This is a genomic window from Pseudoalteromonas sp. SG45-3, assembly GCF_014164075.1.
Classification (GTDB): Bacteria; Pseudomonadota; Gammaproteobacteria; order Enterobacterales; family Alteromonadaceae; genus Pseudoalteromonas; species Pseudoalteromonas distincta.
In genome coordinates this window covers 1-115,343 of the sequence record NZ_JACJEN010000010.1, presented here as the reverse complement: position 1 = coordinate 115,343, position 115,343 = coordinate 1, and the positions used below count along the sequence as shown (strand labels likewise).

At 40.0% G+C, this 115,343-nt stretch carries 95 protein-coding genes (1 of these 95 running past the window's edge); 42 read left to right on the top strand and 53 right to left on the bottom strand.

Annotated elements, in window-relative coordinates; all coding sequences use genetic code 11:
* The 4 genes from H5126_RS12960 to H5126_RS12945 all read right to left on the bottom strand — a co-directional run.
* A protein-coding gene (locus H5126_RS12960) for a YeiH family protein (RefSeq protein WP_182716672.1) crosses the window boundary here: on the bottom strand, positions 1-958 show its 5' portion. 47 nt of this gene lie to the left of the window's left edge; only the first 958 of its 1,005 coding nucleotides appear in the window; its start codon is at positions 956-958; its stop codon lies off the left edge, out of view.
* Positions 958-1,953: a TauD/TfdA family dioxygenase gene (locus H5126_RS12955; protein WP_024595867.1), complete on the bottom strand. Its 996-nt coding sequence runs from the start codon at positions 1,951-1,953 to the stop codon at positions 958-960. Before H5126_RS12955 ends, H5126_RS12960 begins: the two co-directional genes overlap by 1 nt.
* A gap of 9 nt (positions 1,954-1,962) precedes the next feature.
* Positions 1,963-2,925 (bottom strand): aldo/keto reductase, encoded by a 963-nt coding sequence (locus H5126_RS12950; protein ID WP_024595866.1) that lies wholly within the window; start codon positions 2,923-2,925, stop codon positions 1,963-1,965.
* 215 nt (positions 2,926-3,140) lie between these two features.
* Positions 3,141-3,890 (bottom strand): GntR family transcriptional regulator, encoded by a 750-nt coding sequence (locus tag H5126_RS12945; protein ID WP_076925525.1) that lies wholly within the window; start codon positions 3,888-3,890, stop codon positions 3,141-3,143.
* 180 nt (positions 3,891-4,070) lie between these two features.
* Between H5126_RS12945 and H5126_RS12940 the strand changes: the two genes are divergently transcribed.
* From H5126_RS12940 to H5126_RS12895, 10 genes are all read left to right on the top strand, one after another.
* Positions 4,071-4,838: a sulfite exporter TauE/SafE family protein gene (locus H5126_RS12940; protein WP_310736034.1), complete on the top strand. Its 768-nt coding sequence runs from the start codon at positions 4,071-4,073 to the stop codon at positions 4,836-4,838.
* Between the two features lie 107 nt (positions 4,839-4,945).
* Positions 4,946-7,006, top strand: a complete 2,061-nt coding sequence (locus tag H5126_RS12935; protein ID WP_182693981.1) for an alpha-xylosidase — start codon at positions 4,946-4,948, stop codon at positions 7,004-7,006.
* A 101-nt stretch (positions 7,007-7,107) separates the two neighbouring features.
* Entirely contained in the window at positions 7,108-8,847 is a 1,740-nt protein-coding gene (locus H5126_RS12930; RefSeq protein ID WP_182720413.1) for a solute:sodium symporter family transporter, read from the top strand.
* Between the two features lie 208 nt (positions 8,848-9,055).
* Complete coding sequence (locus tag H5126_RS12925) at positions 9,056-11,491, top strand: TonB-dependent receptor (RefSeq protein ID WP_182720414.1); 2,436 nt, start codon at positions 9,056-9,058, stop codon at positions 11,489-11,491.
* Positions 11,492-11,700: 209 nt separating this feature from the next.
* Entirely contained in the window at positions 11,701-13,290 is a 1,590-nt protein-coding gene (locus H5126_RS12920) for an alkaline phosphatase (protein WP_182720415.1), read from the top strand.
* 11 nt (positions 13,291-13,301) lie between these two features.
* The gene (locus H5126_RS12915; protein WP_182720416.1) at positions 13,302-15,092 is read left to right on the top strand and encodes an alkaline phosphatase; all 1,791 of its coding nucleotides are present in this window, start codon (positions 13,302-13,304) and stop codon (positions 15,090-15,092) included.
* 139 nt (positions 15,093-15,231) lie between these two features.
* Positions 15,232-15,945 carry a hypothetical protein gene (locus H5126_RS12910; RefSeq protein WP_024589603.1) on the top strand — a complete coding sequence of 238 codons (714 nt, stop codon included), beginning with the start codon at positions 15,232-15,234 and terminating at the stop codon, positions 15,943-15,945.
* Between the two features lie 291 nt (positions 15,946-16,236).
* Positions 16,237-16,671, top strand: coding sequence for a hypothetical protein (locus tag H5126_RS12905; protein ID WP_182696066.1), 435 nt, complete (start codon positions 16,237-16,239; stop codon positions 16,669-16,671).
* Positions 16,672-16,801: 130 nt separating this feature from the next.
* Positions 16,802-17,323, top strand: coding sequence for a YcxB family protein (locus H5126_RS12900; RefSeq protein WP_182696065.1), 522 nt, complete (start codon positions 16,802-16,804; stop codon positions 17,321-17,323).
* A gap of 2 nt (positions 17,324-17,325) precedes the next feature.
* Complete coding sequence (locus tag H5126_RS12895) at positions 17,326-17,709, top strand: hypothetical protein (RefSeq protein WP_002960201.1); 384 nt, start codon at positions 17,326-17,328, stop codon at positions 17,707-17,709.
* A 99-nt stretch (positions 17,710-17,808) separates the two neighbouring features.
* On the opposite strand, the gene H5126_RS12890 is transcribed toward H5126_RS12895, so the two are convergent.
* From H5126_RS12890 to H5126_RS12845, 10 genes are all read right to left on the bottom strand, one after another.
* Positions 17,809-19,698 carry a monovalent cation:proton antiporter-2 (CPA2) family protein gene (locus tag H5126_RS12890; protein WP_182696064.1) on the bottom strand — a complete coding sequence of 630 codons (1,890 nt, stop codon included), beginning with the start codon at positions 19,696-19,698 and terminating at the stop codon, positions 17,809-17,811.
* Positions 19,699-19,860: 162 nt separating this feature from the next.
* Positions 19,861-22,257 carry a PKD domain-containing protein gene (locus H5126_RS12885; protein ID WP_182720417.1) on the bottom strand — a complete coding sequence of 799 codons (2,397 nt, stop codon included), beginning with the start codon at positions 22,255-22,257 and terminating at the stop codon, positions 19,861-19,863.
* Between the two features lie 220 nt (positions 22,258-22,477).
* The gene (locus tag H5126_RS12880; protein WP_182720418.1) at positions 22,478-23,371 is read right to left on the bottom strand and encodes a hypothetical protein; all 894 of its coding nucleotides are present in this window, start codon (positions 23,369-23,371) and stop codon (positions 22,478-22,480) included.
* 203 nt (positions 23,372-23,574) lie between these two features.
* On the bottom strand, positions 23,575-26,103 hold the full coding sequence (locus H5126_RS12875) for a TonB-dependent receptor (RefSeq protein WP_220491463.1): 2,529 nt from the start codon (positions 26,101-26,103) through the stop codon (positions 23,575-23,577).
* A 280-nt stretch (positions 26,104-26,383) separates the two neighbouring features.
* On the bottom strand, positions 26,384-27,229 hold the full coding sequence (locus tag H5126_RS12870; protein ID WP_024596099.1) for a DUF4198 domain-containing protein: 846 nt from the start codon (positions 27,227-27,229) through the stop codon (positions 26,384-26,386).
* 34 nt (positions 27,230-27,263) lie between these two features.
* Positions 27,264-27,773, bottom strand: a complete 510-nt coding sequence (locus H5126_RS12865) for a DUF2271 domain-containing protein (protein ID WP_024596098.1) — start codon at positions 27,771-27,773, stop codon at positions 27,264-27,266.
* Positions 27,773-28,405, bottom strand: coding sequence for a PepSY-associated TM helix domain-containing protein (locus tag H5126_RS12860; protein ID WP_182692760.1), 633 nt, complete (start codon positions 28,403-28,405; stop codon positions 27,773-27,775). The genes H5126_RS12865 and H5126_RS12860 overlap by 1 nt, the downstream gene beginning before the upstream one ends.
* 124 nt (positions 28,406-28,529) lie before the next feature.
* Positions 28,530-28,925: a YbaN family protein gene (locus H5126_RS12855; protein WP_024596096.1), complete on the bottom strand. Its 396-nt coding sequence runs from the start codon at positions 28,923-28,925 to the stop codon at positions 28,530-28,532.
* A 129-nt stretch (positions 28,926-29,054) separates the two neighbouring features.
* Positions 29,055-30,374: a porin gene (locus tag H5126_RS12850; protein WP_182720419.1), complete on the bottom strand. Its 1,320-nt coding sequence runs from the start codon at positions 30,372-30,374 to the stop codon at positions 29,055-29,057.
* A gap of 100 nt (positions 30,375-30,474) precedes the next feature.
* Positions 30,475-30,957, bottom strand: coding sequence for a MarR family winged helix-turn-helix transcriptional regulator (locus tag H5126_RS12845; RefSeq protein ID WP_182692757.1), 483 nt, complete (start codon positions 30,955-30,957; stop codon positions 30,475-30,477).
* A 427-nt stretch (positions 30,958-31,384) separates the two neighbouring features.
* Here H5126_RS12845 and H5126_RS12840 point away from each other — a divergent pair, with 427 nt between their 5' ends.
* The 4 genes from H5126_RS12840 (at position 31,385) to H5126_RS12825 (ending at position 37,282) form a co-directional block, all read left to right on the top strand.
* Entirely contained in the window at positions 31,385-32,233 is an 849-nt protein-coding gene (locus tag H5126_RS12840) for a D-hexose-6-phosphate mutarotase (RefSeq protein ID WP_182712511.1), read from the top strand.
* A 36-nt stretch (positions 32,234-32,269) separates the two neighbouring features.
* Positions 32,270-32,803, top strand: coding sequence for a PH domain-containing protein (locus tag H5126_RS12835; RefSeq protein WP_182712512.1), 534 nt, complete (start codon positions 32,270-32,272; stop codon positions 32,801-32,803).
* A complete protein-coding gene (locus tag H5126_RS12830; RefSeq protein WP_182720420.1) occupies positions 32,796-34,343 on the top strand; it encodes a PH domain-containing protein in 1,548 nt (515 codons plus the stop codon). Before H5126_RS12835 ends, H5126_RS12830 begins: the two co-directional genes overlap by 8 nt.
* 122 nt (positions 34,344-34,465) lie before the next feature.
* Positions 34,466-37,282 (top strand): PD40 domain-containing protein, encoded by a 2,817-nt coding sequence (locus H5126_RS12825; protein ID WP_182720421.1) that lies wholly within the window; start codon positions 34,466-34,468, stop codon positions 37,280-37,282.
* A 16-nt stretch (positions 37,283-37,298) separates the two neighbouring features.
* Here H5126_RS12825 and H5126_RS12820 read toward each other — a convergent pair whose 3' ends face one another.
* On the bottom strand, positions 37,299-38,459 hold the full coding sequence (locus H5126_RS12820) for a lipopolysaccharide assembly protein LapB (protein ID WP_182720422.1): 1,161 nt from the start codon (positions 38,457-38,459) through the stop codon (positions 37,299-37,301).
* Between the two features lie 49 nt (positions 38,460-38,508).
* Positions 38,509-39,642: a PepSY domain-containing protein gene (locus H5126_RS12815; protein WP_024605420.1), complete on the bottom strand. Its 1,134-nt coding sequence runs from the start codon at positions 39,640-39,642 to the stop codon at positions 38,509-38,511.
* A gap of 290 nt (positions 39,643-39,932) precedes the next feature.
* On the opposite strand from H5126_RS12815, the gene H5126_RS12810 reads away from it, so the two are divergent.
* Positions 39,933-40,547 (top strand): PQ-loop repeat-containing protein, encoded by a 615-nt coding sequence (locus H5126_RS12810; protein ID WP_182720423.1) that lies wholly within the window; start codon positions 39,933-39,935, stop codon positions 40,545-40,547.
* Positions 40,548-40,619: 72 nt separating this feature from the next.
* A complete protein-coding gene (locus H5126_RS12805) occupies positions 40,620-41,408 on the top strand; it encodes a PhzF family phenazine biosynthesis protein (protein WP_182720424.1) in 789 nt (262 codons plus the stop codon).
* 71 nt (positions 41,409-41,479) lie between these two features.
* On the opposite strand, the gene H5126_RS12800 is transcribed toward H5126_RS12805, so the two are convergent.
* On the bottom strand, positions 41,480-43,987 hold the full coding sequence (locus H5126_RS12800; protein WP_182720425.1) for a zinc-dependent metalloprotease: 2,508 nt from the start codon (positions 43,985-43,987) through the stop codon (positions 41,480-41,482).
* Positions 43,988-44,275: 288 nt separating this feature from the next.
* On the opposite strand from H5126_RS12800, the gene H5126_RS12795 reads away from it, so the two are divergent.
* Complete coding sequence (locus H5126_RS12795) at positions 44,276-45,454, top strand: efflux RND transporter periplasmic adaptor subunit (RefSeq protein ID WP_182720426.1); 1,179 nt, start codon at positions 44,276-44,278, stop codon at positions 45,452-45,454.
* 14 nt (positions 45,455-45,468) lie between these two features.
* Positions 45,469-48,624, top strand: coding sequence for an efflux RND transporter permease subunit (locus tag H5126_RS12790; protein ID WP_182696054.1), 3,156 nt, complete (start codon positions 45,469-45,471; stop codon positions 48,622-48,624).
* Positions 48,625-48,737: 113 nt separating this feature from the next.
* On the opposite strand, the gene H5126_RS12785 is transcribed toward H5126_RS12790, so the two are convergent.
* Positions 48,738-49,190 carry a cytochrome c gene (locus H5126_RS12785; RefSeq protein WP_182720427.1) on the bottom strand — a complete coding sequence of 151 codons (453 nt, stop codon included), beginning with the start codon at positions 49,188-49,190 and terminating at the stop codon, positions 48,738-48,740.
* A 92-nt stretch (positions 49,191-49,282) separates the two neighbouring features.
* Positions 49,283-49,753, bottom strand: a complete 471-nt coding sequence (locus H5126_RS12780; protein ID WP_007377300.1) for a DUF2721 domain-containing protein — start codon at positions 49,751-49,753, stop codon at positions 49,283-49,285.
* 191 nt (positions 49,754-49,944) lie between these two features.
* On the opposite strand from H5126_RS12780, the gene H5126_RS12775 reads away from it, so the two are divergent.
* A complete protein-coding gene (locus H5126_RS12775; RefSeq protein WP_182720428.1) occupies positions 49,945-52,119 on the top strand; it encodes a S9 family peptidase in 2,175 nt (724 codons plus the stop codon).
* Positions 52,120-52,162: 43 nt separating this feature from the next.
* On the opposite strand, the gene H5126_RS12770 is transcribed toward H5126_RS12775, so the two are convergent.
* The 4 genes from H5126_RS12770 to H5126_RS12755 form a co-directional block, all read right to left on the bottom strand.
* Positions 52,163-53,650 carry a cell wall metabolism sensor histidine kinase WalK gene (locus H5126_RS12770; RefSeq protein WP_182720429.1) on the bottom strand — a complete coding sequence of 496 codons (1,488 nt, stop codon included), beginning with the start codon at positions 53,648-53,650 and terminating at the stop codon, positions 52,163-52,165.
* 10 nt (positions 53,651-53,660) lie between these two features.
* Positions 53,661-54,386, bottom strand: coding sequence for a response regulator transcription factor (locus tag H5126_RS12765; protein ID WP_182758539.1), 726 nt, complete (start codon positions 54,384-54,386; stop codon positions 53,661-53,663).
* Positions 54,387-54,448: 62 nt separating this feature from the next.
* A complete protein-coding gene (locus tag H5126_RS12760; protein WP_024607274.1) occupies positions 54,449-55,183 on the bottom strand; it encodes a spondin domain-containing protein in 735 nt (244 codons plus the stop codon).
* Between the two features lie 10 nt (positions 55,184-55,193).
* Complete coding sequence (locus H5126_RS12755) at positions 55,194-55,895, bottom strand: spondin domain-containing protein (RefSeq protein ID WP_182721016.1); 702 nt, start codon at positions 55,893-55,895, stop codon at positions 55,194-55,196.
* A gap of 184 nt (positions 55,896-56,079) precedes the next feature.
* Between H5126_RS12755 and H5126_RS12750 the strand changes: the two genes are divergently transcribed.
* Together H5126_RS12750 and H5126_RS12745 are read left to right on the top strand one after the other, a co-directional pair.
* Positions 56,080-56,445 carry a DUF4870 domain-containing protein gene (locus tag H5126_RS12750; protein ID WP_182696051.1) on the top strand — a complete coding sequence of 122 codons (366 nt, stop codon included), beginning with the start codon at positions 56,080-56,082 and terminating at the stop codon, positions 56,443-56,445.
* Positions 56,446-56,673: 228 nt separating this feature from the next.
* On the top strand, positions 56,674-57,108 hold the full coding sequence (locus H5126_RS12745) for a YqaA family protein (protein ID WP_182195417.1): 435 nt from the start codon (positions 56,674-56,676) through the stop codon (positions 57,106-57,108).
* Positions 57,109-57,124: 16 nt separating this feature from the next.
* Here H5126_RS12745 and folX read toward each other — a convergent pair whose 3' ends face one another.
* The 7 genes from folX to ycaO form a co-directional block, all read right to left on the bottom strand.
* Positions 57,125-57,481: a dihydroneopterin triphosphate 2'-epimerase gene (gene folX, locus H5126_RS12740; protein WP_002962340.1), complete on the bottom strand. Its 357-nt coding sequence runs from the start codon at positions 57,479-57,481 to the stop codon at positions 57,125-57,127.
* 4 nt (positions 57,482-57,485) lie between these two features.
* Complete coding sequence (gene folE, locus H5126_RS12735) at positions 57,486-58,040, bottom strand: GTP cyclohydrolase I FolE (RefSeq protein WP_002962341.1); 555 nt, start codon at positions 58,038-58,040, stop codon at positions 57,486-57,488.
* Between the two features lie 22 nt (positions 58,041-58,062).
* Positions 58,063-58,782, bottom strand: a complete 720-nt coding sequence (folM, locus tag H5126_RS12730; protein ID WP_182696184.1) for a dihydromonapterin reductase — start codon at positions 58,780-58,782, stop codon at positions 58,063-58,065.
* A 223-nt stretch (positions 58,783-59,005) separates the two neighbouring features.
* Entirely contained in the window at positions 59,006-59,836 is an 831-nt protein-coding gene (gene nadE / locus H5126_RS12725; protein WP_182721015.1) for an ammonia-dependent NAD(+) synthetase, read from the bottom strand.
* 68 nt (positions 59,837-59,904) lie between these two features.
* Positions 59,905-60,534 (bottom strand): YceH family protein, encoded by a 630-nt coding sequence (locus H5126_RS12720; RefSeq protein ID WP_182721014.1) that lies wholly within the window; start codon positions 60,532-60,534, stop codon positions 59,905-59,907.
* A gap of 43 nt (positions 60,535-60,577) precedes the next feature.
* Entirely contained in the window at positions 60,578-63,940 is a 3,363-nt protein-coding gene (locus H5126_RS12715) for an ATP-binding protein (RefSeq protein WP_182721013.1), read from the bottom strand.
* Between the two features lie 115 nt (positions 63,941-64,055).
* Entirely contained in the window at positions 64,056-65,816 is a 1,761-nt protein-coding gene (gene ycaO, locus H5126_RS12710) for a 30S ribosomal protein S12 methylthiotransferase accessory factor YcaO (RefSeq protein WP_024595461.1), read from the bottom strand.
* A 156-nt stretch (positions 65,817-65,972) separates the two neighbouring features.
* Between ycaO and H5126_RS12705 the strand changes: the two genes are divergently transcribed.
* The 4 genes from H5126_RS12705 (at position 65,973) to H5126_RS12690 (ending at position 71,103) form a co-directional block, all read left to right on the top strand.
* Positions 65,973-68,258 carry a penicillin acylase family protein gene (locus H5126_RS12705; protein ID WP_182721012.1) on the top strand — a complete coding sequence of 762 codons (2,286 nt, stop codon included), beginning with the start codon at positions 65,973-65,975 and terminating at the stop codon, positions 68,256-68,258.
* 58 nt (positions 68,259-68,316) lie between these two features.
* On the top strand, positions 68,317-69,165 hold the full coding sequence (locus tag H5126_RS12700) for an MBL fold metallo-hydrolase (RefSeq protein ID WP_182721011.1): 849 nt from the start codon (positions 68,317-68,319) through the stop codon (positions 69,163-69,165).
* 88 nt (positions 69,166-69,253) lie between these two features.
* Entirely contained in the window at positions 69,254-70,786 is a 1,533-nt protein-coding gene (locus H5126_RS12695; RefSeq protein ID WP_024595458.1) for a bifunctional GNAT family N-acetyltransferase/carbon-nitrogen hydrolase family protein, read from the top strand.
* Positions 70,786-71,103 carry a multidrug efflux SMR transporter gene (locus tag H5126_RS12690; protein WP_002962354.1) on the top strand — a complete coding sequence of 106 codons (318 nt, stop codon included), beginning with the start codon at positions 70,786-70,788 and terminating at the stop codon, positions 71,101-71,103. The genes H5126_RS12695 and H5126_RS12690 overlap by 1 nt, the downstream gene beginning before the upstream one ends.
* A gap of 66 nt (positions 71,104-71,169) precedes the next feature.
* On the opposite strand, the gene H5126_RS12685 is transcribed toward H5126_RS12690, so the two are convergent.
* Positions 71,170-72,048 (bottom strand): EamA family transporter, encoded by an 879-nt coding sequence (locus H5126_RS12685; RefSeq protein ID WP_404936432.1) that lies wholly within the window; start codon positions 72,046-72,048, stop codon positions 71,170-71,172.
* 239 nt (positions 72,049-72,287) lie between these two features.
* On the opposite strand from H5126_RS12685, the gene H5126_RS12680 reads away from it, so the two are divergent.
* Complete coding sequence (locus H5126_RS12680; protein ID WP_024605945.1) at positions 72,288-72,671, top strand: MAPEG family protein; 384 nt, start codon at positions 72,288-72,290, stop codon at positions 72,669-72,671.
* A gap of 73 nt (positions 72,672-72,744) precedes the next feature.
* Here the strand turns inward: H5126_RS12680 and H5126_RS12675 are convergent, their stop codons facing one another.
* From H5126_RS12675 to H5126_RS12665, 3 genes are all read right to left on the bottom strand, one after another.
* Positions 72,745-73,953 (bottom strand): TonB family protein, encoded by a 1,209-nt coding sequence (locus H5126_RS12675; RefSeq protein ID WP_182721010.1) that lies wholly within the window; start codon positions 73,951-73,953, stop codon positions 72,745-72,747.
* A gap of 9 nt (positions 73,954-73,962) precedes the next feature.
* A complete protein-coding gene (locus tag H5126_RS12670) occupies positions 73,963-74,337 on the bottom strand; it encodes a BlaI/MecI/CopY family transcriptional regulator (RefSeq protein ID WP_007377323.1) in 375 nt (124 codons plus the stop codon).
* 108 nt (positions 74,338-74,445) lie between these two features.
* Positions 74,446-75,144 carry a pseudouridine synthase gene (locus H5126_RS12665; protein ID WP_182721009.1) on the bottom strand — a complete coding sequence of 233 codons (699 nt, stop codon included), beginning with the start codon at positions 75,142-75,144 and terminating at the stop codon, positions 74,446-74,448.
* A gap of 90 nt (positions 75,145-75,234) precedes the next feature.
* Here H5126_RS12665 and H5126_RS12660 point away from each other — a divergent pair, with 90 nt between their 5' ends.
* Together H5126_RS12660 and H5126_RS12655 are read left to right on the top strand one after the other, a co-directional pair.
* The gene (locus H5126_RS12660) at positions 75,235-75,540 is read left to right on the top strand and encodes a DUF6482 family protein (RefSeq protein ID WP_182721008.1); all 306 of its coding nucleotides are present in this window, start codon (positions 75,235-75,237) and stop codon (positions 75,538-75,540) included.
* A gap of 41 nt (positions 75,541-75,581) precedes the next feature.
* Positions 75,582-75,989, top strand: coding sequence for a GNAT family N-acetyltransferase (locus tag H5126_RS12655; RefSeq protein ID WP_182721007.1), 408 nt, complete (start codon positions 75,582-75,584; stop codon positions 75,987-75,989).
* A gap of 9 nt (positions 75,990-75,998) precedes the next feature.
* Here the strand turns inward: H5126_RS12655 and H5126_RS12650 are convergent, their stop codons facing one another.
* The 8 genes from H5126_RS12650 to H5126_RS12615 form a co-directional block, all read right to left on the bottom strand.
* Complete coding sequence (locus tag H5126_RS12650; RefSeq protein ID WP_182721006.1) at positions 75,999-76,355, bottom strand: HopJ type III effector protein; 357 nt, start codon at positions 76,353-76,355, stop codon at positions 75,999-76,001.
* Positions 76,356-76,376: 21 nt separating this feature from the next.
* Positions 76,377-77,480: a retroviral-like aspartic protease family protein gene (locus H5126_RS12645; protein WP_182721005.1), complete on the bottom strand. Its 1,104-nt coding sequence runs from the start codon at positions 77,478-77,480 to the stop codon at positions 76,377-76,379.
* A gap of 28 nt (positions 77,481-77,508) precedes the next feature.
* The gene (locus H5126_RS12640; protein WP_182721004.1) at positions 77,509-78,216 is read right to left on the bottom strand and encodes an HAD-IA family hydrolase; all 708 of its coding nucleotides are present in this window, start codon (positions 78,214-78,216) and stop codon (positions 77,509-77,511) included.
* Between the two features lie 10 nt (positions 78,217-78,226).
* Positions 78,227-79,171: a tyrosine recombinase XerC gene (locus H5126_RS12635; RefSeq protein WP_182721003.1), complete on the bottom strand. Its 945-nt coding sequence runs from the start codon at positions 79,169-79,171 to the stop codon at positions 78,227-78,229.
* A complete protein-coding gene (locus H5126_RS12630; protein ID WP_182721002.1) occupies positions 79,168-79,779 on the bottom strand; it encodes a DUF484 family protein in 612 nt (203 codons plus the stop codon). Before H5126_RS12630 ends, H5126_RS12635 begins: the two co-directional genes overlap by 4 nt.
* On the bottom strand, positions 79,776-80,606 hold the full coding sequence (gene dapF, locus H5126_RS12625; protein ID WP_002960987.1) for a diaminopimelate epimerase: 831 nt from the start codon (positions 80,604-80,606) through the stop codon (positions 79,776-79,778). Before dapF ends, H5126_RS12630 begins: the two co-directional genes overlap by 4 nt.
* 64 nt (positions 80,607-80,670) lie before the next feature.
* A complete protein-coding gene (gene lysA / locus H5126_RS12620; protein ID WP_002960983.1) occupies positions 80,671-81,924 on the bottom strand; it encodes a diaminopimelate decarboxylase in 1,254 nt (417 codons plus the stop codon).
* Entirely contained in the window at positions 81,925-82,119 is a 195-nt protein-coding gene (locus tag H5126_RS12615; RefSeq protein ID WP_024605935.1) for an LPS translocon maturation chaperone LptM, read from the bottom strand. It lies immediately after the preceding gene.
* A 168-nt stretch (positions 82,120-82,287) separates the two neighbouring features.
* On the opposite strand from H5126_RS12615, the gene cyaY reads away from it, so the two are divergent.
* The 8 genes from cyaY to add all read left to right on the top strand — a co-directional run bounded on the left by cyaY (position 82,288) and on the right by add (position 92,054).
* A complete protein-coding gene (gene cyaY / locus H5126_RS12610; protein ID WP_002960979.1) occupies positions 82,288-82,611 on the top strand; it encodes an iron donor protein CyaY in 324 nt (107 codons plus the stop codon).
* Positions 82,608-83,264, top strand: coding sequence for an alpha/beta hydrolase (locus H5126_RS12605; protein ID WP_002960978.1), 657 nt, complete (start codon positions 82,608-82,610; stop codon positions 83,262-83,264). The genes cyaY and H5126_RS12605 overlap by 4 nt, the downstream gene beginning before the upstream one ends.
* A 22-nt stretch (positions 83,265-83,286) precedes the next feature.
* Complete coding sequence (locus tag H5126_RS12600) at positions 83,287-84,264, top strand: DUF2914 domain-containing protein (RefSeq protein ID WP_182696168.1); 978 nt, start codon at positions 83,287-83,289, stop codon at positions 84,262-84,264.
* Positions 84,265-84,299: 35 nt separating this feature from the next.
* Positions 84,300-85,238, top strand: a complete 939-nt coding sequence (hemC, locus tag H5126_RS12595) for a hydroxymethylbilane synthase (protein ID WP_182693357.1) — start codon at positions 84,300-84,302, stop codon at positions 85,236-85,238.
* A complete protein-coding gene (locus tag H5126_RS12590) occupies positions 85,239-87,080 on the top strand; it encodes a uroporphyrinogen-III synthase (protein WP_182721001.1) in 1,842 nt (613 codons plus the stop codon).
* On the top strand, positions 87,077-88,186 hold the full coding sequence (locus H5126_RS12585) for a heme biosynthesis HemY N-terminal domain-containing protein (protein ID WP_182721000.1): 1,110 nt from the start codon (positions 87,077-87,079) through the stop codon (positions 88,184-88,186). The genes H5126_RS12590 and H5126_RS12585 overlap by 4 nt, the downstream gene beginning before the upstream one ends.
* A 51-nt stretch (positions 88,187-88,237) precedes the next feature.
* The gene (locus tag H5126_RS12580; RefSeq protein ID WP_182720999.1) at positions 88,238-90,925 is read left to right on the top strand and encodes a CHASE domain-containing protein; all 2,688 of its coding nucleotides are present in this window, start codon (positions 88,238-88,240) and stop codon (positions 90,923-90,925) included.
* 127 nt (positions 90,926-91,052) lie between these two features.
* Complete coding sequence (gene add, locus H5126_RS12575) at positions 91,053-92,054, top strand: adenosine deaminase (protein ID WP_182720998.1); 1,002 nt, start codon at positions 91,053-91,055, stop codon at positions 92,052-92,054.
* Between the two features lie 54 nt (positions 92,055-92,108).
* On the opposite strand, the gene H5126_RS12570 is transcribed toward add, so the two are convergent.
* The 5 genes from H5126_RS12570 to H5126_RS12550 all read right to left on the bottom strand — a co-directional run bounded on the left by H5126_RS12570 (position 92,109) and on the right by H5126_RS12550 (position 97,426).
* Positions 92,109-92,519, bottom strand: coding sequence for a CBS domain-containing protein (locus H5126_RS12570; RefSeq protein WP_138489806.1), 411 nt, complete (start codon positions 92,517-92,519; stop codon positions 92,109-92,111).
* A 167-nt stretch (positions 92,520-92,686) separates the two neighbouring features.
* Positions 92,687-93,400, bottom strand: coding sequence for an NAD(P)H-flavin reductase (gene fre, locus H5126_RS12565; protein ID WP_002960960.1), 714 nt, complete (start codon positions 93,398-93,400; stop codon positions 92,687-92,689).
* 109 nt (positions 93,401-93,509) lie between these two features.
* Positions 93,510-94,976, bottom strand: coding sequence for a 4-hydroxy-3-polyprenylbenzoate decarboxylase (gene ubiD, locus H5126_RS12560; RefSeq protein WP_182721498.1), 1,467 nt, complete (start codon positions 94,974-94,976; stop codon positions 93,510-93,512).
* A 71-nt stretch (positions 94,977-95,047) separates the two neighbouring features.
* Complete coding sequence (locus tag H5126_RS12555; RefSeq protein WP_182721497.1) at positions 95,048-97,078, bottom strand: methyl-accepting chemotaxis protein; 2,031 nt, start codon at positions 97,076-97,078, stop codon at positions 95,048-95,050.
* Between the two features lie 66 nt (positions 97,079-97,144).
* Positions 97,145-97,426, bottom strand: a complete 282-nt coding sequence (locus tag H5126_RS12550) for an MliC family protein (RefSeq protein WP_024595167.1) — start codon at positions 97,424-97,426, stop codon at positions 97,145-97,147.
* Between the two features lie 145 nt (positions 97,427-97,571).
* Between H5126_RS12550 and H5126_RS12545 the strand changes: the two genes are divergently transcribed.
* Together H5126_RS12545 and H5126_RS12540 are read left to right on the top strand one after the other, a co-directional pair.
* Positions 97,572-98,477, top strand: coding sequence for a DUF808 domain-containing protein (locus H5126_RS12545; RefSeq protein ID WP_182721496.1), 906 nt, complete (start codon positions 97,572-97,574; stop codon positions 98,475-98,477).
* 83 nt (positions 98,478-98,560) lie between these two features.
* Entirely contained in the window at positions 98,561-100,522 is a 1,962-nt protein-coding gene (locus H5126_RS12540) for a S9 family peptidase (RefSeq protein ID WP_182724816.1), read from the top strand.
* 33 nt (positions 100,523-100,555) lie between these two features.
* Here the strand turns inward: H5126_RS12540 and H5126_RS12535 are convergent, their stop codons facing one another.
* The 3 genes from H5126_RS12535 to H5126_RS12525 form a co-directional block, all read right to left on the bottom strand.
* Positions 100,556-101,497 (bottom strand): tetratricopeptide repeat protein, encoded by a 942-nt coding sequence (locus tag H5126_RS12535; RefSeq protein ID WP_182721398.1) that lies wholly within the window; start codon positions 101,495-101,497, stop codon positions 100,556-100,558.
* An 86-nt stretch (positions 101,498-101,583) separates the two neighbouring features.
* Positions 101,584-102,984 (bottom strand): M20/M25/M40 family metallo-hydrolase, encoded by a 1,401-nt coding sequence (locus H5126_RS12530; RefSeq protein ID WP_182721397.1) that lies wholly within the window; start codon positions 102,982-102,984, stop codon positions 101,584-101,586.
* A gap of 180 nt (positions 102,985-103,164) precedes the next feature.
* Entirely contained in the window at positions 103,165-105,243 is a 2,079-nt protein-coding gene (locus H5126_RS12525; RefSeq protein ID WP_182721396.1) for a TonB-dependent siderophore receptor, read from the bottom strand.
* A 189-nt stretch (positions 105,244-105,432) separates the two neighbouring features.
* Here H5126_RS12525 and dbpA point away from each other — a divergent pair, with 189 nt between their 5' ends.
* Positions 105,433-106,821 carry an ATP-dependent RNA helicase DbpA gene (gene dbpA, locus H5126_RS12520; protein ID WP_002960948.1) on the top strand — a complete coding sequence of 463 codons (1,389 nt, stop codon included), beginning with the start codon at positions 105,433-105,435 and terminating at the stop codon, positions 106,819-106,821.
* 22 nt (positions 106,822-106,843) lie between these two features.
* Here the strand turns inward: dbpA and H5126_RS12515 are convergent, their stop codons facing one another.
* Positions 106,844-107,416, bottom strand: a complete 573-nt coding sequence (locus H5126_RS12515) for a DNA-J related domain-containing protein (RefSeq protein WP_182716693.1) — start codon at positions 107,414-107,416, stop codon at positions 106,844-106,846.
* A gap of 76 nt (positions 107,417-107,492) precedes the next feature.
* Here H5126_RS12515 and H5126_RS12510 point away from each other — a divergent pair, with 76 nt between their 5' ends.
* On the top strand, positions 107,493-110,312 hold the full coding sequence (locus H5126_RS12510) for an ATP-binding protein (RefSeq protein ID WP_002960946.1): 2,820 nt from the start codon (positions 107,493-107,495) through the stop codon (positions 110,310-110,312).
* Between the two features lie 63 nt (positions 110,313-110,375).
* Here H5126_RS12510 and rho read toward each other — a convergent pair whose 3' ends face one another.
* Positions 110,376-111,635, bottom strand: coding sequence for a transcription termination factor Rho (gene rho, locus H5126_RS12505; RefSeq protein WP_002960945.1), 1,260 nt, complete (start codon positions 111,633-111,635; stop codon positions 110,376-110,378).
* Between the two features lie 186 nt (positions 111,636-111,821).
* Entirely contained in the window at positions 111,822-112,148 is a 327-nt protein-coding gene (gene trxA / locus H5126_RS12500) for a thioredoxin TrxA (RefSeq protein WP_002960942.1), read from the bottom strand.
* A 91-nt stretch (positions 112,149-112,239) separates the two neighbouring features.
* Between trxA and rhlB the strand changes: the two genes are divergently transcribed.
* The gene (rhlB, locus tag H5126_RS12495; RefSeq protein WP_002960940.1) at positions 112,240-113,517 is read left to right on the top strand and encodes an ATP-dependent RNA helicase RhlB; all 1,278 of its coding nucleotides are present in this window, start codon (positions 112,240-112,242) and stop codon (positions 113,515-113,517) included.
* 43 nt (positions 113,518-113,560) lie between these two features.
* Positions 113,561-115,054, top strand: a complete 1,494-nt coding sequence (gene gppA, locus H5126_RS12490; protein WP_182721395.1) for a guanosine-5'-triphosphate,3'-diphosphate diphosphatase — start codon at positions 113,561-113,563, stop codon at positions 115,052-115,054.
* Positions 115,055-115,343: the final 289 nt, after the last annotated feature.

The window sequence follows — 115,343 nt, the reverse complement described above, 5'->3', positions numbered from 1 at the left end:
TTTCAGCCACAATTAAAATAATGGGTTTCATACCTACTTCGGTTAGTTTTCCTAAATTAGTTTTCATACCTATGGCTGAAATAGCAGCAATTAAAAAGAACTGCGAAAGTTCGTTAGCGGTTTCAAGTACTATTGTAGGAACTGAAAAGCAGCTATTTATTACCATAAGTATTACAAAGCCAATTAAAAACCCAGGTACTTTAGGTAACTCTCCGTGTTTTTCTTTATTTGAGTGATTAATAACAACCATCATAATAAGTACAACGGGTAGTAGCATTGCAACACGTACTAGCTTAGTTAGAGTTGCTATATCGCCTGTCTCGGGTGATACCGAATAACCTGCACCCACTACCTGGGCTACATCATGTATTGTGCCACCTAAAAATACGCCTGCATTATGGGCGTCAAACTCAAGATAATTAACCACGATAGGGTAGAGGATCATAGCGATAGTCGACATAGCTGTTACGCCAATAACGGTTAATAGGGTATCGCGTTCTTTATGCTCGCTGTTTGGCATAATAGACGAGATAGCCAGCGCAGCAGACGCTCCACAAATAGCAACCGAGCCACCTGTTAGTGCACCAAAGCGTTTTTGTAAGCCAAATACGCGCGCTAGCACTACACCTAAAATAATAGTGGTAAATATGGCGCCCGCTAACATAAGTGCTGTTTGCCAACCCAGTGTTACTAAATCTCCCAGCGCTATGCGTGTGCCTAGCAGTACTATACCTACACGCAAAACCGTGGTGCCGGTAAAATCGATACCTTTGGCGCAAGGGCTATCGCTTTGATACAAAAATGAGACTGCCATACCCAGTAACAAAGCAAACAACATGGCTGGCGCGCCGTAATGCTCACTCAAAAATAAAGCGGCAAGGCCAGTCATTGCAGCAATGCTGGCGCCTTGCCATAAAGGTGATATTTTACTGCTTAATTTACCACTTAAACGCTGCATTACGCTTTTGCTGCGGTAAGTGCTACTAACACTTGGCGTTTACGTTCACCTGTAAAAGGTCGACGACCATGCATAGCCATTTCGTTATCAACTAAAGCAACATCACCGTCTTGCCATGCAAGATCAAAGGTAAATACTTTAGAAAGCTCAACAATTTTATCAAGTCCTGCTTTGGGTATTGCACTACCATCGCCAAAAGTAATGGCGATTGATGGGTTTTCGCGTACACCTTTCCAGCCCATGTAAGCGGCAATCAGTTGGTTATAAAAAACCTGTACGTTATTTTCAAGAGTTACTACCGCAGGCAGTACCGGTGTAACGGCTTTTAGTGAGCCGTCTTCAAGCCATTCCCACTCGTAACCAAGTTCGGTTAATTTATTATGTGCTTCGTCTTTGGTTTCTACACTTAGCGTACTTTTCCAGCTTCGGCCTTGGCCTGATGTTGCGTCGTCAGCGGCTGGCATATAGGTGGTATATTTTAGGCCTTTGTGTTCAAAATCATGGGCAAGTTTACTGTCGTATTCTTTTAATGCGCTAAATAACTTATCTGATCGGCAAAGAGGTGTTGCACCACCTTCTTCTGCGGCCGATTTACAAAAGAAGAATAACTTACTTGGCGAAATAGGCGTTTGCGCCATTTCGTGATGTAAGTATATTTCTACATCTTTTGGCGCTTCGTTGGCTGTAAATACACGCTCGGTAAAATTAATACGTACCGCGTTAGACAGTGACTCTTTATAAGTAAAATTGTCGTAATCAAACCCTGCTGAAAAAGTATCAAAGGTTTCGGCGCTATTTACCGGGAAGCCACGAAACAGCACAGCACCTGAGCTGCGAAGCTTTGTAGCCAGTTCACTTTTATTCGCGCGAATGAAAGCTACCGCTTCTTCAACGGTGCTGGCGTTATTGTTATTAACCACAATGCACGGAAAAACCGAATCATCGAATGTTAATTGAGTTGGCACTGAGGCGTAGTTAATTTCGGTAGCTGACATTGTATGTTCCTAATCGTAAATTGGGTGAAAACGGTTAAAGGCAGCTTCACAAAAGTGCCCAGGGTCGTTAAATCGGCGATTACTGTTAAGCGCAGAAATTTGCGCCATTTCTTGCTCTGTTAATTCAAAATCAAACAGTGCGAGGTTTTCTTTCATGCGTGCAAGTTTTGAAGTTTTTGGAATAATGGCTGTGCCGCGTTGCACGCCCCAGCGAAGAACTACTTGTGCTGGCGTTTTGCCATGATTGTGTGCAGCCGCTTTAACAACGCTTTGCTCAAGAACTGATTCAGTTTTATCAGCCATTTCTAGCTCAAGGTATGAAAGCGCACCCAGTGGTGAAAACGCAGTAACCGGAATATCGTACTGCTTAGCTAATCTTACTAATCGCTCTTGCGTTAAATAAGGGTGCGACTCAATTTGCAACATAGCGGGTTTGATATTTGCGTAGGTCATTAAATCGTGAAGCAGCGCGCTTGAGTAATTACATACTCCAATGCGTTTAGCTTTGTTGTTATGTACTTGCTCTTCCATTGCTTGCCACGTTAAATATAGCGGCACTTTTGCCAGCTCCATTTGTGGATTTTGCGCGTCTGGGTCAACAAACCACTCTGGTGGATAGCGGGTTTCTATTGGCACAAATGTTTGCGCAATCGGAAAATGAATTAGGTATAAGTCTAGGTAATCTAGCTTTAAATCACTCAGTGTTTTATCAATCGCGAGGCCAACATGCTCTGGTGCATGAAAGGTATTCCACAGTTTTGATGTTACCCATAATTCTTCGCGAGTACATAAACCATCGTTTATTGCTTGGGCTATGCCATCGCCTACTTGTTCTTCGTTACCGTAGTCTGATGCGCAATCAAGATGGCGGTAACCTGCCTTAATGGCTTGGTATACCGTTTGCGCACAATCTTCTTGTGCTACTTTCCATAAACCGAACCCTACTGGAGGGATATTATTTAATGAACTCATTGGGAATTCCTGTTAAAAATGCATAATGACTTGGGTCTTGTATAAGACATAAGTTATTATACGAATCAAACAGTGTCAATACTGTGTTAACAGCAAAGTAGTAAATGGGTGGGTTAAAAAACCTACAGGCAGCAAAAAGGCAGCGTTTGCTGCCTTTAAAAAATATTTAATTATTATGCGCTAAAGTGAGTTTTTAGCACTAAACACGCTTTTAATTAATCAAGTTCAATTTGATAGTGGTAATGATCGCTACGGCATTTGCTTTGGCGGTATTCAATTAGCTTACCTTCGATTGATTCGGTAATTCGTGATACCAACAGCAGTGGGTCGCCAGCTTTAATAGCAAGCATTTTGGCATCATCAGCTGTAGCAAGTACAGCTTTAATACTGTCTTGGGTTTTGTGTACAGTTTGGTTAAATTTGGTTTGATAGTAATGGTACAATGTATGCGGAATATCACTACTTTGATGTATATCAGGAAAGTAGCTTTGCGGTAGGTATATAGTTTCGCTCATGCAAAATTCGTTATCAAGAATACGTCTACGAACAAGCTTGGTAACTTTGTCTTTTTTATTGAGTTGTAACGCTTCTATTACTTCAATTGGCGCTGCACAAAGCTCAACCGATAGCAGTTCAGCCTTTGGCAAATCAGCGCCTTTACCGTCGGCTTGTAACGGAAAAAACCTAAATAAGGCATCTTGCGCAGTATGCTCTGATACAAACGTACCAACGCCTTGGCGACGAGTCACTATTTTATTGTCGGTTAATAAATTAAGTGCTTTACGAACCGTACCTTGGCTTACGTTAAATTCTTCAGCAAGGCGAAATTCGCTTGGTAGTGCTTCGCCAGGTACCCAGCGTCTTTCAACAATGAGCTGTTTAATATAATCAGCCACTTGTAAGTAAAGCGGTTGAAAAGCCAAGCTTGGGCCACTTAATTTGTGATCAAACATAGAGTTACTCATTATTATTTACCATTAAATTTAATCCACCTGTAGTTATATCATAGGTGAAACCTTTTACGCATATTTGCGCTAGCTCAATTAAACGTGAACTACTGCTGTAATGTTTTATAGGCGCAAAATATACATTATGCCTAAAAACAAATCGTTACACTACAATAGCTCACCCTTAGGAAATTAAAAGTGCTCAGTATTTCTTTTGAACTCATTTTGCTTATGGCGTTGTGCCTAAGTCTTGCCACTGTAATGCAAACTCTTAGCGGGTTTGGCTTTGGGTTGCTGGTGGTTGCAAGCTTTACGTTGCTTGATGTATTGCCACTTACGGCAACTACATTTTTAGTGAGTTTGCTAGGGTTAGTTAATTCAACAACCGTGGTCGTTAAAAACCGCAGTTCGGTAAAAGTACCCGAGCTAAAACTTATGTTGTATACCGGTATACCGTTAATGCTGATAGGTTTTGTGCTGCTTGAGTTTATGTCGTCGCATTTAACGCACTATTTAAACTTTATTTTAGGTGTAAGTATTCTGCTGTGCTGCGCTTTAATGCTGATTGGCCGCGATCGTGCTAATAAACAAAGCCTCCCTCGTTCGTTTTTAATAGCTGGAGGGGTGAGTGGATTACTTGGTGGGTTGTTTTCAACCTCAGGGCCGCCGCTTGTGTTTCAGTGTTATAAGCAAAGTTGGTCTATTGAAGCTATTCGCAGTACGTTATTAGCGGTATTTACTATTGGTGGACTAGTACGTGTAGGTATCGCTTTATTCGGTACTTTGCCTGGGCTCGACATTATGTTTTTAATTGCAGCGGCTATTCCCTTAGTGTTGTTAGTTACGCATTTTGCTCGTAAATTAACGCCTTACGTTGACGCTAAATGGATACGCATTATAGCTATTACGTTACTAGGACTGAGCGGCGTATCGCTGGTGGCTACATCGGCACCTGGCATTTTTTAAAAATTGCGATGTAAATAATTCATCTTGAGTTTATTTACGTTGACATGGGGATTACAATTATTTAACTTGTGTCTTATACAAGACTAATAATTGGTTAAGGAACTCCCATGAATGCATTTGAATTACGTGAGCCAGACTGGAACGCAATAGAGCCAGCATGCTTAACCGCACAGCCAAAGTTACAAGGCAATGTGCTGGTTTTGCCCACTCAGTTTGGTGATATTAGCGTAACGATAAGCCAGTTTGGTTTACGTTTAAATGCAGGCACCACGCATGACGAGCAGTTTAAAATATTAACCACAACCCCATCAGAATACCCCCTCACACTTAGCAAAAACAATAATGATTACAGTGTAAGTGGTGGCGAATACCGGCTAGAGTTTTACTGCGACCCTTTTCATTTCAAACTTTATAAAAACGATGAGCTAGTGCAGCAATCAGCAACCGATGGCCACTTTGTACGCCAGCATCGTTTACCGCCACTGGCTAAAACTGATAACGGCTGGATATTAAGCTTAGAGCTTAACTACGATGAGGCCGTGTATGGTCTTGGCGAAAAATGGGGAAAGCTTGATAAACGCGGCCAACTTATTCGTTCATACAACCACGATGCGCTAGGCGTTAACGCCGAAAAGTCTTATAAAAACACACCGTATGCATGGAGCCCAGAAGGCTGGAACTTATTTGTACATACACCTGCACCGGTAACTCATGGCGTAGGTTACGCACTGTGGTCGCAACGCGCATATGTATGTTTAGTTGAAGATGAGGCGCTAGATGTATTTTTATATCAAGAACAAACACCTGCTCAAAGCATTAACCGTTACTGTGAGCTAACAGGTTTTGCACCGGTGCCACCGCAGTGGAGCTTTGGTGTTATTTTATCAAAAGCGTATTACAAAGATGCTGACGAATTACTGAGTGTTGCCCGCGAAGTGCGTGCTAAAAGTATGCCGTGCGACGTAATTACTCTTGATGGCCGCGCATGGCAAGACACCGACACCCGCTTTGCATTTGAATGGGATCCAACACGCTACGCCGACCCAAAACCAGTGCTTGATGAACTAAAAGCCATGGATTTTAAAATTTGCGTATGGGAATACCCGATGATCTCGGTAAATAACCCATTATTTGCTAAAGCGGCCGAAAATGGCTGGCTTATAAAAGATAAACGCACCGGTAAAGCGTATCAATACGAGTGGGATTTAAGCCCATTTGGCGAAGTACTTACACCATTACCAGAGTCGGGTATTTTAGATTTTACTCACCCCGACGCTTACGAATACTGGCTCGAATCGCACAAGCCATTGTTTGAGCTGGGCGTAGATATGATAAAAGCAGACTTTGGCGAACAGCTAGAAGACGAAAACATGGTATCGCACAGTGGCGATAGCGGCATTAGACTGCATAATGTTTATAGCATGCTGTACAACCGCTGCGTTTATGAAGCTGCAGAAAAGTACTGTAAAACAGGGCCATTTTTGTTTAGCCGCTCAGCGTGGACTGGCAGCCAACGTTTCCCTGCACAATGGGGCGGCGACCCACAGGCCGATTGGCAGGGTTTAGCGGCAAGCATTCGTGGCAGTTTAGCGTGGGGTATGTCGGGTGGGCCATTTTTTGCAACCGACATTGGTGGTTTTTACAAAGACACCCGCGACGCAGAACTTTACGTGCGCTGGGCACAAGCGTCGGTATTTAGCGCACATATGCGCTTACACGGTATTGGTCCTCGCGAACCTTGGTCTTACACAGAGCAAGCAAGTGATGCGGTATTTGCAGCGCTTAAATTGCGCTACCAACTTATTCCTTATTTAGAGCAAAGTGCCATACAAGCACAGCAAACTGGCTTGCCAATTCAGCGTGCAATGGTTTTAGCATTTCCTGATGATGTGCTAGCGCATAGTTTTGATCAGCAATTTATGTGCGGTGAAAAATTGTTAGTAGTGCCGTGTGTCGTACCAAACGGTAAAGTGAAGTTTTATTTACCACAAGGCAACTGGATTCGCTTTCCTGATAAACAATCTTACGAAGGTGGTAAGTACTACGAGCACACACTCGCACTTGAAGAAATGGCAGTATTTGTACGCGAAGGCGACAGCCTAATGCTTGGCCCAGAGGTTCAACACACAGAACAAGACATGAGCCAATTAACAGCATGGCCTAAATAAATCTCGGCTTAATAAAAACACACACTACACACATACAACACACAATAATAAAGATATTAGCTTACTTTTTACCGAGTAAAGTAAGCTAAAAGGGGCGCAAGATGGAAGGTATGAACATTACCATGACACTGCTATCGTGCTTGGCGTTTATGGCGCTGGTGGGATATATCTCGTACCAAAAAACCAAAGGAGAAGTTAACACCCAAGATGGCTACTTTTTAGCGGGCCGTGGTTTAACAGGTACGTTTATAGCTGGGTCGATGATCCTCACAAATTTATCAGCAGAGCAACTAATTGGCCTCAATGGATCAGCCTATGGTTACAACCTAAGCTCAATGGCTTGGGAAGTAACCGCAGGAGTATCAACCATCATTATGGCGTTGATCTTTTTGCCTCGTTATTTAGCGGGTGCGTTTTCTACCTTGCCTGAATTTTTACGAGATCGTTTTGATGATACCGTACGCCGCATGACGGTGATCTTATTTATGGTAGGGTATTGTTTTATAACGATCCCTTCGGTTTTGTACTCAGGATCAATAGCCGTACTTAGGCTGTTTGATGTTCCTACCTTATTAAATATGAGTTACGAAGCAAGCCTGATTGTGACCATTATTACAGTGGGCTCAGTTGGCGCTATATACGCTGTTTTTGGCGGTTTAAAGGCGGTTGCGGTATCAGATACCATTAACGGTGTTGGGTTATTAATTATTGGTATTCTAGTGCCCACACTGGGTTTGATAGCACTAGGCGAAGGTAGTTTTTCAGAAGGGTTAAGCACCCTTGTAAACACCGATACAGAAAAACTCAACGCTATTGGTAGCGAGGATGATCCCGTGCCATTTGGCACTATTTTTACAGGTATGATCCTCGCTAATTTGTTTTATTGGGGTACTAATCAGTACGTGATCCAGCGTACGCTGGGCGCTAAAAACTTAGTAGAAGGGCAAAAAGGCGTGTTGTTTTCAGGGTACTTTAAAGTGTTAGTACCGTTTATGATGATGATCCCAGGCGTTATTGCTTACCATCTTTATAAACACGAAAGCCTACCCACTATCGATTTAGCTTACCCACATTTAGTGAAAGAAGTGCTTCCACAGTATTTATCTGGGTTCTTTTTGGCCGTATTACTAGGTGCTGTATTTAGCTCGTTTAATTCACTGCTCAATAGCGCGGCAACCTTATTTTGCTTAGACGTTTATAAGCCAATGAAAAAAAATAAGGTAACAGACAGCCAACTTATAAAAGTAGCCAAAATTACTAGTATTGTTATTGCCATATTGTCGTTTATAACTGCGCCATTATTGATGTTCGCACCTGAAGGTTTATGGCACATAATTCGTGTGTTTACAGGCTTTTACAACATTCCAGTCATCACAATTGTATTGGTAGGTTTGTTTACTCGAAAAGTGCCTGCACTAGGCGCTAAAGTCGCGATTATATTCCATATTATTGCCTACACCTTGCTTAAATTTGTGTGGGATGTAGACATTAACTTTATTCATATTTACGCCATTTTGTTCTTAATTGAATTGGCGATAATGCTGGGTATTGGTTACTACAAACCACTTAAAACACCATGGCAATTTACTCGTAAAGCTGAGGTAGACCTTAATCCTTGGAAATACGCATTACCTTGCGCAATTGTATTAGTAAGCTTGATTGTTAGCTTATATATATTATTTTCGCCACTCGGATTGGTTGGTGGAACCAGTGTGTACTTTGTACCAAGTTTAGCTGCTGTATGGTCTACAGCCTTAGTGCTTAGCTGGTGGAGTGTACGTCGTTGGCAGGTTAGTTACGAAAATAGCTTAGCGCGTATTGGTGCTAAAAACGCCGCATAACCTGCGGCTATATTCTGTATTCCAAACTTAAATCACATTTAATTCACATAATGTTTGCATTAGCAAGATAGTTTGTTTAAATTTAAAGCTCTTATATAAGATATAAGAGCTTTAAGGAAAGTACCACACACTGACACCGCTTTATTAGCAACACACACAATTGCTAGCGCGGTACCACACAGCACACACGCACAATATGGAGAATGACATGAGAGCTAAAAAGTCCGTCTTAAGCTTGGCAGTCACGTTAGCAATGACAACCGGTTTAGCGCTTAGCGCGCAGGTACATGCGCAGCAAGAGCAAACCGAACAAGAACAACAAAAAACAGATACAGCTAAAAACGATACGTTTGAAAAAATAGTCGTTACTTCACAAAAAAGAACGCAAAGTTTAAACGAAGTACCTGTTGCGGTATCGGTACTTAATAGCGATCAAATTAATTCAGCTTTTGCTAATAACATGGAAGGCTTACAGTCACTTGTCCCTTCAGTTAGCTTTAGAAAAGGCACCACAACCCGTAACTCAGCGCTAACAGTGCGCGGTATTGGTACTATTTCATTTAGTATTGCTGCCGAGCCAAGTGTAGCAACTGTTGTTGATGGCGTGGTGCTTGGCCGCTCGGGTCAAGCATTTGCCGATTTATACGACGTAGACCGCATTGAAGTATTACGCGGGCCACAAGGTACATTGTTTGGTAAAAACGCCTCAGCAGGTGTGGTAAACATAACAACAAAAGATCCCTCGTACGACACAACAGGCAGCGTAGAAACCTCGTTTTATCAAGATAACGAATACCGTTTTAAAGGCGTTATAAGCGGCGGTTTAACCGACGACCTAGCGGCAAGCCTAACGGTATTTAAAGGTAAATTTGACGGTTACATTGATAACGTTTACAACAACGAAAAAGTAAACGGTTACGACCGTGAAGGTGCACGTGCTGTATTTAAATACGAGCCAGAGGATGACTTAAGCGTAAAATTTATTGCTGAATTTTATAACGCTGACGATGATTGTTGTGCCGACTTAGAAGCACTACCAAGTGGCCGTAATCCAGATTCAAAATCAGTACCAAATAGTAACGGTATTGTTGATGGCGTAGCCGATATTGATTTAGACCAACGCAGCGTTGATCACGATTACGAGTCGCGCACAATTGATGAACATAGCGCGTTTTCAGTACAAGTTGATAAAACAATTGGCGACTATACATATACTTCAATTACAGCGCAGCGTTCGTGGGATAACACAGAGTACCGTGAAGGCGACTTTACCTCTATTGCTGGCGACAGCAGCGAGCCGGTATTTGACGCGCCGTTTCAATTACACGATTTAGGTGCACAGCAATGGGATCAGTTTTCGCAAGAATTTAGAGTTACATCAAACCTAGCTGGGCCATTTAACTATGTTGCTGGCTTATTTTATTGGAACATGAATTCACAACGTAACTTTACTCGCGATGCTAGTTGTCAAAATAATGGTGGCCAGCTTGATAGCGCAATGGCTTTTTACGCGCAAAATAACTTATCGGGCGCTGAACTTGATGCAGCACTTAACGACCTAGATGGTTACACACAAGGTCTAGGTGTTAGCTGTAACGCAAACGATATTGTATCGGCCACTGCTTTTATGAGCACAGAATTTAACAACTGGGCCGCTTTTGCCGACGGTACTTACGATTTATCTGAAGATTTACGCGTATTATTTGGTATTCGTTACACCGACGATGAAGTGTCGTACACGCATCGCCGTGTAAGTAATGATGTGTATGGCCGCACCGGTGTAGGTGTGCGCCCAGCAACACTTAATACAGATGATGAAGGCAAAGCCGAAGAAACCAACGTATCGGGTCGTTTAGGTATGCAATACGATTTAGGCGATGGTCAAATGGTATACGGTACTTACTCGCAAGGTTACAAAGGCCCTGGTTTTAATATTTATTATAACTTTAACCCAGACACCGATAGTCGCGAAATAGCACCTGAAGAGTCTGACGCTTATGAAATAGGCTACAAATACGCAAGCCGCGAATTTGTATTTAACATGGCGCTTTTCAGAACCGAAATTGAAGGCTTTCAAGCTAACAACTTTGACTGTTCAGACGGCACTTGTATTACGCGCTTAACCAATGCGGGTGATGTAAGTACGCAAGGTGTTGAAGTTGACTTTATGTGGGCTGCAACAGAGTCGCTAACCCTTACTGGTGGTGTTGCTTACATTAAAGCTGAAATTGACGAGTTTAATTGTCCGGCAGAGGTAGCCGCTGGTTCGTGTACTGACCGCTCAGGTTTAGATGTACCATTTTCGCCAGATTTAAAATACTCACTAACGGCTGACTACTTTATTGAAACCGACCATGGCTTTAACGTACATATTAACGGCTCTTACATTTACACCGACGAGCAATACTCAGACCTACCAGACAACGTAGGCGAATTTAATCCAGCTGCTTTATTACCAGATTACGGTATTTTAAACGCAAGTGTGGGTTTATCGTTTAAAGATGACGCGTTTAGAGTATCACTTATTGCTAAAAACTTAACCGACGAAAGTTACGCAACAACCTACAGTGGCGATAACTTCCGTTATCAAATACCGCGCGATGCAGAGCGCTACTTTGGGGTATCGTTTAAAGCACGTTTTTAATATTTAAATAACTCCCTCAATAATTTCCCTTAAAAGCGCAACGTTTAACACGTTGCGCTTTTTTTGTGACTTATTGTTGTAATAGTTTGGTCATTTTACTTTCATCAAAATTACCTTTATCAGTCACATCTGTTTTCTATAGTGCAGCGGTTGATCTTTTTTGTGTTTACACATTTCAAAAAATAACCACTAAACAATGGGAATTACGGATGAAAATTAAAAAAGTCGCTGCGGCAATCGCGCTAACATTTGCGTTTAGCGCAGTTAGCCATGCTGATGTACTACCGCAAAGCCAAAAAGACAGCAGCTGGTATAGCGCTGCGCAAACTAAACTAACAACAAAAACAGCACAAGCGCAGGCTACACAAGCCACTAAAGCTAAAAACGTTATTTTATTTGTGGGCGATGGCATGGGTATTTCTACACTTACCGCCGCGCGCATTTTACAAGGGCAGCGTAATAACCAATCTGGCGAAGAAGGTTATTTAAGCTTTGAAGAGTTCCCATACTCTGCACAAGTTAAAACGTATAACGTAGATGCTCAAACTCCTGATTCAGCAGGCACGATGACGGCTATTATTTCGGGTGTAAAAACCGATGTGGGCGTTATTGGTGTAGATGAAGATATTGAACGCGGCGTGTGTTCAACAGTGGCAGGTAACGAGCTAATTACCGCAACTGAATTGGCTGAAATTAAAGGGCTATCTACCGGTATTATTTCTACAGCACGTATTACTCATGCAACGCCTGCTGCCACATATGCTAAATCGGCTGACCGTAACTGGGAAGATGTATCAGATATGCCAGAAGATGCCGTAACGGGTGGCTGTGAAGACATTGCATCGCAACTTGTTAACTTTGAAAAAAACCTAGAAGCACGATTTGTAGGGACCGACGTAGACGGTCTTGATTTTGTAATGGGTGGCGGACGTCGTCACTTTTTACCAAAAGACGAAACAGCTAACTCAACAGATGCAGTAAGTGCTATAGAAGGCGACCGTACTGACGAGCGCAACCTAGTGACTGAGTGGCAAACACAATACCCAGATGCTACGTACGTAATGGATCAAACAGGCTTTGATGCAATAGCAGACGATGCCACTAAAGTATTTGGTTTATTTAACGAATCCCACATGCAATACGAAGCTGACCGCGCAAACGATGTAGCGGGCGAGCCTTCACTTACCGATATGACCACTAAAGCAATTGAAGTGCTTGGTAAAAACGATAACGGATTTTTCTTAACGGTTGAGTCGGGAAGAATTGACCACGCGCACCACGCGGGTAATGCTTACAACGCGCTTAACGACACCATTGAGTTTGCTAAAGCCGTGCAAGCAGCGGTAGATAACACCAATCCAGAAGAAACCCTTATTTTAGTAACCGCTGATCACAGCCATGTATTTACTATTGCCGGCTACCCTAAGCGTGGTAATCCAATTTTAGGTCAAGTAGTTGCAGTAGGCGAAACAACACCAAGCTTAGCCGCCGACGATATGCCGTACACCACAGTAGGTTACGCAAATGGTTTAGGTTTTAGAAACTTGGGCAGTGAGACTGATGCGGATGCAAGTTACACAAGTGCTGCTGTTGCAGGGCGTGTTGAGCTAAATGGCGTTGATACAACGACCCCAGGTTTTCACCAAGAAGCAACTGTACCAATGGGCTCAGAAACACACGCGGGTGAAGATATTTCACTGCATGCAAAAGGTCCAGGTGCTCAGCTAGCACAAGGCGTAATTGAACAAAACGTAGTGTTTCATCTAATTAATCAAGCTCTTGAACTAACTCAGCAATAATGGCGGCTAACATGAACAAATTAACAGTACTTTCTTTAGCAGTAATGGTCGCGCTAGCAGGTTGCTCGAGTGACGATAACAAAAATGAAAATAATATTATTGCAGTAGATAACGCTATTGCAGTGGGCTCTGATCAGTGCATTAATGGCGGTGTAGAGACTCAAGTAGGCGCAGATACCAATAATAACGACGTGCTAGACAGCGACGAAGTTAACTCAACTAATTTAGTGTGTAATGCACCTGCAACGTCGCTCACAAACGAGCAATTAGCTTCGCTTACTAGTAATGCATGGTTTAGTGAAGCACAAACAAAATTAGGTGCTGCACAAACAGCCAGTAGCAACATTGTTACTGAATCAGGCAAAGCTAAAAACGTTATTTTATTTGTGGGCGATGGTATGGGTATTTCTACCATAACCGCAGCACGTATTTTAGCGGGTCAGTTAGAGGGCGAAATGGGTGAAGAGCACCAGTTAAGCTTTGAAACTATGCCTTTTTCGGGCTTTGTAAAAACATACAACGTAGATGCGCAAACGCCAGATTCGGCAGGCACTATGACCGCAATGGCATCGGGTGTTAAAACCGACGCGGGCGTTTTAGGTATAGATGAAGCGGTTGAACGTGGTAATTGTGCATCAGGCAAAGGGCACGAACTAGTTACCTCATTAGAGCTTGCTGAAATTGCAGGTAAAGCAACAGGGATTATTTCTACAGCGCGTATTACTCACGCAACCCCAGCTGCAACGTATGCTAAATCGGCAGAGCGTAACTGGGAAGATATCTCCGATATGCCAGAAAGTGCCGCAACGTGTGAAGATATTGCATCGCAACTAGTTAACTTTGAAGCCAACCTAGAAGCACGCTTTAGTGGTGTTGATGTAGACGGTATTGACGTAGTAATGGGCGGCGGTCGTCGTCACTTTTTACCAAAAGATGCCGCGTTTAATTCAGCCGATGCAGTAAGTGCTGTTGAAGGGGATCGTACAGATAACCGCGACTTAACCGCAGAGTGGAAAACGCAATATCCAAATGGCACGTACGTAATGGATCAAACCGGTTTTGATGCAATAAGTGACGACGCCACTAAAGTATTTGGTTTATTTAACGAGTCCCACATGCAATACGAAGCTGACCGTGCAAACGATGTTGCAGGCGAACCTTCGCTTTCACAAATGACCGAAAAAGCAATAAACGTGCTTGATAACAACGAGCAAGGTTTTTTCTTAACGGTTGAGTCGGGTCGAATTGACCACGCGCATCATGCGGGTAACGCTTATAACGCGTTAAACGACACTATTGAGCTTGCTAAAGCCGTTAAAGTGGCGATGGAAAACACCAACCCAGAAGAAACATTAATAGTTGTAACAGCCGATCACAGCCATGTATTTACCATTGCCGGTTACCCTAAACGCGGTAACCCAATTTTAGGTAAAGTGGTTGCCGTGGGCGAAACTGAGCCAAGCCTCGCCGCCGATGATATGCCTTATACAACTGTTGGCTACACTAATGGTTTAGGTTACAGAGATTTAGGCGATGAAACCAATGCCGATGCATCTTACTTAGCCGCACCGGTAACAGGGCGTGTTGACTTAAGCGATGTTGATACAACAACACCGGGTTTTCACCAAGAGTCGTTAGTACCACTTGGCTCAGAAACACATGCCGGTGAAGATGTTGGCGTTTATGCAATGGGCCCAGGTGCACACTTGGTAACAGGCACAAACGAGCAAAGCTTTTTATTCCATGTAATGGACTTTGCCGCTGACTTTGTAAAAGCAGCAGACGAAAAACTAGCGCAATAAATACCGCCTAGTTATAAATTTAGTTAAATATATCTAAATAAAAAACCCCGCATACTTTGCGGGGTTTTTGTCATTAAACTGACATTTATAATCGTTATGTTATTGCCATAAACTTGAAATATAAATAAGAGATAGCTAAATGAAAAAAGCGTTATTAATAATTGCCACGCTTGTAAGTACAAGTAGCTTTGCCTCGCAATGTGATATTGATGCCAAGCAATTAAAAGCGGATTATAAAATTACCAACAGCCATAAAGCGCAGCAAAGTAGCGAGTCACTTACCCTTTGGCGAAACAATCAGCAAGTAGCGCATCAAAGTGAAGTAATAACCGAGCTTTGGCAGCACTTAGCCAATAATCAAATACGACCAATACGTTATTTTAATGCCCAGCAACGCGGTATTGAATATCAACCATCTGAGGTACGCGGCGTACAAAACTGGAGTGCTAAAAGTCAGCTGGTGGATAACCACTTAATCGAAAAAATGACCTTAGTAAGCACACAAGGCAAAGGCTGTGATGAAGTGAAAAACTATACACTGAGCGAAAATGGCAACGACTTTAACCTTGCCTTTATTACGCATTCAAAATTAGTTAAAACATTTAGTATTAGTAATAAAAAAAGCCAAACAAGTACATTACTAAGCCTTAATAATGTAAACACTAATGAGCCATTAATTAGTGCTCAATTTGCACAGTGGGATCGCTTTCAAACCACCGATTACGCCGACATTGGCGATAACGAAGGCGACCCATTTTTAGCTAAAATGATAAACCTTGGTTTTATTGAGCACGGCGCAACTGGCTTTTATAACCAGCAGGGCGAGGCTATTCAAGGCGGGCATCACCACTAGGTTTTAGTTGAGTTTTAATGTGGCGTAGGACGAGCTTGCTGTGTTGGGGGTAAATTTATACTAGTCAGCAAGCTGTGGTGAGCTATCAACCGGCCTCTAAAATAAAGTGAATTTAAAATACTTCCGCCTAAATAATACTTCGAATAATCGCCTCATCTTATAAATAAGCACCGCCTGCTGCTAATTATTTATAGTTCGCAATAACTTACGCTATTTGATACTAATAGAAGTCCACGCAATAGGGACGCTTGAAAAAGTACTTATTAGCAAAGCTGTTATATTGGAACTTAAATGCGAGTACTTTTAGTTATATGTTTTTTATGGACTAGCTTATTATTTGCCTGCGGCAATGATGAACTAGGCCAATCAGCCTCTTTTGCAAAAATAAATGAAGACTATAGCGTAGGTAACTTTGTTGGCTATGATGTCTACGTACCTGAGATATTTAAAGACTATTATTTAACGTCATTTACAGTAGTGATAAAAGATACTTTATTAGCAGACTTGGATTTTACTGAAGCTAATAGTTATGAAGGTTATTACAAGGTATTTTTTCAAGTTAATCCTGAGAGATTAGATTCATTAAATATAGTACTTGGTTATTCAACAACAAAAGACAAAAAAGGAATTGTAATGTGTGGTGAAAGAATACAGTTAAATTTAAAAGAGTTACTCAGAGCAAATCAACCAGAAATGATCATCGCGCCCCCACCACCACTAAAATAGATCGAATTATTAAATTATTTTTAAACGTCGATCAAAGCGCCTGAAATAGTTTGTTCGGGTTTTGTTTGGTCTTATATTTATATAGCTTAAGTAGTTCGCTATGTTTAAACAAAGTTAGGATTCATTTTTTATGATCAAATCTATCACTGTTACTAAAAAGAATTATACCGACTATGCTGATTTTGCAATAAAAAGGTTGTGTACGCCTCAAGGTAAAAAAGACTCAGGAGTTATAAAAAATGTGATTGTTTGGTTTGTAATAACTGTTGTTTTTATGACTATCTTTCAGGTCGAGTCTATTCGCCTTTCTGACTTTCATTGGCCAAGTGGGTTAATTGTAGCAGTGCCATTTTTAATATTAATTATTGTATTTTTATACAATAATCATAAGTTAAAAGAGCAATCAATCCCCAATGAAAATGGCGTAATGATTGGCAATAAAACAATTGAATTTCAAGCTGATGGCATTCGCGAGACTAATCATCTTGGAAGTTACTTTTATAAATGGCAAGCCGTTGAAGCAATGGAAGAAAATAAAGGCGATTTATATATATTTGTAGACAAGTTATTGGCTTTAATAATCCCAGCTAGCACATTTACAAACGAAGCCGAAAAAGAAGAACTAAAAGCATTTATTAAAGCTCATATTTAGTCATGCGTCATTTTATAAATATTTACACCGTCTTAGTGTTTATTTTAATGCTTATACCTATTTCATCAATGGGAAGTGAAAAACCAGCTAACACTACCGATGAAAAATGGGGCAAGTATCTAGAGCATAGAGCTGCTTGGAATAAAATGCTTAAAGAGCGTTATGAAAATAAGTTAAAGCATACTCCGCCAAAACCGCCTTGGATTAAATTTCCAAATTATCATCCGAGCGATATATTTTGGAGAATGGGTGACGGCGAAAGCTACATAAGTGACTATTTCTCTATCTATTTTCAGTACGCTTCTAAGGCTGAAATAAATGCTTATAAGATTAAATATCCTGAACACTCAGATTGGCGTGGAACATATAAGCGCTTTGAACACTAACTAAAAAGTACAGCTATGCTTTCAGATAACTTATTTGATTGTGGCGCTTATTCACAGTGCTATTAACTCACGCTAATAGCACATATCAGTTTTTAGACGCTACTCAAGATGAGCATCATCAGGCTTTTTAGGTTTACTCGCTACTTCGGTTAAGCCGTCTTCGCAGTCGCCGCTGTCGCAGGTATTTAAATCGCTTTGTGCTTGTTTATCTTGTTGCAGTACTTGCTTTAAATCTTCCATGCGTTGGCGAACTGCTACGCCGTAGCTGGCGTCGTCGCCCCATAATGCAGCAAGTTGCAGTACTGCAGCGCGGTCGTGGTCTCTAAATAGCTTACCAGCACGCTCTGCATCTTGCTTAGTGTTACCTAGTAACTCGAGTGCTTCTACGGCAAGGTTAATAGCTGAGTCGACTGTTTCGCGGTTAAACGCATCTACTTTTAAATTAAGTAACTGATACGCATGGCGGCGGTCGATTGCGCGAGCAACAATTTTAAGTTGCGGGTAGTTTTTATGCGCGAGCTTAATTATCTCAATGGTTTTATCGGGGTTATCAATTGCAATTACTAGCATTTGCGCTGTGTGCGCGCCTGCGGCTTCAAGGAGTTCTTGGCGTGCGGCATCGCCATAAAATACGGTGTTACCAAAACGGCGTAGTAATTCTATTTGGCTAGGGCTGTGATCAAGTACGGTAATTTCGTAGCCTTGCGCGTGCAGTAAACGCCCCATAATTTGACCAAAACGTCCGTAGCCCGCAATAATTACGTGCTTAGCGGTGCTAATTTGCTCTGGCTTATCAAACTCAGGTAAAGCACTGCTGCTGCGTTTTTGTATTTGCTCATAAACCATAAGTAATAACGGCGCTATTAGCATTGATACCGCCACAACTAAGGTAACAAGGCTGGTTTGCTCGGGCGTTAAAATGCTGAGCGTAGTGGTTACGCTTAGCAGTACAAAGGCAAACTCACCCCCTTGGGCAAGGGCTAGGGCAAATAATAATTGCTGTTTGCTGTTAATTTTAAAGGTAACGGCAAGGGCAAATAAAATGCAGGCTTTAACTACAATAAGTAAAACCACTAAGGCAATAACGGTACTAAACTCGTTAAATAGCAGTTCAAAGTTAATTGATGCGCCAACAGTTATAAAAAACAACCCTAAAAGTAAGCCTTTAAAGGGTTCTATATCGGCTTCTAATTCGTGTCTAAATTCGCTCTCGGCAAGTACAACGCCTGCTAAAAAAGTTCCCAATGCAGGCGATAAACCAATACTTTGCATAACCAGTGCAATAGCGACCACTAAAAACAGTGCAAAAATAGTAAATATTTCACGCATGTGCGTTTGGGCAATGTATCTAAATAACGGGGCCGATACATATTTACCGCCGGCAATAATAGCGGCAATAACCGCAACCGATACACATACTTGTTGCCATACAGGCCAGCTTGCAATAATTGAATCGCTGATTTCTTTTGTGTTAGTTTGCGGGGCAAATGCAAGCAGTGGCAATAGGGCTAAAATAGGAATAATTGCGATGTCTTGAAACAGCAATACCGAAAAAGCGTTTTGTCCGGCTTCTTGCTTTAGCCAGCCTTTTTCTTCAAGGCTCTGCAGCACAATAGCAGTAGAGGAGAGCGCCAGCATTAAACCAATGGCGAGTGCGGTTTGCCAATGCATGGCAAAAAACCAATAACAAAATGCAAAAATTGCCGCTGCCGTTAACACAACTTGCAAGCCGCCAAGCCCTAAAATAGAGTGGCGTAATGTCCATAAACGCGAAGGTTGTAGCTCAAGGCCCACTAAAAACAGCATCATTACTACGCCAAATTCAGCGAAGTGCATTACATCGGTTTGATCGCCCACAACACCCAGCGCATAAGGGCCAATGAGTATTCCGGCAATTAAATAACCTAATACTGAGCCAAGTCCGACTCGTTTTGCAATAGGCACAGCTACAATGGCTGCTGCTAAGTAAATTAAAGCAATTTCTAACACGCGTTTATCCTAATAACATCAAGGCTTTTAGAATGGCTTAGCTGCTTATAAAATACAATGGATTATATGGCTCAAAGTTGCTTATTTATCAGTAGCTATAACACTAATGGTTATAACTACTGGGCTAAAAATAGCACTTTGTGTTGAAGGGCTTGTTGGGGACTAAATATTACAAATACTTATAATTGCTGAGCTTGGTTGGCCTGAATCAGAATGGTAAATAGTAATGTTTGAGCTGATTGTATTTTCAACGTTTGTTTCAATTGCTGTTACTTCAAATTCGGCAGATGCAGGTAGGTCGATGTCTAATTCGCTATCGAGGTAAGTACTTCCGCTTTTTTGCAAAGTAAGTGGTTTTGTTTGATCAAAGCTAAATTGAAAGCTATCTGACGCTAAAAGTGTATCTACCATGTTAAAGCGTAGGTTAACTGTGTCGGGGCCTGAAAACTCAGCACACACAAATACCGAAACCTCAACAGCTTGTAAAACGGGCATGCTATTTTGGCCTATATCCACAGTAAAGTTGCTTTGCGTAATTGCTACAGAGTTGTATTCCCCAGTTGCTAGCCTTTGATCTGCTGTTTTTATCGTTATTTTTTCACCTTGCGCTAAATTAACCTCTTCATCAAAAAAGCCATTTGTATTGGTGCTGTACTGCTGTCCATTAATTGTTAGCTGTGCATTGCTTATAGCCGCTTTTTGCACATTAGTGAGTTGTCCTTTAATACGACCGGTAAGTAGGGCAGAGTTAGTTACTGTAATTGAGAATTGCACACTTTTTGAAAATCCATCAGCATCAGTTGCTACAACGGTTAGCGTGTAACTACCTGTCATATCGGCGATAAATTCGGTAATACTTTGGTTTGCATTGCTTAAGCTGGTGCTCGAGCCTGATGGGGCTGATAGTGTCCAAGAGTAATCGAGAGTGGTTCCTTCTGGGTCGTAACTTTGGCTTACATCAAATTTAACTGCATTGCCCACTACATCGTAGCGTGATTGCTCCCCCGTGAAGCTAATTACTGGCAATGCGTTTTGTATTACATCAATTGTTAGGGTTTTTGTGTCAGAGAACTGCACGCCATCGTTAGTGCGTAACGAAATAACAACTTGCCCCTCTACTGATGCGCTAAACGTTGGTTTTGATATTGTATTACTGCTAAGCGTTGCTTGGCCTTGCGACGAAATGATTTCCCATTGGTAGCTTAGTGGTTGGCCTTCTGGATCGTAACTAGTCGAGGCATCAAGTAAAACTTGTTCATCAACCGTTATAGAGGTTTCATAAGTTACCAAAGTGATAGGCTTTTTATTGCTACTGGCATGCAGTGCTGAGGTTGCTTGGTTTGAGCTTAATTGGCCATCAGACACTGTAAGTACTACAACGTAGTCGCCTTCTTTATCGGCAACAATAGAGGGTGTTGCTGATGTGCTGTTAGTCAGTTGTGATGCACTATTTACAGGCTTAGCTTGTAACTGCCAGTTATAGCTCAGTGTATCTCCGTCAGGGTCGCTACATTGTTGGCACTGCAAAGTGGTAGATTCGTTTAACGTAATATCACGTTCGGATTCAAGTGTTGCAACGGGGGCTTTATTACTTGTGGTAACAGTTAAAGTAACTGATGCGGTATCGCTTTTGTTTTGTTGGTCGGTAACAGTGAGTGAAAGCGCGTAATCTCCAGCTGTTGACGCTGAAAACCCAGCGGTATGATTTTGCATGTTTGAAAGAGCTGGTGTGCTGCCCTGGGGTTTTTCTGTTATTGCCCAGATATAACTAAGCGTATCGTTTTTATCGGGATCAGTACTTTGGTTACCATAAAGTGTAACAACTTCATTTGGGGCGATTGTTTTATTTTCTACGTTTATAACCGCTTGTGGCGATGAGTTAGAATTAAGCGATTCACTTTTTATGAGTACAACAGTGCTTGCCGTATCACCTTGTGAATTAGTAACGGTAAGCTCAACCTTAAACTCGCCTATTTCGTCGGCAACAAACTGGCTTTTTACTTGAGTCGCGTTTTCAAGCGTTGCATTACTTGCTACGGGCTTGGTAATAAATTGCCATTTGTATTGATTAATGGCGCCGCTGGTTGTGCTACTTTGCGCGCCATTTAAAAGCACAACATCACCTTGTTTAACGGTTTGTGTGCTACCTGCGTTAGCCGTTAGTTGGGTATTTGCAGTAACGGTGAATTGTTTTTGTGCAGGACTGCTTGAAAGCTTGCCGTCACTCACGGTTAATACTAATTGGTATTCTTGTGCTTCAGATACTGAAAACTCAACGGTACTTTCGTTATTAACCGTAATCGGTATTTCTACTTGTTCGTTTTTGCTGGTTAATTGCCATTGATAGGTGAGTGCATCGCCATCGGGGCCACTACTTTGTGCTGCGCTAAAAACGAGGGTGGTATTTACTTTAAACTCCGATTGCTCGGTGGTAATAACCGCAATAGGCTTTGTATTAGTGCTGAGCGGTTTAGTTACTGTTTTGGAGTCTGAACCTCCAGAGCCACAAGCTACGAGGGTGAATAAAGCAGTAATTAAAATTAATAACTTCCATTTCATAATATTAATATCCTTTTAATAAGTTGAATATTAATATGTACCTAAATTAGATATAAAGCAAAAAAATAAATCAAATAAATAAATTTTCATTATTTTAGGAAATAGTTAACGCGAAACAGTGCTGATTTTAAATAATTTATACTTTGAGGGGAGTGCTTTATGCCCAGATTGATAGGGCATAAAGCGTATTAAATGGCAGTTAAATAACGCTTAAATAAAGTTAGTCAGCTACTTTTACTGAACCGCTAATATTATCGATACTTACATCGCCCGAGCCCGACTCTGTAATAGTCAGCCCCTTTGCATGGTTAACGCGAATATCACCCGAACCGTCTTCAATTGTTACGCTTGAACCAATATGCTCAATGACCATGTCGCCAGAGTTATCATCAACATTAACAGCACCGCTTATATGGCTTATCACTAAATCACCCGATCCATCTTCAACGTTTAGCGAACCGGTTATGTTGCTCACGAGCATTTCGCCAGAACCATCGTCAATAGTTGCATTGCCGCTTACGTTGTTTATATGAATACTGCCAGAGCCGTCGGTTAATTCTAAATTACCTGCGATGTTTTCAAAGTTTACTTCACCTGATCCATCGTCAACAGTTAGGTTTTTAGCACCGCTTATCGTTAAATTCCCCGAGCCGTCTTTAACATCAATATTGCTTTGCATAGCATTTATAAAAATGTCGCCAGAGCCATCATCAATATCTAAATTTAGATTACTTGGCACAGTAACCACTAAATTAATACTTGGAGATTGACCACTGTAAAAGCTAATACCATTACGGCTTTTATTTTGGGCAACAAGCTTTGCCTGTTTACCGTCTTGCTCGAGCGTTAGCTCGTATTCGTCTTCAATGTCGGCTGTGTAAATAGTGGCATCAACACTAATGCTGGTGGCCGTTTTTGAGCCTTTTATTTCAAGGCTACCTGCACCGCTTAATACATTTAAATATTCAAGATTATTGCTTGGCAGTGATAGCTGTTGAGTCTGCTTTACTGAGGCAACGCTTGGCGATATATGAAATACACAGCCACTTAATAATAAAATGCCGCCAATAAGCGAAAGTGGTTTTGTAATATTAGATACAGTTGATGAGCTCATGTTTAGTCCTTTGGTATTTATTGTTTGTATTTGTATAAACAATATAGAGCAAAAATGAGACCAAGTATAAGCTATTGATTTTATTGATTTTGATGGGTGTGTTTAAAAGCAGGTTTACTAATAATTGGTTAAATATACTAATTTTTAATAAAAAAGGATGCACATGGCATCCTTTTTAAATATTCGCTTTAATTAGACGTTAATTAAAAGCTGTAAGTAATGTTACCGTATAAAAAGCGTCCGTCTAATCCGTAAGGTGCATACGGTGTGTACGGGAATATTTGGCCAAAGTCAGAGTAACCAATGTTATCCACGGTTGCTTGTGGGTACTGATCGAACAAGTTGTTTGCACCAACGGCAAATTTCCAATATTCGTCTGGACGGTATGCCACTTCTAGGTCGGTGATCCATTTAGGGTCTAAGTATTCATCGCGATCAGCTGTAGTTGATATGTCAGCGACTTCACCATAACGTGTGGCACGAAGCGTTGTTTGCCATTCGTTAAAGTTCCACACTGCTGATAGGTTCCATTTGCTATCTGGCGTGCCCTCTTCAAAGCGACCTACTTCACGACGCGCAAACACTACGTAGTCGTCACCTAGTGAGTTAAGTTCGCTTGGGTTGTCGTTTACGTGTGTTACTTCGGTGTCGTTAAAATTAGCTGCTACGTTTAGGCGTAAATCACCTAAGTTGTCTAAATCTAGGTTATAAGTGGCAACTATATCTACACCTTGCGTGCGTGAATCGATAGCGTTGGTAAAGTAACGTACGCTTTCGGTATTTAGCTCACCGGCATTTTGTAGTATTTCTACTACGGCATCGCCCTCTAAGTTTTCAGACAATACAATACGGTCATCAATATCAATACGGTACGCATCAACGGTTAAGCTAAAGCTGCCTTGCGTGTACATAAAGCCCGCAGTAACGTTTACTGACTCTTCAGCATCTAACGGCTGAGCACCGAGTGCTTGCGCTGCGGCTGAATCGGTTGGGAATAAACCAACTTCAAATGGTTGGTTGTTTTCAAGTACTGTTGATATTTGGCGGTACGAGCTTTGTGCTAAAGATGGCGCACGGAAACCGGTGCTAATTGCACCGCGCAGCGATAGGTTTTCAGTAATGCTGTAACGCGAGGCAAGTTTAGAGGTAAATGTGTCGCCAAAGTCGCTGTAATCTTCATAACGACCCGCTAAAACGACGTTCCATTTTTCTGTTAAGTAGGTATCAAACTCAACAAATAAAGCGATGTTATGACGGCTTTCGTCAGTCGCACTTTCTGGTCCAAAACCAGCAAGTACTTGCGCGCCACCGGCTGCAATTGGGTTACCGTCGCTATCAAGGGCTGTGATGTAAGACGCTTCTTCGCCTTCTTCAATTTTGTAGCTTTCGTGGCGGTATTCAGTACCTACGGTAAAAAATACGTCATCAGGTAAACCTAAATCAAGTGTGGTATTGGCCGTTGCGTTTACTAAAAACTGATCGTAAACCAGTGCACCGTTATCAAATTCAGTTGGGCTGTCGGCACCTAGTGATGTGTTTATACTATTTACAACACCGAAGCCAAAGTCGTTACGGCCGTAGTTGGTACTTACATCCCATGTCCAGTCGTTAGTTTCGCCTTGTAAGCCCAATGCAAATGAGTAGTCTTGTACGTCTGTTTCAATTTGCGGCAAAAAGCCATCTGGGTACACTTCTAAAACGTTACGGCTGTCTTTTGCTCGGCGGTAAAAACCACCTGAATTACCTTCACGCTTTGAGTAGCTACCAAATGAATAAAGGTTTAAGCCGTTATCTAAATCGTAACCCATGTTGTAAAACAACGCGTAATCTTCAAGGTCTGCTTTACCAAAACGGTGATTGTAACGATCGATAGTAAATTCGCGTGGGTCTAGGGTGCCATCATCAAGGCGGCTGTATTGTTCGCGTGGGTCAAAGCCTGAGCGCTGCGTTGAGTCGTTATCGCGGTATTCAATTGATACGTTTACAAAGCCGTTATCAGATAACGCAAAACCAGAGTTTGCACTAACTGTGCGTGTTGCACCGTCGTTTACTTCTCTGTCGCCACCGGTATTAAACGCTAAGTCGCCGTTAGCATCTGCATAGGTGCTTTCTAGCTGAGGTACGCCAGCCATTTGAGTATCGTATTTACCGTACGTTACGCTAACGCTGCCGCCTTCTGAGGCATCTTTAAGTACAATGTTAATTACCCCAGCAATTGCATCAGAACCGTACTGTGCGGCTGCGCCATCACGTAGTACTTCAACACGTTTAATTGCAGAGGTTGGGATCATGTTCAAATCAACAGCGGTAGAGCCTCGGCCAACAACACCTGCTAAGTTTAATAGCGCACCGGCATGGCGGCGCTTACCGTTTATAAGCACTAGTGTGTGATCGGGTGCTAATCCACGTAAAACAGCTGGTTTTGCATGGTCAGTACCATCACCCATAGTGGCACTTGGGTAGTTAAAGCTAGGTACTTGGTTTGCTAGTATTTGGCTTATTTCTAGCTGACCCGTACTTTGCATATCACCGCTGGTAATAATATCTACAGGTACTGAGCTTTCGGCAATACTGCGTAAGCTACGGCGAGTACCTGTTACTGAAATCACTTCAATGCTTTTTTCGGCTTGAACATCTTGTTCTGCAGCAAATACAGAAGAATAGGGTGCACTAAGTGCAGAAGAAACGGCCAGGCTAAGTGCTACTTTTTTGGCTGATAATGGCTTTAACATGATGTTGATTCCCTTGAGGGCTGCTGACTATTGATTTTAAAAAGGAGCGCATCATATAGAAGCGACTACCCTAGTGCAAAGATAAAAACTATCTAAGATATTCTAAGTTGTTAACAAGTAAGGTCACTGTCTACGCGTGATATAGGCGTTTGGATCGTTGTAGTTGCAATCTTGTGTCGAATGGTTGCGAATTCAAGGGGATTTTAGATAAAAGTTAGTAAGACGTAAAAAGGCCAAGCACATGCTTGGCCTTTCAATTTTTTAAATTTAGTAATTTAAATTATTCAGGGGCAACTTCAAGCGTTGTAAATAATGCATAACGTCCTGCATCTACGCCTTCTTCATTTACGGTAACCTTGTTAGAGGTTTCGATTAGGTATAGGCCTGGCTCTTTCCACGTAATTGTAAACATACCGTCTTTATCGGTCGTTACTTTTACTTCGCCACGCTCGTTACGGTAGCGTGTGTCGCCTTTTAAAATACTTACTTCAACGCCTTCACCAGCAGATTTACCATCTTGTAGTAACTGAAAACGTGCTTGTTCACCTACAAATAAATCGTTTGGATGCGTTGGACCGCTAAGCTCTAAGCCTAAACCTAGCTGTGCAGGTTTTGAGGTGCCATTTCGGCTTACAAATGTATCTACTGTTGAAACAACCTTCGTTGTCGTTACATCTTTTGCATTGCTAGGTAACTCGGCTTCTGTTTTTTTACCAAATACGCGCTTGCGCTTACCTTCTTCGTTTTTATAGAAGGTCATGTACATTGGCTTTTGGGTCATTGCAATGTGGTAAGTGCCTTGCTCTGTTAAGCTTACCGCAGCTGAGCTTTTACGCTTTAAGTAATAAGCACGAATGGTTTCAGATACTGGCTCACCATTAGGTGCAAGTGCCATTAATAATGTGTCGTCGTACTCGGCGCCTTTTTCTTTAGGTTTAAAGGCTTTGTCTGGTGCAAACATTTCGTTAGAGATACTAGCGTCAATCATTACGTAATGCGCTTTATCGCCTGATAAAGATGTATGCGAAGGTAGTAACCAACGTCCGTGTGCACTTGCTGAAGTTGACACTAAAGCAGATAAGCTCAATGCGCCGATTAATGCCGTTTTTAATAAATTAATTTTCATTGTATTTCCTTAAATTCAAATGATTAAGTAGCAGCTACTTAGTGCTTACAGTGACGAAGCTTTTAGAAAACTCGTTTTTACCATCAATTGTTAGTTTGCCTGATTTAGTTAAATCGAGCTCAACGCGGGTGTAGTCTCTGCCGCCTTCTTCGCGTACAACTTCAATATTTAGTAAGTATTTACCTGGTTTTACTGGGTTACCGTCTAAATCATTACCTTGCCAATTTATGGTGTAAGTACCTGCGCGTTTTGTTGCGCCGCTAATGCCGTCAAAGTTGGCATCGCTTTTACCGGCTTTACGCCACCATTGGCGTAAGTCTTTAAACCATTCTGCTTTTTGCACCCAAAGTGCAAGCGTTGTAACGTGTTTGCGCTCTGGTGTTTCAAGCCAAACTGCAACGTATGGGCGGTGATACGGTTGTACTTCTAAGTCAGGAAGTGTTAATTCAACCTCTAGCTGTGGTGTTTTTGCATGCGCCGTTGTTTGAAAAAACGCAGCTACGAGCAGTAATGCGGCGCTTATAAATAATTTAAATTTAACCATTAAGACACTCCTTTTATTTGTGGAACCCAACATAAATAAATAACCAGTGGAGTTACCACTCCGAGTACGGTTATCCATATTCCTGCTAAGCGTTTTTTTCTATTTTGAAACAAAATAATCATGCCGGTGATGGCAAATAAAATCATTAGTACGGCAGATATATCAATTACCCAACTCCATACTTCACCGCTGTGGCGGCCTTTATGTAAGTCGCCAATAAGGCTTAAAAAGCCACCTGTTTGGTAATCAAGATTTAGCTCGCCAGTTGTAAAATCAAGCTCTGCGTAGGCAAACCCAGCAGGCAGTGGGTAGTCGAGCATGACAAGCGCGTCTTCTTTTTCCCACTCAATGCTTTTTACTTTTGTAAGTGCATATTGCTCGGCTAGGTAAGCTTCTATTTCAGGGTAAAGCGTTGGCAGCGTATTCAGCTGCTCATTCGCTTTGGTAACTAGCTCTGCTGGAATTACCGCCGTTACTTGGCCATTATTTTTATCGTTTTTAAGCCAATCAATATGGTTGAGCACAATGCCGCTAACGCAAAATAAGATAAGCAAAAAAAACAAAGCTGTAGAAATATAAATATGTAGAGCACGGCTTGTGCTATACAAAGCCCGCTTGTTAATAAACGACATAAAAACAGTAAATAAATTAAATTTACAGCATGATAATGATTTGCATTAGCTATTACAAATTTACTTACTTATCTTTACATAAAAACTTTAAAACAAAGGCGGTAAGCAGGTAAAAAATGAATATTTAACGCTTAGGAGGGCTGGAAGGTCTTAAAATAAGGTAAATCATTACCAATACTTCTATTACTGCAACGAGATAAATAACCCAAATAGGGGCGGCTGAATACAGTAAAAATGTAAATCCAATTAACATGCCAATGGCGGCGTAGCATTTGGCTTTTACAGGCACTACTTTATGGGCTTGCCATTGCTGCAAAGTTACACCGTAACGAGGGTGGTTTAACAGCCATTGTTCAAGCGCGGGTGATGAGCGAGTAAAGCAGGTGAGCGCTAAAATAAAAAATATAGTGGTAGGCATGACCGGCAGCACAATGCCAATAATACCCAAGGCTACAAGTATTAAGCCAAGTGCTTTAAACCATAAGTTTTTATAACAAATAAACACTGCTTTTATATTCACTTAGGCTCTTTTTAGTAATGGCTGATACTTTCGATTGTAGGCCAAATAGTTATAAAATCGAAGTGTAAAAACATAAAAAAGGGCAAACTAAGTTTGCCCTTTTAAATTTATAAAATAGGTTTTACTTATCTAGAAGTAGTAACCTACGTTGATGTTAAAGCGACGCTCTGTATCGCCATCACCAATAATTGTTCCGCCAATAAATGGCTGGTTACGTGCTTGAATAAAGTCAAAGTACGTAAATAACGGGCCTGCTGATACGCTCATACCTGTTACGTTCATCCATGTATCTGCACTGTCGTCAGATTTGTCATAAATGATCCCGTAATCGTTGTAAAACTGTACGCCTGTTATAGGGCCTAAATCAACCGATAGGTCGTAAGCTACGTTAAAGTTAGTCATGGTAGCTTCGCTTGATACGGTGTCGTAGTAGTCAAACGCACCTACAACAAAGCGGTTGCTGTTGTCGTCTAGGTCGTAGTCGTACTCACCGTGCTGAAATTGAATATTCCAGTTATTTATTTGGCTGTTTACGTGGAACGCCCATGCGCCGTAGTTACCTGCACGGTCGTTACCATCATGTAAGCCACCGCTTAATAGTGATAAACCCACATCGGTTTTAGCGTTTTCGCCATGCTCAATTTGGTACACTGTACGAGCTGCAAATGTGTTGTATTCACCAAGGCGAGAGCCAGGTGCATCGTATGTGCCTTCGGTTGTTGCACGGCTACCAACTATATCAAAAGAGTAACGCTCGTTAACTTCAGAGCTGCCATCAACGCCGCCTACTTCATCATTTTTGAAAAAGCCTAGGTCTAGTTTCCAGTTATCTTTTAGTTTACGGTTTACTGTTACACCCAAGTCAAAGTCGTCTTCTAGGCCAACATAGTAGTTAGTGCTAAAAAAGTAGCTGTGTGAGTTGTATGGGCCATTACCAAAAGGGACAGGTGCAATACCAGCTTGTGCTTCCCAGCCATCAGTAAATTCGTAACCTAAGTATGCATACTTAACAATGGTCATGTAATCGTAAAAGCGAAAATCACCATTAACAGAAATATCGTTTATTTCGCCAGATAAGTTAATGCGAAATACTTCAAAGTCTAAGTCGCCGCTACGATCTTGAGTGTCTTCATCGTATGAATTAGTGCTGTAATTAAAACGCACTGCGCCACCAATTTTAACGCCTTCGTCTTTTTTCTCAGATTCGGCGGCAGCAACAACTTCTTTGTTATCAGCTTTTTTACTAATTTTTGCAACTTCTTGCTTGTGTAGCTCATTAATTTTTTGCTGTTTTGTTTTTTCATCAGCTAACTTATTTTCAAGCAGTTGCATTTGTTGCTTTAACTGCTTAAGTTGGCTTTGTAACGTGTCTAGATCATCAGACGCATAAGAAGTACTTGTAACACCACCTAGAACTAGTGCTAGTGTTAATTTTGAGAGTTTAGTCATAATTGCCGCTCAGATTTTGATTAAAAAATAAAAAATTCAAGACGTAAAAAAACGCCTTACGTTTAGGGTAAGTACAAAAACTATGTATTTTTTTTATTATTTATTCTTTAGGAGCTTGAGTAAGCGCACCAACTTCTAGAAGGGGCGATGCATCTAATTTATCTGCATCCATCATTGCGGCTACACGCTGCATTGATGAGAGTAAAAGGCTCTGTTCCCATTCAGCAAGTGCAGAAAACTTTTCAATAAAGTGTTCTTGCAATGGCTGAGGTGCTTTATCAAGTAACTCTTTTCCTTTATCGGTGAGGTATAAGCTCACTCTGCGTTTATCCATTTGACTGCGTACGCGTGTTACTAAGTTTCTGCTTTCTATTCTGTCGAGAATATTGGTGACCGTTGCTGGGCTTAAATTTACATTTTGAGCAATACGGCTCGCCGTTATTCCATCGGTTTTTTGCACTTCTTGCATTATAAGCAATTGTGGGCCAGTTAAACCCGAAGTTTTATTTAGCTGCTTAGAATGTAAGTCAATCGCGCGGATAACTTTACGTAAAGAAATCAATAACTCGTCATATTTTTGCATTTGCTTATCTCGTCGATGGGGCGGTAGTTTGCCGTAATCGCGAAATGTTACACATCAAATAAATTGAATTCAAATAATATATTGTACTTTAGCCCGCTTTTATTGGTTTTTAATAGTTAGAGCAGTAACTAATGTAAAATTATATTGTTTAAATATTGGTAAATTTTCTTAGCACCTTGTGTGCATTAAGTTGCGCACAGTACGTATGTTGTGAATAATTGGCAAGTCTTATTGTATAGACTTTAGTATTATTCATTTACAGCTGTTAGTACAAAGTAATTGTTTGTGAGTTTACTGTATATGTATTAATCGGCAATGAACAAATTCAGCAATCAATATTTAATATCAATAGCGTATACTTTAAGCATGCATTATTGTTTAGATGTAAACATTAAAAATCTTTAGTATCAGTATTATAGGGGAAGGTATGAAATTATCGCCATCAGTTAGCATTGAGCAAAGCGAATCCGGACTTGAGTTTATTAAAGTAGCTAGTGAAAAGTGCGACGCAAAAATATTTTTGCAAGGTGGGCAAATTACCGAGTTTATCCCTAAAAATAACAAGCCACTTATTTGGGTTTCACAAGAGGAAACCTATCAAGAAGGGGCGAGTATTCGAGGCGGTATTCCTATTTGTTGGCCGTGGTTTGGTACACACGCTAATGATGGGTGGCCTGCCCACGGTTTTGCGCGCACAAGCGTATGGCAAGCCGATGAAGTACACGAATCTGATGAGCAAATTACAGTTAGTTTAAAGCTCCCCATGAAACTTGTTAATACAACGTATTGGCCGCATCAGTGCGCATTAAAAGTTGAGTTTGTATTAAGTGATAAATTACAGGTTCGCTTAACGACCACTAACTTAGGTAGTGTGCCATTTAGCTTTACTCAAGCACTGCATACCTATTTTCCTACCTCAGATATTACAAACACCCATGTAGATGGTTTGCAAGGCGCGCAATATATTGAGTTTAGTGAAGGGCCATTTGTACAAAATGATGTTGTAAGCTTTAATCGCGAAACCGATATGGTTTATACACAAGCAAGTACAGTGCAAAGCATTAATACGCCAGAAGGTGTTATTAATGTGAGCCGCGAAAACTCAAGTTCGTGTGTGCTGTGGAATCCATGGATAGAAAAATCAAAACGCTTATCTAATTTTGCTGACGATGAGTATAAAACAATGCTGTGCCTAGAGGCCGCTAATGTACTGACAGATAAAGTAACGCTTGAGCCAAAACAAAGCCACACCTTAATAACTACCATTAGTTGGTAAGCTAGTCATAATTAAAAGCAGAAATAGGGACAAATAGTGTTTAACAATCAACAAATAATGGATTTACCAAAGCATAGTGATATTAGCTTTAAGCCATTGGCTGATAAAGCCTTATTACATACACAACTTAGCTCGCTTCTGTTTTATGTACCGCTAATTGGAGCGCTTATTGCTGTTTGTTATTTTAATGAAGCCTTTGCTAATAACGCACAAACGTATTTGCTAATTGGTATGCCAATTTTGGTGGCCGTATCTATGGCGTACAACATAATAAGTGTGAGGTTGCGAGGTTTTGCAGTGCGAGATCATGACATTGCTTTTAAAAAAGGCGTTATTTGGCAACAAGTGACGGTATTACCTTTAGCGCGTGTACAGCATATGGAAATACACCAAGGGCCAATAGAGCGAAAACTTAGCCTTGCGAGTATTAAATTATTTAGCGCTGGCGGTGTAAGTGCCGATTTACAAATTAGTGGGCTAACCCATGATGATTGTAAAAATATGCGCCAATTTGTACAAAACTACCGCCAAGACGACGCAACTACTCAGGCAGCTTTAGTCGATGAGTAATACAACTATCGAAGATAAAGCCAGCCCTATTTACTGGCAAAAAGTATCGCCCTGGGCACTTTTATATTTTGTTGTGCACTTTAGTGTGCGCTTTGTAAAAGATGGCCTTTTAAACTTACTGCCCATGCTAGTCGTGTTTGTTACTCAAGTAGAAAATAAATTGTTCTGGGCGCAGGTTGCAGGCGGTATTGCACTAATTTTGCTACTTGTTTACTCATTTTTATATTATTTAAATTTTAAGTTTAGTATTAGTAGCGACAACGAAATATTGCTTAACAAAGGTGTATTTAAAAAAGAGCGACTTACGCTTAAATTTGGCCGTGTGCAAAACGTTAATATTGCCGAGCCGTTTTATTTTACCCCCGTAAACTTAGTTAATTGTATTTTTGATGCCGCTGGCAGTGTGTCGCAAGAAGTTGTTTTACCTGGTGTTACTAAAGATTATGCACAGCAAATGCGTAAACAAATATTTGATTTTAAAGCGCAGCAACAGCAAGAAGCACCAAATACTGAACAAAGCGAAACAGACACTATCGAAAACAGCCTAAGCATTAGCAATAAAGAAATAGCCAAATTTGGTTTAATGTCGAATATGGCTATTTTAGCAATCGCTGCTTTTGCCCCTTTTATAAACCTAATTGTTGATTTTTTAGAGAAGCAAATTATTGCGAAAGTAGAAGGCTTTTATCAACAAGAGCTTGGTATGCTGGCCAGCGCAGCTACCTTTGCGATGATCACCTTAATTGGTTTGTTAGTTGTGGTGGCTGTAATGCTATCGGTGACTATGTCGCTTATTCGTTTTTATAATTTTGAGCTTTATTTTAAAGGTCAAAAGTTTAAACGCATTGCTGGCTTGTTAGAGCGCCATCAGCTTTCAATGAGCATGGACAAGGTGCAATCTATTGTTATTAAACAAAACCTAATGGGGCGATTACTAAAGCGATTTACCGTTGAGTGTTTACAAGCAAGTAGCGGCGGAATAGCAGCCGGTGTGGCGGCTAAAAAAAATAAACAAACGTTAGTACTACCTGTATTAAATAGCGAACAAGTTGATAGTGTATGCCAATGGATTTACCCGTGGTTTAATAGTAAAAAACTCGCTTTTAAGCGCGCAGAGCGAGCGCTTTTGTATAAAAATTTAGGCTTTTATTCACTGTTACCCAGTGTATTAGTGTTTGGCTTTTGTTTTATTGCTGATATTAATACTTTGATAAGCCTTGGTGTTTTAGTGGTGTTTTCTGGCTTGGTGACTTTGTCGTATCAGCGTTATGGTTATTACATGCATGAGGATAATGGTCGATTTTACATGGTTGTACGCAAAGGTATGATTGGCGTTCATTACCGTGTTTTTGAGCTTTATAAAGCGCAAAGTGCGCGCAGTATAAGTACGTACCTAATGAGAAAGTCAGGCTTAAAAAGCCTGTATATACAACTTGCTTCAGGCTTTGTATTTATGCCCTACATAAAGCAGCAAGATGCTGACTTTATTATTGATTTTACAATTAAGCAGATTGAGTCAGATACTCGCAGCTGGATGTAAAATACCCTAATAAAACATGTGTAAATACCCATTTTCACATGTTTTATTACATTTTCTTACTGCCCATGAAAGACATTTAATAATACCCTAGATGGTATTAAGGAATTATTTTAGGGACGCTCATGAAAAAAACACTTATCGCATCAGCTTTATTACTAGCAGCACCGATCTTTGCAGCCGATTGGCAAACTATTCATACCGAACATTTCAACATTCACTACAGTGTTGAGCATGCTGATTTTGCTAAATCAACTGCAGCAGAGCTTGAAATAGTACGCACCAAAGTGCTTGAGCAGCAAAACCGAACACTTGATAAAACAGTTGATGTAGTGGTGTTTGATCCCCTAAATGCGGCAAATGGCTTTGCGCTACCTACCTCAAATAATCCTGTAATGGCACTTTTTACAACCCCACCACAATCCGACACCGTTATATCAAACAGCGCTGGCTGGCAGCAGTTACTTGTACTGCATGAATATATTCACTTAGTGCATTTAGCACAGCCTACACGCAATCACTGGCAGCAAAAAGTACGTGGCATATGGGATTTATACGACTTAACTTACAGTGATACACCGCGCTGGGTAGCCGAAGGTTATGCCACATTGATTGAGTCTAAAATGACGGGCCGTGGGCGTTTATTTGATAACTACTCAGAGTCAATACTGCGAGAATTTGCTCAGCAAGGTGCTTTGCCAACCTATGGGCAATTAAATGGCGAGCAGGGCTTTATGGGCGGCTCAATGGCGTATTTAATGGGTAGTCGCTTTTTAAATTGGCTAGAGCAAAACTATTCAGAGCAAACACTCGATAGTGTTTGGACGCGAATGCAAGGCGTAAAAACGCGTGACTTTGATGAGGCATTTAGCGGTGTGTTTGGGCAAAGTGCAGCCAAGCTATATCGCCGATTTATAGCTGAATATACCTATAAAGCAATGCAAATAGAACAAGGAGAGCCGTTACTTAATAGTGAACTTTGGCTTGAACTTAACTTATATGCAAGTAACCCTGCACTTTCAAAAGATGGTAGTAAAATTGCAATTGTTGAGCGAGACAAAGAGAGCAATACCAAGCTTATAATTTATAGCACGGACGACAACATAAAGGCGCAAGAGGAGTTTACTAAAGCGCAAAAAGAGCTACTCAAAAACGATGCACAAGACATCCCCGATACAGCGCCAAGTGTGTTTAAGCGCGAACAAAAACAAGTGCTTAATCAAATTAATCGAGCCGGTATTGCAAACCCGCAATGGGTAAATAGCACAACGTTATATTTTAATGCGTACAGCAATGAAGAGTCGGGTATTTATAATAAAGTGTCAGACATATTTAGCTATAACACTGACACTGGAAATATTACACAGCTTACCAAGCTTGCTGGTATACGACGATTTAGCGTAACCAGTAACGGTGATACCTTGTATGGCGAGCAAATAAGAGGTGGCTACTCTGAATTAGTAAAGGTTGATCTCAATACGCAAACCACCACACCATTATTTACAAAAAGCCTTGAGACAACTTACGATTACCCAATACTCAGTCCTGATGAAACTAAATTAGCTTATTTATCAACGTCATTAAATGAAAACTGGCAATTGTATATACAAGATGTGGGTAGTAATAAGCAGCAATTAATACCTATGCCAAACGGGTATCAATATTTAAGTCAGCCTAGCTTTAGCCATAATGGTGAGTCACTTTACTTTGTTGCAGGCTTAAATAGCGCTACTGATATTTATAACTACAACATAGAGAGTAAAACACTCAGCAAGTTAACTCAGGGGCAGGAAGCCGTTGCTCACCCGATTGAAATGGCCGATGGCTCGTTACTCTATTTTTCGATAACCGCAGATGGGCCAAATGTAAAAACATTGCCAAAAGCTATAAACAGCACTGTAGTTACTGAATTTTCGGCTAATAAAAAAGCACCGCTGCTCATTGTAAACGAACATACGCTTCCAAAAGCTAAAATATATACGCATCAAACAACGCAGCAAACAAATTACAACGTGCTCGAGCAGCACGCTACTTTTGCACTAGGGACGCAGTATTATTCGGCTTCTACCAGTTTGTTAGATTTAAGCATTAAAAGTAGCGATTTATTAAAACAGCTCGACTTGCAAGCGGGATATAGCACTGATTTACACGATGGAGCACTGCACGGTGGTTATGTGCAGGCAAAATATAATGCGCTTGATGTAAAACTGAAACTTGCACTGTTTGACTATAATTTAAATACATCGCGCCAGTATCAACAAAGGCTAAATGCAGATATGGATGCCCGTGGTGGTTTTGCTGCAATAAGTTACCCTGTTAAATTTGGGCAGCTAAGTTTAACGCCGGAGCTTGCCTACAATTACACTGATTATAAACAACGCCATAAAAATTGGACGCGTTTAGGCGTTGCCCAAAGTTGGCAATATGATCGTCAAGACTTTGTGATAGGCCAAAGCCTTTATGCGAGTTGGTACGATGGCAGTAGTAAAAGTAATAGTTGGCAAGGTTACGATTTAGTCGCCAAAATTTTTGGTAAAGCGTTTGGTATTCCTCTTTATGCAAATTTTTCTCAAAAACAACGTGATGACAGCAGCCTTGCATTAGGTGGCTTTAGCTCAAATCTTATTAATCAGCAGCAAAATAGTGAATATGTACTTTCATCTGAGCTGCCTTTTTATAGCGCAGCTGCAAAGCGCTATCAAGGTTACGGTGGCGGCTTTAGCTTTAAAGAAGGCATGCCGTGGCTTTATTACAAGCAGCATCAACTCGACGGCACCGTATATGCACAAAGTTACGGGATAAAACACCAAGGTGATTTTAGTTTTGGAATGGGGCCTGCTGGTATAAATGACTTAATATTTAATATGGGACTGTCGCGAGTAGAAGGCGACAGTTTTGAGGATGAAATGCGAGCGTGGCTGAGCTTTTATTATTCGCTATAAATATTAATTGGCTAAGTTACTTATCCATCTGCAAGGATAGTAACTTAGCTTGATATACATCGATTTTTTGGTTATCACGTTCTAGTTCGATAGCTTTCTCAAGCAAGGTTTGTGTTTGTTTAATATTACCTTGTTGATAGCGAACTTTTGCGAGTTCCAAGTATAACTCAGCAATGTAAGGCGCTTTAGTAATAGCTTGCTCAAGGTGTGCTTTAGCCTGATGAGCATGGCCAGCTTGTAAGTTGTTTTTAGCGATTACTAGTAATTCATATGGGTCTTTTTCTTTATTAACTAATTGTGAAGTGAGCTCTTTGACAAGCTCTTTGTCGCCTAATTTTTTAGCTAAAAGCTGATAGTTGCTGATTAAATTAATACTTATTTCATTATTACTAAGTGCTGTTTGATAGATGTTTTTAGCGCTTTGTAAATCACCTGCCCGACGATGCAAAACGCCCGCTATATTAAATAATTCAGGATCATTGGGAGTGTATTTGTTTGCTTGTAGAATAAGTGAGTAAGCAATATCCAGCTGTTTGTCTGCTAGCGCTGTTGCAGCTAAATTACTGTAAAACTTAGAAACTAAATCGTTATAATCTGCACTGCTTGAATAAAAGCTGCGACGGGTAGGAAAGTAGTCGATTAAGGTGCCCGCTCTGAAAAATTCAACAATATTATAATCTTTTTTCTCTATTTTTGGGGCGTATACTCTTGTTCTAAAGTGGCTTGCTACATAAACAACATTATTTTCTTTTGCGTATACAGGCTGACTTGTTACTTCTTGAAAGCTCGTTTCTAATCCGAGAGCTTGTGCATAGCTTTGTGTTAAAACAGCTAAGCTAATGCAGTTGCCTTGCGAAAGTTTTAAGGCTTGGGCTGAAGTAAGTGTATCGCCGTGGTATTTAAAGTTAGCTAAGTTGCTTTCGAGGTAGTTGTAAATAATGCGGTCATGACGGATTTCAGACTGTTTTTGTTTTTCGGCATAGGCTAAAAATTTTTCTTTTTCAACATTTGGCAGCTCGAAAATACTGTACTCAGAAGGAGTGTCGAGTTTATTAAACAAAGAATGGTTTAATAGTTGTTCAAGCTCTATTTGTTGTTCTACTTGCTGAACCTTGGTTGTGTTACATCCAACTAAATATAAAAAAGTAATACAGACTGCTATTTTATAAAACATCATAAACCCACTCCATTGTTAAATTTTACATTACAATGTGGTGGGTTTTTAATCAAGCACTTGCTGTACTGCGTTTACTTGAGCGATTTTTTTGTGATTGTTTTTTACGTTTACGGCGGGTAAACCACAAGTAAAAACCAGTACCTGCTAGCCACACTGGGCTCAAACCAATTACGCACCACAGTATTTTACTTATTAGCCCTGCAAAGTAGCCAAAATGAAGTTTTCTAAAGCTATCAATTACTTGCCAGCCAACGCCTACTTCGCGAATATCCCAGTTAGTTAAATGTTCGCCTGTATGCTTATCGTAGCTAACCGTATTAGCGTATTCGCTCGCAAGCGGGTTATTTGTATCGACTTCGCCGAATAAGGTGATATTTTCGTCAGGCTCGAGCGGCATAACTAAAAACGTACCATTAAAAGTGGGTATTTGCTTTTTACTGTCATCGAGTATGTGTTGAAACGAAATATCGCTACTGTGCAAGTTTTTGGTTAGTACAAAGTGCTCTTCCTCAGCGTGTTCAATAACTTCGTGATACCACACCGCCCAGTTAAAGTAGCCACCTGTAATAGCTAAAATAATAATGATGGGCGACCCTATCACCCCAGTCATTTTATGAATGTCGCTAAGTACAATTTGCAGTGTTGCACGCCAGCGCACACTAAATAGGCGCTGCCAAAATTTACGATAAATAATAAGTCCTGTAATACCTAATACCAATAAAAACAGAGCAAAAAAGAAGCCTAGTACTGTGCCTGTTTGCCCTGGCAGGTTTTTAAAGTCGTTAAGTAAAAAGGTGTAATGCAGTTCTAAAAACCAATCAGTAAAATAATGGCTGGTACCAACAGGCTCTGACAAAATGTCACCCGTATACTGGTTTAAATGAAACTTATACCATTGCTCTGTCCCGCGTTTAACTAAGTAAACCCGATCAGCAGTATCATCGTTAAATATCTCCCAACTACCTACTACATACTCAGGGTAAGCAAGCTCTGTTTTTGCGATTAATTTGTCGATTGGCATGCGCTCTGGCAGTGCTTTTACAACATAGTGACTGCTTGGCATAAGTAAGCCATCTATTTCACTTTTAAAAACTAATACGCTCCCTGTAATACTAATAACAATCAAGGGAATGAGAGCTATAAGAGCGATCCAACTGTGAATTTTAAAAAGAGTTTTTCTCATAGATAGTTTTATATATTGCAGTTAATGACTTGCGCATGATAACAACTATCATTTTCATTTAATAGCTTGTGAGTAGGTTTTCTATTAAATAGGTAAACCGTGAACTTAATTCTACGGTTTTTGTATACCTAGCTTTCCAGTACCTAAAATAAGAATATCTTATTTAGTTGAGTTAAATTTACGCGGCTCTACAATGCCGCGCTCATAGTAAAAGCCTTTTAAAAACAGATGTTTATTAAATGTTTTTATTTCTGTTTTTAATTAACATTTATATAACGAGCGAGGTTGCTTTGGCGCATTATTTGCCTATATTGTCTTCTTTTATTTTGGTTTTTAGTTTTTTACCATTACTAAACAAAATTCGAAAAAATCGTAGTGTCTCTGGTTTGTCACTATTAATGATGACATTTGGATTAGCACAAAGCCTTTATTTTATAACCTACAATATTTTCTTTGAGCGCTATTATATTGCGTTACCATTTATTGTAACCGGTGCGTTAAGCGGGCTTATTTTATATTTTTTTGCACGTTTCAATGCAGCTAAACGAGAACGTGTACAGCTGGTTACTATGCTAGGTTTTTCGTTACTGCCTTTTTCACTGCTTTTAAATTCAAGCCTTGATACTGCAACGGTATTAAGCGCTTTAACGTATGTTGGTCTTGTGATGAGTTCGGTACGTGTTATGCCGCAAACTTATAAAACATTGCGTACGGGTAATGTGAGTAATTTAAGCGCGCGCTACTTTAGCTTGCAGTTTATTGCTGGTATTTGCGGCTTAGTTGTTGAGCTTACAACAGCGGCTCCAAGCACGGCGCACTTACTTATGTTTATTATGCTATTGCTTACCAATGCTGTGCAATTTGGTTGTATGCAATATTATAGAATGCGACCTGTAATGGCTTAAAGCAAAAATAAAAGTGCTAATTTAGTTTAGGTATGGCAGTTTTAAGCTATTAATCATTACAAAGTTTAAACAATGCAATTAACTATTCATCAAATTGATGCATTTACGAATGAGTTATTTAAAGGTAACTATGCGGCAGTGATCCCACTAGAATCGTGGTTAAGTGACGATTTAATGCTAAAGATTGGCGCTGAGAATAACGTATCTGAAACTGCTTTTACCTGCCTTCAAGACGATGGAAGTTTTGTTATTCGTTGGTTTTCACCTTTGATGGAAATCGACTTTTGTGGTCACGCCACACTTGCGGCTGCCTATGTTTTATGTGAAGAGCATAATATATCGAAAATTCGCTTTGTTGCTGATGCGGTGGGCGAGCTAATCGTTAATAAAAACGCTGATGGCAGCTTTGCAATGACCTTTCCTAAGCAAGCACCGATTGAGGTACAAAATGTACCGCAGCAATTGCTTGATGGCTTGTCTATACAACCGAGTAAAATGCTTAAAAATCGCCAAGCTTACTTTGCTATTTATGAAAATGCCGATCAAATACTTGAATTAAAAACTAACTCCGAGCTTTTAAAAACGCTTTATCCACTTGATGTAGTGGCCACTGCACCTAGTGATGATTACGATTTTATATCTCGTTATTTTTGGCCTGCAAGCGGTGGCGATGAAGATTATGTAACGGGCTCAATTCATACTGGCTTGGCACCTTACTGGGCGCAGCAATTGGATAAAACTACGTTAAGTGCTTATCAGGCTTCAAGCAGAGGCGGGCATTTAATTTGCAAAGTGGGTGATACAACCGTCACTTTGACCGGACATGCTGTAAGGTATTTAAAAGGCACTATTTATATTTAAACTGTGAATTAAGTTATAAAAAAGGCCACGTAAATCGTGCGTGGCCTTGGTTTACTCAATTAATAGAGGTTTTATGCTTCTAGCGCTTTTGCAATTAAGCGATCAATATATTTCTTATGCGCTTTAGTTGCTGTATCTGCACCCCAAGCAACACTGGTATCGGCTATTTGAGTTAGCTGATATAACGCTGCTGTTTTAGCCAAGTTATCGTATTTGCTTGCTTTGCCAAGACCAGCAATTGCAATTAACTGGTTAACATACTCAATTTGTAAGTTGTGACTAATAGAGTTTGCGTCTTTGCTTTTCACGAAAATGCTGGCGGTTAAATCTTCCATAAACTGAGTTAGGCTATATTCGTTACCGTACAGAGCTGTGTCAGAAATACGCAGTAATACCGCTGGGTGTAATAGCTGTGCAAGTACAGACTTTTGCATTCCTAAAATCATTTGGTGTGCTTTAGGGTCTTCATTTTTGCCGTAGTGATTAAAGCCACGACGTTGCAGCTGTAAGTAGCTATAAAGAGGTTGCATATTTTGTAGTACATCTGGCGCAAATACAAACTTGGCTAGTATATCCATTGCTTGTGTTTGACGCTCAAGCGATACCGGTGTAAATGGTTTATCTGCATTTGTATCACCCACTACAGCGCGCTCAACGTATACGCCACCAATCTGGCGAGAAACCACACCTGCTTGAGCTCGGTACTGACCAAATAAGCTATTAGCAGAGGTAACAAGCTGTTGGTAAGACTCACCTTTAACCGTTGCTTTATCTTTTAGCTCAGTAAATAGTTTATTAATTAGTGCCATACGATCTGCGCCATAGGCAGCAGGGTTTGACGACAAATCACCAATCATTACACGTGGATCGATATGGCGACCTGGTGCGCGCATATCGTCTGCATCGTTACCAAAGGCAAGGGCATGTTCACTTGAACGAGCAAGTATTTTTTCAAGTCGAGCTTGCTCAGCAGCTTCATCTGCAAGCGCTACGCTGTAGCCATAGTTAATTGCCCAATCATCGTAAGGACCAGGTTTTGTTTGAAAAATATCACCTTGCTGCATACCAATTGGGGCAATGTTAGCGGGTGCATAATCCATAACAGAACCGGTTACTATGCCTTGGGTTTTGTTTTTATCGTGTACTTCTTTTTCATCCCACAAAATTGATGATTTCATATTATGGTTAAGACCTAAAGTATGGCCAACTTCGTGAAGTACCAATTGCGTTAGACCTTGGCGAAGCATTTCTTTATCTTCAATTTTGTCGCCGCTAGCAAGGCCTTTGGCAAGCATTAGATTTTGTTGAATCTCATGCCCAAGAGAGCAATTTAGCTCGCCGGTATTTGTTGTTTCACCGTGGCTCATTGTTCCTTGTGTGAAAAGCGTGTCGTAAATCCAGCGGTTTTTCATAAATACAAACTCAAGCATAATGTCTGAGCCCAGTATTTCGCCTGTTAATGGGTTAGCAAGTGCTGGCCCGTATCCGCCAAATGGAGGCTTAGGTGACGAAGTCCAACGCAGTACGTTGTAATTGATATCGCCCGCATCCCAGTCTGCATCGTCTGGTTGTACTTTTACCTCTAAGGCATTTTTAAAGCCGGCTTTTTCAAAAGAGGTATTCCACGTTAAAACAGCGTCACGAATAGTATCGCGCCATTCAATGGGTGTGGTGTTTTCTATCCACCAAGTAATTGGTTTTACTGGCTCTGAAAGCGCTGCACTTGGGTCTTTCTTTTGTAAGTCCCAGCGTTTTATAACATCTTGATAAGGTGCCCAATCGGTAGATGTCATTTGATCAAATTGATTTGTAAAATAACCAATGCGCGCATCATCCATACGTGGTGCGTAGTTATTGCTAGGTAGAGCGACAAACGAGTGCTGAACTTTTACCGATACGCTACGCGGATCGCTTACTGCATTTGAGCCACGTACCGTTGGGCTTGGGTTAGTAAATACGTAATCAACAACTACGTCTAAGTTATTAGGATATGGACGCTGTTTAATAATGCGTGATTTTTTATCGTCTAGTTTACCTACTTTAAAGCGTTTTTTAGCGTTTTTATCTGCTGGATTTGGCGTAGGTGATACTTTGTGAAGTGCTTCGCTTAAAAATAACTTATTTACATTAAATGCTATTTTACCGTCTTCTTCTTTTTCTATTTTAATGCTCGCAAGTACCGCTTCACTAATATTGGCATCACTCGCTTTTGAAATTGCACTGCTTTCGTCAAATTTGTAGCGAGGTGTTTTGCTAATAATATCGATACGGTCAAAGTATTTTCTAAATTCAATTAATTTAGTTTCGCGGTAAGAACCACGATAATGGCCTGCATCTGTAACGCCATCGACAGTGTGCGCAAAATACACAAACGGCGTATTGAGTTGAGATTCGTTAATCACCATAAGGTGCTTACCGGTTTTTTCGTCTTGATAAAGGCTAAATATACCGGCAAATTCAGTTTGTCCTTTGATCATTTCGCTAAGTGTTTTTGACTCTTTTTCGTCTTTTTTATCGGCTGCAAATGCATGGCTGCCAAACGCTAAGCTAAGCGCAAGGGTGATGCTCGTTAATTTCATTTTGAGACTTTTAATATTTGTTAATTTAATTGGACTGTACGTAAATTAATTTAATTTCGCACATCTTCGCGATGAAATTTAAGTGTTTAACACTAATAAACTGATATTAATGAATAAAAGTTTGTAACAAAATATAACGAATGAGGTGAGCTGCATGTGAAGTTATATTCTATAGCCCTAAATAGCAGCGGTTTATATGTATTTGCAACAGTTGCTTACAAATGTCACCTTAATGTTTCATATGGCTCTGGTATTATGGCGTTAATAGAATTTTGGGGATAATAGGATATGCAAACAAATTCACTTAGATGGTTTTTTCCATTTGTGGCGCTCATTGTTGGTGTTGTTGGCTTTATGGGAATCAATGCCATTGCAAAAGATCCAGAAAAAAAAGAAGTAATTGATACTCGTCCAACAGTGCAAGTTGAGCCAGTGATTGCAAACGATCACCAAGTTATTATTAATAGCTACGGTGAAGTAAAGCCTCTTGAAAATACACTGCTCTCGGCGCAGGTGTCGGGCGAGGTGTTAAGTTGGCATCCTAATTTTGTAGCCGGTGGCATAGTTGCTCGCGGTGAAACCTTATTCACTATCGAAAAAGACAACTATGAAGCAGCAGTACTTGTTGCAGAGGCCGAGCTTGCTCGCGCACAAGCGGGTTTAATAGAGGAACAAGCTCAAGCTCAAGTAGCCGAAGACGAAGCCAAGCGCTTTCCGAGTAAAGCGCGCACAGATTTATTTTTACGTAAACCTCAAGTGCTCAGTGCACAAGCATCTGTTAAGTCGGCGCAAGCTGCATTAAAGCGCGCGCAACGTGATTTGGATAATTGTGATGTTACAGCCCCTTACGACGCATTGGTTATTAGTCGAAATATAGGTGTTGGACAATTTGTCACTATGGGTTCGCAAGTTGCTGAACTCAATAATATTGAGACCGCTGAAGTGATTATTCCTATAGCAGGGTTCGATAGCGTTTTTTTGCCAGAGCGTATTAAAGGTATTACCGCAACGATTATTCAAAAAGGCCTAAACAGCTTCACCCGTGAAGGTGTAATTGACCGCGACCTAGGGATTGTTGATAACGCTACGCGTATGAGCAGTTTAGTAGTGCGTATAGAAGACCCATACGGTCTTAAGAATATACAACCAGCCATTAAGTTTGGTAGCTACGTACAGGTAAATTTTGCAGGTGCAATGCTTAATAATATTTACCGCTTACCGCAAGAGTTAGTTAATAACAAAACCGTATGGATCGTTAATGAAGAGCAGCAACTTGAGCCGCGCAAAGTCACAGTTATTCGTGAAGAGGGTGAGTACTTTTACATCAGTGATGGTTTGAAAACAGATGATAAGTTGGTGATTACTTTGCCAGAATATCCGCAAAAAGGCATGGCTGTAAAAATTGCGGGCCTTCAAAATACTAAAAATACAGAGGCACTTGAAAATGCTTCCACTGAAAAATTATAAAGGTAGGCTGAGTTATGAGTAACACTGAACTACCAAATACAGCGCCTAACGCTGAAAAACAAACCGGTATTATTGCTTACTTCGCTAATAACTCCGTTGCTGCCAACCTAATGATGATTTTTATTGTGGTGATGGGAATTATTAGTTTTCTAAATATCCAACGCCAAATGTTTCCTAATGTAGAGATTAACTACATTAATATTGAGGCTAATTACCCCGGTGCCTCTCCTCAGGAAATAGAAGAAAGCATACTTATAAAAATTGAAGAGTCGCTAAAAGATGTGACCGAAATTAAAAAAGGTGTGTACAGGGCATTTAGAAATGGCGGTAGAGCAAGTCTTGAAATTAATACTGATGTAGAGCTGACCGATATACTCGATAAAGTTAAGTTACGGGTTGATGGTATAGCAACGTTTCCTGCCGGTATGGAACCGGTCACCATAAGTCAGGTTGAGTTTAGGCAAGATGTTATAGGTATGACGCTCGTTGCTGACTTGCCGCTTACTGAGCTTAAGCCTATAGCAAACCAAATAGAGGATGAGTTACTACAGCTATCTAACGTGTCGTTAGTGGTAAACGATGTTCCTCTTGATGAAATAGCAATTGAAATCGAACCCGATACGCTGCGTCAATATAACCTAACCCTTAGTGATGTAATGAATGCAGTGCGTCGTTACTCAGCTAACTTTTCGGCGGGGCAGCTAAAAACAGACGCAGGTGTTATTTCTGTTCGCGTCGAAAATCAGTTTTACTCTGGTGAAGAATTTAGGCAAATACCGGTAAAAATAGGGGCTAATGGCGCTAAAGTGTTACTGCAAGATATTGCCGTGATTAAAGATCAGTTCACTGAAGGTGAGCGTTACTTTAAATTCAATGGTGAAAATGCGGTTTATATATCGGTGAAAGCGACCGAAGAGCAAAGTATTATCCCAGTTGCTGATTCAGTAAAAGCATTTATAGAATTAAAAAATAAAGAGCTACCACTGGGGGTTCGCTTAGAGCCATTAATGGATATGACGTACTACTTAAATGCTCGCTTAGACATGATGGTTACAAACCTTATTCAGGGTGCTGTTTTGGTTGCAATTATGCTATCAATCTTTTTACGCTTTAAGTTGGCATTATGGGTAATGATTGGTTTACCAGTGTGCTTTTTGGGCGCAATGATGATGATGCCACTGTTTGGTGTAACCATTAATATTTTATCACTTTTTGCTTTTATTATGGTGCTAGGGATTGTGGTGGACGATGCCATTGTCATAGGCGAAAGTGCCTACACCGAAATAGAGAAAAAAGGCGGCGGTGTTGTTAATGTGGTTAATGGCGCAAAACGCGTAGCAACCCCTGCAACTTTTGGTGTACTAACTACCATTGCAGTATTTGCTCCATTTACGTTATCTACAGGCCCAGAAAGTGCCTTCTTTTATGGTATAGCTGTGGTGGTAATGCTGTGCTTGGTATTTAGTTTGATTGAATCAAAGTTGATATTGCCTGCCCATATTGCTCACACTCATTTTTCACCAATAAAAGAGGGGGGCTGGCGAGATCGGTTTAATACGCGATTTTTTGGTTTTGTAAATGGCCCATATAAACGCTTTGTTATACGTTGTGTTGAATGGCGTTGGTCAGTGCTATTTTCATTTATTGCTCTATTAATCGTAACCTTTGCTTTAATCTCATCAAATCAAGTTCGTACCGGGTTTATGCCAAAGATCCCGCATGACTACCCGCAAATAAATCTAGAAATGAATGACAATGTATCAGACATACAAACAATAAATGCTATTCGTGAAATAGAAGCGATGGTGATTGCGATTGATGAAGATACCGAACGCAAATATGGTCAAAAACTCATAAGAGATATTTTAGTATTTAACCAAGGGCGAACTGAAGCACAAGTGCTTGTTCCCCTTGTTGATGAAAGTATAAGGCCTTATAACGCGTTTGAATTATCACGACGTTGGCGCGAGGCGATGCCCGATATTGCCGGTGTTAAATCATTAACCATTTATGATGATGTAAATGGAGGGAGCAGTGACGGCGAATTTGGTTATTTATTATATGGCTCTGATATTGATACATTAAATAATGCAGGACGTCGTTTTATAGAGTTGCTGCAACAGCAAGAAGGTTTGTTTGATATTAGCTCAACAATAGATCCTGCAAGTAAAGAAGTGCAAATGAGCCTAAAACCGGTCGCTTACGATTTAGATTTAGACTTAGCTTCTATTGCAAATCAAGTTGGGGCAAGCTTTTACGGTGGTGAGGCTCAACGTGTTATTCGCCGAGGCGAGGAAGTACGTGTAATGGTGCGTTACCCTAAACTGACTCGAGAGGCATTTTCGTCACTTAAGCATGCGGTTGTTACTACCCCGCAGGGCCGTGAAGTACTGCTTGGTGATGTAGTTGAACTTACTGAAACACCAGGCATTAGTTATATCCGCCGGGAAGGGGGCTATCGTACTGTGTATGTTTATGGAAACATAGATGAAGAAGTGATTGAGCCAAACGAAGTTGTAGATCAAATTAAAGAAAAGCTACTACCACAACTTAAAGAAGAGTATCCAAGTGTTAAGTCAGAACTAGGTGGCGCCATTGAAGAGCAACAAGATCAGGCTAATCAGCAGAAGATGTTTTTCTTCGGCGGTATGATTTTGGTGTATATTTTATTAGCCGTACCCCTTAAGAGTTATGCGCAACCACTTATTGTTATGTCGGTGATTCCATTTAGCTTAACGGGAGCAATATGGGGGCATTACTGGTTTGGTTTGGATATAACTTTAATGTCTGGCTTTGGTATTATTGCAGCAGCAGGGGTGGTTATAAACGACTCACTCGTTATGACCGATTATGTGAATCAAGCCCGTAAAACAGGTGTTAGTATTAAAAATGCTGTAATAGATGCCGGTTGTGCTCGATTCAGACCTATATTACTTACTTCAATTACTACATTTGCAGGTGTATTGCCCATTATGTTTGAAACAAGCCTGCAGGCTAAGTTTGTAATACCTATGGCGGTAGCGCTTGGTTTTGCAGTGATGTTTGCAACATTAATAACACTTATATTAGTGCCATGCTTGTACATTATATTAAGTGATATTGGTAAGGTGTTTACACGCATTTTGGGTGGGATTAGGACTGTATTTAAACGTCGCCCGCAGAAGGTTTAGCTCAATAAATAACATACGGGCTTAAATGCCGGGTACAAAAAGCACTGAATGATTAACCATTCAGTGCTTTTTATCATTTGTTGTTACTACATTAAGTATTAAAACAACAATAATTAATCTTTAAATTGCTTATGGCAATCTTTACAGCCTTTAGCCCATGCACCAAAAGCTTTACCAATTACGGCCTTATCGCCTGATTGAGCCGCTGCTGCTAACTCATCTGCGTATTGTTGGAATGCAGTTGCTTTTTTCATAAAAGTATCGTTTTCAGACCAAACAGCAGCAAGTGCAGCTGTGTCGCCTTTATCTGTTCCTTCGTAAAACGCTTCCCATGGCATTTTTGAAAGTGCAGCTGCGTTGTTAGCACGCTTTTTAAATTGCTCTGCGTCAAAAGGTACTTTACCTTTTAGCATTGCGCCCATGTCACCAATTTGTACTGAGATCATTGAAAACGCTGCTTGGCGGTATTCAATCGCGTCACTTGGCTCTTTAAATGCAGAATTTGCCGATACGCTAAATGCACACGTTGCCAGCGCTATTGTTGCTAATACTTTTTTTAATTTCATGTTTGCCCCTGTTGAAAATTGTAATTCTTAATTCGGTATCTTGTATCTAACATCGTATTTATTCAAGTGAATACGATAGATTTAACTAAAACTTAATCGTTTATATCAATATCTGCAAATATCATCCCGCGACGCATGCTTCTAGTTGCTAAGAATACCTCACCAAGTAACGACATAAATGCACATATGAGTAATGCCATTGCTGCTACAAAACAACAAGCAATAGTCACGCCTAAGTTTATAGATTGAATGTGCGATAAAAATAACAACATAACCACAGCGCATACAAGCAATGCGCTTAATACACTTAAACTAAAAGCAATATGAATACATCGAGAACGCTTTAAAAGAGCGCGCAGCTCTGTAGCGAGTGATTTATTAAAGTCCTCGTCAGTACTTACTTTTAGTCTGCGTTCTAGCTGACGTGCCCTATCGGTAATTCGTGCCAAACGATTAGATAGAACCCCTAAAGTAGCTGCAATTCCGGTTATTAAAAATACAGGAGCTACAGCTGTTTGTATTACTTTAGCCATAGTTAAAATATTTATTACTTCGTTATTCATTCCTACCCTTAATCAGTTGAGCTTGAAAATGACTTATATATCTACAGAGTACCTGATGTAGGCTTATTAAGAAAAGAGGAATTACGTTGATTTACTTTACATAGCTTCACAAAGTAAATCACAACACAGGTTATTTTTAGGTATATTTAATTACTTAATAAAAAATAAAAAAACAACAAGGACTTTGACTGATGAAACGTACTCCATTCGCACTTGCTGCATTATCGCTAGCTATTTTAAGTGGCTGTAATCAAGCCCCTGAAGAAACCAAAAAAAATAATACACAAGTTAAAACGGTTCAAGTAGCCCAAGCTATTGCCCCTGTTGCAAAAAAAGTGCCTCATGAGATGACTATTCATGGTGACACACGTGTAGATAATTACTATTGGTTACGTGATGACGAACGTAAAGCGCCAGAGGTTATTAACTATTTAGAAGCTGAAAATACATACACAGATGCAATGCTTGCACATACTAAAACGCTGCAAAGTGAATTGTTTGAAGAGCTAAAAGGGCGTATTCAAAAAGACGATGATTCGGTCCCAGTTAAAAACGGTGATTATTTTTACTCAACGCAAACACGTGGCGATAACGAGTACACTACTTACTTACGCAGCAGCGATTTTGCAGGTACGGATCAGCAAGTTATTTTAGATGTAAATGAGCTTGCGAAAGGCCATGATTATTATGCAGTAAGTGGCTTAAATGTAAGTCCGAATGGCAATTTAATGGCTTATGGCGAAGATACTGTTAGCCGTCGTATTTATAGTATAAAAATAAAAGATTTAACAACCGGTAAATTACTCGAAGATACACTTGAGGGCACCAACGGCGGTATAGTTTGGGCAAACGATAATAAAACGGTTTACTACATTAAAAAAGATTTACAAACTCTATTAGGTTACCAAGTGTATCGTCATACATTAGGTACACCACAAGCTGATGATGAGCTAATTTACGAAGAAACTGATACCAGTTATTACATGGGTATCAGTAAAAGCAAAGACGAGTCAGAAATTTATATTTGGCACAGCAGCACAGCAGCATCAGGCGTATCTGTATTAAGTGCTGATGATACTAAGGCAATGCCTAAACGCTTAATTGAGCGCGAAGCAGGGCTTGAATATGAAATTTCGAAGCTAGGGAATACTTATTACATTGTCACTAATTTAAATGCTGTAAATTTTCAGCTGATGAAAGTGGATATTGATAAAGCTGGTGACAAAGCAAATTGGCAAAGTGTGATCCCAGCGCGCGATGATATTAAACTCGAAGGCATTGATTTATTTAATGACTACTTAGTTTACCAAGAGCGTGAAATGGGCCAATCAAAGTTGATTGCGCGTGATTTAAAAACAGGTAAAGAGTTACCACTGAGCTTTAACGATAGCGCTTATACAATTGGTACTTATGGTAATAACGATATAGATAGCAGCACGTTACGTGTTTATTACACAAGCATGACTACACCAAGCTCATCGTACGATGTAGATTTAGCGACTGGCGATAAAAAACTACTTAAACAGCAAGCTGTATTAGGTGATTTTGATGCTGATAATTACGCCTCAGAGCGTATTTTTGTAACAGCACGTGATGGCATAAAAGTACCGGTAAGCTTAGTTTACCGTAAAGACGCGTTTAAAAAAGATGGTACTAACCCGCTACTGCAATACGGTTACGGCTCTTATGGCGCAACCATGGATCCTACTTTTTCAAGCACGCGTTTGAGTTTACTTGACCGTGGCTTTGTATTTACAATTGCCCATGTACGTGGCTCGCAAATGCTAGGTCGTCCTTGGTACGAAGACGGCAAGCTACTCACTAAAAAGAATACGTTTAATGACTTTGTTGATGTAACTAAAGCATTGGTTTCTCAAAAGTATGGCGCAAAAGATGAAATATTTGCGTTAGGTGGCAGTGCTGGTGGCTTATTAATGGGCGCAGTAGCAAACCAAGCACCTGAGCTTTATAAAGGCATGGTTGCTGCGGTACCATTTGTTGACGTAGTAACCACTATGCTTGATGCGAGCATTCCGCTTACAACAAATGAATACGGTGAGTGGGGTAATCCGAACGAAAAAGCGTATTACGATTACATGCTATCTTACTCGCCATACGACCAAGTATCTAAGCAAGCATATCCTAATATGTTAGTAACGACTGGCTTGCACGATTCACAAGTTCAATACTTTGAGCCTGCAAAATGGGTTGCTAAGCTGCGTGACTATAAAACTGATGACAATAAGTTACTGTTTAAAATAGATATGGAAGCAGGGCACGGTGGTGCATCGGGTCGCTTTAAGCGCCTAGAAGATACCGCGCTAAACTATGCATTTATGCTTGATTTAGCGGGTATTAAAAAGTAGTTACTCTTTATATTTAAATAGATTTAACTCAATAAGGTGCTTTTTAAGAAAGCACCTTTTTTTGTGGTAAATTAAAGCTAAACATAGTGCCTTTACCAATTTCACTTTGTACGTAAATTTCACTATCCATTAGTTTTAATAACCCTCTGCAAATGGTCAATCCTAAACCACCTTGCTGGCGCCCTTCTTTATTAGAATTACTTGCTTGGTAGTGCGGGTCAAAAATAGCATTCAGCTCATCTTCTTTTATACCTACGCCTGTGTCTGATACATGCACAAATAGTTGATTATCGTCACTGCGCTTTACATGTACTGCAATGCTGCCACCGCGAGGGGTGTGCCTAATTGCATTGTCAATTAAGTTACTTAACACGCGCTCTAATTTAGCTATATCGGCAACCACAGGAAAGTCACAAATCGAAGGTTCTACCGACAAACTAATGCCTTTTTTATCAACGGCTAAACTAAATTTTGCCATGCAATCGTAAATGAGTTCACCTAAATTAAAGGTTTCTTTGTTTATACTTATTTCGCCATTTTCTAAGTGAGCAAGTTCAAATATTTGCTCTATGAGTAGCTTTAATTGCCCACAATTATTAAGCGATACCTGTAAGTATTCTTGTTGTTCTTTTTGACTTAATTGCTCACCTGACTGATTTAAAACTTCTAAAAACCCCTGCAGTGAAGCAAGTGGTGTACGTAGGTCGTGCGATAAGTGAGTCAGTAACTCTTTGCGTTGCTTATCGCCTTGCTCAAGTGCTTTAAACTGCTCGTTAATACGGGTAAGCATGGCTTGAATACTTCGCCCTAAACTATGCACTTCGTTACTTTTTTGCGTTGAATAGTTACTTAGCTTGGTGTCGGTAAGGCTGTAGTTGGCGGCTTCAATATTGCTAACATCACGTGCTAAGCGCTGAATTGGGTTGGTAAAAAAGCGTAGCAAAATTAGCATCGCAATAAATAAAAATGCGAGTGCAGAGCCAAGCCATAAAGCGGCTAGCCATAACTTATCATTATTTTTTACAGTACTTAGTGAGGTGTCGTAAGCCTCACCACCAATAATTACATATAAATAACCTTGTAACTTATCTTGATTAAATACTGGCGCGGCTGAAAATATTTTTTGTTGCTCTTTATTACGAGGATTATCACCATAAATAGGGGCAGCGCTTGGGTCGTTAATCAGCCTTTTTAAAGGCGTTAAACTAATATGCGTGCGTTTAACTTTCCCCGGCTTTGCTGAGTAAGTAAGAATTTTTCCGGTTTCGTCTACAAAATAAAATTCAAACGCAGGGCCTAATAACATCAAGGTATGAAAGAGGTTTTCAAGCGCTTTATAGTCGTAAACACCTTCTTTTATTAATGGGTTATCTTGTACTAAATGCTCGGCAAGCGCCAAATGTAAATTTTGCTCAGCATGATGTTTTGAGGTGAGTTCCAGTTGCTTGCTCCAGCCGTAAACTAGGGCGCAAATAAAACAAAAAATGACAACTAGCGATATAGCTAATTTTTGATACAAAGATAATTTCATAATAGGTGTCTTAATTGAGTTGGCTAGGGTTTAGTCTGTAACCAACCCCCCAAACTGTTTCGATGATAGGCGCTTGTTGGTGTTCTTCTAGCTTGGCACGTAAGCGGTTTATATGTGAATTAACCGTGTGCTCGTAACCACTGTGTTGGTAACCCCATACTTTATCGAGTAACTGCTGACGGCTAAAAACATGATTAGGATGGCGTGCAAAGTAAACGAGTAAATCAAATTCGGTGGCGGTAAGGTTAAGGGCTTGCTTGCCTAAATACACTTGGTGCGAACTAAATTCTATATTGAGTGAGCCTACATTTAGTGTTTGTTCGCTATCAACGGGGGAGTTGTCGTTGTTTTGGCCTGCGAGTAGTTGTGCTCTGTGGCGTAATTGGGTTTTGACTCTGGCTTGTAATTCGCGTGCAAAAAAGGGTTTACAAATATAATCATCGGCGCCCATTTCAAGGCCAATAACTCTGTCCATATCGCTACTCAGCGCGGTGAGTAAAATAACGGAGGTAGTAGGGTAATGCTCTTTTATTTTTCGGCATAAGCTCAAACCATCCATTTGGGGTAAGTTTATATCGAGTAAAATAAGTCCGTAGGGATGCTTAGCTATTTTTTTTAAGGCTAGTTCTGCGCTTACAACATGATCAACATGTAAGTTAAGCGACGTTAGCTGCGTGGTAATTAACTTACCTATTTCTCTGTCATCTTCTACTACTAATATTTTTTCGTGACGCATGTATAACCTCGTAAAAAGGGGGGCATCCGTGCTCCCTTACTTCCCCATTACAAGCTGGAACGTTACTGCGTGCGCGTAATTACTATTTTCGATACTGGGTTATCAAACTTATGTTCAACACCAAGTGCTGATGTAGATAATCCATCTTGATTTGAAACAATGCCTGGATGCATCGTTATTATATCGGCTGTATCGTCACGTATTTCGTTAAACCCTTCACCGCTAGCGGCAGGACCTGGCACAGTTTCAGCTGTTTCTGTATTTGCTTCCGTACCCGCATCATAAGCAGTCGTTGTGCGTGATAACGAACCGCCAACTTCTAATGTTGATACATCTAAAGAACTAAGACCGGTAAAAGCATCATTTGTATTCCCAAGCATGGCAGCAAATGACAAATTAAGCGTTTCTTGCTCTTCAACAGTAATGATTACTGTGGTGGTTTCACCAGGGCCAATAGCACCTTCAGCTGAAACTGCAGCAAGTGCACTTTCGTAGCTGAGGTATTCTTCATTTGCACCGCTTTCTGCAAGCATTTCTAAGCCAACAGAAGCTGTTGTACCGAAGGTCCAAGGTGCTTCATCTTCAAAAGCAATGACAGAGAGTGGTGACAAAGGCTGTCCTGCAGTTAAGTTACTAAAAGTAATAGTAAACTCACTGATCACAGGTTCTACAACAATTGGCTCAACAACGACCGGCTCTTCAACAACTGGGTCGTTATCATTATCGCTACACGCTGCAAGTGTGGTTGCAAGTGCAAGCACTAGTAGACTTTTTTTAAGGTTGTTAGCAGATGACATAATCATGCTCCTACTTAACTGTAACGGTTAATTGTGCTACTGGGTTTAACCATCTGTGTACTGTATTACTTAAATCGCTATTACCCGCTTCTAAATCGTCATCACCTAAGCTACCCGGGTGAATATGAATGTTAGTATTTGTATCACCACTTAATACACCTGTACCGCCAGTGCCAGCGTCGCCACCTGGAGCAGCAGGAATACCCGGAGTACCTGGTGCGCCAGAGCCTTCAACTACAAGCTCATTGTTTTGTTCTGTGCCTGCATCGTAAGCATTTAAATTAATAGTGTAAGTACCCGCTTCTGTTGGTATTTTCCAACTGTTTAAGCCTATAAAGCCATCATTAGTTGGTAGCATCATTGCAGTTAAAGATAGGTACTCATTACCGTCGGTCGTGCTCAGTGTTGCCGTTGTAGATGCGGCTGGTGCAAGTAAACCTTCAGCTGGGTTTGCAGCCATATCACTACCCGCAGCAGTTGCTTGTGCAACTAACTCTTCAATATTGCCGCCTTCAGCCATTGTTTGTAGTGCTGTAGATGCTTGCGTTGCTACTTCAAACAGTGTGTCTTCGCTGTTGTGTGCTGTAATTAACAGTGGAGTAAAGTGAATACCTTTGGTTAGGTTAGTTACTTTTAGGTCTAATTCTGCGGCCATAGTCGATTGGCTAGCTGCCGCTAAAAGAATTGCGATTGTTAATGTAGAAGTTTTCATTATTATTTCCTGTAAGTGATGATTCGAGTTGAGTATTGAATAATCGTCTCCAGAAACTCTCACAAACTTATCACTTTTTTATCACAAGATTTCACGCTGTGATTTTAAATACAAATACGTTGGTTGATTTGTAGACATTTGTTTAGTTAAGAGGCAACATACATAAAACAAAAAGGAGAGTGTTATGGAAGAAAATCAACAGGTTGAACCAGTTAATAAAGATGACCGTACGTGGGCTATGTTATGCCATTTAAGTGCGCTTGCTGGGTTTGTTGTGCCGTTTGGCTCAATAATTGGGCCATTAATTGTGTGGTTAATTAAAAGAGATGAAATGCCAATTGTTGACGTGCACGGTAAAAAGGCGCTTAACTTTCAAATAACGATGGCAATTGCATATGTAGTTTGTTTTGTACTGATGTTTGTAGCAATCGGCTTAATATTACTACCTATAGTGGCAATTTTTGGGTTTGTAATGGTTGTAATGGCAAGTATTAAAGCTAATGAAGGTAAAGAGTTTAATTACCCGTTTAGTTTAAATTTGATAAAATAAACACACAGTTTATTTTTATACCAATTGCATTAAATTAGTGACCTATTATAGCGATAAGAAAATAGCTCAATAACAAGGCTAAAATTATGATACATAGTTGTTCTATATAAATAATTTTTAACGTAGTTAGTGAGTTATTTAATACGCTAGAATGATCATGTTTTTCATAAAATTGGTATTATAAACCCAGCTATAGGCTGGGTTTTTACGTTTAGCCATAAGGGCATTATGCTTTATCTCACGTTATTTATTAGCGCATTTATATCTGCGACATTACTGCCTAGCTCTTCTGAGGTGATAATGGTGGGAATGATTACTCAAGATAAAGTTAATTTATGGCTTATGTGGTGCGTAGCAACACTTGGAAATGTGTTAGGGAGCTGTGTTAATTACTGGTTAGGCACGCAGGTACTGCGTTTTAAAGATAAAAAATGGTTTCCTGTATCGCAAAAAGGGCTTGATAGCGCACAAAAGCAATTTAACAAATATGGAGTGTATAGTTTGTTATTTGCTTGGTTGCCGGTTGTGGGGGACCCATTAACGGTGATTGGAGGCATATTTAAAGTACGATTTAGTACCTTTTTACTGTTAGTAACACTAGGCAAAGGCGCTCGCTATTTAGCGGTTATCGCCCTTGCCGTAGGATTCGAAAAGCTTTTTTAAATAAGTTTTTAAGTGCTTATTTAGCCCAATCAAGCGTTAACGACACTGAGTCGGCAAAACGCAGTGCATGTGGTTTATCAACACGTGCTTTAGCGTAATGAACGCTTGGGTGCGCGTGACAAACGGCAAGAATTTCAGCAACTAATTTTTCGAGCAGTAAAAAGTGCCCTTGCTCTACTAAGCTAATAACTTCTTTGGTGATCACTTTGTAATTAAGTGCTTGGTCAACTTCATCCGTTTTACACGCATCATCAGCAGGGTAGTGAATCTCTAGATTGATCACTACATCTTGCTTTTTTTCACGCTCATCGGGGTTAAAGCCAATAAATGTACGCAGGCGTAAATTAGTAACGTTAATAATTGCATTAGCCATAGGGTTAACCTTTTATAAGCTGCAAAAATTCGTTACGTGTTTTAGGATCGCTTCTAAAGTTACCTAACATTACTGATGTACGCATGCTTGAATTTTGCTTTTCTACACCACGCATCATCATACACATGTGTTTTGCCTCAACAATAACGCCAACGCCTTTAGCGCCAGTAACTTCTTCGACTGCTTTAGCGATTTGATGCGTTAACTGCTCTTGAATTTGAAAGCGACGTGAAAACATATCAACAATACGTGCAAATTTAGACAAGCCTAATACTTTACCGTTTGGAATATAAGCAATATGGCAACGACCGATAAAAGGCAGTAAATGATGTTCACACATAGAGTAAAGCTCTATGTCTTGCACTAAAACCATATCGTCAGCATCAGATGTAAATACTGCTTTATTGGTTATCTCATCAAGCGTTTGGCGATACCCTTGTGTTAAATATTCCATTGCTTTTGCGGCACGTTTTGGCGTATCAAGTAAACCTTCGCGGTTAGCATCTTCACCTACAGCGGTGATGATTTTTTCATAACTTTCTTTTAATTCATTGTGCATAAATATCTCAGTTTATTTATATTTACTTTAAATGACGACCGCCATCAATAGGCAAAGAGCGCCCTGTGATGTAGTGGCTTTGTAATAGTAAATCAATGCTATTGATAATTTCTTGGCATCCGGGTTCAATGCCCATTAATGATTTTTTAAGGGTCTTAGCTCGATATTGCTCATCGTCATGTTCATTAAAAATAATGAGCGATGGAGCAACCGAGTTCACTTTTATATTTGGCGCATATTTAGCGCTAAACGATTTGGTTAGGTTGTCGAGTGCTGCTTTACTTGCTGCATAAGCTAAGTGTTTAGGGCTGCCTGTTTCAACTACATAATCAGTAAGATGTATTATATCGGCAGGTACTTTTTCATTTTGCTGATAGTTTAAAAGCAGCTCTGCGCACATTAAATTAATTAAATACGGTGTTTTGGCATGTATACGCATCATATTATCAAACAGTGCTGCAAAGTCAGGATTGTTAGCTTCGCAGTCCCAGCTTGATGCATTGTGAACAACAGCGCGCAGCGATGTTGTATGCTCTTTAAGCGTATTTATAAATGCACTAATACCGTCATCGGTACTAAAATCGGCATAAATACATACAGCGCCTTGTTGCTCTAATTTATCAACAGCGGCGTGACGAGTACGATACGTGATAATAATACTCTGCCCTTGGGCTAAATAATGCTGAGCGAGTGCTAAACCAATACGTTGGCCTGCGCCGGTAATTAAAATGGGCGATGTCATATAAGGCAGTGTTCTCTTTGGCGGGTAGTTATACCAATATAATTAAAAATATTATCGTTCTATCGCTATTTCATAGGGCTATAACAGCTCACTAATTTAATGCAATTGGTATTATAAAATTCAAAGCGTTAATTTATAAAAATATACGCAGCTTCTTAATCTGTCGATCAAAAAAGCAATTAATCCTCAAAGGCATTAATTGCTTTATTTTAGCTACTAAACCTTAATCGTAAATTGTCGGAATTGGTTGACGTTTATGTTGTGTACGCGTGTAAATGCTTACAAGCTTTTGTTCAACATCATCAGACACTGGTTTACCTTCTAAAAAGTCATCAATTTGCTCATAGCTCAAACCAAGCGCTTCTTCGTCTGTTAAACCTGGGCGGTCACTTTCTAAATCAGCTGTAGGTGCTTTATCTACCAATAAAGCTGGCGCACCTAGTGCAGTAGCAAGTGCACGAACTTGGCGTTTTGATAAACCAAACAGAGGGGCTAAATCGCACGCGCCGTCACCAAATTTAGTATAAAAGCCAGTAATGTTTTCAGCACTATGATCGGTACCCACTACTAAGCCTTGGCAAAAACCTGCAATTTCGTACTGAGCAACCATACGTTGACGCGCTTTGACATTACCTTTAATAAAATCTATTTGAGCTTGCTCAGGCAGTGCTTCACCACAGCCAACTACGGCAGCTAGCGCTTGCTCATGCAATGTATCAGCCGCAGGTTGTACGTTTACGGTCATACGTTTACTTGGTTGAATAAAATCAACCGCCATTTGTGCTTCATCTTCGTCAGCTTGTACACCATAAGGTAGGCGCACTGCAATAAACTGATACTTGTTAGTATCGTGTTCTTTATTTAGCTCGTTTACAGCAAGTTGACATAAGCGGCCGCAGGTTGATGAGTCAACACCACCGCTAATACCCAGTACTAATGAGCGGGAGTGAGCTGCTACCAAACGTGTTTTAATAAAATTAACTCGGCGAGTTATCTCAGCATTTACATCAATCGTTGGCTGAACCTTCATTTCAGCCATAATTTCGGCGCGCATTGCCAGCTCCTTATAAAATTTAATATGTGATACGCAATAAACTTATTATGTGATTTAGTTTTAGTTAATTAAAGTTTTAAATGAGCTTTTATTTGGCGAAGCTCTGCTTTTAATTTTTCTACTTCTTCAAGTAAATCGCTTAATTCTTTGTCTTTAATTACTTCGCTTGGTAGCGCAACAAAGGCATCGGCGGGATTATTTTGTTGTTCGCCAAATAAATGAATATATCGGCTGTCACGTTTACCAGCTTCACGCTCTAGCTTCGTGACGTACTCGCTTTCAATCAGTTTATTGAGCGCTGCCTCTACTTCATTTGCGTTATTAAAATCAGCAAGCCTAGCACTGCGGGTTCTTAATTCACCAGGGGTTTGAGCACCACGCAAAAGTAATAAACAAACAATGGCACGCTGCTGAGCAGAAAATTGCAGATTACTAAATTCAGTGTTGCAAAAGCGGTGATCGTATTTATTTACACGACCCGAAAGACCTTCATCTATTGTGACCAAACGCATTTCTATTAGTTCATCAAGTGCGTTTTGCACGTCTTCATCTGTAAGACTTAACACAGGATCGCGATTAGACTTTTGGTTACATGCGTTCACGAGAGCGTTTAACGATAGCGGATAATGCTCTGGCGTCGTGCTTTGTTTTTCTAATAGGCAACCAAGAATACGTTGTTGATTTGTTGATAACTGCATAAATAATCTCAAATTAGTAAGCGTATTTTATTAGCTTACACCTTTATTGAATGCCAAGCCATTGTTGAAGCTTTGGTTGTAATGCAGCTAAATCGAGAGGCTTACTTAAATAGTCGTTCATGCCTGCAGCTAGGCATTTTTCTTTATCGCCCTGCATGGCATTGGCTGTTAGCGCAATAATAGTAATATTTTCATTATCTTTACCTGCATCACCTTCTCTAATGGCTTTAGTGGCTTGGTAGCCATCCATTTCGGGCATTTGGCAATCCATTAAAACTAGCTTATATGGTTTACCTTGTTTTGCATTGAGCTTTACAATTGCCTCAAGGCCATTTTCGGCAATATCAAAAGTAACACCCGCCTGCTTTAATAGCGCAGAGGCAACCACTTGGTTTATTTTATTGTCTTCAACAAGCAATAGTTGTGGTTCTGATGAATCCAGTACTGGCGCTTTAGTTAGCTTGTTTTGAAGCTGTGCTTGTTGCTGCTGTTGTTCAATGTATTTATCGTTTGTAAGTGAGTCAAACAAATCAGACGGTGTGAGAGGTTTGAAAATCATACAGTCGACTTCCATACCTACTTTAGACTCCTCAGACGAATAACTCATTGGCGCCATAATAACTAACTTGCAACTATGCATATTTATAAAGTTTTTGAGCGCGGTGATATGCGTTTGTGGGGCTTTTTCAAAAAAGTAGTAATCAACTAAAATAGCACCAGGGTGGGTGGTTACATTACTTAAGTAATCATCAACCTCAAGATAGTTATGTATACAATTAACTTTTGCACCCCAAACAGTGAGCTGCTTATTAGCGGTGTTAGCATTTAACGAGCACTCATCAATAATTAAAATATGTTTGTTTTTAATTAAATGACTCGGTAAATCTTGTTCTTTACTTAAGCGCGGTTGTATTTGTACTGTGAAAGAAAATGTACTTCCTTCACCTTGCATACTGTTTACACTCACTTCACCGTTCATCAGTTCGCACAATTGTTTTACTATGGCAAGGCCAAGCCCTGTGCCCCCAAATTGGCGTGTTGTTGAAGCATCGGCTTGTGTGAATGAGTCAAATAACGACGCTTGTTTTTTAGGGTCAATACCAATACCAGTATCAATAATCGAACATTGAAGGAACGAGCCATCCGTTGTTTCATCTATTCTGGCAGTAATGACTACTTCGCCATCAATAGTAAATTTAACCGCGTTGCCAATTAAGTTATTTAAAATTTGGCGCAAGCGGTTAGGGTCACTAATTATCTCGCTAACAGTTATTTGAGTAGCATCTAGAATAAGTTTTGTATTGTTTTGTTCTACCTTTAAAGCAAAGGATTCCACCACTTCGCCTAATAACCGAGGTAAATTAAATTGCACGTTTTCAATATCGAGCTTACCGGCTTCAATTTTAGAAAAGTCTAATATGTCATTAATTATATTAAGCAAAGATTGAGCTGATGATTGAGCAAGTTCTATATGATGTTTTTGCTGTAGGTCCAATTGAGTTTGCTTAATTATGTTAAGCATCCCTAAAACACCGTTCATTGGGGTGCGAATTTCGTGGCTCATACTCGCTAAAAATTCACTTTTAGCTTTAACAGCTTGTTCGGCGGTTTCTTTGGCAGAAACTAGTTTTTGTTCGGTTTCAATTCGCTGTTGGCTTGAGTGCAAGCTGCCTATTAACGCTGCAACGGCAATTAAAAAGCTTTCTTCGTTTTTAGACCAGTGGCGTTTTGATTGACATTGCTCTGCGCAGACGACTCCTATAGCGCCACTTCCAGCAGGAATTATTACGCACAGCATTGATTTAATCTCGAGAGTCATTAAATACTGTTCTTTAATTGGCTCGAGTATTGGGTGTTCTTGGGCGTCAGGCACATTAAATACAGGCTGGTGATCTATTGCATTAAAAAAGCCGGGAAGATTTTTTCTTAGCCAAATAGAGTCAATTTTATCACTAGACGAATGTTTACTATGTATGGCAAAAGGGCTTAGTTGGGATTTGTCTTCATTAAAAAACCAAATACTGGCACGTTTAATATCAAATGCTTGGCAGATTGCTTCAGTGATAATATCTTTCGATTGGCTCAGCTGCCCAGTTAATATTAATTTATTAACGGTAAGGGAAGCTAAAATTTCGTTGTGTAATGCTGTTTTATTATTTTCTAATTCAATCTTTTTACGGGTATCAATATTCTGTAATGAGCCAAAAATACGTGTGCATCGTCCATTTTTTCGTTCTGCTTCACCATGTACGAGTACCCAAACAGATTCACCTTCTTCATCCATTACTTCTAATTCAACTTCGTAGCTTTCACCATATTTTATGGCTCGTTCAATTAAAGGTTTAATTGTTTCTCTGCTAGTGCCTTGTTTAAAGTAATTTAAATCTTTAGGCCATTCTGGTTGGCTATTTAATGGGTATTTAAATAGTTTTTTGGTCATATCAGACCAATATACTTGTTTCGTTTCTAAGTTAAATGACCATGCGCCTATTTGGGCTAGATCACTCATTGCTTCAAGCATTTTTTCGTTTTGTTGCTGACGATTAAGCATTTTCAAAAAGAATAAAAAGGCCCAAATTAATAATCCGCAAATAATAATAATTGATAACCTAAGTGGCCACACAGCTGAATTTGGTGGGCTCCAACCTATTTTAGGTGCTACGTAAAGTTGCCAATTGCCACCTTGAAAGCTTAACGTAAACTCAAGGGGGTCTTGCTCTATTATGTTTTGATTACCGTAAAAAAACTCCCCTTTGCTGCCAAGTCCATGCCTGCCTTGTAAAGCGACGTTGTATTCTTTTTCTAGCTCATAAATACCTGAATTTTCATAGACTTTGTCAATGTTGAGAACAACTGAAAGTAATCCCCAAAAGCGATTTTCTGGCGGTATGTAAACAGGAACGCGGGCTATAAGTGCTATGTCACCTTGGATTAATTTTAATGGGCCAGCCATTACAATGGTATTTGTATCGCGAGCTCTAATAGCATCAGCGCGTTGGTTTTTTTCTTCTAAAAAGTTTAAACCGAGTGCTTTTTCATTACCTTTTAAGGGGTAAGTCATACGAATTACCATATCGGGAGCGCCACCAATATTGCGAAGCTCATTTGAGGTTTTAAATAGTGGTTGGGCAATTTGTTCAAACTGTGTTTGCTGTAAATCAGGCTGCGCTGCTACGGCAACACCTAAGCCTCGAACTAGTTGGATATTAGAAACTAAAATAGATTCTAATTGAGCTCGATATGTACTTACTTCAGAAAGAATTTGTAGGCGATGGGCATCTTTAACACGATTGTAGTTAATACGATCAAGTACGATACCAACTAGTACAGTTAGCGTAAGCGATAACCAAAAGGTCAACTTAAAGTTATGAACGTTCGTTTTTTTATTGTTAGTAGATGGTGGCATTTGCTACATCGTGGCGTTAATTTAGGCAAATTAACTATAGCTAATTTATTACACAAATGAAAACGGCGCATTAACAAATGCGCCGTTTATTTTTTATAATTAGTAGTTTAGCGAGTTACGAGTCGCTAACTTCACGCGCCCAGTGATTTTGCTTTGCTACATGTAGCTTGCGGTAACCATCAAGTAGCGCCGCATGCTTTTTAAAGCCTTCAAGCGATAAACCAGGGAAAGTTAAACCGTTAAACTGCTTTTTACCTTCGGCAATTTCTATAGCCAGCGCTACATTATTAGCACCAAACATTAAGCCTAGTGCATCTTGGTAATCTGCGTATTCGCGCTCGTCATCGTATTTAATTTCAAGAACTGCTTTTAAACAGCGGAAGTGGCGCATTGCCTCTTCGTTTACTTGGCCTGTATGAAGTATCCAGTCAACCCAATCAATGGCTTCTTCGCTGCCTGCAGCTAAACATAGGTGCGCTTTAAGCTCACCTATACGCAGAGTGTGCCATGGTGTGTCGGCATCGGTTGCAAGGCCAATAAATTCTGCGGCGCGGATAATATCGCTGTGGCCTGCTTCTTCAAGGCTGTCGTAAATTTCCATCCATTGCTCTGCATCGTACTGATCAAGCGATAGGAATGTTTCGCGAAATTTTGCGCCTTCGTTGTTGTTACGCCAAATAAGCTCATCAACAGGGTAAATGTCAGACATGCCTGGTACTAAAATACGACACGCGTATACGTTTAGGTGCGTGTAATCCATGATGTAGATATCATGATCCATGCTATGAATTAGGTCAGTACAGAAGTTATATTCTTCTTCAGTTGTTCCGCTAAAGTCCCAGTGTACAAATTCAAAATCAGGTTTTGCACGGAAAAAATCATGCGAAATCAAACCGCTTGAATCAATAAAGTGCAGTTCAATGTTCTCTGGTGTTGCTACTTCATCGTTATCAAATGTTGCAGGTTGGAATACATCTAGCTGATCAAGACGTCGACCTTGTAGTAACTCAGTCACGGTACGCTCAAGTGCAACTTCAAATGATGGGTGAGCACCAAAAGAAGCAAATACAGAGCCATCTGTTGGGTTAATAAGCGTTACGCTCATTACAGGGTATTTGCCCCCAAGTGATGCATCGGCAATACGTAAATGAAAGCCATGGCTGCGAAGTTCTTCACACGCTTCGTGAATTTTAGGGTATTGCTTAACAACATCTTCAGGCACGATTGGTAAACAAATACCTTCGGCGATGATGCGGTTTTTAATAGCACGTTCAAATACTTCTGATAAACCTTGTACACGAGCTTCAAACTTGGTGTTACCTGCGCTCATACCGTTAGATACAAAAATATTACCGATAACGTTTACCGGAATGTATACGTCTTGGTTATCGCGTTGGCGTGTGTATGGCAGGGTACAAATACCACGATCGATATTGCCTGAGTTAAAATCAAAAAGGTGTGATGCGTTTAGTTCGCGCTCTGGGTCAAAGTAATCCCATAAGCTTTCATCCATAATGCCCTCTGGCACTTCATCGCCTTCAACTTTAAACCATTTTTCGCTTGGGTAATGAGTAAACTCGCCATTAGCAAATTCTTCACCTAGATAAAAGTCTGCAAAAAAGTAGTTACAGCTTAAGCGTTCAAAGTATTCACCGAGTGCTGAAGCAATAGATGCTTTGTCGGTTGCGCCTTTACCATTGGTAAACATAACACCGCAGTCGCTGTCTTTTATATGAACCGAATAACAGTTAGCTACAGGGTTAAGCCAAAGCGCTTCTTCAACATTAATGTTTAGGGCTTTAAGCTTGTTTTGCATGGTAGAGATTGACGATTCTAGGTCGCGGTCTTTACCTTTGATAAATGTTTTTTCAGTCATATTGATCTCAACTAGTTCTGCACGATGTGTGGAGCTGACATTATCGTGGATTTTGATGTTTATTTCACCCTTTGCGAGCAAGAACATTATTATTTAATAAAACTGTGGTTATTATATGTGCTTAACGCTTGGTCAAAACGTGCAAAGGAAACGGTGATGTTTAAAGTAATCAAACGCTTGTTGTTATTAATTGTGATATTAGGGCTGGCAAGTACCGCTGTTGTTTATGGGGTACTTAGTTTAAGTTTACCCGCCCTTGATGGAAACGGACGCAGTAACGCGGTAGTAGAGCCTGTAAAAATTTCGCGCGATGCACTAGGGCAAGCAGTAATAAACGCCAATAGCCGAAACGACGCTGCCTATGGTTTAGGTTATGCGCATGGGCAAGACCGATTTTTTCAAATGGATTTACTAAGGCGTAATGCCGCAGGTGAGTTAAGTGAATTATTTGGCCAAGCAGCGTTGGGGCTCGATAAAAAAATGCGTTTTCATCAATTACGTAAACGTAGCCAAATTATTTTACAAACCCTGCCAGAGGCAGATAAGCAATTACTTAAAAGTTACGCTCAAGGTGTAAACGAAGGCTTAGCGCAAGTAGGGTATTCAAGCTTTGAATATTTACTAACCGGTGCAGCACAAAAGCCATGGCTAAGTGAAGACAGCCTACTTGTGATATTTAGCATGTACCTTGATTTACAAAGCGCCACATTTGAGCGCGACCAAGCACTTATTCAAATTGAGCAAGCGTACACAAAGCAAATGGTTGATTTTTTAACGCAACCGAGTAAGTACCAAGCGGCGCTTGATGGCAGCAAATTAGCGCCTTATAACGGCGGCATACCTACCTTTCCAACTCAAACAAAGCATATAGTTAAAAGTATTGAATCAAACCAAGAGCGCGGCAGTAATAACTGGGCTGTTACAGGAGCGCTTACTAAAACAGGGGCTGGAATGGTGTCGGATGATATGCATTTATCGATGGCAGTACCTGTAATTTGGTACAGGGCACAATTAAATTACATGCACAGTGGTGAGCAGACTCAGGTGACCGGTGTATCGCTGCCCGGCGCACCTGCCATTGTTGTTGGCACTAACAACAATGTTGCATGGGGATTTACTAACGGTTATTTAGATACAGCCGATTGGATTGCATTAAACGATGATAGTAAAACATGGCAAGTTGATGAACCTATTGCATTACCCGATGGGGAGGTTGAAAACTATTCATTAATACTCAGTGAATACGGACCTGTAAAATATATTAACGAAAAACCTTATGCGTTGAGCTGGGCTGCCCATCAGCCTTATGCCGTTAATATGCAGTTATTAAAATTAGAGCAAGCCAAAACAGTAGATGATGCACTTACTGTAGCAAGCGATGTGGGCATTCCGGTACAAAACCTTATGGTGGTAGACAGCCTTGGTAGCGCAGCGTGGAAAAACATGGGCGGTATACCTGCTCGTAAAACGCCAAGTGAGCTTGGCGTAAATGCCGATGACTACTCAGCGCTTTGGCAGCAAAATGAACTACAACGCCCTTTTATTAAAAACCCGCAAAGCGGTCGATTATGGACTGGTAATTCTCGCGTGGTATCGGCTGAGGATGACGCGCGTTTTGGTAATGGTGGTTATGCACTCGGCGCACGTTCGAGTCAAATTCGCGATAGATTATTTGAAAAACAAACATTTGCTGAGAGCGACTTTTACGCATTACAACTTGATAATCAAGCTCGCTTTTTAATGCCTTGGCATGCTCTGCTATTAAAGCAATTAAAAGCCGATCAAACTAAAAATCAGCAATATATAACAGCGCTTGAAAACTGGCAGCAATGTGCGTGTTCAACTTCCACAGGGTATACCTTAGTTAAGCGCTACCGCGATGAAGTGATTAATATTTTATTTAGCAATATGGAAGATGAATTAAATAAACAACAAGGCACACTTAAATACGTAAAACGAGATTTAGAGCCCGCTGTTTGGCAGCTTATAAACAACAAGCCCGACGCATGGATAAACCCACAATTTAAAAGCTGGGATGAGCAGCTACAAGGAGCATTTAGCCAGACTATTACTAAGCTTACAGAACAGTTTGGTAATAATGTACAAAACTGGCAGTGGGGCAAGGTAAATGAGTTAGTGATAGAGCATCCGTTTGCAAAGCAAATGCCGTTACTTGCTAAGTTATTAAATATGCCCACAGCAGCGGGTTTTGGAGATAGTTATATGCCCGCCGTACAAGGGCGTAGTTTTGGCGCATCGCAGCGTTTTATTGCTCAACCTGGGCATTTAGAGCATGCAATTTTAGCTATTCCTGGTGGGCAATCGGGGCACCCTCTTTCTGAATTTTACAGAGCGGGGTTTAGTGATTACGTTGAAGGTAAGCATACACCTTTATTGCCTCAAGAATTAATACATCAAATAGTAATAAAGCCGACACGATGAACTAAAGTATAGCTAAACACGTTCTATATAATTACCAATAAAACAACAGAGAACTAAAATGAAAAAAATACTACCCGCATTAATAACAGGTTTATTACTAAGCACTACAGCGCAAGCAGATGATGGCCCAGTAACAGCACAAAAGCTAAGTGAGCATGTATACGTACTATTTGGGCAAGGCGGTAATATTGCAGCAAGTATAGGTGATGATGGCATTTATATTATTGATGATCAGTTTGCCAAGCTCTCAGATGATATTAAAAAAACCATTAGCGATTTAAAACCAGGCAGTGCAGAGTTTGTCATTAATACTCACCATCATGGCGATCATACCGGTGGCAACGAGAACTTTGCTAAAGCGGGTGCGCATGTTATAGCGCACGACAATGTACACAAACGTTTAGAAGAGCAGCACGGGGAGGGGTCAGACTTTTTACCGCGCATTAGTTTTGGTCACGACTTAAAACTACATTTTAATAACGAACACGCCCATGTAGTGCATTACGAACATGCACACACCGATGGCGATTCGGTTATCTTTTTTAGTAACGACAACATAGTGCACATGGGCGACATTTACTTTAATTTTGGCAGCTTACCGTTTGTTGATGTAGATAGCGGCGGCAGCGTTGATGGTATTTTAGCGGCAGTAAACGATGTAGTTAATCAAATTGACGACAACACTAAAGTAATACCAGGACACGGCAAGGTAAGTGACCGTTCAGGACTGATAGCGTATGGTAAGCTAGTTCAAAACGCGAAAGACGTAATGCTAAAAGCAATGCAAAATAATGCAAGCTTAGAGCAAGTACTTAAAGCCGATCCATTGGCTGAGCTGAATCTTGAATACGCAGGCTGGTTACCAAAAGAGAAAGTAACCACACTTTTTTATCGTAGCTTAAAGTAGTACGCGTAACGTAAAAAACATGATACAAAGCTGAGTGTACTTTAACGTACATTCGGCTTTTATTTTCTTATGCCCAAAGGAGTTGTGTATGTCGGCAGAAAAAACCCATCTTGAAATTTGTAACTTAACCAGAGAGCAATATCCGCAAATTAAAACCTTGATGGATCAAGCGTATCCCGACTTAGGCGGTGCGTGGCCAAGTCATACCATTTTTAGATTAATAGACCAGTTTCCTGAAGGGCAAATAGGTATTGTGGATGACGGCGTGCTGGTGGGCTTAGCATTAAGCGTGCAGGTTGATTACACGCGTTTTTCAAACCCGCATACATACGAAGATATTGCAGACGGTCACGACCGTGTATTTAGCGATACCGACGGCGATGCGCTATACGGCTTAGATGTTGCTATTAGCGAAAGTCACAGAGGCATGCGTTTAGGTCGTCGCCTTTATGACGCCCGTAAAGAATTGTGCCGCCAATATAACTTACGCGCTATTTTAGCTGGTGGGCGTATTCCGCGTTATTACAATCACAGCAGTGAAATGACGCCAATGGAATACATTGCAAAAGTAGATCAAAAAGAATTATACGATCCTATTTTAAGTTTTCAGTTATCTAACGATTTTCAGGTAAAACGATTACTTAAAAAGTATTTACCGGAGGATCAAGAGTCTGTTGGTTACGCCACTCTACTTGAGTGGAATAACATTATGTATGAGCCAACCGACACGGTACTTGAGTCAACTAAATCAATCGTGCGAGTAGGTGCTGTGCAATGGCAAATGCGTTGTGTTGAATCGGTTGAAGAAATGCTAAAGCAGGTTGAATACTTTGTAGATACCGTATCTGACTACAAAAGTGACTTTATACTATTCCCTGAGTTTTTTAATGCGCCACTAATGGGGCTAGGAAATCAAAGTAATCAAACAGAAGCGATTCGCTATTTAGCGGAATACACCGAGACATTTAAAAACGCCATGTCGCGTATGGCAATAGAATACAACGCCAATATTATTACCGGCTCTATGCCACTTGCCGAAGATGATAAAATTTATAACGTAAGTTACCTGTGCCATCGTAGCGGTAAAATAGACGAGCAACGTAAAATACACATAACCCCGCATGAGCAAAACGATTGGGTTATTCAAGGCGGCGATAAAATTGCCGTGTTTGATACCGATGCCGGTCGTGTAGGTATTCAAATTTGTTACGATGTAGAGTTTCCAGAGCTTTCACGCATATTGGCCAAACAAGGGTTAGATATTCTGTTTGTGCCATTTTGGACTGATACTAAAAACAGTTATTTACGTGTGCGCCACTGTGCACAAGCGCGTGCAATAGAAAACGAATGTTATGTGGTAATTGCAGGTTCGGTGGGTAATTTACCAGAGGTAGAAAGTCTTGATGTGCAGTACTCACAATCGGCGGTATTAACGCCATCGGACTTTTCGTTCCCGCACGATGCAACACTTAACGAAGCCACACCAAACACCGAAATGCTGCTATTTAGTGACCTTGATATGGATAAACTTAAAATACTTCACAGCGAAGGCACTGTGCGTAATTTAAAAGATCGCCGCGAAGATTTATACGAAGTGATTGTTAAAAAGAGAGACGTTTAATGGCGTGGGTGTACTTAATTATTGCTGGGTTACTTGAAATTGGCTGGCCGATTGGCTTAAAAATTTCGCAAAACGCTGATACTCGCTGGCAAGGTATAGCAATAGCGGTGGTATTCTTAGTCGCTAGTGGTTTTATGTTGTGGCTTGCACAAAGGCAAATATCAATGGGTACCTCATACGCCGTATGGACAGGTATTGGCGCCGCCGGTACGTTTTTAGTGGGTATATTGTTTTATAACGATGCCGCTACATTTGGTCGTATTGCGGGAGTATTAATGATTATTAGTGGTGTGATAACACTAAAAATCAGCTCTTAGAACCAGTTCTTAAAGCTATAAAAATTATAACAGCGCAGGTATAAAAGCCTGCGCTTTTTTATGCCCTTAATTCGGCAACATAACCAAAACAGCGGCAATGGCTATGAGTATTAAGCCAGCAGTATCTTGTTTCTTAAGTGGCTGCTTTAACCAAAGAACGGCAATTAGCATGGTAAAAAACACTTCAACCTGTCCAAGTGTTTTAACGTAAGCAACGTGCTGTAAGCTCATTGCACTAAACCAGCCAATAGAACCGACACAACTAAAAACACTAATTGCGGCTGTAGTACCTTTGTATTGCCAAAGTTTACTAAGTGTTTGCGGCTCTTTTAATAATAAATAGCCCAGTAGTATTAGTGTTTGTAAGCTAATTACAAACAGCAAAACCCAAGCTGCTGAGTGAGGAAATAATAATCCTGAATTTAAGCTCGCTTCTCGTACCCACAGCGATGTAAGTGCAAAGCAAGTACCACAAGCCAGTCCTAGTAATGCTGTTTTAGCATTAAAGTGTTTAACGCTTGTTATGCCACTGAGTAGCAATACGGCAATAGCGCCAAAAAACACACCAAGCCAACCGGGCAAAGAAAGTGCCGAGCCAAAAAATAATACACCTAAAATGGCTGCTACTAACGCCTCGCTTTTGGCAAGACCAGCACCTACGGCGTAATTATTCATTTTAAATAACTTAACCATTAAACCAGTGGCAAGTATTTGCATCACACTTGCGCCTACAATAAATCCCCAAAAGGCATTATTAAACGTAGGCATGGCTGTATCTTGATATTGATACAAACCATATAAATACACGCCAGCAATAGGGCCTGCGATAATAAAGCGAGAGAGTGTTACGCCAGCCACACTCACATCGTTACTTAATTTGCTTTGCAGGGCATTACGCCATGCTTGCATGAAGGCGGCTAAAAAAGTGAAAAATATCCAGGTCATGGTCGTCATCGTTAAAATGTAAGGCAGTAAAGTTAACAAGCTTTGTGAAGTAAAGCGATGCATTAACTATGATGTTGAATATTCATCATCTGCGACATTATGTCGCATGGGTTTTAGGATAAATTTAGCTATAGTAGGTCTGATGTTATTGTTAGCCGCCAGAGTTTGTCATAAAACGTATCTGGCGGCTTTTTTATTATGCTTATGCTAAATTATCCGAAACATCAAAAGGATAAATTATGACAACATTAGTTGTATGTGCATTACTTGCGGTATTAATGCCTTACTTTGCAAAAGTGCCGGTTGCTATAGCAATGGCAAAATTAGGTCGATACGACAATAAACACCCAAGGGCGCAACAAACAAAATTAACCGGCTTTGGTGCACGGGCGCTCGCTGCTCATCAAAACTGTTTTGAATCGCTTGCTGTTTTTGCTGTCGCTATTGCAGTTGTACTGGGCACTAACTCTGTAGGTGCAGTGACCGAAACGCTAGCGGTTACGCATATTGTGTCGCGTATTTTGTATTGCGTATTTTACTATATGAACCTAGATATAATTCGCTCATTAGTGTGGTTTATTGGTTTGGGTACAGCCATTGCCATGATTGTGGTGAGTTTGTAGGTTTATATTTTAAAACCACAAAGCAAGCAGCCTAAAAGGGCGCTTGCTTTGTAGTCTTGAACAACTCGTGGCGTTAATGCGATACTTTAATTCGCTCAATTAAATCGGTAGGCGCCACTTCACTATTAATCGCAAAATCTAGTTGTACAAGTACATCTTCAAAACCTGAATCTGATGCTTTATATTTCCATTTTGCTAGCGCCTCTTTCGCTGATTTATCAAAAATATCTTTAGGTTTAGATTGAATAACACTAATGTTTTTTGTTTTACCGTTTGCTGCAATATCGTATTTTAATACAACAGAGCCGCTGATCCCTTGTTGAGCTGCTTGTATTGGGTAAGCAGGTTCAATACGTATTGTCGGTGAAATGTAATCCTCTTTAGTCATTGCTTCTGGTTGCTTTGCAATTGCTAAGCCGCTTAGCATGCTTGCGGCTACAAGTAATAAGCCACCTTTAGCAAACTTTGAACGCTCCCCGCTGTGTTTTATATTAATTAGTCGTTGTAACATGGTTTTTTTATCTCCGTAGTGTGAATAAGCCATAAGTCCTGTGGGCGCATTTGCCGCGCAGTTTATTAAGGCTTTGCTATATAAAATATGCTGTTGTGTGGTTTTATTGGCAAGTACCCGTTCATCACAAGTCAACTCTTGTAGTCGGCGCATGCTTGCGTAACAAAACCAAGCTAGTGGGTTAAACCAAAGTAAAATAGTAGGTAGTAATATAAGTGCGTTTGTTAGGTTGTCTTTGCGTTTTATGTGTACGTTTTCGTGCTCTAAAATAAGCGCTAATGTGGCTTTATCAAACTGGGTATTGTAGTTACTCGGTAACACCAGCTTGCTGTTTAAAATACCGACCACCATTGGCGTGGCTACATGTTGGCTGGTATAAGTTTTAACATCAGCGGTAAGAGTGCTTTCAAATTGGGTTAACTCAGTTAACTGCAGGCTTTTAACAAAGCGGGTATGCGTAATAAAGCTAGCTATTAATAACCCAGCGGTAATAAGTACATACATGAGCGCCCAGCTAATACCCATTTCGTGTGTAAAAGGCTGGTTAGGGGTGATTAAGTAATGGCTAATATTGCTATTTTGCAGTGGTTTAATCGCATTTGGTAAATTAGCAATCACCAATGCCGCAGGTAATAGCCATGCTAATTTATATACAAACTGCGAGCCAAGGGCTTTTAAAGCAAATCGCTCGAGTAAAATAAATCCACAAAACAAAATGCTTAATAGTAATTGCTGCTCAATCAACCAATTAAAACCAGTTTGAATAGCCATGTTAATCCCTTATTTTTGGTTTTTTTCCCAGTCATCTATAACTTTTTTAAGCTCGTTTATATCTTGCTGAGAAAGCTGCTCCGATTTAGCAAAGCCACTCACAAGTGGCGCAATACGTCCACTAAAAAATCGCTCAATAAAGTTTTGGCTTTCTTTTAGGGTGTAGTCGGCGCGCTCCATACAGGGAGTATAAATATATTGGCGACCTTCTTTTTCAAATGTAAGTGCGCCTTTTTTTACTAGTCGACCTAGTAGGGTTTTAATTGTTTTTTCGTGCCATTGCTTATCGTCGCTTAAGCGTTCAATTATTTGGCTCGCGGTGGCGGGGTAGTTAATCCAAAGTGCGTCGAGCACGTCAAATTCTGCTTTTGATAACTCAATCATGCTATTGCCTACAAGTGTAATCTTTAATTGAAGACTACACCTGTAATCTATAAATGCAAGTTTATTTTTTAACTTTTTAGCGTGTTATTTTACCTAATAGGCAGGAGGTTAGCTGTGGGCTTTTAAAATATCAGCTTTATTAATGCGGATATATTGCCCTTCAGGGAGGTTTAAACTTTCTAGTGCAAGGTCACTAAATTGCGCTCTATATAAATCAATAACTTTGTATCCGCAGTAATGTGCCATTTTACGTATTTGTCTGTTTAGCCCTTGTTTTAAAACAATACTAAACTGATTACTGGCTATTTTATTTACCTCACAAGGCAGGGTTATGTGTTTATCAACGGGTACGCCTGCAGCCATTTTTTTACAAAAAGCATCGTCTAAAGGCTTATTTACGGTGACTAAATAATGTTTAGGCTGATGGAAGTCAGGATGTATTAGTTGATTACAAAAATCCCCATCGTTGGTTAAAATAAGCAAACCACGAGAGTCTTTATCTAATCGACCAATAGGGTAAACACGGGTAAGTGTAGGCAAATGGTGAATAAGGCTGGCAGGGTCATCAATATTTAATTTGCAGTCAATACCTACTGGTTTGTGGTACGCAAAATAAACTAAATCGGCAGCACCTTTAATTTCTTTTTCGTTCACTATTACAATATCTTGCTCGTCAACGTGATCTATATGATTTGCTGGGCGATTATTTACAGTCACTACACCTTCATCAATTAAACGCGATGCCTGTTTACGAGAGCAAATACCTGCATGGGCAATATATTTAGCGAGTCGGATTTTTGTGATCATAACGTGTGACGCCAGCGGCTAATAAAAATTTGATCGCGATTATAGCAAAGCTGCGTATCGATACTGTTAAATTTAATTAAGGCAAAAATTATGGGTATTAAATTTTCACAGTTAAAGAAGCATGAGCCGCTACAAAAAGTCATTGTTCACTCGTTAGATATGGCGCTTTATCAAGTATCGGTAATGATTAATAACGTTGAATATTATGTAACAGAAGACAGCAGTGAGTTTTTAAGAGCGCTAAGCCCACTGCATGTTCAAAAGCGTTTTGACAAAATAGCATATGCACAGATGATATTAAGGCAAACTAGTGCTTATGACGAAATGTGCGGTCAGCCAGAAAAAACCGGCAGCAATATGCTTGAAGTACCTTTTGGTAAAAATAATCTGTATTGATGGTATGAGTTTGCTAACATTCGCTTTTTAAGAAGCGCAATATGTACCAATTACAAGCAGATCACTCCGACGTATTAAGCTCTATACTACGTGGTAAAATAGTTGAATTTAACGCCCAGCATTTTGATGCGCAAAGAGTGCCATTAGGCTATAAATTTACTGATGAGCAAGGTGAGCTTGTTGCCGGTATTAGTGGGTGTGTGTTTGGAAATTGGCTGATGGTTAGTTGGCTTTGGTGTAGCGATAGTGCGCAAGGTAAGGGGCTTGCAGGTAAGTTGCTAACGGCACTTGAGCAAGCTGCTATTGAATTAGGTGCAACAACTGCTCAGCTTGATACACTTGATTTTCAAGCAAAACCCTTTTATGAAAAGCGCGGTTATAGTGTTAAGTATCAACTTAATAATTACCCACGCTCAGGTACGCGTTACTTTATGGAAAAGCCACTTTAATTTTGCTGGCTATTTTTCTTTTAATGGCTCGCCTTCAAAGGTAACACCTAAAAAAGGTGTTGCCTCTGGTGCTAACATAAACGTGCGAATGTTCATGTGATCATCCCCTTTAGGGTTTTGCAGCACGTCTTCTCGGTAAAACTTACCAAAACAATCCAACGTATTTTGTTTACTTAAGTCGTTTAATTTAGCAAACGCAAAAATTTTACACGAGCCGTTGTTCTCACTCGCAGCGCTAAGTAATCCATGGTTATTAAAGCCACATGCAGTAAAGTCGTAATTTGCTTCAATCACCGCCATTGTATCGGTAAATTGAATGCTTTTTGGGTTTTCTGCAAGGGTTTTTAAATAGTCATTTAGTGTCATGTGTTACCTTTGGTTTTTTAATTATTTAGCGCTCAACTCTAGCTCATCTGTTTGCTGATTTATATTGAATTTAAATCGCGATAGAAAGTTCATTCCTAGCAAACCTTGCCCGCGGGTGTTTTCAATACTCAACACTTCAAAACCATAAATAATTTGCGAGCCCACTTTAAACGATTCAATTTGATAACGCTTTACAATAATTTGACCGTTAGCTGTATTTACCGTTACATCGCCTAAATATAAAGGTTGTGGCGAAATTTGCTCAATTATACTTGTAGGTAGCGAGGTCACGCTTGCGCCAGTATCAATCATTAGTTCGGTCGATAGATTATTATTTATTTCGGTGTTTATTAAGTAATGTGCGCCGTAAGGTGTTAAAGCAACGAAGTCGTCTTGCGATTGTGCTTTATTGATCATCGCTTGCAGTGTTTGTGCTTGGCTTTTTAGATTGTGCTGGTTTGGCATTCGATCAAGCGTTGCTTGTGCGCTAATTAAATCGCCTTGCTGATAGTAGGCGTACGCAAGCGGGTATAAAAACTGTGCGTTATCGCTTTTATAATCAAGCCAAATTTGTGTTTGCTCAATAATAGCTTGCCAATTTTGTTGCTCAGTTAATGTGTGTAATTCGTTTTGAGTGAGCGTATTTAAGCGGGTATTTGCATTGCTTTGCTGATCAGCAGATAGCAACGGAAACAACTCAAATAAAGCAATAATGGCGTTTTGTGTTTGCTCGCTACTTATTAAATACTCAACCTGAAAGTTAAGTAATTCTACGTTATAAGGACTGTTATTTAATAGCGCATTGAGAAATGACTCGCTGAGTAATAAATTGCTACTTAGCCATGTTTTAAGCTGTACTAGCCACGATGAATAAAGTTTTTTTGCACTTTCTGGATTGCTGTTTTTTAACTGTTGATAGCTATTAAGTGCGGCTTCAAATTGGTGTTGTTTAAATTGCTGCTTTGCTGTATTTAGTAACGTATTTTGTTGTTTAGGTAATACACTTTGCTGGGTACTTTGCGTTTTTTGTACTTTAGTTAACGCGGGCTGCGGCCATAATAAATAAGCGTTAAGGCTAAGTGAGCCAATTAATAGTAAGGTGATTAGCTTGGCATAGTGGCTCATTATTACCTCTTATTTAATGCAATTGGTATTATTTAATAAAGTGCGTTAATGCATGAATATTGGCTATTTCAATATCAGCCAGCCCTTTATAGCTATAATTAGCGTCTTGGTCGTTTAACCATACCGATTGGCAACCGGCATTATTTGCGCCTTGCACGTCGGTATCTAGGCTATCACCAATATGTAAAATATCGCTTTTAGCAACGTTTAAATGTGCGGCTGCTTTATCAAATAAAGTGGTGTGCGGTTTTGCTTTACCATGCATACCCGCTTGCAGTACTAGCTCAAATTTATTGTGTAAATTAAAGCGTTCAATTTCAACGTTACCGTTAGTAATTGCAACAAGCGTAAAGTGTTTGGCGAGGTTATCTAGTAAGTTAAGTACGTCATCGCTTACGACTATGTTGCTGCGCGCATCGGCAAAGGCGTTATAGGCGGCATTTGCATGAAGCTCTACATCATCGACGTTTAAATTTAACTTGGAAAGCGCTAAACGCAGTGTATGTTGGCGCCATTTAGTGACGTTATCGGCAAGTTCTGGTGATTGTAATACGGCTTCGTTACGGCATAGTTGCCAGTACTTTGGACCTTGCTCTTGATAGCCCGGTAGCGCGTTTAAATAATTTTGTTGGGCTTTAACGGCTGCTTTTATAATAGGATGATTGCTGTATAGCGTGTCGTCTAAATCAAAGCTCATGACAGAAAATGGCTTAATAGCACGATTAAATCGGATCATATTTATTTTCCTAATCAGTTCGTTTTTTTGCGCGAGGGTGAGTGTTGTCGTACACCTTGGCTAAATGTTGAAAATCTAAATGCGTATACACTTGTGTAGCCGACAAACTGCTATGCCCTAGTAATTCTTGCACGGCGCGTAAATCACCAGATGATTCTAAAATATGTGACGCAAACGAGTGGCGCAGCTTATGCGGGTGAACCTGCGAGCTAATGCCTTGTTTTATTCCCCACTCTTGCATGCGTAGGCGCACTTGGCGAATCGAAATACGATTTTTTTGGCTACTTAAAAATACTGCTATTTCATCGGGCTTTGCAAACTGAGGGCGTATTGAGAGCCATTTTTTTAGTGCGTCTAACGCTTTTTTACCCACCGGAATTAACCGCTCTTTATTGCCTTTACCACGCACTAAAATTTCGCCATTGGCAGCGCTAATATCTTGCATGTTAGCGCCAACTAACTCGCTTATACGCAGCCCTGATGAATACATCAACTCCATCATCGCTTTATCTCTAATTGCGAGAGGTTCGTCGTCGGGTATTTCGAGTAAGCGTGCCATTTGATCTACATCGAGATTTTTAGGTAGAGGCTTCGCAAACTTAGGGCCTTTTATACCTATTGCCGGATTATGGTAGTGCGATTGCTCGGCAATATTTTTTGCTTTTAAAAACTTATACAAGCTGCGAATACAACTGAGCTTTAAGCTAATTGTACGGCCACTTAATTGTTTTGAGCGCAGCGCCATGCTGTAGCGGCGAATATGCTCGCCTTGCACGCCAAACCAGTCGTCACACAATTTGCTAAAATAAAGGGCAGCAAAGCCAAGTTGGCTTACGTATTGGTTAACTGTGTGCGCTGAATATTGTTTTTCAAACTTTAAATAATCGCTAAATAGCGTTATGGGTGTGCGCCAGTTGTCGCTTAACTCAGTGGTATTAGGCGCATCGTCACTCATGCTAGTTTTTGCAACCGCAGATGTAATGCGTTTATAAAGTCGAGTACAAAAAGATTATCTTGAGCGGGCTCAAAATGGTTTACGTTACTGCTACCAAACGCCAAAATAGCGATAGGGTGCTTGGTGTCGCCAATTAAATAAATAGCGACGGATTGTGTATCTTCACTAAATAATTGTTCGCGCTCTTGTTTATTAATTCGCCCTAAATAATGCCCAGAATGGGTAAGGCGATGCGCAATAAGCTCGTCGTACTCGGGATTATATTTTACTAATTTGCAGTCGTTAACATCTTCACTTGAGCAGATTATATTGCGTAGATTATTTGCAAGAGTGTCAAAGTCGTCATGATTCCAAAGCTGGCGATGACATTGGCTAAACAAACGATATACGAGCTCGTTTTGCGTTGCATGCTTGCTCATAGCATCTATTTGGCTTTTTAAAAGCGTGTTGTGCTCGCGTAATTGACGTTGCTGAATATGTACTAGTGACGTTGCACCTTGAGCTTGCTGTTGCAGCTCAAGTTGTGCGAGTAGCTCGGGGTGATGAACTAAAAAGTCAGGATGTTGCTGTAAGTAATTAATAATCTGCTCTGTACTTAGCTCGCTCATAGTGCTACTTGTCCGTCGAAAACATGCTCTGCGGGACCAGTCATGCGTACCGGGTGACCTTCACCACTCCAGCGCACTTGCAAAGTACCGCCCGGCAAATCTACTTGAACGGTTGTTGATAGTTTATTTTGCATATGACCAATCACCATCGCTGCACATGCACCTGTGCCACAGGCTAGGGTTTCGTTAACGCCGCGCTCCCACACTCTTAATTTAATATGTTCTTGCGATACAACCTGCATAAAGCCAATGTTCGCTTTTTGTGGAAAACGTTCATGGTTTTCAAGTAATGGACCCAATATATCAACTTGCGCGGTGGTTACGTCGTCAACCTCTAGCACGCAATGCGGGTTACCCATAGATACCGCGCCACTAAATACAGTGTGTTCTTGCGTTCTAATAATATAAGTAAGCTCGCGTTTGCTGGCTTTTAACGGAATTTTACTTGGCTCAAAATTAGGATGGCCCATGTTAACAGTTACTTGACCGTCTTTTTCTATGTAGAGCGTTAAGTTGCCCGACTTAGTCGATACACTAATTTTGTGCTTGTTAGTAAGGCCTTTCATGCGTACAAAGCGGGCAAAACAGCGTGCGCCGTTACCGCATTGTTCTACTTCGGTACCATCGGCATTAAAAATTCGATAATGAAAGTCGAGATCAGGTGAATATGGTGCTTCAACCATCAGCAATTGGTCAAAGCCAATGCCAAAGTGGCGATCTGCCAGTTTTTTGATTTGGTCTCGCGACAAAAAAACATTTTGTGTAATGTTATCAATCACAACAAAGTCGTTACCTAAGCCGTGCATTTTGGAAAAATTAACTAACATAGCGCTCTAATTCGGTTTTGCTCTGTGCTAATCATGCCACAGAGCAGCTAGTAGACAAAAACGTTTATGGTAAAACTTTCTCACCTTGATAAAGGCTTTCAATAGTTTCGCGTTCACGAATAAGGTGATGCTGCTGACCATCTACCATAATTTCTGCAACACGCGGGCGCGAGTTGTAGTTTGAGCTCATTGTAAAGCCATATGCACCCGCACTTCGTTGTGCAAGTAAATCGCCTTGTTTGAGTGCAAGTTCGCGGTCTTTTCCTAAAAAGTCGCCGGTTTCGCACACCGGACCCACAATATCAAAGTTGTGAGTAGGTGTTTCGTCGTCGCGAACGGATACCGGAATAATTTTTTGCCACGCTTGATAAAGCGCAGGGCGAAGCATATCGTTCATACCAGCATCTACAATTGCAAAAAACTTGTCTTGGTTTTGTTTGATAAATTCAACTTGAGTGACCAAAATACCTGCGTTAGCTGCAATAGCGCGCCCTGGTTCAAAAATAAGTTCAAGATGTTTGTAGTTAGCTAAGCGTTCGGTAACTTGCGCTGCATATTCACTTGGGTGTGGTGGTTGCTCGTTGTCGTATGGCACACCTAAACCGCCGCCAATATCTAAATGAGTTAGCTCAATACCGTTAGTTTTTAGCTCATCAATAAGCGCCATTAATTTATCAAGGGCTTCTAAAAAAGGTCTAACTTGCGTTAATTGAGAGCCAATATGGCAATCGACACCAATTACTTTTAAACCAGGTAAAGCCGCTGCTTGTTGATAAACACTCACTGCTGTTTGAATATCAATACCAAATTTATTTTCTTTTAAACCGGTAGAAATATACGGATGTGTCTTTGCATCTATGTCTGGGTTTACGCGAATAGAAATAGGCGCTTCTAGGTTAAGCTCGCAAGCCACTTCAGAAATACGCTCAAGCTCAGACGCCGACTCTACATTAAAACATTTAATGCCCAGTTTTAATGCGTAAGCTATTTCGTCAGACGTTTTAGCCACGCCTGAAAAAACCACTTTAGAAGCATCGCCTCCCGCTTTAATTACACGCGCTAGTTCACCTTTAGATACAATATCGAAACCCGATCCTAAGCGCGCTAATATATTAAGTACGGCAATATTTGAGTTTGCTTTTACAGCGTAACATACCAAGCTTTTATGATTTTTAGTGGCGTTAGCAAATGCTAAGTAATGGCGCTCAAATGTAGCACGCGAGTATACATAACACGGCGTGCCGTATTGCTGCGCTATGCTTGCTACGCTGACGTCTTCGGCAAATAATTGGTTGTTTTTGTAGTTAAAATAATCCATTTATTGCTCCTGACTTTGCGATGTTTTAGCTTGCTCAGCGGTAGTGGCTGGTTTAGCTGTATTTTGAGGTTGGTTTTGCTCTGTTTTTTGCTCTGGTAAATATAACGGACCGCTTTGTCCGCAGCCAGCTAAGGCGCTTAACAGTACAGTGCTTATTAATAGTCTTTTTAATTGTAAGGTATGTGTCGCTTTCATTAGATTAATACGGTTGCTGGCTTTATAATCGCAGAGTAACAGAATATCTAAAAAATGCAGCTATTCGCGGATGATTTTATTCCTGTTACACTAGCTGCACATTTTTAAAGCTAATTTAAAGCTAAAACGTACCCAATATTAGGCGGCTCGCCTGCAAAGGAAATAACAATGACTGAACACGAATATCACCAATTAGCCGAAGCTCTTATGTTCACTATTGAAGAGCAGGTTGATGATTGCGAAGCTGATTTAGATTATGAATCGGCACAAGGTATTTTAGAAATTATTTTTCCTGATAAAAGTAAAATAGTGATCAATAAGCAAGCACCTCTTCACCAAGTATGGGTTGCGACTAAGTTTAACGGACATCATTTTGAAATGCGTGATGGGTTATGGATTGATAACCGCTCTGGCGCTGAATTTTGGGCGTTTATAAATGAAGCCTCAACTCGCCAAGCAGGCCAAGAAGTTAAGTGGCAATCATCACTATGAGTTTAGAATTTGTAGAATATGCAGCCCAAAGTGAACACAAAGCAACGGTTATTTGGTTACATGGTTTAGGTGACTCTGGGGATGGTTTTGCGCCAGTAGCCCCACAGCTAAATTTACCAAGCGAGCTTGGTATACGGTTTATTTTTCCGCATGCGCCAGTGCAACCGGTCACCATAAATGGTGGCATGGAAATGCGCTCTTGGTACGATATTAAGTCTATAGAATTAGATAAGCGTGCCGATGAACAAGGCGTAAGAGATTCTGCTGCAAAGGTAGAAGAGTTAATTAATAAAGAAATTGCTAATGGCATTCCTGCTAATAAAATAATTTTAGCTGGTTTTTCTCAAGGTGGTGTTGTGTCTTTGCATTTAGCGCCGCGCTTTGAGCAAAAGCTTGGGGGTGTTATGGCGCTTTCTACTTATATGTGTGTGCCACACAAATTTGCTGATGAAGCAAAACATACTGATTTAAACGTATTTATGGCTCATGGTAGCCAAGATAACGTTGTACCGCACAGTGCGGGTAGAAATGCGTTTGAAGTATTAACAGCACATAACATGGATGTAAGCTGGCAAGAATATCCAATGGCTCATCAAGTTTGCGCAGAAGAATTGCAAGCTATTCGCCAATGGTTAATTGCTCGTTTAAGCTAATTTTGGAACCGCTGAGGTCAATATGAGTCAAAAAATAGTTATAAAAGCAAATGTTAAACGCGAATTACAACAGAGCGTACCAACGGTAAGCTACGAGTGGAATTGGCGTCGTATTGTGAGTATTGCTATGTTGGTATTAATGACCTCTGCAGCAGTTGTTTATGGCTTAACCACCTCTGTTAATGCAGAGCAAGGTGAGCACCCAAATGAGCAGGAACAATTCTTAAATTTCAGCAGTAACGCTGAAAACCAAACAAGCGATGAGGTAATGGATGTTGAGCCTCAATCATCAGGAAACAATACCCCTGCTGAGTCTGTAGAGATAACTCAAGCGAGTATTGAACCTTTGTTAGCTGAGCAAAATGAGACTCAACTAAGCATTTCAAGTAATACACCTGCCGAAGTAGACCTTGTAAATAATCCCCCGGCTTTGTTGGCTAACAACGATATTGTTACTGATCAAAGCGAAAGTATTAATACAGAGTTAAACTCAAACCTTGATAATGATGTGCAAGAAGAAACCGCAGAAGCCCAAAACGTAACTGAGCCTGCAAGTCAAAGTGACTTACTTTTAGAGTTAGAAAGTGATGATGGCGCATTGAGTGGCACTGAAGGTTTTTCCTCTACAGCACATGTGGCAAGTGTGGCATTGGGGGCGCAAATAGACACGGGTAAAATTAGTCGCGCGGTACTTACTCGTAAAGTAAGTAAGCGTGAGCCTACTAATGTGTTTGCTGCTGATATTAGGTTAAGCCAGTTTGAGGAAGGGTTATCGTTTTTTAGCGAGATTAAAAACCTTCAAGGCCAGCAAGTTAAGCATGTTTGGTCGTTTGAAGGTGAAACGATGGCTGAAATTACACTTAATGTTACTTCGCCTCGTTACAGAACGTACTCAACAAAAAATATAATGAACACACAAACAGGTCATTGGCGTGTTGATGTAGTTGATGAGCAAGGTAATTTAATTGCCCAAAAAGAATTTAGAATTTTAGCTGACTAAAACTGGCTAAACGCAGTAATTAATTGGATACCCCTATGACAGAAAAAACAAAATTAGTACGCATCGCAACGCGCAAAAGCGCTCTAGCACTTTGGCAGGCCGAATTTGTAAAAGCAGAGCTTGAGCGTTTTCATGCAGATGTGCGCGTAGAATTAGTCCCAATGTCGACGCAAGGGGATATAATTTTAGATACGCCATTGGCCAAAATTGGTGGTAAAGGCTTATTTGTTAAAGAACTAGAGCAAGCCATGCTAGATGGCCGAGCTGACATTGCCGTACATTCTATGAAAGATGTGCCAGTAGAGTTTCCTCAAGGGCTAGCACTGCATACTATTTGTGAGCGTGAGGATCCACGCGATGCGTTTGTATCAAACAATTTTGCTAATTTAAGTGAGCTACCACAAGGCGCTATTGTTGGTACTTCGAGCCTACGCCGTCAGTGCCAAATTAAGGCACTTCGCCCTGATTTAGATATTCGTGATTTACGCGGCAATGTAAATACGCGTTTAGGTAAATTAGATGACGGCCAATATGATGCTATTATTTTAGCGGCTGCAGGGCTTATTCGTTTAGAAATGGAGTCGCGTATTGCTGACTACATTGAGCCAGAAGTGTCATTACCAGCAAATGGTCAAGGCGCTGTAGGTATTGAATGTCGTATTGATGATGAAGTAACCAAAGCATTACTTGCACCACTTGAGCATACACAAACACGTATTCGCGTAAACGCAGAGCGTTCGATGAATCGCTATTTAGAAGGTGGTTGCCAAGTTCCTATTGGTGCTTATGCATTGGTTGATGGCGAACAAGTGCATTTACGTGGTTTAGTTGGTGCTGTTGATGGCAGCGAAATTTTACGTGACGAAGTAACAGGCCATGTAAATGACGCAGAAAAACTAGGTATTGAGCTTGCTAAAAAATTACTAGCTCAAGGTGCAGACAAAATATTAGTTGAAGTTTATAGAGACGCATAAATGACACATATTCTGATAACTCGGCCCGAAGGAAAAGGCGCAGCCCTTGCACAGCAACTTGAGCAAGCGGGTTATCAGGCGTCTTTATTTCCGGTATTAAAAATAACGCATTTAACACCCTCCAGCACTGAGCTTAGTCCGCTATTAAATGCAGATAAAATAATATTTATATCGCAAGATGCAGTCAGTGCACTTTCGCAATTAAAACCAGATATAAATACCAAAGCGCAGTTTTATGCGGTTGGACAACAAACAGCCGATGTTATATATGAGCAATTTGGTGTGCGCGCAGCAGTACCAAAGCAGTATGATTCAGAAGGGTTACTTGCGCTTAAATCACTCGCCGAGGTGGATGGCTGTAATATAGTATTAGTTAAGGGCCAAAGTGGCCGCCCTGAGTTAGCTAAAACGCTCAAAGAGCGCGGTGCTTTTTTGAATAATTGTGTTGTGTACAAACGTGAACCGACAGAGAGTATCACCTCTAACTGGACAGACCACTGGAAAAGCCAGAATGTACACGGTATAGTCATAACAAGTAATGCAGCAGTTGATGCTATATTTAAAAGCCTTACTGCAGACCAACTACAATGGTTACAACAGTGCCGATTTTATGTTGCTAGCGAGCGTATAGCCGCTTATTTAAAGCTGCAACAGGTAAGTTCGGCTAATATACACATTGCAGCAGGGGCTAGCGATAATGCTATGTTTACCTGCATAAATCAGCAAGGTAGCAACATGAGCGAACAGTCAAAGCCAGTAACGGCAGAAAAAGCCACACCAACAATAGCTAACACGACCTCTGCTAAATCAACTAAGCAAGAGCCTACAGCTACAAAAAATACGGCAGACAAAAGTAAACAAAAAATAAGTAAGGTTGCAGTACTTGCGCTTCTTATTTCGTTAATTGTGGCCTCTGGTGTTGGATACGAGTTTTATCAAAAATTAAATGCTGGTAAGGCGCAAAACCTAGCCGTTAATGAGTTAAGCGAGCAAAATAAGTTACTCACCCAGGAGCTGCAAGCACTTAAATCGGCGCAATCTAATTTGCAACAAGCGCTGTTTAATAGTGAAGAAAAAGTTGCCGCAGCCCTAAATGAAAGTGCAGTTCAAAATCAGCAAGAACTAAAAGCGGCTTTGCAAAAGGCGCAGCAACAAGGCTCATCGTTAAACCCGCAAGAAGTAACCAGCTTACAGCGTATGGCTGAGTTTAAACTATGGGCTGAAAAAGACTACCAAGGCACTAGTGCTGTTTTAAAGCGCTTAGATGGATTACTTAGTGAGCATCCAGGAACAGTTGAAGTTCGCCAAGCGATTATGCAAGATATACAAACACTTGATAGCCTTAAACCTGTTGCAACAGAGGCTATTTATTTACAGCTAAACAGTGTACTAAGCAGTATTGACGACTTAGTTTTTAATGCAGTTAATTTACCAGAAGAAGCAGCTGCAATAGATGAAAATGCTTTAAGTGGTGATGTGAGTGATTGGCAGCAAAACTTGAGTAATAGCTGGAATAAAATTGTGGATAGCTTTATTACTATTCGTCAGCACGAGGGTGTTTCCATTGAGCCATTACTTACGGATCAAGAGCGCCATTTAATAAATCAACGAATCAAGCTTAATATAACTCAGGCACAAGATGCACTTATGAGTAAGCAGGCGAGTATTTTCTTTAGCGCCTTAAGTGAAGCAAAACGTTTAGTTGGTGAGTACTTTAAGCAAGACGATGATACAACTAAAACGGTACTTAAAGCGTTGTCTAAACTTGAAAAAGAGCAGCTTAACTTTAATCCAAAAGTAACCTTAAACAGTACACAAAAGGTTAAGGAGTGGGCGCAATGATAGGGCTAATTATTTTAATTGTAGCTATTGTTGTTGTACTAGCGGTTACTCCATTCGTTCTAGATGAAAAAGGTTATGTACTTATTTCATTTAACAATACGACGATAGAAGGCACGATAGTATCTTTTTGTATAATGGCAGTCATTACCTCTGTTGTTTTATATTTAACATATAAGTTAATTCGTTATTTATTATCGATTTATCATAATACTAAGCATGGCTTTTTTGCACGTAGCCAAGAGCGCAAACAAGCAGCTATTGAGCAGGCTCTTTGGAGTGCTATTAATGATGATTACGAGCACGTAGAACAGGCTTTATCGGGTAATAGCGTACCAGATAAGTTTGAAGATATTCGCTTAGCATTACTTGCAAAAGCAGCGCTTGCTAATAATCAAACAGATAAAGCACTTGAGCGTTTATTTGAAATAAGCCCAGAGCATCAATTAAAAGTAGCAAAGCTATGGTTGGCAAGTGGCGATAGTAGCGCGATTGAATCACAAATGCGTATTAGCGCAGAAGCTAAAAAAGCCACCGCACTTGAGTTAAAACTTTATGCAGAAGTATTAGTACAGCAACAACACTTTAGTGCGCTGGAAGACTTTTTGCCGCGTTTACTGCGCAAAAAAGCACTTACTGATGCACAGTGGACGCAGTTATTTAGTGCTTATTTTAGTGCGTTGGATGCAGACAAGCTGAGTGAAAAATATAAACAGCTGCCTAAAAAGCTGCAAGCTCATGCCCACACCGCATTTTTAATGCAAATGGCGCAAGCAGGTCAATTGGCTGTTATTGAAAGTGACTTAATTAAAATGGTTAAGCACAATGAGCAACACTTAGAGCTTGCCAATATATTAAGTAAAGCAACAGCAGCCGATGCAGCTAAGTTGCAAATAAGCATTCAAGAACGGCTTAAGAAGGATGATTCAAATAATTCACTATTACTTGCGCTAGCTTGCCTTGCTAATGCTAAGGGTGATTATGACTTAGCAGCTAGAATTTTTGATAAAGCACTGAATAGTGAAAATAAAAAACAGTTCTCTGAACAAGCTGTGTTGAGTTATAAAAATAGTGCACAGGCAGAAAAGGCGCTCGTTTTATATCAATAAATGACTACACTATAACTACTTAGCATTTTTTGTAGTTCAGGAGCACAAGCTTTGAGAAAGTTTTTAATATTAACCCTTAGCTTGGCTTGTGCTTACTTCTTTACAGGATACTTTAGCAACTCACTTCTTTCTGTAGATGGCTATGCGGTCGCCTCCTGGCCGCCCTCAGGAATTGCTTTAGCGAGCTTTTTAATTTGGGGACGTAAGTCATTTATTGGCCTTATTATTGGGGCTTTTTGTACTAACTTAATTCACCTTGAACGCACCGTAGATATTTTTCATTTTATTGTGCTTTTACAAGCTATAGGCATTACTTTAGCCTCTGTTTTACAGGCTTGGATTGGCCGACAAATTATAGTGAATGTTATAAAAGCGCCGTTGGATTTATCTTCTTTAAAACACAGTGTTCAAAGCTTAATAGTAGCGGGGCCAATATGTTGTGTTATTGCTGCAGGTGTAGGAACAAGTTTATTAGCATTGAATAATGTGATTCCGACCAATGCTATTTTTGATAACTTTATAGCATGGTGGATTGGCGACAGTATTGGCGTACTTATATTTACACCTTTAGTACTCGCCGCTTTTAATTACACACAAGTACGCCACCGTATGCTGGTAATTTTACCCTCGCTATTAATTTACATACTGATCAGCGTTAGTTTTTATGGCGCTGCTAGTGTTAAAAAAGAAAAAGATATTCAAAAGCAAGAAGCCAAAATACTTTCTGTGCAAAATGCTATAAGCCAAAAGCTCGATGGTATTACTGCTCATTTAGGCTTATTAGCTACATATTTTGCTAGTAGTAGTGACGTGGATTTTAAAGAGTTTAAACAATTTACTTCAAAGCAGTTGGGCTACAGCCAAGAAATTCTGGCTTTTGAATGGATACCTTATATACCAGCAAATAAACTCGCAGATTTTGAAACACATGAAAATCCAGCCACAGGCAAACCTCTATATATAAAAGAAAAGTCACTGGATGGAGCTTGGCAACCAGCAGGTACGCGTAGTAATTACTTTCCAGTAAAGTACGTATATCCCTTAAAAGGTAATGAAGATGTTTTAGGGTTTGATTTAGCTTCTAGTAAAGTAAGAGGTGCAGCGCTTAGCAAAGCGAAAGAGCTTAATGAACTTGCACTAAGTGAGCCAATTAACTTGGTCCAAAATACAGCCGAACACGGTGTGCTTTTTTTATATCCTGTTTTTAGAGAGTCCTCTACCGAAGATGATTTTCAAGGCTTTGTGGCAGCGATAGTCAGTCTGAAACGCTTATCGCAAACACTATTATTTGATCACAACAACTCAATTTCAGCTAGTTTTTTTGATACAACGGTATCAGGGAAAAAGCAGGCAATTTATATTGCAGATACCGCTAATTCGCAAGCGCTATTTAAAGAATATCAATTGTTGATTGGCAAACGCATGTGGCAGGTTGAGTTATATGAGCCAATAGTTAGAACGTCTTGGTTAGTATATTGGCTTGCACAAATAGTAGGTATGTTGTTTGTGTGGTTACTGATTACATTTTTGATTTCAGTTACTGGTACAAACATACAAATTCGCGAACAAGTGGCCAAGCAAACACATACACTACGCAAAGAAAAACAAAAAGCAGATGAAGCGAGTCATATAAAGGGGCAGTTTTTAGCAAACATGAGCCACGAAGTCCGCACCCCTATTAACGGTATAAAAGGGCTGCATTATTTAGCGCTTCAGCAAAACGATTGGCAACAAGCTAGAAGTTACATAGAGCAAGCAGATGGGGCACTGGGTGTTTTACTGAGGGTATTAAACGATGTGCTCGACTTTTCAAAAATGGAAGCAGGCAAGCTAGACTTAATGCAAGAGCCTATTAATGTAGCGAGTTTAGCTGATGAAATGCTTAATTTACTTCAATTTGAGGCTGATATTAAATCAATAAAGTTAAGTCTCGATTTTGATAAAACATCAAATTTGGTCATTAATACCGATCCAATCCGCTTAAAACAAGTGCTGCTGAACCTGCTCAATAATGCGGTTAAATTTACAGGGGAAGGTGAAATCACTCTGAAAATTTGGCAGTCGAAAAAAATGACTTATTTTAGTATTAACGATACGGGTATTGGTATTAGTAGCGAAGCACAGAAACAATTGTTTAAACCGTTTGCGCAAGCCGATAGCTCAACCTCTCGTCAATATGGTGGCACTGGCTTAGGATTAAGTATTTGTAGAAAATTGGTTGAACTAATGGGCGGTGCAATTGATTTAGTTAGTTATGAAGGAAAGGGCTCTACATTCACATTTAGTTTGCCGCTCATCTCGCCTTTACCAAAAGCAGAGCAAATACAGCAGCAATATAACGAAATAGATGTAAGTACTTTATCATTCACAAACTATAAATTACTTTTAGTCGAAGACAACCCGCTTAATCAGCATGTTGCCAATGCCATTTTAAAAACAAAAGGGTGTATTGCCGACATTGCTAACGATGGTTTTGAAGCCATAGAAAAGCTAGCCGAAAATAGCTACGACATTGTGCTTATGGATATTCAAATGCCAAAAATGGATGGACTCAAAGCAACAAAAGTAATTCGTCGTGATTTAGAGTTAATTGATTTACCCATAATAGGGCTATCGGCGAACGCCCATGACGATGACGTTAAAAAGGCATTAGCCTCGGGAATGAATGGCTATATTACCAAACCTATTGATGCAAATACGCTTTTTAAAACTCTTTGGCATCACTTATCAGGAAAATAAGCTATATCATTTTTTTGCACAAAAAGCAGACATATGACCGCTAAAACTTACCGCAAATCATATAGACTTGAAAAATAACTGTATCTGCGTATCATGCGCGCAAATTTAACTAAACTGGGTTGCTATTATGATCAATAGAAAATTACCTTTGCTAGATATTCACCGCCATTTAGACGGTAATGTACGTGCGCAAACCATATTAGAACTTGGTCGACAGTTTAATATAGAGCTACCTGCAGATAACGTTGAAGCATTAATCCCTCATGTTCAAGTTATTGATCCTGAACCAAACCTCATGGCTTTTTTACAAAAGTTAGATTGGGGAGTTACTGTGCTTGGCGACTACGATGCGTGTAGACGTATCGCAATTGAAAACATTGAAGATGCACAAGCACAAGGTCTTGATTATGTGGAGCTTCGATTTAGCCCTTACTACATGGCACAAAGCCAAGGTTTACACCCAGAAGGCGTTGTAGAGGCAGTTGTTGATGGTATTAAATCAGCAACAAAGGGCACAAATATAAAAGCTAACTTGATTGGTATTTTATCGCGTACTTATGGCGTAAAAACGTGTCAAAAAGAGCTTGATGCATTACTCGCATTTAAAAATGATTTAGTCGCTGTTGATTTAGCCGGTGACGAAATTGGCTTCCCGGGTGAGTTGTTTGTAGAGCACTTTAAACAAGTTCGAAATGCGTATTTAGCTTCGACTGTCCATGCTGGAGAAGCACTTGGCGCTCCAAGTATTTGGCAAGCAATTAATGAGTTGGGTGCGAGCAGAATAGGGCATGGCGTTAAAGCAATTGAAGATCCAAAACTAATGGATTATTTACGCGATAACCGTATTGGTATTGAGTCATGCTTAACAAGTAATATTCAAACCAGTACAGTAAACGATTTAACTAAGCACCCACTTAAACAGTTTTTAGATCATGGTATTTTAGCGTGTATTAATACTGATGATCCTGCGGTTGAAGGTATTGAAATTGAGTATGAATATACCGTTGCTGCACCTAAAGCAGGCTTATCTCAAGCTGATATGGAAAAAGCCCAAAAAAATGCGTTAGAAATAGCATTTTTAAGCGATGGCGATAAAAAAGAACTTTTATCACTCGTTAGCGCACGTTAATGTAAGAGCATTAAAAATGCCGCTTTATATAAGCGGCATTTTTGTATCTGCAATTTAGTGTGTTTGGCAGCTTATGTAATTATCGTAAAGTGCTTTAAGTACATCTGCTCGGCTGATCATACCGATTACTTTAATGCCCTCTACAACAGGGTAGTTTTTTGGTTTACCAGGCTGCATCTGTTGTGCAAGCTCAATAATGTTGGTATCGCCGCTGACGGTCACTACCTCTGTTTGCATAAGCTGCGATACTTTAACCATCCCATCACAAAAATAACTGCTTTGAGTAAGTGGTTGTAACAGCTCTTGCTCTGATATAAATCCAACTAAGCATTTATCTTTATCAAATACTGGTGCGCCAAGTAGTTTAAATTTTTGTAGTTCTGCTATGGCTGTCGTCATTTCTGTATCTGGTGTGATATTTGGCAACTTGCGTTGCATAAAATCTTTTACTTTTGTATTTAGCATTTGGGTCTCTCCCGCTGATGTTCTATACAAAGTATGGTTTATAGATAGGGATTTAGGAAATTGTTTATATTGATGGAGCTGATAGGTTTTAACTATTAAATATTTGTTGTTATAAAAATAAAGGCACCGATTAGGTGCCTTTATTTATAACTGAAAGTAAATTTCAATTATTTGATAAATGCGAATGCATCTGCGTACATGTTTTCACGAATTGCACCATGAGTAATAAAGTCATCACGGACAATACCTATCATGTCAAAACGACCTGCCATATAAATATCGTATGGTTCTAGTGACACAATATCTTGCATTACTGCTTTGTGTACGTAGCCAGTGTGTCCTTGCCAATTAGCAGATGGATTTTCTACTACAGGAATAAACTTAAAGTTCTCATGGCTATCTGCCCATGTTTGCATTTCTGTATGTGCATATAAAGCAGATTCTTCTTTTACGCCCCAGTAAAACAATACAGGACGGTCGCATTTTATTTCAGCTAAATGATCAGCCATTGATTTTGCGTATGAAAAACCAGTACCACCGGCGAGTAAAATAATAGGGCGCTCACATTGCAGGCGCAACTGTGAAATACCCAAGCCAGCTTCAATGTCTACTAACTGCCCTGTGGTATGGGCGTTTCGTAAATGCTCTAACGATTGCATTGCATACGAATCGGCACCTGAGGCGCCAATATGCAGTTCTATTGCATCGCACTGTGAAGGGCGACTAGCTATAGAAAAAGCACGTTTGTCTTTTTCGCCTAATACGAGTTGCATGTATTGGCCAGCTTCAAAGGTCACAGGTTGTTGTGGCTTTAAAATTACTTTATGAACAAATTCTGTAAGTGGGCTGATAGCTACAACTTCAGCTTTTAATGTTTGCATTTTTTACCTTTTAGCAGCGCTTGTAACAGCAGATACGCAATCGAATAGCTAGATTCTAGCATATCTGCAGGGTTATTTTATAGCCTGATATGTACTTACATATAAACACTTAAACAATATTAAGGCTTTCCCAAATATCATCTACGCGGTCTTTGGTGTCTTTATCCATAACAATAGGCTCGCCCCATTCGCGGGTGGTTTCGCCAGGCCATTTATTGGTAGCATCCATTCCCATTTTTGAACCAAGTCCTGAGACTGGCGATGCAAAATCGAGATAATCAATAGGTGTGTTCTCTATTAATGTTGTATCACGCGCTGGATCCATTCGGGTTGTTATAGCCCAAATAACATCTTCCCAATCGCGGGCGTTAACATCGTCATCGCAGACGATTACAAATTTGGTGTACATAAACTGACGTAAGAACGACCAAACTCCCATCATCACGCGCTTAGCATGGCCTGGATATTGTTTTTTCATTGTTACAATCGCCATACGATATGAGCACCCTTCAGGCGGAAGGTAAAAGTCGACAATTTCAGGGAATTGCTTTTGTAGTATCGGCACAAACACTTCATTAAGTGCCACACCTAAAATAGCAGGCTCATCAGGCGGACGGCCAGTAAATGTGCTGTGATAAATAGGATTTTTACGATGCGTTAAGTGAGTAACCGTCATTACTGGAAAGTCATCGACTTCATTATAGTAACCGGTATGGTCACCATAAGGGCCTTCTGGCGCCATTTCACCAGGCATTATGTAACCTTCAAGTACTATTTCTGCACTGGCAGGGACTTGTAGGTCATTTGAAATAGATTTTACAACTTCGGTTCTGCTGCCACGTAATAAGCCAGCGAATGCATATTCGCTTAGAGTGTCAGGTACAGGCGTTACGGCACCTAATATAGTGGCAGGATCGGCACCTAATGCTACCGATACAGGATAGGGTTGCCCTGGGTTTTCTTTACACCATTCTTGAAAATCAAGCGCGCCACCACGATGTGACAACCAGCGCATAATTATTTTATTTTTGCCTAATAATTGCTGGCGATAAATACCTAAATTTTGGCGCTTTTTATAAGGCCCTTTGGTAACTGTAAGGCCCCAAGTAATTAATGGTGCTGCATCACCTGGCCAGCAATGTTGAATAGGTAATTTAGTTAAATCTACATCATCACCTTCTAAAACTACTTGTTGGCAAGGCGCTTTTTTTACTTCTTTTGCAGGCATATTAAGCACTTGCTTAAAAATAGGTATAGCGCCTAGAGCTTCTTTAATACCCTTTGGTGGATCAGGTTCTTTTAAAAAAGCGAGTAGCTTACCCACTTCGCGAAGCTCGCTAACATCTGTTTGGCCCATGCCCATTGCTACGCGTTTTGGTGTACCAAATAAGTTGGTAAGTACCGGCATATCGTAGCCTTTTGGGTTTTCAAATAATAACGCAGGGCCTTTTGCACGCAATGTGCGATCAGATATTTCGGTCATTTCAAGATACGGGTCGATTTCTTGGGTGATACGTTTAAGTTCGCCTTTTTTTTCAAGCAAATCGATAAAATCACGTAGATCTTTATATTTCATTGTGGGCCGCTATTAAGCAAAAGAGTTAAAGTATTATACCCATTTCATGCAAGGCAAGTCATTACTTGCACTTAAAACTTAAAGCGCTCTACGGCACTCGTTAAAGAGTGTGCAAGTTGGTTTACGTCTTCACTTTCGCTTGCTAGGGTTGTCGCGTTTTGGGCATTCAAGGTTGCTTGCTCTGTCACCTTTGCCATTATTTGTTGAATGTCGCCACTGTTAGTCAATTGCTCATGTGATGCATGAGCAATTTGCTCACTCATCTGATTAACAGACAACAATGTGCTTTTAATACGCTCTACGGCTTTATTTAGTTCAGTGCTGTTTTTAACACATTGCTTGGCTTGGTGTTGGCCATCAGTAATGTGTTCTTGAGTTGTTTTAGTGTGTTGTTGCAATGTTTGGATCATGGTGTTTATTTCGCTAGTCGAGGTTTGTGTACGTGCAGCTAATGATCGAACCTCATCAGCAACTACAGCAAACCCGCGTCCGTTTTCACCCGCTCGCGCTGCTTCAATTGCAGCATTAAGTGCAAGTAAGTTAGTCTGCTCGGCAATGCTACTAATTGTTTCAACAATGGCTTCAATAAGCTGGGTGTACTGTGCGAGTTCTACTGTGCTGCCTACTGCTTTATCAAGGCGCTGCAATAAAGTTTCTATACTTAGACTATTTTGATTAGCAATCTCGTTTACATCATTTGCAAATTGCGATGCATTGGTTATTTCACTTGATGTTTTATCAGCTTGCTCATAAACCGCTTGTGAGTTGGTTAGCATATTTTGTGCAAGCGATGTTGCCTGCGCGCTTCGCTCTAACTGCTGTTGTGCAACAACCGTCATTTGCTGACCTTTTTCACTGGTTTTAATAGCGCTGCGGTCTAGTTCGTGGGCGTCGCTACTAATTGCACCAATTAGGTTAGTAAGGTCTTCACTGAGTTTATTTATGTTATTTAGCAAAGTACCAAATTCATCTTTACTACGTGGGTGGCTTCGCTTTGATAAATCACCTGAGGCGATTCGGGCTAAATCGCGGTTTACTTTTTTAAGCGGTTTTAGCATTGCGCGAGTTGTAAAAATAGAGATTGCGATAATCAATATAATTAAAACAATCGTAATAATTACTACAGAACTAATCCCTGTATTTATGGCGGCCTTTGCATTAGTTTGTAAGGCATTAAAGCGCTCATCAGCCAATTTATTAAGTTCAATAAGCTGACCTTCTGTTGTTATAAATTGCTGTTGAAAGTGTTCAAAATTTTGAGCCGCAGCAATAGCACTTTTGAGTACTTTATTTTGTTGGGCGTAAATTCCTGTATCGTTGTTAAGTAACTCTCTTAATTGATTAAACTTAGCCGTTAAATTTTTAGCATTAAACGCATTATCAAAAGGTAGCGCTTGTTGCTCTAAATAGGTGAAATTAGGTTGGATGTTATCTAGTAGAAATAGAGTATCTTGCTGATGACTATTTAAATCATTGATACTTGCAGTTTGAGTAATGCTTTTTATATTATTGCTTAAGTTAAACATTAAATCATCTATACGGGTCGCTGTTCCAAACATAGCATTAAGTAACGCCTGCTGTTTTACAGGCACTTCTAAAAGTTCTATATCAAGTAAGTTAGAACTTAAATTGTAAAGTTGCTCGTTAAACGTTGCTGATAATTCTATGGTGGAATTTTGCGCTACAAACTTACGCTCTTTAGCGCTAAACATTGCGACACTTACTTCAGTCAGTTGCTCGAAACCTACGTTGGTACTGGTGAGTAAATTTTGCATTGTTATTTGTTGATTTAGTTGAGTGCTTAACAAATTGAGCATATCGCTAAATTGTTGTTGCTCAACTTGCGCCTGTTTTTTATTTTGTTGAAGTAAATCAAGGTTTGCTTGGCTGTAAGCTAAGGCGTTAAATTTGGTAATAGACAGTAATGATAGCCTTAAATCTTTGCTGAACTGTTGTACCGGAACCGCTAATTTTTCGGTTCGGGTATTGTTAACGCTAATTTTGTTTAATGACCAATAAAAAAATACACTACTTGTTAGCACCAATATGCCAATGGCTGTAAAGGCTAAAATTATTTTATGTTTGATCGCAATTGAACGCATAACTTCATCACAATAATGGGTCTTTAATTATTGTAGCATTATTGTAATTTTTTGGTTGTTTTTATGTTAAACCTTGGTGCACTGTCTTTTTTTACCTGCAATGATTAACATGGCTTCATTACCCTTACCCCAAAACAGTACCTCTTCACTTATATATTTATTCCCGGATGCACTTTTTTCGTGATTAAGTACATGCACTTTATTGTTAAAGATAAGTTCGGCTTCAGAATTATTAATAATATTGAGTTTTACGCTCTCATCATCGCATTGGTAAGCAGTACTGGTTTTTAAATCACTACATGCGGTTAAGCTTAGTAAAATAGCGATTAATGCTAAATATACTTTCATTTTTCCTCCCATCTTCTTTAAACGTTAGTTAAAACACAGGGCAAAATTTTAATCTAATGTAAGAATAACAAAGCAAAATTAACCGTTGGTGAAAGTAGCGCTTTAAGTTATGTTTATAGCAATATTTTTTGAGCTCGGAAGCTTTATGGCAGGCACTAACCTTTTAACGTTATTAGATGATATAACCACTTTACTTGATGACATTGCGACAATGAGTAAGGTAGCAACAAAAAAAACAGCAGGTGTATTAGGCGATGACTTAGCGCTCAATGCACAGCAGGTTACAGGTGTAGCAGCAGAGCGTGAATTACCGGTTGTTTGGGCTGTGGCAAAGGGCTCATTTTTAAATAAAGCGATACTCGTACCCGCTGCTTTATTAATAAGCGTATGGCTGCCTTGGTTAATAACACCGCTTTTAATGATGGGTGGTTTGTTTTTATGTTTTGAGGGAGCTGAAAAAGTATTTGCTAAGTTTTTGCCTCATCACAATGAAGTGGTAGATGAAGATGAAAAATTAGATTTAGTTGAGTACGAAAAACAAAAAATAAAAGGGGCAATAAGAACCGACTTTATTCTTTCTGCCGAAATTATTGTTATTACTTTAGGCACTGTGGCAGGCGCTACATTACTTAACCAAGCTTTAGTGCTTTGTGTTATCGCAATTATAATGACGATTGGCGTTTATGGCTTAGTGGCCGGTATTGTAAAGCTGGATGATGCCGGGCTTTATTTACTCAACCAATCAAAGGTAACAGCTAATAAATTTAAAGAATTACTTGGGAAAGGCTTACTCGCAGCAGCGCCTAGGTTGATGCAATTTTTAGCTTTTGCAGGCACCATTGCAATGTTTTTAGTAGGCGGCGGGATTTTAGTACATGGCGTTGAGTTACTACATCATACTCAGTTGGATGTAACAAGCTATGCTCAGTCTGTTGCTGGCGGCACAGGAGAAGTATTAGCGCCTCTCTTGTTTGATGGTTTACTAGGCGTTATTGCTGGCTTAGTTGTTGTGCTTGTACATGTAAGTTATACAAAGTTATTTAAAAAATAATAGATACAAAAAAGCATCATTTTGGTTACATTCTATTTAACTTTATATATTATGGCTTCTTGTTGTTAATACAGGGAATTATGATGAATTTTTTTTTAAGATATAGCTTGTTGGTACCTCTGTTATTGGTAAGCTTCTTTAGCTTTTCAAAGCAGCCCCAAATCCCCGTGGAGCACTTTAGTAAAAATAAAGAGTTTAATCACGCTACTATTTCTCCTGGCGGCGAATATTTAGCCGTTATAAACAAAGTTGCTGGTAAAGATGCACTTGTTATTTTTGATACTAAAAACTTTAAAATGCTTCACGCAGTTGCCTTTGAAGGAAATGCCCAAGTTGGTGATTACCATTGGGTAAATAATGAGCGAGTTGTCGTTACTAAAGAGTACCTAAAAGGATGGCAAGACCACCCAGAATATCATGGTGAAATATTTGGCGTAAATGCTAACGGGGCTAGAGGTAAATATTTAATTGGTTACCATGGTGAAATGCAAACAGGTACACGCCTTAAAAGGCAGACCCCATTATACGGAACTTCATTTGTATTAGATCCCTTAGTTACTAACAAAAGAAAAATGTTAGTAGTTACCTACCCTTGGACCTCGAGTAATGAACCTCATACTATTGTATATGAAGTAGATGTATATACTGGCAAAAGAAAGCAAGTCACTTTGTCTCCATCACGTATGGCCGAATTTTTAACTGACCACGATGGTAATGTTCGTGTTTCAGTATCTACAGATAACTATATAGATGCAAAAATACATACTAAAGAAAAAGAAGGTGGTGACTGGAAGAAATTAAATTTAGGAGAAGTTAATTATGGCGATATTAGATTAAGAGCTTTTGATAAATCTGGTGACAGCATTTATATGACTGCTTCTGTTGGTGGCGAAGCTGAAGGGTTGTATAAACTAAATCTAAATACTAAGGAAATAGAATTAGTCCATCAAGAACAATATGTATCTCCAAAAAGAGTATGGGTTGATGAAGCTTCAAAAGAGTTATTTGCAATAGAAAGTGAGTTAGGTTACCCAAACTATGCTTTTATAGATAAAGACTCTCATAAGAGTGTTCGCTTAAAATCTTTGATAGAAGCATTGCAAGGCGACCAAGTGCAGTTAGTCAGTAGCACCTCTAATGGCGATATTAATGTTATTTACGCATCAAGTGATACCAATCCTGGTAAATATTACTTATACGATGGGGTGCAAAATAAGCTAAGAATATTATTTTCAGCGCGTGGTTGGCTGAACGAAAATGAGCTTTCAAAGACAAAACCTATTCAATATAAAACTCGGGATGGTTTAACTATTTATGGGTATTTAACTGTTCCTAATGGTCTTGAAGATAAAAACTTACCTCTAGTTGTAATGCCTCATGGCGGTCCACATGGCCCTCGTGATTATTGGGGTTATGATTCTGAGGTACAGTTATTAGCAAGTAGGGGAATGGCTGTACTAAGAGTTAATTTTAGAGGTTCAGGTGGGTTTGGTCGAAACTTCGAAGAAGCAGGTTACCAAAAGTGGGGTTCTGATATTCAGTTTGATATTATTGATGGTGTTAAGTTTTTAATTTCTAATGGAACGGTAAACAAAAACAACATTTGTATAATGGGATCAAGCTTTGGTGCTTATTCAGCTTTGCAGAGCGCCATTTTAGAGCCAGACATGTTTAAGTGTGCAATTGGAACAGTTGGTATTTATGACCTACCGCTAATGTTTGAAGAAGGTGATATTTCAGGGCGTAGTACAGGACAAAACTATCTTGAAAACGTTTTAGGCACTGATGAAACGCTTTTGAAGGCATTTTCACCTAGCTATAATATAGATAAGCTTAAAGCAGCTGTGTTCATAGTTCACGCAGGTGAAGATGCACGAGCCCCTATTGAACAAGCCGAATCATTAATTGCTGCATTGAAAAAAGCTAACCATCCTTATAAGTACGTGTTATTGGAGGATGAGGGCCATGGTTTTTACAAAGAAGAACACAGAACTGCTTACTACAAACAAGTAATTAATTTTTTAGATAAACATTTAGAGTTATAAAATATTAAAGCAGCAAGTAACATACTTGCTGCTTTATTCACAGCTAGCTATTTTACAAAGAGATTCCAATTCAAATTGTGCTTTAGTATTTTTTTGCTCAATAGCCTTTTTGTACCAATAAATAGCCTGCTGTTGATCCTGATCTATTCCCTGACCATCACGATACATTTGCGCTAAATTTAATTGCCCCCATTGAGAGCCCGCTTCAGCAGCTTGTTTAAAGCTATTAAATGCTTCAACAAACAAACCATCTTTAAAATAAATAATGCCTTGTTGATTGTTTTTATCGAGCTTTAAGCCTTTATATAGTGGCTTAGGTTGGGGAGGATGCATCACAAACCCACCATAAAGGATGTTGGCATAGGGGCGCAGCACGTCGTAAATAGCTTCGTCGTTGTAAAGGCGTGCTACTTCATCACGAGGGAGGCTGATTGTTTTAGTGGAAAAGTAATTGTCTTGAATTAGCTGGCTAGTACGCATTGCCAAAGTAATACTATTATTACGTTTATAGCTGTAGTTGCTTATCTGAAAGGTAATAAATTGTTCGTCAAAATTTAAAACTTGAGCAATTCTTAAATTGGTTAGGGTCCAGGGCTCGTGTGTAAATTTGTCGGCGTGTACTAAGTAGGTATCATATATTTTAGGCGCATTTAAATAGCCTTCCTTTCGAGTCTCGCTATTAAGGTGCTGTTGATAAAAAAATAAAACAATCCAAAGTAATAAAAATACACCAATAAAGTATTTAGGTAGGCTTAGTTTTTCTATTAACGGTAGTTGCGTTATTTTTACAGGTTCGCTTTTTCCGCATTGATAGCACTCGCGTTTATAACTTAATTTTAAGGCAAGCATAGGTAAAATGCTAAATCGTAAATAGCGGCTTTTATTTAGTAAATGGTAGGCGTCGCTTTGACAATGAGGGCAGCGTGTTGTTTGTGCAAAATGTGGAAATGATTCACTCGTGTTGAAAAGTAACATAAAGCACGCTCCTTGTTTAATTACCTAAAGGTAAAACAAGAAGCGTGTTAGTTAAAGCCACAAACTGTAAGTAAGTATGTATGTTATTACTTATTTTGAGCTTTAGGCTTAATTGTTGTTTTTGCATCAGCAGCCATTAGAGCAAATACAGCGTATGCAGCGGTATTTTGACGCAGCTTAGCAGGTGTTACTTTATCAAGCGTATCGTCAGCTGTATGGTGGTAATCAAAGTAATCTGTTCCATCTTGAGCAAGTTCAAAAATAGGTGCTGAGGTTGCTGCTTTAAGTGGAATTAGATCAGGGCCACCATTCGCTTGGTTTTTACCAATATGCTCAATATTTAACGGCGCAAGTTCTTTTGCAATAGCACGCACTACAGGAAGTGACTCTGCGCTTACGTTCGATTCAAAAGCATATACAACATCGGCGCCAAAATCAGACTCAGCAGCTGCAACAATATTGCTTAGCTCGTTTTTATGCTCTGCAAAATAAGCTTTTGCACCCCAAAGGCCTAGCTCTTCGGCTGCAAAAAGTACCACACGAATACTGCGCTTAGGACGCTTTACATCGCTAATATGTTTAGCGGCTGCCATTGTTAGCGCAACGCCTGCGCCGTCATCTAGTGCGCCAGTCCCTAAGTCCCAAGAATCTAAATGCCCGCCAATTAATACATATTGCTCAGGGTTTTCGGTACCATTAAATTGGCCAATAACGTTATAACCTGTGCCTTCACCAAGGCTTTCGGTTTGCACATTAATATTTACCGATACGTCTTTATCTAAAGCAATGAGTCGTGCTATTTGATCGGCATCTGGGTTAGCAATGGTTACATTAGGTATTTTTGTAACACCTTCTTTGTAGTAACTACCGCCAGTGTGTGCAAAACGATGATGACCAGTACTTACCGAGCGCATCATGTAGGCAACAGCGCCTTTTTTAGACGCTTCTATAGCGCCTGTGCCACGTGCTTTTACAGCAGGTCCGTAACCATTCCCATCTATATCGCGGTTCATGCGGTAATTAATATACGCAATTTTACCTTTTAGGCTATTTGCAGGTGCTGCAATTAACTCATCAAGTGTTTCGAATAAGACTACTGGCGCTGTGAACCCATCTTTAGGCGTGCTTATACTGTTACCTAATGCAGTTAAATGTAGAGGTTGCTCGCTTGGTGTTAGTATTTTTCCGCTTTCGCTATAACGGCGCCATTCAGGAAAAGTCGCTTCTTCAAGCCATACTTTATCAAAACCAAGCTCATTAAATTTAGCTTTAGCCCATGCCACTGCTTTTTTATCATTTTCAGTACCAGGTAAGCGAGGTCCTACTTCAGTTGTTAATGACTCTAGTAATTTATAGCTTAGATCACTATTTAGTGCTGAGGTGCGCACTTCATTGACTTGTTGTAATTGCTTTTGGGTAAATTCGGCGTTGTTAGCGTTTGCAGCCATACTGCTAGTAAGCAGCAGTGTGGTAATTAATTTTTTCATTTGGGTAAGCCTTTTTAATAATTAGCGCTATTAGAACATGTAACAAACATGATAAAAAATAGATGAGATGAATAGGCTTTGTAATAGGTTTAATGCTGTTAGGTATAAAAGTTTAGATATAAAAAAGCCCGCGTAAATGTACGCGGGCTATCTTTTAACACTGTTATTTAAGGCATTTATTTAAAAGCTAAATTGCGCTGCTAAACGAAGATTTGTGCCCTCGCCAACAGTTACATTACTCGTGCCGCCACCACCTAAATAGCTTTTATCAAATAAGTTTTCGATGTTAAGACGTAAATTAATATCGGTATTGCTTAAGTTAAACTTATAAGTGGCGCCAACATCAACACGTGTATATGCATCTTTAGTAATTGTATTATCGCTATCTGCAAAGCGCTCGCCTTCGTAAAAAGCGCCAGCGTTAATGGCAATGGCGTCGTTTAATTCATAACGAGTCCAAAGTGATGCCGACCACTTTGGTGCATCGGTAGGGCGTTTACCTTCCAATACTTCATCGCGTTCAAAGTTAGCATCTAGATACATAGTTGATGCCATAACAAATAAGCGGTCGGTAGCAGCACCTTGTGCGCTTACTTCAACACCTTTATGGCGTTGTTCACCCACTTGGTTTGTTTCACTTGTGAATGAGCCAATAGGCGTCTCAAGCTGTTCGCTAACAAGTGTGCCTTCTTTACTAATATCAAAAATTGCACCTGTAAGCAGTAAACGGTCATCAAATAATTGCCATTTAATACCAATCTCTCTTTGCTCTGAGGTAATGGCATCTAGCTTCATGCCATTATTTACATCGGTTTCATCAACCAGAGTTTCACTACCTTGAGGCTCAAAACCTTCTGAGTAACTTGCATATATAGTTGCCGAAGTATTTGGATGATAAAGCACACCTACCTTTGGTACAAATGACTCGTTATCTGCACCTTCTCGTGTTTGTTTGTCGTAACGGCCACCTAGCGATAATTGCCATTGTGGTGAGAACGAAATTAAGTCCTGAACGTAAATACCGTAATAGTCGTATTCAGTTTCGCTTACTGTATCATCTGTTTTATAACTTACAGATGGGCGTGATGGTTCTGCTTGTCCTGCAGAAAAATCAAAGTAGTCAGCAGAAGTACGGCGTTGCCCGTAGTAGTAATCTAGCGAGTTTGCGCCAATTAAAAACTGATGCTGTAAGCTACCTGTTTTAAATTCACCAATAAAATCAATAAATGCAGTTTTAAATTGCCAATCGTCAAAACGGTCGTAAGGACGAGATTCATAGCTGTCACCTTCAGTAAAGCCACTAGGCATGCGAGGTGCTGACTCAAAGCGTTGGCGCTCAAACGTTTGTTCGTTATAGCCAAGTTTTACTTGCCAGTTATCGGTTAAAAATACTTCTAGGTCTACACCTAGGTTTTCTACGGTTATGTCGGTAAATGCCCAAGACATATCACGGATTGTTTTATCGCTACCAATTACATTAGCATTATCGTCTATCCATGCGCCAGTATCTAAACCTGCTTCGTCATCTGTGCGGTCGTAATGCACACGTACTAATGCGTTATCGCTAATATCGTAATCTACAACTAATGCACCTAAAAAGCGGTCACGCTCACGATTTTCACCGTTTTGGTACTCACGCCAATAGTCAACGTCTTGCTTTACTAAAATCCCGCGAGCACGTAAATCTTCCGATTCAGTCAAGGCACCTGCAGCATCAACCATAAAGCGGGTTGAGCCATGCTGATCTACATCGGCACTGGCATTAAATAGTGTTTGTGCTGTAGGTTTTTTAGTTACCATGTTAACCAAGCCACCCGGGCCTGACTGACCATATAAAATACTTGATGGGCCTTTAATTACTTCAATTTGCTGCAAAATTTCGATTGGTTGCTGATAGTGCGACCAATGCTGATGACCGTCGCGTAAATAACCTGTCGATGAGCTCAGCTCAAAGCCGCGTAAGTTAAATACCTCACGATTTCGTTGTTGTGAGCCTGCAGTTAAGCTTGCGTCATTTGTGAGTACTTCGCCAAGTGTAGTGGCAAGCTGTTCGCTAATAATAGTGTCGGTTATTACAGTGACAGATTGTGCAGTTTCAAGTAATGAAGCTGATGTTCTCATTGCGCCATTAGCGTTATCTACTTTGTAATCGTTAAAGTAGCTACCCTTTACTTCTATGCGTTCAAGGTCGGTAGTGTTTGCATATGTGCTTGTTGTAATGCTTGCTAATAGAGCTATGTAAATAGAATTCAGTTTCATTAATTGCTTCCAGCGCAGGTATGTAAAAAACAATCGTGATCTTAATGCAAACTACTATCATTTTCAACACCTTTCATTAACATGTTTTATAATATGTTTGTTAATGGTTGCCAATTACGAATTCTGCTATTATAAGCTGCATATTAGTGGGGCTTTCTCCCATGTTATTTTATTGCTATGGAACTTACTGTGACTTCAACTGCTTTTTCATCTTTGGCTTTACCGGCTGGACTCGTTGATAACTTATCAACCCTTGGCTATGCCCACATGACACCTGTACAAGCGCAAAGTTTGCCGCCTGTACTTGCTGGTAAAGACATCATTGCTCAGGCAAAAACCGGTTCAGGTAAAACTGCTGCGTTTAGCTTGGGTGTGTTAGCTAAATTAAACGTAAAACGCTTTCGTATTCAATCTTTAGTCTTGTGTCCTACTCGCGAACTTGCCGAGCAGGTTGCAGTTGAAATGCGTAAATTAGCGCGCGGCATTCATAACATTAAAATATTGACGTTATGTGGTGGTGTTTCAATTGGCCCGCAAATAGGCTCGCTCGAACATGGTGCGCATATTATTGTTGGCACACCTGGGCGTGTTGATGACCATATTCGTAAAGGTACTTTACGTTTAGATGATGTGGAAACATTGGTGCTTGATGAAGCCGATCAAATGCTTGATATGGGTTTTCAAGACACACTTGATGCAATTATTGAGCGTATTCCACAAAATCGTCAAACATTGTTATTTAGTGCTACTTTCCCAAGAGCTATTGAAGCAATTGCTAAGCGTGTACTTAAAAACCCTGAAATGGTTAAAGTAGAAGAAGAGCAAGCCAAAAGCACAATTAAGCAGTACTTCTACAAAATGGATAACAATAAGCAGCGCTATCCAACGCTTAAGTTATTACTTCTTAAATTTACACCACAAAGCTGTGTTGTATTTTGTAATACCAAAGTAGAAACTCAACAAGTGTGTGATGATTTAGCTGACGAAGGCTTCAGCGCTGTTGCATTGCACGGTGATTTAGAGCAACGCGATCGTGAACGTACGCTAATTCACTTTTCAAATAAAAGTGCTTCAATACTTGTTGCAACCGATGTTGCTGCACGAGGTTTAGATATTGATGACATGGATATGGTTATTAACTACCATTTAGCACATGACACGCAAACACATGTTCACCGTGTTGGCCGAACTGGACGTGCTGGTAAAAAGGGCATTGCTTGTTCTATTTACGGTGAAGCTGAAGCGTTTAAAATTGCACAAATTGGCGATCATTACGAGCGTGATATTACTCCAGAACAAATGCCGCCGTTTAATTTATTAGATAAACCGCCGTACCGCCCTGAAATGGTTACTTTGATGATTGATTCAGGTAAAAAGCAAAAAGTCCGCGCTGGGGATATTTTAGGTGCTTTAACAGGTAAGGATGGGGTTGCAGGTCGTCAAGTAGGTAAAATTAACGTACTTGATAACGTAGCATTTGTTGCTGTTGAACGTAACTCATCAAAACCAGCACTTCGCAAACTAACCGAAGGCAACATTAAAGGGCGTAAAATACGCGCTCGTCGCCTTACTCGTTAATTTAAACCGCTAAATTAACAAATTAGCGAGCAGCTACCTTTAGCTGCTCGTATTGTAATTTTATTTTTTTAAACTTAACTTCACAACCATTTGGTTTATCTGGGTGCATCTGTAATGCAAGTTGTCTCCAGCGCTTTTGAATGTTTTTAAGAGTGAAATTTTCGGGTAACTTCCATTCTAAAGCCAACGCTTTAAATTCATTGTCATTTAATACTTGTTGTGGTGATGTCGTTTTAAACTGACGCCAAAAACTATTCAAAAGCTCATCAATTTTCTCTTCATCGGTATCGTAATTACGCCAATCTAAATAATAATCTCGCAAATTTTCGTTCGTTGTTACTAAACTATTATCTTCTTTTTCTAAAAGCTCGATATGCAGAGTTGAAATGAGTAAACTTTGAGGGCGTAATTGTGCCTGCAGTTGGTACAATGCATTCATAATTAAAAAGTTACGTTTAAATAAATCACGTTCAGGGCTTTTATCGAGTGTTGTTATTGCGCTGCGGTTTGTCAGTTCTGCTGCTAAAGTATGAACTTGCCAAACCTGCCTGGTTAATATCAGCTCAAAAATCTCATCAATCAGTGGGTTAAGCATTGTTTAGGCCCTAGTAGTTAGTGTATCTTCAATAAAGATTACACTGATATAAGTAACGGTTTGAAGGATTAAAATTATGCTGGGCAAGTTTAAATGCCTCTTATTTACTATATGCTGTGTACTAATAGCTCCTAGCTATGCCCAAAATAGTGATTCGTTATTTGAGCAATTCAAAAACGAAGTGCAGTGGGAGCCTAAATTACAATTAGCAAATACGTTACTTGCTAATAAAAACGTTTCTAAAAAAGAGCGTGTCGCTGTTTATTCGGCATTAGGTAATAGTGCGTTATCGGCTGATAATTTTAAAGAATCTTTACACTATTTTAAATTATTAGAAAAAAACACTTCAGATACTTTCTTTCCTGACGAGCACTTTCGTGCAATAAAAATGCAAGGTGTAGCACTTTTTTATCAAGGCTTATTTCAAAAGGCCATAAGTGAATATACCCGCACCCTAGTATTAGCTGAAAAAAATGAACAACTACTTGAACAAGCAAATTTACTAAATAATATTGGTTTGGCTTATTTTAATATGAATAAGCTAGGCGATACCCTAGAGTTTTACTTAAAGGCAAAAGCTATTTACGAAGCGCACGGTAGTGAGCAAGATCAAACCGACATATTACTTAATATAGCAGGCGTTTATATACGCTTATCACGCTACGATAGTGCATTTAGTCTTTATCAAGATGTACTTAAAGTTTATCAGCGGTTAGATGATAAAAGTGGTATTGCGCAGGTATACAACAATATGGGTGTTGCTCATATGGAGAGTAATCAATTTGACTTAGCACTTCATTATTACCAGCTAGCGCTGCGTTATTATATTTCAGCCAATGATTACAATAAGTTATCTACGCAATATACTAACTTGGCAAATACTAATTTAGTGTTAAAAAAAGTAGATGAAGCGTACGAGCAAGCTAAATTAGGTGAGTACTATGCGCTTAAAATAGGTAACCATAATTTAGAGCTTAATGCGCTACATGCGCTTGGTAAAATTCAGTTTGTTAAAGGCAACTTAGAAGAGGCGAAAATAAGTTTAGATAGAGCTATTTCACTTGCCCACGAATATGGCAGTGAGCGAATAATTAGGGAGGGTTTAGGGACTAAAGCACTACTTGAAGCCAGTAAAGGCGATTATTCAAGCGCAATGGCCTTGCAACAAGAATATATTAGTGAGCTACGAAAACTCAGAAGTACAGCAATTATAAATGCACTAGCGGTACTTCAGCATCAATTTAAAGCAACACAATTAAACCAAGAAATAGAAAAACTTAAACAAGATCGACGTGTGCAAGAGCTAAAAATGTCGCAGCGTTCTCAGCTTACTTTATTCTCTTTTTTACTATTACTTTTGGTTGTTGTAACTGGTATTGCGCTTTACCGCCGTGGCGCAGAAAAACGCGCTAAGCAGCAGTTAACAGAGCAAGTTACGCAGCGCACTGCCGAGTTACAGGCAATAGCACAGGAGCTAAGAGAAGCTAACGATGTTAAAAGCCAGTTTTTGGCCAATATTAGCCACGAAATCCGCACTCCACTAACGGCTATTTTAGGGCAAACAGATGCTTTAATTAATGAATTATATGAGCCTGAGTCACTTAAAGATGAATTAAGAGTAATTCAGCGCCATAGCGACCATTTAAAAAGCTTAATAAACGACGTGCTCGATTTAAGTAAAATTGAAGCTAATAGGTTAGAGTTAAATATTTCGTGCTTTGATATTGTAGAGCTTGTAAATGACGTACATGCAATGTTTATCACTCAAGCAAAAGCAAAAAATTTACGCCTCATTTTAGACAATCAAGTGGGTAATGAGTTTTACACTAAGCTGGATTTAATACGCGTAAAACAAATTCTTATAAATTTATGTGCTAATGCTATTAAGTTTACTCACGCTGGCCAAATCATTATTGCTTTGAATAAGAGTGAACAAGGGCTAGTGATTATTGTAAAAGATACCGGTATTGGTATGAGCTCTAAACAGTTAAAGCTTATTTTTGAATGCTTTAGCCAAGCTGATAACAGTATTAGCCGTCGCTTTGGGGGGACAGGGTTAGGCCTTAGCTTATCGCAACAATTAGCCGCGATGATGGGCGGTTATATCAGTGTACAAAGCGAATACAAAAAGGGCAGTCAGTTTTCGTTCTTTTTACCGTGCGCAGAAGTAAATAAATCGCAAAGCCTGATTGAAACTCAAAGTGCTCCAAAGGTAAATAAGCAATTGGCAGGGCGTGTTGTACTAGCAGAAGATCACCCTGATAATCGAAGGTTAATAAGCCGCTATTTACGTTCAATGGGGCTCGAGGTTATTGCCGTTGAAAACGGTGAGCAAGCGGTAGAGCAGTGCTTAAAAGAGTATCCTGATTTAGTGCTACTCGATATTCAAATGCCTGTGATGGATGGGCGTTCTGCTTTTCAGCTATTAAAACAGTGTGGTTTTGAGCGGCCTATTTTTGCTTTAACTGCAAATGCTATGAGTCATGAAGTGGATGGCTATTTAGAGTTAGGGTTTAGTGGTTACTTAGGTAAACCGATAGATAAAGAGTCATTTTATAAAGCGCTTTCCAGCCACCTACATAATGCAGAAGATCAGCCAATTACAAAGCAAAATGAAGTTGATATGAGCGATCTTGTCATTAGTTTTAAGCAAAGCTTTGCTTTGGAGAGTGAAACGATTACTCAGCATTTCATAAGTGAAGATTTAGCCGCGCTACAAAAAGATAGTCATCGCATTTTAGGAGCGGCGCAAATGTTTGGTTTAGATGAAATTGCGCAATCGGCTCAAAGTTTAGATAGAGCCCTTTTACGCAGGACCCAAAAAAGTAGTGCGAATGACTTTAAAGCGCTCGTTGATACGCTGCAGAGTGTACTTAAAAAGTATAACGAAAGTTAAACTGTGTTTAATCCAGACATAAAAAAAGCGCCTTAGGCGCTTTTTTTATTCAGCTAAAACGCTTTATTGGCGTCTCATCGAATCAAAAAATTCATCATTGGTTTTGCTCATCGATAGTTTATCGATTAAGAATTCCATTGCATCAATTTCTGACATGTCATGAACAATTTTACGTAAAATCCAAAGCTTTTGAAGCTCATCTGGTTTTGTTAGTAATTCTTCACGACGAGTGCCTGAACGATTAAAGTCGATAGCAGGGAATACACGTCTTTCCGCAATTTTACGGTTAAGGTGAAGTTCCATGTTACCAGTACCTTTAAACTCTTCGTAGATAACTTCATCCATTTTAGAGCCGGTATCGATAAGCGCTGTAGCTATAATTGTTAAGCTACCACCTTCCTCAACGTTACGTGCAGCACCAAAGAACCGCTTAGGTTTATGTAATGCGTTAGCGTCAACACCACCAGTAAGTACTTTACCTGATGAAGGAATAACGGTGTTATAAGCACGTGCTAAACGAGTGATTGAATCCAATAAGATAACAACATCTTTTTTATGTTCAACTAGGCGTTTTGCTTTTTCGATAACCATTTCGGCAACTTGTACGTGACGAGAAGCTGGCTCATCGAACGTTGATGCAATAACTTCACCTTTAACTAGGCGTTGCATCTCAGTTACTTCTTCCGGACGTTCATCAATAAGTAAAACCATTAATGTTACATCAGGGTGATTATGCGTAATTGATTGTGCAATGTTTTGAAGTAGCATTGTTTTACCCGCTTTTGGCGGAGCTACTAACAAGCCACGTTGGCCGCGGCCAATAGGAGATGCTAAATCAAGTACACGGGCTGTAATATCTTCTTTACTGCCGTTACCACGTTCCATGCGAAAACGTTCGTTTGCATGTAGTGGAGTAAGGTTTTCAAAAAGAATTTTAGTTCGAGAGTTTTCAGGTTTATCAAAGTTAACTTCATTTACTTTGAGTAAAGCAAAGTAACGTTCACCGTCTTTAGGTGGACGAATAAGGCCTGAAATTGAATCGCCAGTACGCATGCTGAAACGGCGAATTTGGCTAGGTGAAACATAAATGTCATCTGGCCCAGCTAAGTAAGAGGCTTCTGATGATCTTAAGAAGCCGAAACCATCTTGTAAAATCTCTAATACACCGCCGCCGAAGATATTCTCTCCGCCTTTGGCATGGGATTTAAGAATGGCAAAAATGATATCTTGCTTTCTTAAGCGGGCTACGTTTTCGAGCCCCATGGACTCAGCTAAGTCTACAAGCTCTTTAATCGACTTGTCTTTTAATTCGCGTAAATGCATATTGGTGGGTTCTTTATTACAGTTGTCATACTCAAAATCGCTTTGATCGTTGAGTGAGGTTTGTTGAATATAACTAAGGATTAGTTGGCTTTATAAACTAGCAGTTCACTGGCAAAGCGTCCAGTCTTTATACAAAATAAATTTAAAAAAGGGCAAAAAAGCCCTTTTTATTGTTCTAGCTTACCGTTAGATGTTGTTTTCTAAAAACTCGATAAGTTGAGTTTTTGAAAGAGCACCTACTTTCGTTGCAGCTACTTGGCCATCTTTAAAAAGAAGTAAAGTAGGGATACCACGAATACCAAACTTTGGCGGTGTGCCAGCATTTTGGTCAATATTTAATTTAGCAACAGTCACACGGCTGTCGTATTCATCAGCAACTTCGTGAAGAATAGGGGCGATCATTTTACAAGGTCCACACCATTCAGCCCAGAAATCTACTAGTACTGGTTTGTCTGATTGTAATACGTCAGCTTCAAAGCTATCGTCAGTAATTTGGATTATTTTCTCGCTCATTGCGCTCTCCGATTTAGTTAGGCGAAATATTTAGTGCGTATTTAAACACTCTTGTTTCTTATTGCAAGTTTAAACGTTATGCTTAAACGCTATGACTAAGACACATTTAACCGATAAAAAGTTTTCAGACTTTGCTATCGCACCGGAAGTGGTTGCCGGTTTAACCGAGAATGGGTTTGAATATTGCACACCTATTCAAGCAAAATGCCTACCTTTTATTTGTGATGGACGCGATATCGCGGGCCAAGCTCAAACGGGTACAGGCAAAACGTTGGCGTTTTTAACCGCCACGTGCCATCGGTTATTACAATCTAGCAAAGCACCTAGTAAACATCCAAGAGCCCTGATCATGGCCCCTACTCGGGAGCTTGCGATTCAGATACACAAAGATGCTAAAATTTTAGCGCCGCACTGTAATCTTAACTTAGGTTTAGTATATGGTGGCGAAGATTACGAAAAACAACGTGCACAACTAGAAAAAGGCGTTGATATTTTAATTGGTACTACAGGTCGCCTAATTGATCTGTATAAGCAAGGCTGTTACACCCTTAATGAAATTGAGGTAGTCGTGCTGGACGAAGCCGATCGTATGTTCGATTTAGGTTTTATCAAAGATATTCGCTATATGTTCGATCGTATGCCAGATACATCAAAGCGTTTAAACTTATTATTCTCTGCCACATTGTCGTACCGCGTACAAGAATTAGCTTTTGAGCACATGACAAACCCAGAGCATGTTCAAATTGAACCTGACGTTAAAACGGGTAAACGTATTCAAGAAGAGCTATTTCATCCTTCGCAAGAAGATAAAATTAAGCTGTTGTTAACCTTAATTGAAGAAGAATGGCCAGAGAAGGCAATCGTGTTTGCAAATACCAAGCATAGTTGTGAGACGGTTTATGCTTGGCTTAAATCAGACGGTCATCGTGTAGGTATGCTTACTGGTGATGTTAACCAGAAAAAACGCCAAACTATATTAGCGCAATTTAGCAAAGGTGATTTAGACTTTTTAGTTGCGACCGATGTTGCAGCGCGTGGTCTTCATATTCCAGAAGTAAGTCATGTGTTTAACTTTGATTTACCTGACGATTGTGAAGATTATGTTCACCGTATTGGCCGTACTGGCCGCGCTGGTGCATCAGGCCACGCAATTAGTTTTGCATGTGAGCAATATGCATACAACCTGCATGAAATTGAAGAATATATAGAGCACAGCATTCCTTTATCACATTATGATAAAACAGCATTGCTAGATGATTTAACTCAGCCTATTATTCAAAGAAAGCGCAACTATTCAACAGGTCCACGTAACCGTAGTAATAATAGCGGACGTCGCCCAAATAATAGTTACCAAAAAGGACGGTCGTAAGCGACCGTTTGTATAAGTAGTAGTAACTAGAGGTTTTTGAACGGTGGGGCAACTTAAACCGCAAAAAAATGTGTACGCAGTTATTGATTTGGGCTCAAATAGCTTTCATATGCTTATTGCCAAATCAATTGCTGGCGGTCTACAAACAATTGGACGTGTTAAACGCAAAGTCCGATTAGCCGCAGGGCTTGATAAAGGAAACGTATTAAGCACAGAAGCAATGCAGCGAGGCTGGGAATGCCTTGCCCTTTTTGCTGAGCGTCTACAAGATATCCCAGACAAAAACATCACCATAGTAGCAACAGCTACCTTACGCTTAGCAACTAACGCCGACGTATTTAAAAATCATGCCGAAAAAATTCTAGGTCATAACATTAATGTTATCAGCGGAGAATTAGAAGCGCGCACAATTTATAAAGGTGTTGCCCATACTTCATCTTGTACTGGCAAACAGCTTGTTATTGATATTGGTGGTGCAAGTACAGAAGTTGTAATTGGTAAAGCATTTGATGCCCTACATTACAAAAGCCTCAATATGGGGTGTGTTACCTATCTTGAACGCTATTTTAAAGATTGCCAACTAAGTAAGAGTAATTTTAACGCAGCAATAAAAGCGGCTCGTACAGTCATTGATGAAATTTCTCCAGAGTATAAAGCAGCTGGATGGCAAATTGCATCTGGAGCTTCTGGTACAGTACAAGCAATTCAAGAAATTATGGTCGCGCAAAATCTTGACGACTTACTTACACTTGAAAAGCTCAACACCATAAAAGATCAAGCAATTGCATTTAGCACTATTGCAGCGCTAGACCTTCCTGGGTTAAGTGAAGACCGTCGACTGGTATTTGTATCAGGACTTGCAATCTTAATCGCACTATTTGAATCTCTTGAAATAGAAAAAATGGGATTGGCGGGTGGAGCACTGCGTGAAGGTGTTTTATATAGCATGGTTCCGGAGTTTCATAATAACGACATTCGCAAACGCACTGTTGATGGGTTTATGAGCCGTTATCATGTTGATCAAAAACAAGCGTGTCGAGTTTCAAGCTTGGCAATGCAGTTAGCGCTGAGTATTGATAAAGATTGGCCAATTGAAAGCTTAAATGGGTTACCACTATTAAAAGCGGTAGCGCAGCTTCATGAGATTGGATTACTAATAGAGTATAAGCAGTACCATAAACATACCGCTTATATTTTGGAAAATACCGATATGCCTGGTTTTTCACAGTCAGAGCATAAATTAATAGTAGCGGTAGCAGATGCACATCGATCTGATTTTCCAAAAGGTTGTTTTAATTCACTCGGCGTAAATAGTCTATTAGCACAATATATAGTGAGATTACTACGAATAGCAGTCATTTTATCAATGCGCAGACAAGATGATGTACTGCCTAAGTTTAAGTTAACTGCTAAAAATGAAGTGTTAGACCTTAAGTTTGAAAGTAACTGGTTAAAAGATCATCCATTAATGGCTAGCGAGCTGCAACAAGAGTCTAAACAGCAAGGAAAACTTGGCTGGAAGCTCATAGTAAACTAATTAAAAAGGCCCATCAGGGCCTTTTTAGTGTTTAAAGTAACCATTTCGATGTAAATATGTACGAACCGCATATTATTTCAAGTTTTCTTCAAAAAAGGGTTGATCTGTTTTCGGATCTCCCTATAATGCGACCCCACTGAGACGGGAAACAGCAACGCATAGCGAGGCACGAACTACTCACAGAGTTAAATAAAACTTCGGTTTTAAATCTTCCAAAAGAAAGTTTAAAACAAAGTGTTGACTCGAAAAATAAAGGGTGTATTATTCGCATCCCTTGAGACGCTAAAGC

What these genes read in the sequence shown, in the direction of transcription:
- H5126_RS12955 (WP_024595867.1), bottom strand. Translation starts at nt 1,953, where the DNA reads ATGTCAGCTACCGAAATTAACTACGCCTCAGTGCCAACTCAATTAACA.
- H5126_RS12950 (WP_024595866.1), bottom strand. Translation starts at nt 2,925, where the DNA reads ATGAGTTCATTAAATAATATCCCTCCAGTAGGGTTCGGTTTATGGAAA.
- H5126_RS12945 (WP_076925525.1), bottom strand. Translation starts at nt 3,890, where the DNA reads ATGAGTAACTCTATGTTTGATCACAAATTAAGTGGCCCAAGCTTGGCT.
- H5126_RS12935 (WP_182693981.1), top strand. Translation starts at nt 4,946, where the DNA reads ATGAATGCATTTGAATTACGTGAGCCAGACTGGAACGCAATAGAGCCA.
- H5126_RS12930 (WP_182720413.1), top strand. Translation starts at nt 7,108, where the DNA reads ATGGAAGGTATGAACATTACCATGACACTGCTATCGTGCTTGGCGTTT.
- H5126_RS12925 (WP_182720414.1), top strand. Translation starts at nt 9,056, where the DNA reads ATGAGAGCTAAAAAGTCCGTCTTAAGCTTGGCAGTCACGTTAGCAATG.
- H5126_RS12920 (WP_182720415.1), top strand. Translation starts at nt 11,701, where the DNA reads ATGAAAATTAAAAAAGTCGCTGCGGCAATCGCGCTAACATTTGCGTTT.
- H5126_RS12915 (WP_182720416.1), top strand. Translation starts at nt 13,302, where the DNA reads ATGAACAAATTAACAGTACTTTCTTTAGCAGTAATGGTCGCGCTAGCA.
- H5126_RS12910 (WP_024589603.1), top strand. Translation starts at nt 15,232, where the DNA reads ATGAAAAAAGCGTTATTAATAATTGCCACGCTTGTAAGTACAAGTAGC.
- H5126_RS12905 (WP_182696066.1), top strand. Translation starts at nt 16,237, where the DNA reads ATGCGAGTACTTTTAGTTATATGTTTTTTATGGACTAGCTTATTATTT.
- H5126_RS12900 (WP_182696065.1), top strand. Translation starts at nt 16,802, where the DNA reads ATGATCAAATCTATCACTGTTACTAAAAAGAATTATACCGACTATGCT.
- H5126_RS12895 (WP_002960201.1), top strand. Translation starts at nt 17,326, where the DNA reads ATGCGTCATTTTATAAATATTTACACCGTCTTAGTGTTTATTTTAATG.
- H5126_RS12885 (WP_182720417.1), bottom strand. Translation starts at nt 22,257, where the DNA reads ATGAAATGGAAGTTATTAATTTTAATTACTGCTTTATTCACCCTCGTA.
- H5126_RS12880 (WP_182720418.1), bottom strand. Translation starts at nt 23,371, where the DNA reads ATGAGCTCATCAACTGTATCTAATATTACAAAACCACTTTCGCTTATT.
- H5126_RS12875 (WP_220491463.1), bottom strand. Translation starts at nt 26,103, where the DNA reads ATGTTAAAGCCATTATCAGCCAAAAAAGTAGCACTTAGCCTGGCCGTT.
- H5126_RS12870 (WP_024596099.1), bottom strand. Translation starts at nt 27,229, where the DNA reads ATGAAAATTAATTTATTAAAAACGGCATTAATCGGCGCATTGAGCTTA.
- H5126_RS12865 (WP_024596098.1), bottom strand. Translation starts at nt 27,773, where the DNA reads ATGGTTAAATTTAAATTATTTATAAGCGCCGCATTACTGCTCGTAGCT.
- H5126_RS12860 (WP_182692760.1), bottom strand. Translation starts at nt 28,405, where the DNA reads ATGTCGTTTATTAACAAGCGGGCTTTGTATAGCACAAGCCGTGCTCTA.
- H5126_RS12850 (WP_182720419.1), bottom strand. Translation starts at nt 30,374, where the DNA reads ATGACTAAACTCTCAAAATTAACACTAGCACTAGTTCTAGGTGGTGTT.
- H5126_RS12845 (WP_182692757.1), bottom strand. Translation starts at nt 30,957, where the DNA reads ATGCAAAAATATGACGAGTTATTGATTTCTTTACGTAAAGTTATCCGC.
- H5126_RS12840 (WP_182712511.1), top strand. Translation starts at nt 31,385, where the DNA reads ATGAAATTATCGCCATCAGTTAGCATTGAGCAAAGCGAATCCGGACTT.
- H5126_RS12830 (WP_182720420.1), top strand. Translation starts at nt 32,796, where the DNA reads ATGAGTAATACAACTATCGAAGATAAAGCCAGCCCTATTTACTGGCAA.
- H5126_RS12825 (WP_182720421.1), top strand. Translation starts at nt 34,466, where the DNA reads ATGAAAAAAACACTTATCGCATCAGCTTTATTACTAGCAGCACCGATC.
- H5126_RS12820 (WP_182720422.1), bottom strand. Translation starts at nt 38,459, where the DNA reads ATGATGTTTTATAAAATAGCAGTCTGTATTACTTTTTTATATTTAGTT.
- H5126_RS12815 (WP_024605420.1), bottom strand. Translation starts at nt 39,642, where the DNA reads ATGAGAAAAACTCTTTTTAAAATTCACAGTTGGATCGCTCTTATAGCT.
- H5126_RS12805 (WP_182720424.1), top strand. Translation starts at nt 40,620, where the DNA reads ATGCAATTAACTATTCATCAAATTGATGCATTTACGAATGAGTTATTT.
- H5126_RS12800 (WP_182720425.1), bottom strand. Translation starts at nt 43,987, where the DNA reads ATGAAATTAACGAGCATCACCCTTGCGCTTAGCTTAGCGTTTGGCAGC.
- H5126_RS12795 (WP_182720426.1), top strand. Translation starts at nt 44,276, where the DNA reads ATGCAAACAAATTCACTTAGATGGTTTTTTCCATTTGTGGCGCTCATT.
- H5126_RS12790 (WP_182696054.1), top strand. Translation starts at nt 45,469, where the DNA reads ATGAGTAACACTGAACTACCAAATACAGCGCCTAACGCTGAAAAACAA.
- H5126_RS12785 (WP_182720427.1), bottom strand. Translation starts at nt 49,190, where the DNA reads ATGAAATTAAAAAAAGTATTAGCAACAATAGCGCTGGCAACGTGTGCA.
- H5126_RS12780 (WP_007377300.1), bottom strand. Translation starts at nt 49,753, where the DNA reads ATGAATAACGAAGTAATAAATATTTTAACTATGGCTAAAGTAATACAA.
- H5126_RS12775 (WP_182720428.1), top strand. Translation starts at nt 49,945, where the DNA reads ATGAAACGTACTCCATTCGCACTTGCTGCATTATCGCTAGCTATTTTA.
- H5126_RS12770 (WP_182720429.1), bottom strand. Translation starts at nt 53,650, where the DNA reads ATGAAATTATCTTTGTATCAAAAATTAGCTATATCGCTAGTTGTCATT.
- H5126_RS12765 (WP_182758539.1), bottom strand. Translation starts at nt 54,386, where the DNA reads ATGCGTCACGAAAAAATATTAGTAGTAGAAGATGACAGAGAAATAGGT.
- H5126_RS12760 (WP_024607274.1), bottom strand. Translation starts at nt 55,183, where the DNA reads ATGTCATCTGCTAACAACCTTAAAAAAAGTCTACTAGTGCTTGCACTT.
- H5126_RS12755 (WP_182721016.1), bottom strand. Translation starts at nt 55,895, where the DNA reads ATGAAAACTTCTACATTAACAATCGCAATTCTTTTAGCGGCAGCTAGC.
- H5126_RS12750 (WP_182696051.1), top strand. Translation starts at nt 56,080, where the DNA reads ATGGAAGAAAATCAACAGGTTGAACCAGTTAATAAAGATGACCGTACG.
- H5126_RS12745 (WP_182195417.1), top strand. Translation starts at nt 56,674, where the DNA reads ATGCTTTATCTCACGTTATTTATTAGCGCATTTATATCTGCGACATTA.
- folX (WP_002962340.1), bottom strand. Translation starts at nt 57,481, where the DNA reads ATGGCTAATGCAATTATTAACGTTACTAATTTACGCCTGCGTACATTT.
- folE (WP_002962341.1), bottom strand. Translation starts at nt 58,040, where the DNA reads ATGCACAATGAATTAAAAGAAAGTTATGAAAAAATCATCACCGCTGTA.
- folM (WP_182696184.1), bottom strand. Translation starts at nt 58,782, where the DNA reads ATGACATCGCCCATTTTAATTACCGGCGCAGGCCAACGTATTGGTTTA.
- nadE (WP_182721015.1), bottom strand. Translation starts at nt 59,836, where the DNA reads ATGCGCGCCGAAATTATGGCTGAAATGAAGGTTCAGCCAACGATTGAT.
- H5126_RS12720 (WP_182721014.1), bottom strand. Translation starts at nt 60,534, where the DNA reads ATGCAGTTATCAACAAATCAACAACGTATTCTTGGTTGCCTATTAGAA.
- H5126_RS12715 (WP_182721013.1), bottom strand. Translation starts at nt 63,940, where the DNA reads ATGCCACCATCTACTAACAATAAAAAAACGAACGTTCATAACTTTAAG.
- ycaO (WP_024595461.1), bottom strand. Translation starts at nt 65,816, where the DNA reads ATGACTGAAAAAACATTTATCAAAGGTAAAGACCGCGACCTAGAATCG.
- H5126_RS12705 (WP_182721012.1), top strand. Translation starts at nt 65,973, where the DNA reads ATGTTTAAAGTAATCAAACGCTTGTTGTTATTAATTGTGATATTAGGG.
- H5126_RS12700 (WP_182721011.1), top strand. Translation starts at nt 68,317, where the DNA reads ATGAAAAAAATACTACCCGCATTAATAACAGGTTTATTACTAAGCACT.
- H5126_RS12695 (WP_024595458.1), top strand. Translation starts at nt 69,254, where the DNA reads ATGTCGGCAGAAAAAACCCATCTTGAAATTTGTAACTTAACCAGAGAG.
- H5126_RS12690 (WP_002962354.1), top strand. Translation starts at nt 70,786, where the DNA reads ATGGCGTGGGTGTACTTAATTATTGCTGGGTTACTTGAAATTGGCTGG.
- H5126_RS12685 (WP_404936432.1), bottom strand. Translation starts at nt 72,048, where the DNA reads ATGACCTGGATATTTTTCACTTTTTTAGCCGCCTTCATGCAAGCATGG.
- H5126_RS12680 (WP_024605945.1), top strand. Translation starts at nt 72,288, where the DNA reads ATGACAACATTAGTTGTATGTGCATTACTTGCGGTATTAATGCCTTAC.
- H5126_RS12675 (WP_182721010.1), bottom strand. Translation starts at nt 73,953, where the DNA reads ATGGCTATTCAAACTGGTTTTAATTGGTTGATTGAGCAGCAATTACTA.
- H5126_RS12670 (WP_007377323.1), bottom strand. Translation starts at nt 74,337, where the DNA reads ATGATTGAGTTATCAAAAGCAGAATTTGACGTGCTCGACGCACTTTGG.
- H5126_RS12665 (WP_182721009.1), bottom strand. Translation starts at nt 75,144, where the DNA reads ATGATCACAAAAATCCGACTCGCTAAATATATTGCCCATGCAGGTATT.
- H5126_RS12660 (WP_182721008.1), top strand. Translation starts at nt 75,235, where the DNA reads ATGGGTATTAAATTTTCACAGTTAAAGAAGCATGAGCCGCTACAAAAA.
- H5126_RS12655 (WP_182721007.1), top strand. Translation starts at nt 75,582, where the DNA reads ATGTACCAATTACAAGCAGATCACTCCGACGTATTAAGCTCTATACTA.
- H5126_RS12650 (WP_182721006.1), bottom strand. Translation starts at nt 76,355, where the DNA reads ATGACACTAAATGACTATTTAAAAACCCTTGCAGAAAACCCAAAAAGC.
- H5126_RS12645 (WP_182721005.1), bottom strand. Translation starts at nt 77,480, where the DNA reads ATGAGCCACTATGCCAAGCTAATCACCTTACTATTAATTGGCTCACTT.
- H5126_RS12640 (WP_182721004.1), bottom strand. Translation starts at nt 78,216, where the DNA reads ATGATCCGATTTAATCGTGCTATTAAGCCATTTTCTGTCATGAGCTTT.
- H5126_RS12635 (WP_182721003.1), bottom strand. Translation starts at nt 79,171, where the DNA reads ATGAGTGACGATGCGCCTAATACCACTGAGTTAAGCGACAACTGGCGC.
- H5126_RS12630 (WP_182721002.1), bottom strand. Translation starts at nt 79,779, where the DNA reads ATGAGCGAGCTAAGTACAGAGCAGATTATTAATTACTTACAGCAACAT.
- dapF (WP_002960987.1), bottom strand. Translation starts at nt 80,606, where the DNA reads ATGTTAGTTAATTTTTCCAAAATGCACGGCTTAGGTAACGACTTTGTT.
- lysA (WP_002960983.1), bottom strand. Translation starts at nt 81,924, where the DNA reads ATGGATTATTTTAACTACAAAAACAACCAATTATTTGCCGAAGACGTC.
- H5126_RS12615 (WP_024605935.1), bottom strand. Translation starts at nt 82,119, where the DNA reads ATGAAAGCGACACATACCTTACAATTAAAAAGACTATTAATAAGCACT.
- cyaY (WP_002960979.1), top strand. Translation starts at nt 82,288, where the DNA reads ATGACTGAACACGAATATCACCAATTAGCCGAAGCTCTTATGTTCACT.
- H5126_RS12605 (WP_002960978.1), top strand. Translation starts at nt 82,608, where the DNA reads ATGAGTTTAGAATTTGTAGAATATGCAGCCCAAAGTGAACACAAAGCA.
- H5126_RS12600 (WP_182696168.1), top strand. Translation starts at nt 83,287, where the DNA reads ATGAGTCAAAAAATAGTTATAAAAGCAAATGTTAAACGCGAATTACAA.
- hemC (WP_182693357.1), top strand. Translation starts at nt 84,300, where the DNA reads ATGACAGAAAAAACAAAATTAGTACGCATCGCAACGCGCAAAAGCGCT.
- H5126_RS12590 (WP_182721001.1), top strand. Translation starts at nt 85,239, where the DNA reads ATGACACATATTCTGATAACTCGGCCCGAAGGAAAAGGCGCAGCCCTT.
- H5126_RS12585 (WP_182721000.1), top strand. Translation starts at nt 87,077, where the DNA reads ATGATAGGGCTAATTATTTTAATTGTAGCTATTGTTGTTGTACTAGCG.
- add (WP_182720998.1), top strand. Translation starts at nt 91,053, where the DNA reads ATGATCAATAGAAAATTACCTTTGCTAGATATTCACCGCCATTTAGAC.
- H5126_RS12570 (WP_138489806.1), bottom strand. Translation starts at nt 92,519, where the DNA reads ATGCTAAATACAAAAGTAAAAGATTTTATGCAACGCAAGTTGCCAAAT.
- fre (WP_002960960.1), bottom strand. Translation starts at nt 93,400, where the DNA reads ATGCAAACATTAAAAGCTGAAGTTGTAGCTATCAGCCCACTTACAGAA.
- ubiD (WP_182721498.1), bottom strand. Translation starts at nt 94,976, where the DNA reads ATGAAATATAAAGATCTACGTGATTTTATCGATTTGCTTGAAAAAAAA.
- H5126_RS12555 (WP_182721497.1), bottom strand. Translation starts at nt 97,078, where the DNA reads ATGCGTTCAATTGCGATCAAACATAAAATAATTTTAGCCTTTACAGCC.
- H5126_RS12550 (WP_024595167.1), bottom strand. Translation starts at nt 97,426, where the DNA reads ATGAAAGTATATTTAGCATTAATCGCTATTTTACTAAGCTTAACCGCA.
- H5126_RS12545 (WP_182721496.1), top strand. Translation starts at nt 97,572, where the DNA reads ATGGCAGGCACTAACCTTTTAACGTTATTAGATGATATAACCACTTTA.
- H5126_RS12540 (WP_182724816.1), top strand. Translation starts at nt 98,561, where the DNA reads ATGAATTTTTTTTTAAGATATAGCTTGTTGGTACCTCTGTTATTGGTA.
- H5126_RS12535 (WP_182721398.1), bottom strand. Translation starts at nt 101,497, where the DNA reads ATGTTACTTTTCAACACGAGTGAATCATTTCCACATTTTGCACAAACA.
- H5126_RS12530 (WP_182721397.1), bottom strand. Translation starts at nt 102,984, where the DNA reads ATGAAAAAATTAATTACCACACTGCTGCTTACTAGCAGTATGGCTGCA.
- H5126_RS12525 (WP_182721396.1), bottom strand. Translation starts at nt 105,243, where the DNA reads ATGAAACTGAATTCTATTTACATAGCTCTATTAGCAAGCATTACAACA.
- H5126_RS12515 (WP_182716693.1), bottom strand. Translation starts at nt 107,416, where the DNA reads ATGCTTAACCCACTGATTGATGAGATTTTTGAGCTGATATTAACCAGG.
- H5126_RS12510 (WP_002960946.1), top strand. Translation starts at nt 107,493, where the DNA reads ATGCTGGGCAAGTTTAAATGCCTCTTATTTACTATATGCTGTGTACTA.
- rho (WP_002960945.1), bottom strand. Translation starts at nt 111,635, where the DNA reads ATGCATTTACGCGAATTAAAAGACAAGTCGATTAAAGAGCTTGTAGAC.
- trxA (WP_002960942.1), bottom strand. Translation starts at nt 112,148, where the DNA reads ATGAGCGAGAAAATAATCCAAATTACTGACGATAGCTTTGAAGCTGAC.
- rhlB (WP_002960940.1), top strand. Translation starts at nt 112,240, where the DNA reads ATGACTAAGACACATTTAACCGATAAAAAGTTTTCAGACTTTGCTATC.